Raw genomic sequence first — 115,343 nt, forward strand, 5'->3', positions numbered from 1 at the left:
CCCGGGAGGCGCTGGAGTCCCGTGGGGTCGTCGACGTCCGTGAGATGCTCACCAGCAAACGCAACCTCTTCATCGAGGCCGTCGCCACGGATACACAGGACCTCACGGACATCAGCAATCAACTGTCTGGACTCGGGTTCGATATCGAATCCTCCGAGATCATCACCAACCACCACACTCGCCCCTGGGCACATTTCGAGTTTGGCAACGACGTCGGCGAGTGAGAAGGGGCACTCCAGAGACCGACTGAGTTGCGAAAATCGCAGTTCCGGACCAGAATAATTCGGTAATAGCAGGTGATTGGTTGCGGTTTGCACAAGCCCTTTTGCTGTGGGACACATCAACACACACAGTGACTTCCGGGATGTCTTCGAACACGAAGCAGGACGGAACCCTGACCGACGCCCAGCGGGAACTCCTCAGGAGTGCGGTCAGCGAGGGGTACTTCAAAGTGCCACGTGAGGTATCGCTGGTCGAACTAGCAGAGCTCAACGATATCTCGGATAGAGAGCTGTCCCAGGAACTCAGACGCGGGCTGGACGTGGTCGTCCGGGACGCTACCCTCGAGGACTGAACCAGGCATCCCGAAATCGACGTTCTCACACTCTCTGACGGTCGGTCGCTTCTTCGACGCAGAGTCGAACCAATCATACCCCGGTTGCCGACTGCCTCCTCTTCTCGGTCGCCGACTGCATCCTCTGTCTCTCGGATACCGCTTCTGACAGGGCCGGTCCGGCCCTCGGGAGTGAGGCTACGGACCGACACCGCTTCGCCTGTCACTCCGTCTCGGCCGAGACGGGGTCGTCCTCGCTCGCTGCAGGAATCGACACCGCCTCGGGTCGGTCACCGGCAGCCTCGGCAGGTGGTCTCGCGGCCTCCTTCCCACCGGAGAGCGCTCGCAGGGAGACGACCAGCCCCGCACCCGCGAGGACCAGGCCGCCCGCGAGTCCGAACGCGAACAGGTAGCCGACGGTCGCCGCCCAGCCGCCGAGGACGCCACCGACGCCGCCCGCGACGGCGCCGAGGGCGGTGTGGACGCCCAGCACCTCGCCCCTGACCGCGGGGGGTGCGAGCCGGGTCACGATGGCCGTCCCGACGACCGCGATGAACGCCCAGGTCGCGCCGATGGCGGCGAGGCCGACGCCGGCCACCCCCAGGCCGAGCGTCAGCGTCCCGATGCCCGTGACGAGGGCGACGGTCGGGAAGAGGACGCCCCGGGCCGCGAGTGCGCCGGACTGGAGGAGTCGGATGTCGAGTTTCCCCGCGAACGAACCGGCGCGCTCGTAGAGGACGGCCGAGCCGAGGCTGGAGGCGAGGTAGAGCGCGAACACCTGCCCCGAGTCGAACCGCAACTCGGTGAAGAACAGCGGGAGTGGCGCCCAGAACGCCGCCGAGCCGGTGAAGAAGAGCACGGCTGCCAGGAGGTACGTCGCCAGCGCCGGGTTCACCCGGCCGCGGAGCCGCCGCGGGTGGAACGCCTGCGTCGACCAGTAGAGGCGGTTCGGGGAGAACGCGAAGGTCGCACCCTTGACGCCGCGGCGCGAACTCGACAGCAGGCGCGCGACCTTCCGGACCTTCCGGTCGCTCGTGACGTGGTCCGCCGGGGCAGGGTTCGGCAGCGACCGGGCGGCCCCGAGGACGCTCAGGGCTGCACAGGCCGAGAGGAGCCAGAACAGGACGCGGGTGACCGCCTCGGCGCCCACGAGCTGTGTCGCGACCAGCGGCCAGACCGTCCCGAGGACGAGTCCGCCGGCCCAGCCGTACCCCTGGTACTTGTTCAACTGGCCGATGCGCTGGCTCCAGGCGGACTCCGGGGCGTCGTCGACCACGAGCATCGTCATCACTGGCGCGATGGACGCGACGAACAGCCAGAGCGCCGCGTTGGCGACGATGACGAGCGTGATGCTGGTGACCAGTGGAATCACGGCCAGAGCCACCGCGACGATGCCGAGCGTCGCCAGCACCAGTGGGCGCCGGTGGCCGACCCGGTTCGCGAGCTTCCCGAACAGGATGGCACCCGGGGCCCCGATGACGGCCGCGGTCGCCGCCAGGATACCGAGCTGGACCGGCGACGCGCCGAGCTGGACGATGTAGAGCGGGACGAGCAGCGAGGCGCCGCCGAAGGCGACCGACCCGAGCGCCCACGAGTAGAGCCAGCGGTCTGTCATTGCCGTGACCATCTAGCATCGGCCAGAAAATCGTGCTGGTACAGGCAGGTGTGCCCTCGTGCTCGGCCTCCGTGGGCTCTGAGTGGGGGTTCGGAGCGGGGCGCCTCGAATGCGCCTACGCGTTCGGGCCCTCCGAGGAGAGGTACGCCGTCAGGTCGGTCGTCGTGACGACGCCGATGACCTCGGACTCGTCATCGACAACCGGCAGGTGGTGGAAGCCGTGTTCGAGCATCACGTCGGCCGCGGTCTGGATGGACTCGTTGACCGTGGTCGTGATGACGTCGGTGCTCATCGCGCTGCCGACGGTGGCCGTCGGTTCCGAGTCACCGCGGGCGACGACGTGGACGAAGTCGGTCGCGGTGAGGATTCCCTCGAGACGGCCGTCGTCGTCGACGACGATGACGGACCCGATGCCGTTGTCGAGCATCAGGTTGCCTGCCTCCTCGATGGAGGCCGAGGCGTCGATGGTGTGTACCGGAGAGGACATCAGACTGCCGACAAAAACGTCACTCATGGGAGATGTGTTGTGCCGGGCGGCTGAAAAGGGTTGTCGTACCGACGGCCGCGACGAGACGATGCGACCCGGCCGGGGCGGCCCTGGTGACCGCCGCGGCGAGGCCGGGACCGCCGGACGAGTCCACGTCGACTCGCCAGTCACGCGCTGGCTTCAGGCCAGCGGGAAGACCGTCGAGATGGCGAGCGTGGTGACCAGCCCGGTCACCGAGATGACCGTCGTGAGGACGGTCCAGGTCTTCAGCGTCTCGACCTGCGTGAGCCCGCCGATCTCCTTGACGAGCCAGAAGCCGCTGTCGTTGTACCACGAGCAGATGTTCCCACCGGCACCGATGGCCATCACGAGGAAGGCCGGATGGACGGCGAGTTGTGACACCTGCGGGGCCATGATGCCCGCGGTGGTGAGCATCGCCGCGGTCGCAGAGCCCTGCGCGATGCGGACGATGGCGGCGATGAGCCACGCGCTGACGATGAGGGGGATGCCGACGCCGGAGAGCGCGCCGGTGATGTAGTCACCGACGCCGGAGGCGGCGAGCAGGGCCCCGAAGGCACCGCCGGCCGCGGTGATGGCCGCGATGTTGCCGCCGCTCTTCAGGGCCTCGGTGAGTTCGTCGCCCCAGGCGCTCCGGGAGAGGTCGCTGTACCGGTAGAACACCCAGGCGGCGGCCAGTGCCGCGATGGTCAACGCGACGTTCTTGTCCCCGAGGAAGGCCGCGTAGGGGCGGAGCGTCTCGAGGGCGGGGTAGGCCTCGTCGAACGCCTTGATGGCCGTGAGGGCACCGATGAGGCCGACCGCGACGAGGATGGGCGAGAGCGAGGCGACCATCCCCGGCAGTTCGCTGGTGTCGCGCTCGGCCAGTTCGTGCAGCTCGTCGGTCGAGGTCGCCATCGCGTCCCGGAGCGGGATGTCGAGCCGGCGGTTGATCCACCGACCGTAGCCGATGCCACCGACGAGGGCGGCCGGGAGCGCCACGGTGACGCCTATCAGCATCGTCATGCCGAGGTTGACGCCGATCTCGTCCGCGACCGCGAGGGGGCCGGGCGTCGGCGGGACGAACACGTGGGCCGTCGCCGCGCCGGCCCCGACGACCACGATGAACAGGGTGTAGTCACGTCCCACGCGGGCCCGCATCGACCGGGCGAGGGGCGCCAGCAGGTAGAACACGCTGTCGAAGAACACCGGAATCGCGAGGATGCTGCTGCTCCCCCAGAGCGCGTAGTCGGCGTTCTCGCGCCCGAGGAGTGACTGGAAGCCGCGGACGATGCGCTGGGCCGCGCCGCTCTCGAGCATCGACTTCCCGATGACGGCCGCCATCAGGATTGGTATCCCGATGCCGGCCATGCCGTTCCCGAACGCCGTCGCGACCGCGTCGGCCGCCTTCGTCGGTGTGAACTCGGGGACGAAGACGACGTTGATGACGCCGACGAAGAACGCGGCGATGATGAGCCCCACGAACGCGGGGAGGTCCCACCGGACGAGCAACAGGATGACCGCGAGCAACGCGAGCACGAACGTCAACAGCGGACTGTGTGCGAATTCGATTGCCATGTGTCGTGATGCTGGGAAATCGGTGCTCACGACCGCTCAAAAGGCTGTCGCTCTCGGTTGATAAATTCATGATATCGCCGCGAAAATTGGACGAATGTCACGAACGTTCCCGGTTGACACACCCAGATGACCGTTACCGCCCCCGGCCAGTCACTCCTCGGTGGTCTCTGTGTCCTCGTCCTCGTCGTCGCTCTCGTCCTCCTCCTCCTCCAGCAGGCCGTACTCGTGCGCTTCCTCGCGCCAGAACTCCTCGTACCCCTCCTCGTCGGGGTCGCGATGGACGGTCGTCTGGCCCTGGTGGACCTGGTCGAGCTTGAGGTGGACCTCCTGGAGCAGGCGCTCCGCCACGTCCGAGGTCAGGACACCGTTCAGCTCGGCGCTCTTGATGGCGCTCTGTTCCTGCTTCAGCAGTCGGCGCTCGCTCCCGAGGAGTTCGCGGTCGCGTATCTCGGGGTGGTCGTCGAGCAGGCGAGCGATGGCCCGGTTGAGGTCGGCCTTCTCGGACTCGTACTCCGCGGTGAAGCGGTCGTACACCGCCTCGGGTATCTCGTTCTTCGCCTCCAGTTCGTCCGCGGCGTCGAGGGCCTCGTCCACGGCCCGCGCCCGACCGATGAGCAACTGGTAGAGGCGCTCCTCCTCGGTCGTCGTGATGATGCCGAGCCGGCGGATGAGCGGCGCCATCGTCAGACCCTGGACGACCAGGCTGAACGCGGCGATACCGAAGACGAGCACGCGGAGCTGCTCGGTCGTGATGCTCCCGTACTGCGTCAGTGGGCTGGCCTCGCCCGACGGGATACCGAGGACCAGCGCGATGGGGATGGAGGCGTGCAGGCCGCCCCAGACGAGGACGTGCTGGTAGGACAGCGAGAGGCGCTGGCGGGGCTGCAGTTTGTTCACGACGTTCGTGAGCACGTAGACCGGGATGGCGCGCCCAACGAGTGCGAGCCCGATGGCGATGCCGAGCGGGGCGATGTTCTCGACGAGTGCACTCACCGGCGTCCGCGCGCCGATGAGGACGAAGATGAACGTGTTGACGATGAAGGCGAACGTCTCCCAGGTGTTGAAGATGGAGAGCTTGGTCTGGGGGCTCATCGCCTCCTCGGCGCCGCGGTTCCCGATGAACAGCCCGGCGACGACCGTCGCGATGACCCCGGAGAACTGGATGCCGATCCACTGGGGGACGTAGTGCTCGGCGAGGATGAACGCGCCGTAGGCGAGGATGAGCGTCAGGACGATCTCGGTCATGTGTTCGTCGAGGTCGCGCATCACGCTGTAGACGACGAAGGCCGCGGCGAACCCGACGAGTGCCCCGCCGAGTCCGGAGAACACCACGTCGATGACGACCCTCGCGAGGCTGTCGAGCGTCAGCAGGTCCTCGACGGTCGCGCCCTCGGCGACGAGGTCGTAGAGCGTGACGAAGATGACGACGGCGACCCCGTCGTTGAGCAGGCTCTCGCCCTCGACCAGCACGGCGAGCCGTTCCGGCGCGCCGATCTCCTCGAACAGCGCGAGCACGGAGACGGGGTCGGTCGGAAGCACGATGGTCGCGAACAGGAGTGCGACCAGCAGTGGCATCCCGAGCACCCGGGTCGCAGCGGCCCCGACCAGCAGGATTGACGACACCAGCCCGACGACGGCGAGCGTGATGATGACCGGGAAGTTCTCGCGGAACGCCTCCAGGTCGGTCGTGGCCGCCCCCTCGAACAACAGGGGTGGCAACAGCACGAGCAGGATGATGTCGTGCGAGAGCGGGATGGTCCCGAGCGCCTGCGACGCGCCGCCATCACCCGTCAGGGAGACGCCGATGGAGACGGCGAACCCGGCGAACAGCAGGGCGATGGTGTACGGGAACCGTCCGACCTTCGCGACGAAGATGCCGACCCCACCGGCGATGATGAACACCGCGAGCAGGTCGATGAGGCCGGCAGTGATGCCTCCACCGCCGGCTGTCATGCCAGCCCTCCGCAGGCTGGTGGTTGACTCGCCCCGGTGCAGTGGCAGATAGAAGTCATGTCGGTACCGCGTAGAATCGTCCCACAGGTAAGCGTTCGGACTGTGTGGGTTCTGTGGTGTTCGCACCTGCTGGGCTGGGTCCCCCAGGGCAGCAGGCTCTCGTCTCCCCGACAAGGCTGAGACGATGACAATCAGTTATCGATATTATCCGCGTACTACTCGGTGATATACCGGAATCCGACGGATTCATGGGTCTCTTCCATCGACCGCTGGACATGAACGAGCGGAGCAGTGGCCGACCGTCTTCGACGCCCCAGTGCCGGGCGACAGGCACGCGGTGAACAGATGGCCTCCGTGGCACTCGTGCTCGCCATCGCCCTCCTGGCGGCCCTGTTCATGTCGTTCACCGTCGGCGCGAACAGCAACTCGGCACCCGTGGCCCCCGCGGTCGGCGCGAACTCACTGTCGGTCCTCCGGGCGGCCTTCCTCGTCGGCATCGTGGCCGGACTCGGCGCGGTCCTGCAGGGTGGGAGCATCTCCGAGACCATCGGCAGGGACCTCGTCGCCGGCGTCACCATCACACCGCTGGCGGCGGCGGCCGCGTTGCTGACCGCGGCGACGCTCATCACCATCGGGAACTCGAGAGGCTATCCCATCCCCTCGGCGTTCACCGTCACCGGGGCGATGGTCGGCGCCGGCATCGCCCTCGGCGGAGGATTCGCCGTCCACGAGTACGTCGTCATCCTCGGGTTCTGGTTCACCATCCCGGTCGTCGAGGGCGTCCTCGCGTACGGCCTCGCCCGGGGCCTCCGGAGCGACTCCGTCCCCGAGACCCTCGGAATTCCACTCCTCGGCGGCGCGGTCGGGTACGCCCTGGCCAACATCCAGCTCACGGTCATTCCGACCGCGAGTGGGGGCCAGGGGTCGGTCGCCCGGTACCTCGCCACCGCGTCCCACCTGTTCCCGACGACCGTCGGCGGCTCGTACACGCTCGGGATGGTCGCGGTGAGCGTGACCTGTGGCCTCGTCGCACTGGCCGGCACGCGGCTGATACTGCTGCGGAACGAGAGCGCGGGAATCGACCAGTTCCTCGTCGTGCTTGGGCTCGTCGTCGTGTTCACGAGCGGTGGCTCGCAGGTCGGGCTCGCGACCGGGCCACTCGAGGCCATCTTCGAGACGGACCTCCAGCTCCCCTCGATCTACCTGCTCGCGCTCGGTGGCGGCGGGATACTCCTCGGCGCGTGGATTCGCGGCCCGCGACTCGTCCAGGCGGTCTCGAACGAATACGCCTCGCTGGGGCCACGTCGGTCGATCGCGGCCCTGGTGCCCGCGTTCCTCATCGCACAACTCGCTATCGTGCTGGGCATCCCGATCTCGTTCAACAAGGTGATGATCGCGAGCATCGTCGGGAGCGGCCTCGCGACGGACTCCTCCGGCGGGAGTGGCGTCTCACCCCGGAAGGTCGGTATCACGCTGGGGTCCTGGGTGGGGTCGATGCTCGGTGCTGGCATCGTCAGCTACGGGCTGTACCACCTCCTGCACGTGCTGTCCGCCGGCGGGTAGTCAGGAGACGACCTGGTCGATGATCTCCTCCTCTGCGGCCTGGGTCTTCATGCCCTCCCACGACTCGAAGTCGGTCGTGGCGGCGATGTACTCGTCGAGCTCCTCGCGCGAGACGTCCTGTACGTCGCTGGCGTCCTCGACCGGCCACGGGCACCGGTCGCAGAAGGCGGCGAAGGAGTCGAACTCGGTGTGGTCGCGCATGAAGGGGTCCGAGAAGAAGGCGTCGGACTCGATGCGCGTCCCTGCCTGCAGTTCGCCGATACGTTCGAGCGCGCTCCCGACTCGTTCTTCGAGGTCTTCCAGTCCGCTGACCCGAAGGTCCATAGTACAGATGGTCTCTCGACGCTGGTAAAAGTCACGAACACTGTACCGAACCCGATTGGAGCCGCGGTAGAGCCCGGTAGCCTCCAGAGCACGACCGAATACTGGTCAGCAGGCGTGACCGTCTCAAGGCGTACCCCGCGACTCTATATCGTGAAATCCGATTTATGCTGTCTCGCCCCGTTACCTGGGGCCGCAAAGCGCGACCTCCGGAATCGGCCGTTCTGTGCGCTGGCGACGGGGTTCCGGCCCGGAATTTATACCCGACGCTCGTGATGAAGCGACCGTGACCGAGCACACGCCCGTAACCGGCGACACCGACGTCTCGTGGACCAGCCTCGACCTCGACGGGCTCGTCGAGGCGTACTGGACGGTGGTCGCACCCGCCATGGAGGCCGACGGGCTCGACCCCGAGACGGAGAAACCGACCCACGACTGGCTCCGAGAACACGGCTTCGATACGCTCCTCTACACGCTCAGGACCTACCACGACCGGACCTTCGGCGACTTCTGGAGCGACGACCTCGACTGCGAGCAGGCGGATGCCGGGTACGACTGGTCGACCGACGACGACCGGACCCTCGCCGCCCTGACCGACTTTCTGGACTCGCGCCGGACGCGCAAGGGTCTCGCCGAGTCCTCCCTCGACACCCTCAGATACCGCCTCGACCGCTACGTCCGGGCCTACCGCGACGCGAACGGGCACGCAGCCCTCCTCTCCCCGGTCGCGACTGAGGGCGATACCCCGGCACACGAGGCTGTCGACGAGTGCTGGGCCGCCTTCGACCGCCTGCACGCCGAGCTGGACTCCGGCCGGACGAAGCGGCGCATCCACTCGGTCGTGGAGAACTGGTACGCCCACCTCGTGCGCCGGAAACTGGCCCGGACGAACCCCGCTTCGGGCCTCGACGAGGAGTACGACTGGCGCGAGGAGGACACGGACCCGCCGTATCTCGACGCCGGGCAGGTCCGGCGCCTCTACGAGACCGCAGGAAGCGAGCGCGAGGAACTGCTCGTGCTCGCGCTCTGTGCCTGGGGGCTTCGCTCGGGCGAGGTCGCCCGGTTGCACCGGTCCCAGTTCGTGCTGGACCCGGCCGACGGCGTGCCCCACATCCGGTTCGAGGAGCGGAAGAACGGTCCCGGGCAGGTATCGCTGTTGTACGGCGTGGACCCGGTGAAACGCCGGTTCGCGGGGTTCGCCGACGAGACGGACTGGCAGGGATACCTCTTCCCGTCGCCGACGGCTGGCCGGGGCCACGTCGGTCGCTGGACCGTCTGGAACTGGTTCACCGACCTCGCGGAATCGGCCGGTATCGAGTCCGTCGACGGCCAGAACCCGGTTCCACAGATGGGGCGGCGGTTCTGGTACGACGCCTACTCGTCGTCGCACCGGGTCGTCGTCGAGGGACTGTCCGAGGTGGCGGCCGAGCAGGGGAGCGAGAGCCCCGAGGTCGTCCTCCAGAGCTATCTGTCCGAAGACCGCGCCCGGTCGCTCCGGCGAGAACACATGCGAGAACGGCTCTCCGACGCGTTCGAGGGTGTCGTCTGACCTGCGAAGCGATTGCTCGGTCGGTGGAACCAGCCGGGAGGTAAACCACATGTCGCTATACCGAACACGGCTGCCACAGCGTTCGTTCTCGGGCTGGGGCCAGCTCCTGTCCGGCGTGCCGTGTGACACCGTCTCAGTGCACCACCAGACTTATTCTGGCTGCTCCTGAAACTTCGCCAGAACCGTCCTATGACTCACCGGCAGTCGTGTCGTCCGGTGTTCGACCCACTCTCGCCGCCGGCCGCCTGAGCGGCCCGGATAGCTGCAGCACTCGCATTCGCTTCGGTTCGCTACGCCCCGTAGTGCGGTCTTTCGCTACGCGTCGTAGCCGCAGTCTATCCGTCGAACACACGAGATGCCGACAACCGCTGGGTCTCCGGTACTCCGCCGGGGCTCGTCCGACCACGTATCGCGCACCGACCGACAGTCGCATCGCTCGCGGTCGCCACGACCGCCCGAACCGAACACGTCACCCGGGCGTCCGGGCCCGAACCGAGGTGGTCCGCGGTGACGGACCCGGGGGCCACCAGTGGGTCGTCGCTGTGGCGCAACCGCGACTTCCGGCGGTTCTTCGCCGGGCAGTTCGTCACGAACGCCGGGGACAGCCTCTACACCGTCGCGGTCCTGTGGCTGGTCTTCGAGTTGAGCCAGTCGACCGTGCTCACGGGTCTCGCGAACTCGATACTGCTGCTCCCGTGGCTCCTGCAGATTCTGGCGGGCCCAATCGTCGACCGGTTGCCGGTGAAGCCGGTCCTCGTGGGGTCGCAGGTGTTGCAGGGCGTGGTGGTGCTCGCGCTCCCGCTGGCCGCCGCGATGGGGCACCTGACCGTCGGTGTCCTGCTCGCTGTCGTGCCGATCCTGACGCTCGCGACGCTGCTGATGTCGCCGATGCAGACCACGATCCTCCCACGGATCGTCGAGGAGGGTCAGCTCTCGCGGGCGAACTCCGCCCTCGCGACCGTGACGCTCGGGCTGGACATGGTGTTCGACGCGCTGGGCGGGGCGTTCATCGCCGTCTTCGGCGTGACGACGCTGTTCCTGTTCGACTCGGTCACGTTCGCCGTGGCGAGCCTGCTGTTCGCGGGTATCGCCATCCCGGCGGCCGAGTACGATAGCTCGGCCGACGAGGTCGGGACCGTTGGTTGCACCGAAGAGCCTGCGGAGGGCCGGGCCGAAGCAACCGACGGGGGGTCCGAGCTTCCGGACGACGACGAGGAGTCGCTCCGGGCCGTGTTCGACTCCTACGTCGACGACCTCCGGGAGGGTATCGAGGTGCTCCGGGGGACCGTCTTCGTCGAACTGGTGCTGACGACGGCGGTCGCCAACTTCGCCGTCGGCGTGACGCTCGCCATCCTCCCGGCCTTCGGCGGGTCGCTGGGCGGCCCAGCGCTCTACGGCCTGCTGCTCGGCGCGCTGGGCATCGGCCGGCTCGTCGGCTCGCTCGTCGCGCCCTACGTCGAATCCGTCCCCTACGGCTACCTGCTGCTCGTCGGACACGGGTTCGGCGCGTGTAGCTGGCTCGCCGCGGTGTACGCGCCGTCGCCGGCACTCACCGTCCTGCTGTTCGGCCTGGCGTGGGTGCCCGCCGGGATGAGCGGTGTGCTCACCGCGACGCTGAACCAGACCGTCTTCCCCGCCGATATGCTCGCCCGCGTGTCCTCCACCAAGGGGACCGCGTCGGGTGCGACGCTGCCGCTGGGGTCGCTCCTCGGCGGGGTCGTCGGCGAGGTCCTGGGTACGACGACGACAATGGGCCTGACCGCCTTCGGGTTCGGCTTCACGGCCCTCTACGTTCTCGTGCGTCCCAGATTACGCGGCCTGCCCTCGGTCGCCGAGGCCGAGCCCGAGGACTTCGCTGTGACCGTGGATTCGAGCCAGACCGGCGACTGAGCCGGTTCAGCAGGACCCTCTTCCCTGCCTTCGAGATGCTCCCGGGCAGAACCAGTTTACGTGATGCTCACGTGAGTTCGGACCATGGGGGGCGATGCGAACGACGCGGCCGATGCCCAGGACACCGTCACGCCCGACGAGGCGTTCGCGATGATCGGCCACGAGACCCGCGTACAGATCCTCGAGGTACTCGCGACGACCCACCGGGCCGACCGGCCGGTCCAGTTCTCGGAGATCCGCCGACAGCTCGGCGACATCGACTCGGCGCACTTCAACTACCACCTCGACAAACTGGTCGGCCACTTCCTCGAACAGACCGAGGCTGGCTACGACTTCCGGCGCCCGGGCCGACGCGTCGCCCAGGCCATCCTCTCCGGGTCGGTCCTCGGGAACCCCATCTCCGAGCTGACGCCGGTGGACCAGGAGTGCCACCACTGCGGGGGCCAACTCGAGGTGATGTACCATCGCGGGCGGATCGCTGTCTACTGTACCGAGTGCCCCGGCATCTACGAGCGTAGCAACTACCAGGCCGAGCACGACGACGTGCCCGACGAGTACGGCTTCCTCGGCCTGCACGACCTGCCGCCGGCCGGGATGGGCGACCGGACGCCGACCGAGGCGCTCGAGGCCGCCCACCGGTTCACCCTCGCCGATACCCTCTCCGTGGCGAGCGACTGCTGTCCGCGCTGTGGCGGGACGTTCGACGACCGGGTCGACGTCTGCGAGGACCACGACGCCGCCGACGGCTGCTGCGACAGCTGCGGCTACCGCCATCAGGTCGTCTACACCGCACACTGCCGGAACTGTACCTTCGACACGCGCCGGCCCTTCGGGACGATGCTGGTCGGGGCGACGCCCCTCCAGTCCTTCGTGACGGACCACGGCGTCAACCTCTCCGGGGCCGACTACGAGACCTCCTCTGGCGTGTTCATGACCTTCGACGAGGCGGTTGAGGAGACCGACCCGTTCGAGGCGGTGTTCACCTTCGCCATCGACGGGGACGAGATCGACCTGACCGTCGGCGAGGACCTGACGGTCACGTCGGTCTCGCGGTGAGTTATCAGGCGGGGGGTCGCGACGCGGTATCAGTCGCCTGCTGAAAGGACGCCGGCGCGGTCGCTCCTGGGCTCTGGCGCCGTCCGGACCGGCGACGTGAAGACCCACACTACTCCACCGAGCAGCGACAGGACGACCCCGGCCACCGGCAGGAAGCCGACCGGGCCGAGCAGTTCCGTCCCGACACCGGCGACCAGCCGCGCCGCGCTCCCGACCAGTGCGAAGAACATCGACGCGCCGGAGAGCACGGTCGCCCGCCCCACGTCCTCCAGTCGTTCGTTCAGGTACTGGTTCGTGACCGGCCGGGTCATCGTCCGGAGGCCGCGGTTCAGGAACAGCACCGGAACCACGAGGACCGGCGCGATGGCGATGCTCGCGTAGGCGACGGCGTATATCGGTATCATCGCGCCCAGCACGCCCCGGGTCCCGATAGCGTCGTGGACCCGCCCGACCGACGATGCGACGCCTGCCGAGACGAGCTTGAAGGCGGCGTAGAGCACGCCGAACCCTGCCACGGGAACCCCGACCGCGTCGAGTGCCGGCTGCTCGTAGATGCGGGTGACCACGAACAGCGAGGAGAACGTCGCGCCGTACACCATGAACCACCGGACGGCCGGGCTGGCGAGCTGGAGGCGGAGCAGCCGCAGCGCGAGGGACATCGTCAGGGGGCCTCTGTCCTCGTTATCTCCGGCAACCTCGCCAGCCCTGTCGTCGTCCGGGTCCACGGAGAGCTTCGCGATGCTCGGGAACGAGAACAGGACGGGGATGCCCACCAGCGCGATGGCCGCCGTCGCGACGAACGGGATGGCCATCTCCATGCTGTAGAGGACGCCGCCGGCGACAGCCGTCACGGCGTCGGTCACGAGCTTCAGGGTGTTCCCCCGGCTCTCGATGCGGGCGAAGTCCGACTCGTCGAACCGGGCCTGCAGTATCTCGTACAGCCAGGCGTCCTGGGTCCCGGACCGGAACGACCGCCCGACTGCCCAGAGCACGTGCAGCCCGAGGTAGAGCGCCTCGCTCCCGAGGAACGGGTACACCCCGATGACGACCGCCCGGACCGCGCTCCCGATGGCGAGGCTCCCCCGCCGCCCGAGCCAGTCGCCGACGTAGCCGGTCGGCACCTCGAGCAGGAGCTTCGCCACGGCGTAGACCGCGTACGCGACGCCGACGAACCCCATCCCGAACTCCTTGTCCTGCAGGATGATGATGGCGACGGGGAGGAAGAACCCGGACGTGTTCGTCACCCGGAAGAGGTAGTAGCGGTGGATGAGGCTCCGGTCCTGTCCAGTCCCACCGTCGTCCGACATGTTCCAGTCGTGCGGCGGGACGGTATTGACCTTTCCCGAAAGGGGATTTGTGTAAGAAATCCTATGTTGGTTCCGACCGACGGACACCCGTGTCAGAAGTGGAGGTTGGCAGGTCGGACGACGCACCGTCTTCCCCCCGGAGTCGGTGCGCCGACCGTCGACGCCAGTCGAGAACGCCCCCGGGACGATGCCTTTCCAATGCGCTCGTCCGCGGGCACGCTCGGAGAACAGAGGCCGACGTCGGTGGCCAGACGAGCTCGCCTGGCAGCGTGACCGGTGGTACTGCCGTGCACGACCTGACCTGCCCCCATTCCCCCCGGAAGGGCAGTCCACCGCCGGCCTCTACGAAGAGTAACGATACCTCGACAGTTCAACTCACCGAGTGACACGCGGTGTCACCCCGTGACACCGCCGGTGCTCGCCACCCGGATGCGTTCGTCTCACTGGCAAAGTTCGACCAGCCTGTTCGTGTTCCCCGTCGTGTCCGGCAACTCTGTACATCCGTGTGCCCTATCGGGACCGGTTGTCTCTTGGTATACATATTTCACCGAGCAGGTTCATGGGAGAGACATGGATGGGGACGACGTCTCGGATGCGCTGGAACTCCTGGACCGTCGCTACCGGTTCCTGGAGTGCATCGAGTCGGGGCCAGCGCACGTCCGGGACCTCACGGCGGCACTCGGCGTCTCCCGGTCGACGGTGAACCGGGGGGTCCGTGAACTCACGGAGGCGGGCTGGATCGCGCGGACGGACGAGGGATACGTGCTCACGACGGCGGGGTCGCTGGTCCTCGACCACCACCGGGACCACCTCGCCGGCCTGCGGGCGGTGCAGTCGAACCACGACCTCTTCGACCCGATTCCACCTGCGACACCGCTCGAACCGGCGGTCCTCGCCGGGGCGGACATCACCCTCTCGTCCTCGAATCGCCAGTACGAACTCCTCGAACAGATTCACGCGATGCTCGACCGGGCGACCTCGCTCCGTGCGCTCTGGCCGGTCGCGGCCGACGACCGGTCGCTGTCCGAGGTCGTCGGTATCGCTGCCCGCGGTGGTTCGGTCACCGTCGCGGCCGACCCCGACATCGCCGAACGCTTGCAGGCGGAGGCCGAGACGAACGGGGGCGTCGCGCAGGGGAGCTGGCACGTCGAGTCCTGCGACGTGCTCCCGCGGCGACTCGGCGTGGTCGACCTCGTGACGGACGACGAGCGGTGCGTCCTGCTCGTCGTGTACTCCCCGACCGGGGGCATCCACGCGGTGGTCGAGAACGGGTCAGTGGGCGCGCGCCGGTGGGCAGACGACCTCTTCAGGCAGTACCTCGGCGCGTCGCAGGACCACCGTCTCGTCGACGGCCCGGTCGGCGAGACCGGGCAGCAGCCGGTCGACGAGCTGCCCGAGTCGGCGGCAGCTCCCGATGTCGTCACCGAGAGCGGCTTCCGACCGCTGTCGAGCGAGTACTTCGAGGGAACCGAGGTGCTCGCACCCGCGACGATGCTCCGGGCCGGCCCGCGCCTCGCCGAGGTACGGGCCGACATGACGCTCGCCCGCGAACACGTCGTCGACGGCGACCGACGCGACTTCGTCGCCGACGTGCTGGCCGACGTCGCCGACGGCCACGACTCGGTCATCATCGGCCTCCCGGGCAGTGGCAAGAGCACGTGCCTGAAACAGGCCGCCTACCGGTGGTGGCACGACGGGACCGGGCCCGTGGTCTACCGCGAGGCCGGCCGCGACGCCCCCATCGAGGACCCGACCGACCTCGCGTCGGCCCTGCGGGCGATGGACGGGCACGTCCTCGTGGCCGTCGAGGACGCGACCCGCGGCGACGTCTCGAGGCTCTTCACGCTGATACAGGAACTATCCGGGGACGCCGACGTCTCGTTCCTGCTCGATTCGCGTCGCTCCGAGTGGGCCGACCCCGACGAGTTGCTCGACGCGCGCCTCGAGACGTTCAGACAGGACGAGATACGCCCCGTCTCGGTCCCGGCGCTGGACGACACCGAACGCGACCGGTTCCACGCCCACGTCGACCGACTGCTCCCGGGGTCGTTGCCACCCCGCGAGGAGTTCACCATGCCGACGTGGGACGATAGCGACGCCGAGGCCGGCGAACTGCTCATCCTCTCACACCGGTACGGCCTGTTCGCGGACCCGCAGGACGACCGCGACGCAGTCACCTCCCTCTCGCAGGACGTCCGGAGCGCCTACGCGGCGGTCGCGGACGACCCGGACGCGCTCGTGGTCGCGACGCTCGTCAACGCCTGCAACGCGGCCGGGCTACCCGTCACGCCCGACCTGGTGTACGCACTCGCGGTGGACCCGGACGGCCCCGACCTGGACGCGGTCGATGCGGCCCTCGACGACCTCGACGGCCACGTCCTGTTCGGCCGCGTGAACGGTGCCTACCGGACGGTCCACGACGCCTGGTCGACCGCGTTCCTCGACGAGGTCGTCTCGACGCTGGACCACGCGGTGGCCCACCGGCGGTTCGCCGGGGCGGTCAACGCGCTGCTGGCGCTCGGAGGGGACCCGGACCGACGCGACCGCATCCGGTCCCTGCGGCAGGGTGACGCCCCGGTCCTCGAGCAGGTCGAGGCCGACCCGGTGGCGTGGCTGACCGCGACCGCCGAACGGCTCTTCTCGCTCGGTCGGGAGACGCCGGGACTGGCTCCCCTCTACGGCCACGGCCCCCACGCGAACCTGTCGTTCCCGGACGCCTGCCCGACCAGCACGGTCCATTCCTGTCTGGTCGCCAGGGCGCGGATGTACAGCGACGCCGGCGACTACGAGGTGGCCCTGGCCGAGTGCGACTACCTCGAGGAGGTGGCCGACGCCACGGCGGACGAGAACGCGAAAGCGCTCCTGCGGGCACGCGCCGACAAGATACGGAGTTACGTCTGGGACCGGCGCGGCGAGTTCGACGACGCCTGGGAGTACGGCCTCTCGAGCCTGGAGGGCTTCCGGGCCGCCGGCGACCGGCAGGGCGAGGCCCGGGCGCTCAACGGGGTCGGCGTCGTCGCCTGGCTCCGTGGCGACGTGGACGAGGCGAAGGCTCGCTTCGAGGCCGCACTCGACATCTACGACGAGATCACCGACCTCCGCGGCGAGGCGGACGTGCTGAACAACCTCGGCATGATACAGCGCGAACGCGGCGACCTCGACGGGGCGGTCGAACGCTTCGAGCAGAGCCACGAGATCCGCCACACCATCGGCGCCCGCGTCCAGGCGCTGGACAGTCTCATCAACCTGGGGGTCACCGCCCGCGACGTGGGCGACCTCGATGCGGCCATCGCCCGCTTCCGGCAGGCGGTCCAGGAGAGCAAGACCGTCGGCGCCCGCGAGGTCGAAGCCCACGCCCGGCGGGCGCTCGGCAACACCTACCGGCGGGCCGGCGACCTCGGCCGGAGCCGCGAGTCCCTCGAACGCGCCCTCGAGATGACCAGTGCCCAGGAGAACCGACACTCCCAGATGCTCTGTCTCCGCGGCCTGGCCGCGACCGCGTGCGACGACGGGCGGCTCGACGAGGCGGCCGACCACGTCGAGGCCTGTCTGGCACTGGTCGAGGAACTCGGCGACGAGCGCGACGAGGCCCTCGCGCTGGCCATCAGGGGACGCATCGCCCAGCAGCGCGGCGACCTCGACGTTGCCTGCGAGCACCTCTCGAGCGCCATCGAGATGCTCGAATCCCTCGACCGCTCGCCCGGCCTCGCGGAGACGTACCGCGACTACGCGTCGGTCTGCTCGGCCAACGGCGTGTACGAGAAGGCGTTCGATGCACTCGACGCCGCCATCGAGCGCTACGAGTCGGTCGGCGCGACCCCGTACCTGCGGGAGACGCTGACCGAGGCCGCCGAGATCGCCGAGGCCGCCGGTGACGAGGAACGGGTCACGGCCTCGCGAGAACGCCTGGAAGGCATGGCCGAGGCGGAGTGACCCGGGCACTGTTACTATCTCGCACCCCTCTCAGGCCGTCAGAATACGAATCCTTATTATTTCTACCGCCGTCGGTTAATACATGACAGTCGTCAGTGTCTCGATGCCGGAGGAACTCCTCGAACGGATCGACGAGTTCGCAGAGACCCACGGGTACACCGGCCGGAGCGAGGTCATCCGGGAGGCCTCCCGGAACCTCCTCGGCGAGTTCGAGGACAAGAAGCTCGAGGACCGCAACCTCATGGGCGTGGTCACCGTGCTGTTCGACTACGAGTCCACGAACGTCGAACACCGGATGATGAGCCTCCGCCATGAACACGAGGACCTCGTCGCCTCGAACGTCCACAACCACGTCGGCGACCACTACTGCATGGAGCTGTTCATCGTCGAGGGCTCGCTGGCGGACATCTCGACGTTCGTCGGGAAGATCCGCGCCACGAAGAACACCCTCTCGGTGGACTACTCGGTCATGCCCATCGACGAGGTCGGGAGCGTCCCCTGATTCCGGCCGCCAACCCGCTCAGGGATTCCGCGTCTTCTCTTTGACCGCCGCCATGCGCTCGCGCTCGCGGTGGTCCGCGACCAGTCGTTCCATCGACCCCCGGTCGAGTTCGTAGCGCCCTTTCTCGTCGCGGCGCACCACGTCGCGCTTTCGGAGTTCCGTGAGCGCACTCTGGATGCGCTGGCCGTCCGTGTCGACGAGCGGTTCGACCTGGGCCACCGTCATCGGGGCCTTCTCGCCGAGGACCGCGATGGTGTCCCAGGTGTACGTCTCGTTGCACTCGGCCTCGTGGATGGCGTCCTCGACGCGCCCCTCCACGGGGTCGGCGTGGACCAGCTCGACGACGTCATCGAACTCGTCGCTCCCGGCCGTCGAATCGCTGGAACTCGACGGCTCCGAGAACCGCCGCTGGAGCTGTTCGAGCGCCATCTCCAGGAACGCGATGCGGTCGCGCTGGTCCTGGACGATGTCGGCCTCCTCGCCGTCCTCGTGGAGTTCGGCGTTCTCCTCGCGGAGCGTCTCGTTGCGCGATTCGAGGCGTTCGAGTTCGCCCTCGAGTTCGCGCACCCGCTTGCGAAGCTCGTTGCGTTCGGCCTCGATCTCGGCGTTCGTCTTCTCCTCGTCCGGTTTGTCGTCGTCCACCGCGGCCGCATCGTCGAGCGTCGTCTGCTCGCCCGGCGTCTCGATACCGGTGTTGCCCGCGATGGCGTCGGCCATCTGCTCCGCGGCCGAGGAGATGTCTCGCGCGCGTTCGAGTTCGTCCTCCAGCGTCGATATCTTCTGTTCTTTCTTCTCGAGTTCGTTCTCGAGTTCGATGATGCGGTTCTCGCGCTCGGCCTTCTCCTCGGTGATGTCCGAGAGGTCCTCGACCAGCGCGTCGCTGACCGACTTGAGTTCGGGACGCTCGAAGTCGTCGAGCCCCGGCGTCGCACCCGCGTCGAAGGTGCGCTTGCGGCGGAACTGGATGGTCCGGATGTCGGCCTCGGCCCAGTCCGACATCATGAACGCCTGCCCGGCGTCGAGGTCGGTGATGCGGTTCTCGTACTCGCTCCCGAGGATGCGCCCGACGACCTTGGTGTCGTTCTCCCAGGTGAGGCGGTGCCAGACCAGCCAGTTCGCCTGCGTGATGAAGTCCTTCTTGACGTCGGCCGGGCGCTGGCTGATGCCCATGATGCCGAGGCCGTGCTTGCGCCCGCGCTTGCCGACCTTGATGAGCATCTTGCCCGTCTCGTCCATCCCGCCGCCCTCGGGGATGTACTCGTGGACCTCCTCGACGACTAGGAGGAAGGGCTTCTTGAGCTTCTTCTCCTTCGCGAAGAGGTGTTTAGTGGTCTCGAGGATGAGTTCGTTCGCGACGTCCTCGTCGAGGTAGCCCGACACGTCGAGGATGATGGGGACGTTCTCCTCCAGCGCGAGGTGGGCCATGCGCTCGGCGTGCTCGGGGGCGATCTGGATGTCGCACTCCTCGTCGGCGCCGGCGTGCAGCAGTTCGTACTCCTCCTTCAGCCCGTAGTACTCCCCGTCGGTGTCGACGACGAGCAGGGGGTAGCCCGCCTCCAGCAGCTCCTCGGCGACGACGCTCGCGGTGTTCGACTTCCCGGAGCCCGACTTCCCAGTCACGAAGCCCCGGCCCGTCAGCAGTTCTACGACCGGTACCGTCACGGTCGACCCGTCCACCGTCTCGCCGATTGTAATCTGTCTCGTCTCGCTCATACCCGTCCCGTTACCGGCTACTCATCCCCGGCCCACCTGTATCTTTCGTGCGAGCAACCATTCTGACGGAAGAACACACCGTTTGAACGGTCTACACATTGTACACCGTGTGAGATGTGTCGTCGGCGTTCCGTGTATCCGCTATGCGTGAGAGGATGGACTCACACCAGCCCCAGATTCTCGAATAAATACTTACTCGGTTTCAGGTACTCTCAGGTTCTGTGGGAAAAGTCTCCATTTTAGTAGGATATACCGGTTCCATCTTGTTAATAGAATACATAAAACAGTACTCTTGTTCTCGACTACCCCGAAACATTCGACCGCGAACCAGCACCTGCTTGGCTACCCCTAGCGCGTCAGGGGACTCACCGACCGACCGTGTGGATGGCCGCGCCCTGGGCGCTCGCGGCCGCCTCCATCACCGCCTCGGTCAGGGTCGGGTGGGTGTGAACCGTTGTCGCGACCTCCGCGAGCGTGGCGCCGGTCTCGACCGCGAGTGCGAACTCGGCGACCAGTTCGGACGCCTCGGGACAGACCAGTTGTGCACCGACGATGGTACCCGTGGTCCCGTTCGCGACGACCCGGACGAAGCCGTCGGTCTCGTCGAGGGTGAGCGCCCGGCCGGAGGCGCGCATGGGCATCCGACCGACGACCGGCTCCAGTCCCGCGTCCGCGGCCTCGGCCTCGGTCAGTCCGACCGTCGCGACCTCCGGGTCGGTGAAGACGGCGGCCGGGATGGCGCGGGTCGACATCGTCTCGTCCTCCCCGGCGATAGCGGCGGCGGCGACCTCACCCTCCTTGCTGGCTCGATGGGCCAGCATGGGCTCGCCGGCGACGTCACCGACGGCGAATATCGAGTCCGTGCTCGTTCTGGCCTGTTCGTCGGTCACGACGAACCCGCGCTCGTCGGTCTCGACGCCTGCGGCCGACAGGTCGAGTGTGCCCGTGACCGGCACGCGGCCGACGGCGACGACCACGCGGTCCGCCTCGTACTGGGCCTGGCCGTCGTCGTCGGACTGAGTCCTCACGCGCACTCCCCCGGTGGTCGGCGTCCACCCATCGGCTCGTTCGCCGAACCGGAACGTGACCCCGAGCGATTCGGCTCGCCGCCTGACGACGCGGGCGACGTCGCGTTCGTACCCCGGGAGCACCCCGTCGAGCGCCTCGACGACCGTGACGTCGACGCCGAGCTTGGCGAACACCGTCGAGAGCTCCATCCCGATGTAGCCCGCGCCGATGACGACCAGCCGGTCGGGGAGCGAGTCGAGTGCGAGCGCGTGGGTCGACGAGAGCACCTCCTCGCCGTCGAACGCGAACCCCGGTAGCTCGACCGGGCGCGACCCCGTGGCGACGATGGCGTGCTCGAAGTCGGTCGTCCCGACCGTCGTTCCCTGTCGGGTGACCCTGACCTGCTGTGTGTCGGTGAACGCGGCGGTCCCGTCGACGAGGGTCACGCCGTTCGCCCGGCAGAGCTTCTCGACACCGCCTGTGAGACGGCTCACGACGCCCTCTTTCCAGTCGGTCATCGCCGCGAAGTCCACGTCGACCTCCGCGGTGATGCCCATCTCCTCGGCGGTGGTTGCCTCGTGGGCCACGTCGGTCGCCGTGATGAGCGCCTTCGAGGGGATGCACCCGACGTTGAGACAGGTGCCGCCGTAGGCGTCCTTCTCCACGAGCGTCACGTCGAACCCGGCCTGCGCCGCCCGGATCGCCGCGACGTATCCACCGGGGCCTGCACCGATAACCAGTACCTCCGTCTCTCTCGGCAGTGAGTGGTCAGCCATCGTCTGTCGTACCTGCTGGCGTGTGCTACAGCGTCTCCCCGCTTATACTCTTCTGCTATCGGGGGGTACAGTTATACCGCTCTATCCGAATAGTGTAATCGACGCGATGTCATCGACACTTCACCCCCAGGTACAGGAGTACCTCCACGGACTGACGGACGAGGGCCTGCCACCACTGTATCGCCTCTCGCTCGAGGACGCTCGCCAGACGTACCGCGACCTCAGCGTGCCGGACGAACCACCGGACGAGGTCGCGTCGGTTCGGGACCGTACGGTCCCGGGCCCCGACGGGGACATACCGGTCCGACTCTACCGGCCGGTCGGGGACGACCCTATCGCGCCACTCGTGTTCTGCCACGGCGGCGGCTGGATGCTGGGCGGCCTCGAGACCCACGACGCCCTCTGCCGGGCGCTCGCGAACGCCACGAACTGTCTGGTCGTCGCCGTCGACTACCGCCTCGCGCCCGAGCACCGGTTCCCCGCCGGTCTCGAGGACTGCTACGCCGCGACGTGCTGGGTCGCGAACGACGAGGAGACGCTCGACGTCGACGCCGACTCGCTGGTCGTCGCGGGCGACAGTGCCGGGGCGACGCTCGCGATGGGGGTCGCGATGCTGGCGCGCGACCGTGACGGCCCGGCCATCGACTACCAGGTCCTCGCCTACCCGGCGACCAACTACGCGTTCGACACGGCGTCGTACGAGGAGAACGCACAGGGGTACTTCCTCACCCGGAAGGACATGGAGCGGTTCTGGGACGGGTACCTCCGGAGCGACCTGGACGCCACGCACGCCTACGCCTCGCCACACCGGGCGGAGAGCATGGCGGACCTCCCGCCGTCGCTGGTGGTGACCTGTGGGTTCGACCCGCTCCGCGACGACGGGCGCGCGCTCGCCGACCGGCTGTCGGACGCCGGTGTCCCGACGAAGCACGTCGAGTACGAGGACATGATCCACGGCTTCCTGACGATGCTCTCGGACCCGGACCTGGACCGCGCCCGCGAGGCAATCGAGGAGATCGGTGAGACGGTCCAGCACGAGGTGCGACAGGCGGCGCAGGTACCGCAATGAGGGTCCGCACGACTCCACGAGTCCGACTCGGCAGTGGTCTCGGGGGAGGCAGCCACTGATCACCGACCGACGGTCCGCCTCGAATCGGGGGGCATGGCACTGATGTCGTCGTCCCCGCCTGTGAGTGAAGGGTTGCCACGGTAAACACGCTTTTGTATGATGAAGTAGTTGTGTGGTTTATAATGGCAATTATTGTCAAGATGCCAAAACTGGGGCTCGAGATGGAGCAGGGGACCGTGCTCGAGTGGTTCGTCGACCCCGGCCAACCGGTGTCGGAAGGCGACGTGATAGCCGAGGTCGAATCCGAGAAGAGCATCGGCGAGGTCGAAGCCCGCGAGGACGGCGAACTCCGCCGCATCTACCTCGAGGAGGGCGAGTCCATCCCACCGGGGAAACCCATCGGCATCCTCGCGAACGGGGACGCCGACATCGCCGACCTCGAGGCCGAGGTCGAATCGGAACTCGGCGGCGCGGCCGACACCGGCCAGGAGAGCTCCAGCGACGAGGCAGCGACCGGTGAGACCGGGACGGCAAGCGGCGATTCCGGTACAGCACAGACCGCGACTGCTGGGGCCGCACCCGACGGGGCGTCGGCAGCGGTGAAGGCCTCGCCCCGGGCCAAGAAGCGAGCCGAGGAGCTATCGGTCGACCTCTCGACGGTCGAGGGGACCGGCCCGATGGATTCGGTGACGGAGGCTGACGTCGAGGCCGCCGCAGAGAGCGGTACCACGGCCGAGAGCGACTCCGCCGCCGAGGAGGTCAAGGCATCCCCCCGTGCGAAGAAACGCGCCGAGGAACTCGGTGTCGACCTCACGACGGTCGAGGGGACCGGCCCGATGGATTCGGTGACCGAGGACGACGTCGAGGCCGCCGCGGAGGCTGGGTCGGGCGCCGAACCGGTGGCGGCCCAGCGGGTCGACACCGGCGGAGTTGCGACGTCCCGGTTCCAGCAGGTCACCGAGGTGGCAGCCCCCGACGCCGGTGAGGCACTGCTGGAGACGACCGAGGCGGTCCGTGCAGCCTTCGAGGACCGGGTGACGACCACCGACCTGTTGCTCGTCGTCGCCTCGGCGGCGCTTGCCGACACGCCGGTCGTGAACGGGACCTACGGCGAGTCCACCCACCAGGTCGTCGCCGACCACGACATCGCGCTCGTGACCGAGGCCGACGGGGAACTCACCACGGGCGTGATTCCGGCGGTCGACGAGAAGTCGCTCACCCAGCTCGTCGAGGCGCGCGAGGGCCTCGTGGGCGACGAGGACGAACGGCCGTCGTTCACGCTGGCCGAGCCGGCAGGCGACGACGCCGAGGGACTGCTCGTCAACCGGCCCGCCGTCGCCGCGCTGGAGGTCGACCTCTCCGGACAGCGGGCCGTGCCCGGTGACGACGGCGTCGACCTCCGGCCACTCGTCACCGCGACCCTGACCTACGACACGCGTGCCATCGGCCGGTCCGAGGCGACCGCGTTCCTGGACAGTTTCTTCGAGCGAGCAGCCGAGTCGTCGACGCTGGTGCTGGATTCGTACCGCGGCACGGAGTAACCGCCGGCCGGTCGCCGGGGCTCGTCCCGGGTACTCGGCACGTCTCGCCTGTTCTGCACCTTCTCCGTCTTCTCTGGTTCCGGTCTGGACCCTGCGCCCACGTCCGGAGAGCCGCGGAGCTATCACTGAGCAACAGAATCCGTCCCACAGGAAGGGTGGGCGCTGGGGAAGGGTGGATGGACAGCGACTACTCGGTGGCAGCCGCCCCGTGCCGGAGCATCATCCCGTCGTCCGGCGCGGCGCGAAGCGTCGCGTCCACGTCGACGAGCCGGGGCCCGTCGGCGCTGAGCGTCATCGAGACGGTCGCGTCGGTGAGTTCGAGTTCGCGCTCGCCGTCGGCGCCGACGACGCCGTCGGTCACCTGGAACGTCGCCGTCTCGCCCCAGTCGAGCGTGTCGTACTCGGCGATGCCGACGGTATCGGTCATCCCCGGGGCGAGGATCGCCCGCACCGACCGCGGGGTCTCCTCGGGGGCACCGAGTGTCAGTGCGATGCCGCCGGGGGCGTCCGGCGCCAGCGGCTCGATACAGCCCGCGGCGCTGGTGAGGCCGATCTCGGCCGGGTGGGCCCGCGAGACGACGCCGCCGAGCAGCTCCGACGGGTCGATGACCGCCCGGGTCCCGACGAACGGCCTGTCGGTGATACCGATGGCTGCCAGCCCCGTCAGGGACTTCTCGCCGGAGACGTCGTCGGCGTGGACGTCGATACGACCGTGTCTGTAGGTCGCGGTGTCGGCGTCGACCATGCCGTCCGCGATGACGGCGGCCGCCGCGCCCGCGACGGTCCCGTCCACCGGTGTCGGCACGACGTTGTTCGTCCCCGTCGAGACCGACAACAGGGGGACGTCACCGACTTCGAGCGCGGCGTCGCGGGTGGTACCGTCGCCGCCCAGCACGACGACCGCGTCCGCCGTCTCGCGGAAGCGTTCGGCCGCTCTGCGCGTGTCCGCAGCCGTCTCGTGGATGGGCATCTCCACCAGCTCGACGTCCATCTCCGGCGGTGCCGCCTCGACGGCGTGGGTGGCGATGTCCACCCGGTCTGGCATGACCGCCACGCTGGGTGTCTCGTCGACCAGGGTCAGGCCGTGCAGGACGCACTCGGCGACGCGGCGTTTCGCGTAGTTGTCCACGATGCTCGCGCCGCCCGTGAGCCGACGGATGTCACGGCCTGCCGACGGGTTGACGATGAGTCCAACGTGGGCCATCGCTTCACGTGATCCGCCGGATGGCAGCCTCGACCTCGTCGCCGTCCGGGAGCACCTCCTGCTCCAGTGGCGGGCTGAACGGGATGTGGGTGTCCGGCGTGCCGACGCGCTGGATGGGCGCGTCGAGGCTGAAGAACGCCTCCTCCTGGGCACGTGCGATGACCTCGGCGTGGACGCCGTACGAGAGCGGGCTCTCGTCCGCGACCACCATCCGGCCGGTCTTCCGGAGACTCTCGACGATGGTCTCGGTGTCCAGCGGATAGAGCGAGCGTGGGTCGATGACCTCGACGCTCACGTCACCGGCCAGGTTCTCCGCGACGTCGAGCGACTCGCCGACCATGCGCTGGGTCGCGACCACGGTGACGTCGGCGCCCTCGCGCTCGACGGCCGCCTCGCCGATGGGGATGGTGAAGTCCGGGTCGGTCGGCACCTCGCCCTTCTGCTCGTATATCATCTTGTTCTCGAAGACGAACACGGGGTCGTCCGACCGGATGGCCGCCTTGGTCAGGCCCTTCGCGGCCGCGGCGGTGCCCGGCGCGACCGCCTTCAGGCCGGGGAACTGCGCGATCCAGGCGTGGACCGTCCCGGAGTGCTGGCTGGCGGCGCCCATGCCACCGCCCTCGGTGGTGCGGACGGTGACGGGCATCTCCGTCTTGCCGCCGAACATGTAGCGCATCTTCGCCATCTGGTTCATGATCTGCTCCATCGAGACGCCCATGAAGTCAGAGAACATGATCTCGACGACGGGGCGCGTCCCGGTCGCGGCCGCGCCGGTCGCGGCGCCCGTGAACCCGGCCTCGGCGATGGGCGTGTCGCGGATGCGTTCCTCGCCGAACTCCTCGATGAGGTCACCGGTGACCTCGAGGACGCCGCCGAAGTCGCCGACGTCCTCGCCCATCACGAACACGTCCTCGTCGCGGCGCAGTTCCTCACGGAGTGCGAGTCGGATAGATTCGCGAACCGTCAACCGCTCGGTCTCCATGCCGTCGAGTTCGGCCGCGGCGGTCTGGGCGCTCATCGCGCATCACCTCCGCGCTCGCCACCGTCGGTGCGGAGGCGCTCTGCGAACTGCTCGATCTCTGGAACTGGCTCGGCGAACATGTCGTCGTAGGCGTCCTCCTGCGCGGGCAGGTCGGAGTCCATCGCGAACTCGATGGCGTCGGCGATGGTCTCCTGGACCTCTGCCTCCAGCTCCTCGAACTCCTCCTCGGTGAGTTCGCCGCGGTCGATGAGGCGCTGGCTGAACGAGTCTATCGGGTCTCGGTCCTTCCACTGCTGGAGTTCCTCGTCGGTCCGGTAGTTCTGTTCGTCACCCTCGTAGTGTCCGTGGTAGCGGTAGGTGTTCGCCTCGATGAGCGTGGGACCGTCGCCAGCTCGGGCTCGCTTTCGTGCCTCGGTGACGGCCTCGTTGACGGCCGTCACGTCCATCCCGTCGACGGTCACGCCGGGGATGTCGTAGGCGCCCGCGGTGTCGCTGAGGTTGGCGACGTTGTGCTGCTTTTCGACCGGCGTCGCCTCGCCGTACTGGTTGTTCTCGATGAGGAAGATGGCGGGAAGGTCCCAGGTCGCGGCCATGTTGATGGACTCGTGGACCTGCCCCTGGGCGGTCGCGCCGTCGCCGAAGAAGGCCAGTGCCACCTGGTCGCGGTCCTGGTAGTCGATGGTGAGTGCGGCACCTGTCGCGAGTGGTGGCCCCGCCCCGACGATGCCGTTGGCACCGAGCATCCCCGAATCGACGTCCGCGATGTGCATCGACCCGCCCTTGCCCTTGCAGTAGCCGGTCTCCCGGCCGAACAGTTCGGCCATCATCAGGTTCGGGTCCAGCCCCTTCGCGATACAGTGGCCGTGCCCGCGGTGTGTGCTGCTGATGTAGTCGTCCGGTTCGAGTGCGGCGCAGGTCCCGGTCGCGACCGCCTCCTCCCCGATGTAGAGGTGCACGAACCCGGGAATCTCGCCGTCGGCGAAGTACTGTCCCGCGCGGGTGTCGAACTCGCGGATCGTCAACATCCGGCGCAGGGCCTCGATTCTCCCCTCTGCTGTGTCCAGGCTATAATCTGCCATGCTACGTTAACAGTTCACATGGAATGATGTATTAAGAATATCGATTACTGCAACATATTACTCGGTTGTGATACATGGTCACTCGTTGCGGTACGTTCCTGCCCGCCCCATCGACGCAGGCGAGGCAGTGCCGGGGGTCACGAGTACTCGTGGTTCCCCCGGATGATGTCCGCGTACTCCTGGACGACGGCGGGGTACTCCTCGAAGAACACCTCGTCCTCGAGTCGGTTCGGCGGCCCGTACAGTGCGATGCCGGCGAGGACGTCGTCGGACCGGCTCGTGATCGGCACGCCGATGCCCCGCATCCCGTCGAAGCACTCCTCGTCGTCGAACGCGTACCCGCGCTGTCGGACCTGGTCGATGTCGTCGAGGAGTGCCTCGACGTCGGTCAGCGTGTTCTGTGTCTTCGGGTGGAGGCCGTACTGCTCGACGATGTCCCGGATCTTCGCGTCGGGGAGCTGGGACAGTATCGCCTTCCCGTAGGCCGTCGTGTGGAGCCGGGACTTGACGCCCGGGTAGGTCCGGCTGACCTGCAGTCGCTTCACCTTCTCGCCCTTCTTCATCGAGAGCAACACACCGAGGTCGTTCTCCTCGATCATCAGCCCCGCGAACTCGCCGGTCTCCTCGGCCAGCCGTCGGAGTTCGGGTTCCGCCGTCGAGTAGATGTCGTGGTTCCGCCGGACGCGGTTGCCGACCTCGAGGAACGACGAACTCACGCGGTAGCGGCCGTCCGGCTGCTTCGTGATGTAGTTGATCGTCTCGAGGGTGTTGACGTACTCGTACATCGTGCTCAGGGGCATATCGAACTCAGCCGCGAGTTCGCTGACCGTGGCCGCCTGCATCTCGACGAGTCTCTCGATGACCCGGTTCGCGCGAACGAGCGACTTGAGCGGCTTCGAAGGCATATCATGACACACCAGCGCAACCATCATAATTGTTCTGGATATATCGGAACGAGCGTCGGAGAGGCCCGATTTCGGTCGGTTCGTGCCTACCGGGGACCGGTGGTCCGGGCTCGCCATCGCCACCGTTTCGAAATACTCGGAGCGAATGTGCCATGTGGGCACATCTCGTTGTCTTCCGGGGGTCGGCGGATCGACCGTTCCGAATATCTCGGAACAGGGGGCGAGGTAGGTTACACCCGTACTACTGTAACAGCTCGTGAACCATGGTGTTACGAGTATATGCGTGTAACATGAGTCTGGGGCATACCGATACGCCTCCTCAGCTCGGTCGAGGGACCGAGCCACTGGTGAAGTCACCGACCGATAACCGAGCGGAAAATTCAGTAGCATCGATATGATTCGATGGATTCGATGGACGAAGACGGGCTCGGAGGGCGGATTTTTTCTATTTCGCTTCATACAGGATATCCCTCTGTCACGCCCTCGACGGGCAGGACTGGGCTGGACCCATGCGGGAACCAGTCCAGATGGTTCAACAACAGTTATGTAGTATGTTCCGCAACTATCGTGGTATGCCTGCTAACAGTTCTCGTGGTCTCTCCAGGCGCTCGCTCGTCCGGGCCGCGCTCGCCATCGGGGGGTCGAGCGCGCTTGCGGCCTGCCAGGCGGCCGAGCGCGGACCCGACGAGGAGCCGAGTGACTCGCCCGCGTATCCACGCGGGGTCGACGACCCGGCCGAACTACCCGACCGCCAGCACGCCTGGGACGACTACCTCGTGAACAGCGTCCACGGAACGACGACCCAGAGCCAGCACCAGTTGCTCCTCGGGCTCAGCTACGAGGGGTCGATTCCGCCGACGACAGCCGAGCGCGACCAGGTGGAGAACGCGCTTCGTGGGCTCGAACGAGCATTCCAGTGGGGGAGCGGCCTCGACACCAGCGGGAGCGTCAACAACGGCTTGCTGTTCATGCTCGGCTACGCGCCCCGGTACCTCGACCGGGTCGACATCGCGGTCGACGGGTTGCAGCCGCCGGAGACGCTGCTCGAGGAACTCGACGAGGACCCGGCGATGGCCGCGGACTTCGACGCGTTGTTGTTGCTCGACAGCGACTACGCCTCGGTCCTGCTGGCGGCCGAGGAGGCCCTGTTCGGGGAGAAAGAGACCCTGAACGGTGTCCCGGTCGAGGACCGGCTGACGGGAGTCTTCGACGTGACGACCAGGCGGACTGGCGTCATCGGCAAGGGTCGGCCCGCACAGGAGCTCGACAATGACGACATCCCCGAGGACGCCCCGCTGTCGATGGGGTTCCGGGCAGGCTTCGACAACAGCCTCCCCCCGGAGGACATCGCGACACGCTCGTCGGGCCAGTTCGCGGGTGGCACGACGCTCGTGGTCTCGCGCATCAAGACCCACCTCGACGACTGGTACGAGCAGTCCCACCGCCAGCGCATGAAGGAGATGTACTGTCCGGCCCACGACTACGAGGACGTGGGCGACATCGGCGACCGGATGGGCGACCACAGCGGCATCACCGAGGAGAACGTCGGAGACCTCGAGGAACTGGCGGCCGAACACGGCATCGTCGGGCACGCCCAGAAGGTCGCCTCCGCGAGGGACGAGGACTTCCAGCCGAAGATCCTCCGGCGGTCCGAAGGCGTCGCCACCGACGACGTTGACGGGTCGTCGTTCAACTTCTCGTCCATCCAGACGGACACCCGGAAGTTCCTCGCGGTCCGCAGGGCGATGCAGACCGACGAGTACGACGTCGACGTCCCGGCCGACCGACACGGTATCGTCGACTACCTCGGCACTCGCTCGCGAAGCACCTTCCTCGTGCCACCCCGGGCCCAGCGCGCCCTCCCGAGCAACCGATGAGACGGTCGCTGCCCGGTTCTCCGCGGTCAGCCCCTCGGCCGTGGCTCGCGGTGGCGCTGACGCTGGTGCTGGTGGTCTCTGCAGGGTGTACCGGCCTGACGCCCTCGACAGTCGCCCCCGACACCAGCATCGAGTTCCAGGACGCGACCGCGGCGGCCGGCCTCGACTACGAGACCGACGGGGGTGGCGCGGGCAACGGGGACGACGGCGTGTACGTCGCGGACTACGACCGCGATGGCTGGCGGGACCTGCTGGTGGTCGGCGGTGACAGCCCGGTCCTGTTCCGGAACGCGGAGGGCACGTTCACTCGCGCGCAGAACTTCTCGTCCCTTGGCGATTCGGTCAAGAGCGCGCTCTTCTTCGACTACGACGGCGACGGCTGGACGGACCTGCTGTTCCTCCGGTCGCACGCCGAACCGGTCCTGTTCCACAACGACGGCGGCGAGTTCGAGCGCACCGACGACGCGTTCGGCGAGCTGGCGTTCCCGATGGGCGCGACTGCGGCCGACTACGACGGCGACGGCGACCTCGACCTGCTCGTCTACCAGTCGGGGGACTGGGCGACCACCAAGCCCGAGGGATACTTCAGCCTCAACGAGACGCTGGCCCGCGATAACGGTCACCGGAACCTGCTCTACGAGAACACCGGGGACGGCTTCGAGCGCGTCGAGGGGTCCGGACTGAGCGCGGCGCGTCGCTGGAGCCTCGCCGCGAGTTTCGTCGACCTGAACGGTGACGGCCGCCCGGACGTCCACGTCGCGAACGACTTCAACACCGACACGGTGTACGTCAACGATGGCGACGGGACGTTCACCGAGCGGCCTCTGCGTGGCAACACGTCCCGGAACGGGATGTCCTCCGAGGTCGCCGACGTGAACGGCGACGGGGCTCAGGACGTGTTCACGACGAACATCTACCTGCCGCTCGACGAGGTCAGGGACGATGAGCGTCGGGAGCGCTTCCGCTACCTCTTCGGTTACGTCATCAAGTCCCAGCGGACCCGGGGCAACACGCTCATGTTGAACGACGGGAGCGGCGGGCTGTCGGACGCCGCGGTCTCGTACGGCGTCCGGGAGGGCGGCTGGGGCTGGGCGTCGAGTCTGACCGACCTCGACAACGACGGTGACCGCGACCTGGTCCACGCGACCCAGCACGTCGTCCGCATCGACCGCGAGGACCCCCACTACACCTACCCGATGCTGTTCGAACGCGACGGGAACGGGTTCGAGAACCTCGACGCGAGCGCCCACGGGCTCGGCGAACAGGACGGCCGCGGGCTCGTGACGCTGGATTACGACCGGGACGGCGACCGCGACATCGTCGTGGCCCCCTACGATGGTCGGGTCCGCCTCTACGAGAACGTGGGTGCGGCCGCGAACAGCATCGCGTTCCGGGTGGTCGACGACGCTGGGGCGACGGTCTACGGCGCCGAGGTCACCGTGTCGGCCGGGAGCCAGTCCACCGTCGTCCAGCAGACGGTCCAGTCGGACTTCCTCTCGCAGGAGAGCCGCGTCTCTCATCTCGGACTGGCAGGCCACGAGCAGGTCGACCTGACGGTCACCTTCCCCGATGGCACCACGCGGACGTTCGAGGGCGTCGAGGCGAACCAGCAGGTCCGGCTCTCGGCCGGTGGGCTGGAGACCGTCACGACGTGGAATGGAACCGGGGCGGGAACTGCGACTTCTGGGGAGGGGTCGTAGGGGTGGACACGCCGGCACACGGTTCGTACCGGGCGTGCAGCCGGGGGAACTAAGACGCGAACCGTCGAACGATTCCAGCATGAGCCGGTACGAACCCGAGTGCGAGGACGGGACGCTCTTTCTCGTCTCGGCAGACGACCGCATCGAGATCGGGGCGCTCGACGACATCGTCGACGTGGTCGGTGGCGAGACGTACACCATCGCGTACGACGAGGACCAGCAGCGACAGCCGTGGCTGGAGACCTCCGACGGGGAACTGTCGGTCGATGTCCGCGAGACCGTGACGACGATGTCCCACCCCGAAGCGGTGGCTGCGTCGCTGCGGAACGTGGACATGGACGCCGACCGTTACGGAATCCCGACGCGGACGGTCGAGTTCGCGAACCGGCTGGTGGACGTGCTCGACTCGCAGGGCGCCGATACTGACGGCTAGAACACTCGTGCAAGGGGTCAGGCGGGATGCCTCCCGGGACTCTCCGAGAGGACGGAAGTGGGTGACAGCGTGGGGCTGACGCCCTCGTGCGAGAGGCCCGGTCTGTTGCACGACAGGACTGGTGGGCCTCACAGCACTCCCAGTGCGTGACCGTCACGCGGTGGCAGTCTCAGGCATGACAGGTTCTGGCTCACTGCCAGAAGCCATGCGAGACGTATACGTCTGACTTCAAATATCTTTATATATTGTGCGTTTGCACGCGAAGCTTTTTGTCGGTCGGTCTGGATGTCGTGGTATGGAGCATGCCCTCGTCGTTCTAGAGGATACGCCAGCTAGCAAAGCACTCGTCAGGGAGGCCGGGTCGTACGCGACCGCCGAGGACGCCACCCTCTCCATCCTCGTGCTGGTGACCGAGGACGAGGTCGAACGGTCCGTCTCCACCCTCGAGACTATCGGCCAGGTCGAGAACACCTCCTACGGAACGGAGACGGCACTGAAGGGCGCACTGGCCTTCGTCGACGAGGTCGCAGCGGAAGCCTTCGACGGGCTCGACGTGGAGTACGAGCGCCTCTGTGAGGTCGTCGAGACGTCCGACCGGGCCGAGGTGACGCTCGACGTGGCCCGGGAACACGGCTGCGACCACATCTTCACGACAGGGCGCAAGCGGTCCCCGACGGGCAAGGCGCTGTTCGGCGACTTCGTGCAGTCGCTGGTCCTCTCCTTCGATGGGCGCGTGACGGTCGACCTCCAGTGAGGTGTCTGGTGGCCGGGCGCGAAGATCGGCGTCGGCGAACAGCCAGAATAAACTTTTACCTGATTTCACATTACAGTTTTACGGCATTCTGAATCTCCTGAACCTCTGGAAAGTTAGCGAAACTCTGGACATTAAATGGGTAATTCACGATATAACTGGTATTGTATTCTATATAGAGAAGATGAGGCTGAATAGGAAACTCGAAGATAGTTGTAAAATGGTCGTCCCCGCTGGTCCGGTCCCCCGCGGCTCGTGGCGGCTCTTGCCGTGGCTCAGAAGTTTCATGTGGCGCTGCGGAGTGTGTCAGTCCATGGACCGGGAGACACTGGCACAGGCGCTCGAGTACGCCGACCTGACCGAGTACCAGGCGGAGGCGTACCTCTGCCTGCTCGACATGGGGGTATCACCGGCGATCGAGGTCGGCCGCGAGAGTTCGGTGCCCGTCTCGCAGGTCTACGACGTGCTGCGGAGTCTGGAGTCGAAGGGGTACGTCGAGACCATCGACCGCGAGAAGCTCTACGTCCGCCCGTGTGACCCCAACGTCTCCATGACAGACCTGGAGGCACGCGGCGAGCTCCTGCACGACGCCGCCGAGGAGATACGCGAACGCTACCGGAAGCCGAACCGGATGGACGCCCGCGTCGGGGTGACCAAGCGCGGCGAGACCGCCGTCGAGAACGCCCGCGACCTCATCGGGGACGCCGACACGGTCGTCGAACTCGCCGGGACGTACGAGCAGCTCGAACAGCTCTTCCCGGCGCTCCGGGAGGCCCGCGAGCAGGGCGTCATCGTCCGCGCCTCCGTCTACGTCGAGGACGGCCAGACGCCACCCGAGGGCTTCGACCCGACCGGGGCGCTCTCGGAACTGCGGGCGTGCAGCATCCCCGGGCCGTTCCTCGTCATCGTCGACCGGCACCGGACCTGCTTCGCGCCGAACACGCGCTCCGACGAGGACTACGGCGTCATGATCTACGACCGCATCCTCCCGTTCGTCTTCCACTGGTACTACCTGACCTGCCTGTGGAACCTCTACCCGACGCTGTTCGCGGCCGACTCCGACCGCGTCACCTACGTCACGATGGAGGAGTTCATGTGCGACTGCCACTTCCTGTGGGAGGCCGGCTACGAACTGGAGGTCGTCGTCGACGGCGTCGACATCGACACCGAGGTCCGTCGGACCGTCGAAGGCGTCGTCGTCGGCCTCTCGTACTTCCACGACGACCAGGACCTCTCGCGGCTGGCGCTCTCGGACATGGGCGCCTACAAGAGCGTCGTCCTCGCCACGGGCGACGGGACGGTCGAGGTCGGCGGCTGGGGGGCCGTCTTCGAGGACATCGAGATGCGGACCATCTCGCTGGTCGGCATCGACCCCGGTAGCGCACCCTTCAGCAACGGCTGACGGGAACTGGAACGTCGATTCTCAGAAAAAAGACCGCAGGACAGTGGTGGCTGCGAATGGTTCGAGTCGTGCGGCTCAGTCCTGGTCGACCACCTCCAGCGACGTCTCCGTGGATTCACACCAGAGGGAGACCTTCCCTGCCTCGAACCGGCGCGAGCCGTCGGGGTGGACCACGTCGAAGGTGTCCGTCCCGAGCTCGAAGGTCACGGTGACCTCCTCACCGGGGTCGAGCGACACGCGCTCGAAGTCGACCAGCTCCCGGACCGGCGTGACGACCGACGAGTAGTCCCGGCCGGCGAAGAGCTGGACGACCTCGTCGCCCTCGCGGTCGCCCGTGTTCGCGAGCGTCACGGCGGCCGTCACGGAGTCGTCTCGCGCGAGCGAGTCCGCGGAGACCGAGAGGTCGCGGTACTCGAACTCGGTGTACGAGAGCCCGTGGCCGAACGGGAACAGCGGGTCGTACGACGGGAGGTGTTCGTCCTCGCCGATGGGCGTCGGGTTCGGGAGGTGGTTGTGCCGCACCGGGAGGTGGCCCTCCGACCGCGGGACCGAGATGGGCAACTTCCCGGCCGGGTTGTTCGCGCCGAAGAGCGTCTCGGCGACGGCCCGCCCACCCTGGGCTCCGGGGTAGTACGCCTGCAGGATGGCGTCGACGTGCTCGGCCGCCCACGGGATGGCCAGTGGGCGCCCCGTGACGAGCACGAGCGCGGTCGGCGTCCCGGTGTCGAGAACCGCCTCGAGCAGGTCGCGTTGCGCCTCGGGCAGGGTGAGTTCGGCGCGGTTCGGGAAGGCGTCGGTCGGACCGGTGACGTCCTGTGGCCCGAACTCGTGGATGTACCAGTTCTCGCCGAGGACGACCACGGCGGCGTCCGCGTCGCTCGCGGCGTCGGCGGCCGCGTCGACGTCGCCCGGCTCGTCGATGCCGGCGCCGGGTTCGTGGGTGACCGTGCTCTCGGGCCCGAGGAACTCCTCGATGCCCTCGCGGATGGTCGTACCCGTGAGTTCGTGCTCCTCCTTCACGCTCCAGCCGCCGACCTGGTTGACCAGCGAGTCGGCGTTGGGCCCGGTGACGACCACCTCGTCGGCGTCGTCGTCGAACGGGAGCAGGTCGCGCTCGTTCTTGAGCAGTGTCATCGACTCCCGGGCGGCCTCGAGCGAGACCTGCCGGTGGGTCGGTTTCCCGAGCGTGTCCGCGGACTCGTCGGGGTCGACGAACGGGTCGTCGAACAGCCCGAGGTCGGCCTTGAGTTCGAGCACGCGCCGGACCGATTCGTCGACCGCCGCCTCGGAGACGGCGCCGGATTCGACGAGTTCGACGAGGCTGTCGACGTGGTCGACCTCGCCCAGCGAGTGGACGTCGACACCGGCGTCGAACGACTGGCGGATGGCGTCGGTGCCCGACGTCGCGACCCGGTGGTCGTCGTGGAGCATGTTGATGCCGTTCCAGTCGGAGGCGACGTAGCCCTCGAACCCGAACTCGTCGCGGAGCACGTCGGTCAGCCAGTGGCTGGAGCCGTGAGAGGGCTCGCCGTTGATGGCGTTGTAACTCGGCATGATGCCCTCGACGCCGGCCTCGATGACCTGCTGGAACGACGGCACGAAGTCGCGGTAGAGCGACGAGACCGAGCGGTCGACGGGCGCGGTGTCCTCGCCGCGCTCGGGTTCGCCGTAGGCCGGGAAGTGCTTCGCCATCGCGGCCACGTCGACCGAGGCCTCGTGGATGCCACGGACCTTCGCGGACGCGAGTTCACCGACGAGCGAGGGTGATTCGCCGAAGGTCTCGAAGGTGCGGCCCCAGCGCGGGTCGCGAGCCACGTCGCAGGTCGGGCCGTAGGTCAGGCTCGACCCGGTGGCGGCGACCTCGGTCGCGGTGACGGCGCCGACCTGCTCGACGAGGTCGCGGTCGCGGGCGGCCGCGACGCCGAGGTTGTGCGGGAAGACCGTCGTGTCCTCGACGTAGGCGTTGCCGTGGATGGCGTCGACCGGGATGAGGATGGGGATGCCGAGGCGTGACTCCTCGCGGGCGACCCGCTGGAGTTCGTTGGCGATCTCGACCACCTCGGCCGAGTCCCGGTGCGGGGAGGCCCCGTACCCGAAGGGGGTCACGAAGCCGAGACCGTGCTCGCGGACCATCTCCTCTGCGTCTTCGAGGGTGCGTGTCTCGCCCATCGTGCCGACGTAGGTGCCGGCGAGCTGGGCGGCCTTCTCGCGGACGGTCATCTCGTCGATGAGGGTCTCGACCCGGTCGGCCGTCTCTTCGCGCTGCGTCTGTGATACCTGGGTTTCTCGCGTCGTCATAGGTTCGTGGTGCTGGTTTGCTCGTTGCCTGCTGCGTCGACGGCGGTCACCGCGACCGTCGTCGGGGTCGATTTCGTCCGGAGCTGGGTCGTGCCCGAGGCACTCCCGCCGGAGACGGCGGTGCTCGCCGAGTCGAGCGTGGCTCCGGAACTGTCGCGGAGTTCGACCGTCACCGACTGGAGGTCGCCGTCCGCGTCGGACACCGCCCAGTCGACGGTGACGTCGGTCCAGGGCCCCTTCTGCGTGCTCGACGTGGAGATCGAGTCGACCGTGGGGGCCGTAGAGCCGCTGCCGCCGTCGCCGGAGTCGGACCCGCTGGTCGTCGTCGCGAGGTCGTTCGCGGGGACCGAGAGCGAGGTCCCGTCGGAGAACGTGACGGTCGTCGACGCGTCGCCCGCGTTGTAGGCGACGTAGGTCGTCGTGGTGCCGTCGTCGAAGACGGCGGCGAGTGGCGTGTCGGCGGTCACCTCGTCGTGGACCGCGCCGAGGCCGTCCATCGCCGTCAGGAAGCGGTAGGTGTGTGCTTTCGATTCACCGAACTCGACGGGGTAGGAGGCGGCCTCGGCCTCGAAGAGGCTCAGGGCGTCCGCCGGGTCGCTGAAGGAGCGGTACTGCCAGAGGATGTCGGGCCAGTAGTCGAAACTGTCGCCGCCGTTGGCGGTCACGAGTTCCTGGTAGGTCGCTTCGGCGGCGGCCCGGTCGCGGCCGAGCGAGAGCGTGTGCCCGCCGACCGGCAGGACGTTGATGCCGTGGATGGCCTCCACGTCGTCCGTCCACCAGGTGTCGTACTTGTAGCCGCCACCCCAGACCATGCCGGCGTAGCTGTAGTCCCAGCCGCTGGGGTGGTTCTCCTCGTCGACGTCGTACCAGTACTCGTCGACCGCGGTGGTCTCGTGGGCGAGCAGGTACGCGCCCACGTCCCGGAGTTCCGTGTCGCCGAGGTACTCGCCGTACATGAAGACGGCGGCGTAGGCGTTGACGGCCTCGGAGGAGGATTCCTGGTTGTTCCCGATGTCGAAGGCGGGGTTGCCGGCGGCCCAGGAGTGGCCCTCGTAGGGCGAGAAGTTCCGCAGGAACGGGAACATCGAATCGCTCCGGGAGGGGTTCGCGAAGTCCCGGATGAGCAGGTCGACCATCCCGCCCCAGTTGGCGTCGTCGGCCCACGTGGGGTTCGTCCGGGCGATCTCGGCGGCCGCCTTGACGAAGTAGCCGTAGTGGAAGTGGTGGTCGTTCAGCTCGGGGCCCGAGCCGAAGGAGTCGTTGTAGCCGATGAGCGTCCCCCAGGTGTCGTCGTAGTAGAAGACGTCCTCGGAGTCCGAGGAGCCGGAGACGGTGGCGTCCAGCCAGGTCTCCAGCTCGTCGCGCATCGCCGTGACGAAGGTGTCGGCGGCCGCGGTGTCACCGACCTGTTCGGCGATGGGCCGCAACTGGAGCAGGCGTTCGTAGTTCTTGCCGGTCCAGTAGGTCCCGTCGCCGGGGTCCTCGGGGCCCTTCCGGACGAGGGGTGACTCGGCCTCGACGTCGTCGACGTAGCCCGCGAGCCGGGACTCGTCGTAGTTCCCGACCGCCGGCATGAACGGGAGGATCGGCGGCAGGTCGAGTTGCGTCTCGAACGACGACCCCGTGACCGTCTGCATGGTCCCGCGCGGGGAGACGAAGGTGTCTCCGTCGAGGGTCGCGTCCGTGTTCTTGTGCTGGTGCGGGTAGAGCGCGGCGATGGTACCCGTCGTCGAGGACTCGGCGCGGGCGGTCGTCTCGAAGGTATGGGTCGTCCGCACTTCCGAAGTCGCCTCGTCGTAGGTCCATGAGACGCTCGTCCCGGTCAGCGTGTTGTACGCGTAGGACTCGTACCGCGAGAGGGCGGTCGTCGTCGCCTCGGGCAGTGCCGCGACGGTGAGGTAACCCTCGCCAGCGAGGGCGCTGGTCAGGGTGTTCGAGCCGATACCGGACCAGGTCGCGCCACTGGGCGCGAAGACGCCGTAGTGGTGGCCGTTGACCGTCACACCGAGGACGTTGCCCTGGTCGGCCCAGACCTCCGGCGTCGCGGCGAACGTGAGTTCGGCGTCGGCGCCCGACACCTCGGCGAAGACGTAGGGCGAGCCCTGCGCCATCGTCGCGTCGAGCGTCGGCGTGGACGCGTCGCCCGCGCCCCAGCGCACGTCGACGTGCCAGTCGCCCCAGCCGGCACACCTGGCATCGACGAACGACGCGCCGGTGGTGCCCAGCGTGAGGTCGCCGCTGGGGTCCATCTCGGCGATGTTCCCCCGGTTCTTGTCGCCGTTGACCTGGGTGAAGGTCCAGTCGGTCGGGTGGACGATGTCGAGCCCCTCGCTGGTCGGGGTACCGACGAGCGGGTGGGCCCACATCGGCGCGCCGAACTGGGCGCGGAGCAGGTTGCTCCACCACTCGTTGGTCGGGTACGGTGCCGACACGTCGGCCGTGGCGTACACCTGTTCCGGCGGGTGCTCCTCGCCCGAGGGGACCGTCGTCGTGTAGCTCCCGTTGCCGACCGAGACCACGTCGGCTGCGGCCGACGCCTGGGTATCGGACGCGGTGGCGGTGGTCGTCGCGTCGGTCCCCGCGGTGGTCGTCTCGGTCGCGTCGCTGGTGCCGGTACAGCCGGCGATGCCGATGTTCCCGATGGCACCGACGCCGGCGAGGTAGCGGCGGCGCGACAGCGTCTGCTCGTCGCGCCAGTTCTGGTCGGTTGCCTGTTCCTCGGTCGTGTCGTCGTGGTCGTGGTCGTGACTCTCGTGGTGTGTCATTCAGAGTTCAGCTCCGTCGAGCGGGTCGCTGTTCCAGTACGCCTCGTCCTCGGTCGCCCGGTAGCAGGCGACGCGGTGGTCGCCCTCGGCCTGGCCGTCGACGTCGCCGTCGACCGACGTCACCTCCGGTGCGGCCGTGCGGCACTGCTCGGTGGCGTTCGGGCAGCGCGTGTGGAACCGGCAGCCAGAGGGCGGGTTCACCGGGTCCGGGATGTCTATCTCGCGCACCGGCGGGCCGGCGGCGTCCTCCGCGATGCCGAGCTCCGGGGTCGCCCACTTCAGCACCTTCGTGTAGGGGTGCTGGGGGTTCCCGAGGACCTCCTCGACGGGGCCGATCTCGACCAGTTCGCCGAGGTACATGACGCCGAGGCGGCCCCCGGCGTGCTCCGCGATGTAGCGCGCGTTCGAGAGGTCGTGACTGATGAACAGGAACGAGGTGTCGAACTGGTCCTGGAGTTCGAGCATCAGGTCCATCATCTCGACGCGAAGGCTCACGTCGAGGGCGCTCACCGCCTCGTCCGCGAGGATGAGGTCGGGGTTCATCAGCAGCGCCCGGATGAGGGCGACGCGCTGTTTCTCGCCGCCAGAGAGCTGGTGCGGGTAGCGGTTCGCGTAGTCCTCCGGCGGCGACATCCCCACGCGCTTCAGGAAGTGGTAGACGCGCGCCTCGCGGTCCTCCGGGCCGAGGTCCGGCTTCCAGCGCTTCAGCGGCGCCGAGAGCGAGGAGACGACGGTCCGGTTCGGGTTCAGGGAGGCACCGGGGTCCTGGTGGATGATCTGGAGCGAGCGCCGGATCTGCTCGAAGGGGATGTCGGGGTCCGCCCGCCAGCCCTTCGCCTCCCAGATGTCCTGGCCCCAGTACTCGATGCTGCCGCTGGTCGGCTTCTGGAGCCCGACGGCCGTCTTGCCGAGCGTGGTCTTGCCACTGCCGGACTCGCCGACGATGGCGACCACGTCGTTCTGGCGGATCTCGAGGTCGACGCCGTCGACGGCTCGGACCGTGGGCCGGTCGGCGAAGGGGTTCAGGCCGCCGCCGTCTTTCTCGAAGTGGACGTCGACGTCCGACATCGAGAGGACCGGCTGGTCCGCGTGCATCGGGTCGTCCCCGGGGGGCGTGTCAGTGCTCATCGGTCCACCCCCGTCGAGAGCGATATCTCGTCGTCGACGTCGCGCCAGTGGTGGCAGGCGACCTCGTGGGTCGCCGACGCCGCCTCCATGTCCGGCTTGTCGTCCTCGCACCGCGGGGTCGCCATGGGACAGCGTTCGTGGTACGGGCAACCGGCCGGGACGTTGACCGGGTCGGGTGCCGACCCTTCGATGGGGCGCATCTCCGAGAGCGGTGCATCGAGGTTCGGGGTGGCGTTGAGCAGGGCACGGGTGTAGGGATGCTTCGGGTCGGAGACCAGCTCGGTCGTCTCGCCGACCTCCGCGAACTCGAAGGCGTACAGCACCCCGATACGGTCCGCCAACTTGGTGACCAGCGGGAGGTCGTGGGTGATGAACACCATCGTGAGGTCGTACTTGTCGCGAAGGTCCGACAGCAGGCTGATGATGGAGCGCTGCATCAGCAGGTCGAGCGCGGCCGTCGGCTCGTCCATCACGAGCACCTCGGGTTCGAGCACCAGCGCGAGCGCGATGAGCGCCCGCTGCTTCATGCCCCCGGAGAGCTCGTGCGGGTACGAGTCCATGACCCGCTCGGGGTCGAGGTAGAGGTCCGCGAGGAGTTCCCTGGCGCGGTCGAGGCCGGCCGCGACGTCGTAGTCGTGGGCCTCGAGCGTCTCCACGAAGTGCTCGCGGAAGTCCATCGTCGGGTTGAACGAACTCATCGCGCCCTGGAACACCATCGAGATGTCTTCCCACCGGAGGTTCCGGAGGTCGCGCTTGCCGAGGTCGAGCACGTCGACCGGCTCGCCCTCGGGCGGGCGGTAGGTGATGTCTCCGTCGGTCTGGCCGGGTTCGACCACGGCGTTCAGCAGGGCCGACGCGAACATCGACTTGCCACTGCCGGACTCGCCGACGATACCGAGTATCTCGCCGCGCCGGATGTCCATCTCGACGCCGTTGAGGACGCGGGAGGTCCCGCGGTCCATATCGAACGAGACCGTCAGGTCGCTGACCTCGAGGATGACGTCCTCGTCGCTGTGCTGCGTCGTCGTGGGGGTCGTGGTGCTTCGGCTCATCTGTCAGCTCCGCCGCCCATGTTCACGTTCGGGACGGTGTTCGTCGTCTCCGCAGGTTCGCCGGCGTCGTCGCCGGTGGTCTTCGCGTGTCGGGCCCGGACGCGGGGGTTGAACACGCGGTCCATCCCCTGCGCGAACAGGATGAGGCCCATCGAGAGCAGGATGATGCAGAGCATCGGAACGACGAGCCAGTGCGCGGCGTCGAGCGTCAGCAGTCCGCCGTTGGAGTACGCCAGCTGGAGCATGACGCCCCAGTTGACGACCTTCGAGAACGGCAGGAGGCCGAGGAAGTACAGGCCGACGGAGGCGAAGATGACGCCACGCATCGCGCCGACCATGTTGATCATCACGAACGGCATGATGTTCGGGACGATCTCCTTGCCGACGATGGTCGGCGTGGACAGGCCCATCGCCCGTGCCGACTCCACGTAGGAGGTCGACCGGAGGGTCAGGACCTGTGACCGGATGGCGCGGGCCATCCCGGCCCAGCCCTGCAGCGACAGCACGATACCCAGCACGATGGGGTTCTTGGGCTGGAGCAGCGCCACCAGGATGAGCAGGATGGGCAGTCCCGGCAGCGTCAGCACGATGTCGATGATGGTCGAGAGGAACTGGTCGAGGCGGCCGCCGGTGTAGCCGGCGAGGGCCCCGATGCTCGTCCCGAGGACGGTGACGAACAGGCCGGCGCTCGTGATCATCAGGAGCATCCGCGGGGTCGCGTGGACCGCCTGTTCGAGGATGCCGCGCCCGACGTTGTCGGTCCCGAGCGGGTAGTAGATAGAGACCCAGGGGACCGAGATGCCGAGCAGCGACGCGCTGGTGAACTCGTACCAGCTGCCGCCGATGATGCCGCCCTGGAACGGCCCGACGAGCAGTCCCGCCTGGCCGATGCGCGGCTCGACGACGACCATCGGCCCGACGACGCCCATGATGATGAACCCGAGGACGAGTGCGGTGCCGATGCGGGCGCGCACGTCGTTCCAGACGACCTTCGCCGGCGCCACGAGCCAGAGGTCGACGAGCTTCTGCAACCGCCCGACGCGGCCGAGCGAGGAGTCGGCGACCGTGCCGAATCCGCTGCCGTCCTCGGGGAAGTTGCTCACCTTGTTCTCGCGGCTCACTGTGCATCACCTCCGGTGGTGACGCGCGGGTCGACCAGCCCGTAGGTCATGTCGGCGACGAACGCGCCGAAGACGACCGCGAGCGTGAGGAGCACGAACGACCCCATCATCAGCGGGTAGTCGCGTGTCTCGACCGCGGCGACGATGTAGTAGCCGAGCCCGGGGTAGACGAAGATCTCCTCGAGGATGGCCGAGCCGCCGATGACCGCCCCGAACGAGAGCAGGATGCTGGTGTACATCGGCAGGATGGCGTTGCGGGCGACGTACCGCAGGGCGATACGGGTGTCAGAGAGCCCGCGGAGGCGCGCCACCCGGAGGTAGTCCTCGCCAAGTACCTGGATGCTGTTCCCGCGCATCCCGAGGGCGACACCACCGAAGCCGGTGATGACGACCGCCGCGATGATGAGGCTCGCGTGGTAGAGCGCGTCGGCGACGAACTGGAACGTCGCCACCGGGCGCAGGGGGTCGACGATGGCCACGACCTGCGAGGAGTGGTGGCCGTTCGTCGGGAACCACCCCAGCGTGAAGCCGAAGACGTAGAGGAATATCAGCGCGGTCACGTAGTTCGGCGTGGAGTTGAGGAAGATGCCGATACCGGTCGCGCTCATGTCGAACCGGCTGCCCTCCCAGTAGGCCATTATGGACCCGAGGGCGATGCCGAACGCGAACATCAGTGCGATGGCGATGGAGAACGCGAACACCGTCCACGGGAGCGCTTCGCCGAGTATCTCCGCGACGGGCGCGTTCTGGCTGAGCGACTGGCCGAGGTCGCCCTGGAGGACGCTGCCCACGTAGTCGAGGTACTGCTGGTGCAGCGGTTCGGAGAGGTCGATGCTGATGAAGTTCTCGACGCGGCGGTTCACCTCCTGCTGGGAGAGGTCCGGGTTGTTCCGGATGAGCTGACCGCGCAGCTGGTCGGCCGGGTTCCCCGGCATGAGTCTGACCAGCGCGAACGAGAGCGACAGCACGAAGAACGCCGTGAAGAGCGCCTGTACTGTGCGCTTGACGAAGTACTCGTACATCGTCTCACTTGGGCTTGGCCGTGAGCTTCCCCTCGCGCGGCAGGTAGTACGGCGGCCAGTCGACGATGGCGTCCTCGTCTTCGGGCTTGATGGTGTTCCAGTGGTCCGTGGTCAGCCAGGACTGGTCGAGCTTCTCCATCAGCGGCGCCATCGGGAGGTGGCGGTTGACGATCCAGGCGAGCTCCTGGGTCTTCTGCTTCGCCTCCTCGCCGGTCAGCCCCGCCAGCTCCTTCAGTTCGGGTTCGAGTTCGACGGTTCGCTTCTGTCCGTTCGGCTCGCCGAGTGGCGTCACCTCGACCTTCCGGGGGAACTTGAGGATGGTCCGCGACCGGAAGCCGTTCAGGAGCTTGTTGAGCGTGAAGTAGGGGTAGACCTTCCCGTCCGCCCAGCCGAGACCGGCGACGGTGTAGTTCTGGTTGCCGTAGATGTCGCCCCAGTAGGACTGGCTCGGGTTGAGCGACGCCTCGATGCCGAAGTCGTTCAGGTCCTGCACGATGGACTGGCCGCCGGCGGTCCAGTCGTTCCAGCCCGCGGGGATCTTGTACGGGAACTTCAGCGTCTTCCCGCTGGCGTCCATCCAGGTACCGTTCTTCTTCTCGAAGCCGGCCTCGCGGAGGAGGCTGGCGGCCTTCTCCTGGTTCGGCTCGTACTTGTCGAACTGCGACATCGAGTCGCCGAGCCACTCCTCGTAGCTCCCGTTGAAGTTGCCGGGGAGGCCACTGGGGACGTCGACCGGGACGTGCATCTTCGAGCCGGCACTGCGGGCGAGCTTCTCGCGGTCGATGACGTACTGGACCGCGCGCTTGACGTTCTGCTGGCCGTAGTGCTCGTGCTCGTGGTTGAACATGATGCCCATCCCCCAGTTGGCGGGCATCGGGATCTCGCGGACGTGGTCGCCGTAGGACTTCGCGATGTTCTGGGGCGTGAAGACGTTGTCAATCCCGTCCACGGTGTTGGTGCGCAGTGCCTGCCACTGCTTCTGGTTGGACGACAGGTAGTTCCACTTCATCCGCGGGAAGTTGACGTTGTCGGCGTCCGGGTGGTCGGCGAAGCGCTCGGCGACGACCTCCTGGTTCCCCGCGCGGACGAACTCGAAGGGGCCCGTCCCGTTCGGCTCCTCGATCTTCAGCTCGGTGAGGCCGGGGGCCTCGCCGTCGGACTCGTAGGCGTCGAGGAACTTCTGGAACGTCTTCGGCGGCGTGTCGAGCGCGATGGGCTTGAGCGAATAGAGGAAGACCTCGTCGGAGACCGTGCGCTGGAGCCCGAGTTCGACGGTCGAGTCGTCGACGACGCTGACGTCCTTCGCCTCGACGATGTTGCTGAGCGCCGCGCCGTCGTAGATCTCGAGCTTGAGCTTGAACGCGACGTCCTCAGCCGTGACGGCGTTCCCGTTGTGCCAATGGTAGCCGTCGCGGACCGAGAGCGTGACCGTGTCGCTGCCGATGTCCCAGGACTCCAGGACGCCCGGCATGAACTTGCTCGTCGCCTCGTTGACGTAGATGAGGTTCTCGAAGAGCGCGAACGCGATGCGCTCGGGGTACTTCTGGCCGTACGGGTTGAACTGCATGTCCTTCGGGACGTCGGCGGTCGCGGTGACGAACGTCCGGTCGGTCATGGGCAGCTCCTCCGCGGCGGTCGTGGTGCCGCCGCCACCCCCGCCCCCACCGCCGCCGGTATCGTCGCCGGTGGTGGTGTCGGTGTCCGTGTTCGAACCGGCACAGCCGGCGAGGCCGGCGACGCCGGCTGCGCCCGCCGCTTGCAGGAAGCGGCGACGAGTCTTTCGCAGGCTTCGTTCCCTCTCGTCCGTGTGATGGTCGGACATACCTCGAAGGAAAACCGGCAGGTATGTATGTATTTTCGATGATATTTTTGATGTAGTGGCCCAATAAATACTTTAACCGACATATCTCCGCCAGCGGTGATTCTGTCGCGAGGCCGGGGCTACGGGCCCCTGAGTGCCACTCCGGCGGGTTCAGGGCTCGTAGAACGGTCCGCCACGCCGGATGACGACCGCCAGGCCGACGATGGTCGCGAGCAGAACGACGAACGAGACCTGCGAGATGGCGCGTTCTGGCGATCCCGGGTCGGTGAACTGGTACCCGAGGCCCAGGAGCACCAGCAGGACGATATCGAGCGCGAAGAGGACGGAGAGGAAGGTTCTGGACACGAGTGGGTGCGCGAGAGCCACGATGAAAAGCGTATCGCCCGCGGCTGCCGTCCCGCGACAATTCAGGGGGATTCGAATGGGATTTAACATCAGGCTGACACTGGTGGCAGACCGCGGGACCCGCCGCCGTCCCCCACGGCTAAGCCGGTTCACCGAGTGGGTGAACCCATGGAGCATCTCGACGACGCGACCGCGGTACGCGAATCGATTCGCCGTGGCGAACAGGTACTCGGCGGCTGGGTCTCCATCGGCCATCCAGCAGTTGCAGAGATAACCGCCGGGGCCGACTTCGACTTCGTGACCATCGACGTGGAGCACGCGTCGATGAGCATCGAGACCGTCGAGAACCTCGTCCGTGCCGTCCACACCGTGCCCGGAGAGACGGTCCCGTTCGTCAGGCCGCCCTCGGCCGACCCGGTCGCCATCAAGCGCGTGCTGGACACCGGGGCCGGCGGCCTGCTCGTCCCGCGGGTCGACTCGGCCGCCGAGGCGAAGCAGGTCGTCGAGGCGTCGACGTACCCGCCGGATGGTATCCGCGGGACCGGCGCGGGCCGGGCTGCGGCCTACGGAGCGGACCTGCCAGCATATCTCGAGTCCGCCGACGAGGCACTGACGCGCATCGTCCAGATAGAGACGGAAGCCGCGGTCGACGCCGCGGCCGACATCGCCGCGGTCGACGGTATCGACGCGCTGTTCGTCGGGCCGGCCGACCTCTCCGCCGCGCTCGACTGTCACCTCGACTTCTCAGACTCGAGGTTCGAGGAGGCGGTCGAGACGGTCTTCGAGGCCGGCGACGCACACGACGTGCCAGTCGGTGTGTTCGCGACGGAGCCACAGCAGGTCGTCGACTGGATCCAGTCCGGCTACGACTTCGCCATCGTCGGCTACGACGCGAAGTTCCTGCGGGAGGGCACGGCCGAACTGGTCGACGCGTTCGAGGCCGGAATCTACGGATTCGACGAACCCTGACGGGCTACCGACCTGAACCTGGTGGATTACTCGGTAGTATCACCCAATGATAACTCTTTTCGTGCCCGTCGCGCAACTGCCCGGTATGGCGTTCACGGACGAGATACGACCGGAAGCCGAGGCGTACTGGGAGGCCATCGTCGACCACCCGATGGTCCAGCGGCTCGGCGAGGGAAGCCTGGACGAGGAGCCGTTCCGGTACTGGGTGCGACAGGACTACGTCTACCTCGTCGAGTACAGCCGGCTGTTCGCGCTCGGGGCCGCGAAGGCACCCGACCTGGAGACGATGGGGAAGTTCGCGGAACTACTGGACTCGACGGTGAACTCAGAGATGGACCTCCACCGGTCCTACGCGGCCGAGTTCGGCATCGAGGAGGCAGAGCTGGAGGCGACCAGGCCGTCGCCGACGACGCAGGCCTACACCGACTTCCTCGTGCGGACGGCATCGCATGGGACGTTCGGCGACCTCGTGGCAGCCCTGCTCCCGTGCATGTGGGGTTTCAACGAAACCGGGAAGCGACTCGAAGCGCAGGGCATGCCGGACCACGAGCAGTACGCGGCGTGGGTCGAGATGTACGCCGGCGAGGAGTTCACCGAACTCACCGAGTGGTGCAAGGACCTGCTCGACCAGGTGGCCGCGGACGCGACCGAGACCGACCGGGTTCGCTACTGGGAGCTGTTCCGCACCTCGGCGCAGTACGAGTACCTGTTCTGGGACGCGGCCTGGCAACAGGAGGACTGGCCCTTATGACCGGGGACTTCGAGAGCTTCGCGGCGGCTCGCGGCGAGGGAGCCCGGTTCACCGACTGGCTCCGCGAGCGGTGCGGCGACGACTGGCAGGCCGCGACCGAGCACCGCTTCACCCGCGAGCTCGGGGCCGAGGACCTCGACGACGCGGTGTTCGAGCGCTACCTCGTGCAGGACTACGCGTTCCTGAACACGCTGGTCGGCACGTTCGGCCACGCGGTCGGCGAGGCACCGACGATGGCGGCGAAGTCCCGGCTCGTCGACTTCCTCGGCGTCCTCACCGCCGACGAGAACGACTACTTCGAGCGCTCGTTCGCCGCCCTCGGCGTCCCCGAGACGGAGTACGCTGACCCCGCGCTCGAACCCGTCACCCGGGCGTTCGAGGACCTGCTCCGGCGGGCGGCCCACGAGGGCGGCTACCCCGAGACGCTGGCCGTGCTGGTGCCCGCGGAGTGGGTGTACCTCGAATGGGCGTCGGCCGTGGCCGACCAGGAGCCGTCGCGCTTCTACCTCGCGGAGTGGATCGACCTGCATACCACCGCCGGGTTCGAGTCGTTCGTCGGCTGGCTGCGCTCGGAACTCGACGAGGCAGGCGCGGCGGCCGCACCGCGACGCCAGACCCGTCTCGACCGTCTGTTCCGGCGCACGGTCGAACTCGAGGTCGCGTTCTTCGACATGGCCTACGGCGAGACGACCGCACTCGCCGGGGGGTGGGACCGATGGTGAGCACGACCCTCGCGCTCGGGCTCACGGTCGCGACGCTCGTCGTCTTCACGGGCCTCGGGCTGTGGCACTCGCGGGGTCGCGTGGGTTCCGTCGAGGACCTCATCACGGCCCGGAACTCGACGGGCCGGCGTCGGACCACCGCCACGCTGGTCGCCTCCGTCATGGGCGTCTGGATACTGTTCTCCGCACCCGAGGCGGGTGCCGGCTTCGGCATCGCGGCCGTCGTGGGCTACGCCATTGGCGAGGCCGTCCCGATGCTCGCGTACTCGAGACTCGGCCCCCGGATTCGGACACTCATCCCGGAGGGGCACTCGCTCACCGAGTATGCCCACGCCCGGTACGGCGACGCGATGTACGGGTTCGTCGTCCTCGTGAGCGCGCTCTACATGTTCATCTTCCTCGCGGCCGAGTTGACGGGTATCGCCGGCGCGCTGGCGCTGGTCGCGGGCGTCCCGCAGTGGCAGACCGCGGTCCTCGTCGGCGGGTTCGTGCTGCTGTATACTGGCTACGGCGGGCTCCGGGCGAGCCTGTTCACCGACACGGTCCAGGCCCTGTTCGTCCTGCCCCTGCTCCTGTTGACGTTCGTCGGGGCGCTCGTCGCGCTGGGCGGGCCGACCGAGGTCTACCGGGGCGTCCAGTCCGCCAACCCGACGCTGCTCGACCCCGGGTTCGCCGCCGGCCTCCAGTTCGGCGTCGCCCTCGCGTTCGCCATCCTCGGCGCGGAACTGCTCAACCAGACGTGGTGGCAGCGCATCTACGCCGGGGCCGACGACGAGACGGTCGCGAGTAGCTTCCGGTCGGCGAGCCTCCTCAACGGCGGCCTCGTGTTCCTCGCCGCCCTCTTCGGCGTCATCGCGGCCGGGAACGCCGACGTGGTCGCGGACGTGACGAGTGCGGGCTACAACGCCGACGTGGCGTTCTTCGTCCTCCTGCAGGGCGCGTTCCCCGAGTGGCTCGTCCTCGCCGTGGTCCTGCTGGCGCTCTTGCTCGTGATGAGTTCGGTCGACTCGCTGTTCAACGCACTGTCGAGCCTCGTGACGGCCGACCTCGCCCGCCTGCTCTCGCGCCCGAGCGACCGCCAGCTCGCCCTGGGCTCGCGGGTCTTCACGGTCGTCGTCGCGGTCGCGGCCATCTACGTCAGCCTGCGGGCCCAGAGCGTCCTCCGGCTGTTCTTCCTCGCCGACCTGCTCGGCGCCGCGGTCGCGTTCCCCCTCGTCTACGGCCTCTACTCCGAGCGCATCACCGGCCCCGGCGCGCTGGCGAGTAGCCTCGGCGGACTTGCCGTGGGGCTGGCGTACTTCCCCGACCTGCGGGGGTACATCACCGCGGTCCCGGTCGTCGGGGACCTCCTTCCGGCTGCCGACCCGCTCTATCTCACCTCCTTCGCCGGTGCGTTCCTGGTCTCTGCGGGACTTGCACTCGCGGCGGCCCGGGTCGCCGATGCCGACTTCGACTTCGACCGGCTCTCGCGGGAGATCCGGCGGCTGGACGAGCCGATGACGGACGGTGGGCGAGACCGCGAGGACTGACCTCCCCGGCTACCCACGCGAATCCTGGCCCGGGCCGCGGTCCCGGCTGCAGCAGGGTCGTCGTGTGTACAACGTCTGGGTGGTCCCAGTAATAGCCGGGTTCTGTTCCAGAAGTTTGGTAATCCAGCACACGATTTTTCTCCTCCTCGTGAGAGTGCTAGTGTATGTCTCTCACATCCGAGCGACTGGAGCCACTGGACAGAACGCCACTTGAGGGGAAGACCTGCGTCGTCACGGGGTCGTCGCGGGGCATCGGCCGGAAGATCGCACTCGAGCTGGCGCGCTGTGGGGGCGCGGTCGCGGTCAACTACAACACGTCCGAGGAGCGCGCCCGAGAGGTCACCGACCTCATCGAGGCGAACGACGGCACGGCCATGTCCGTCGGGGCGGACGTCTCCGACCCGGAGCAGGTCGAACGCATGGCCGACGAGGTCCACGACGAGTTCGGGCAGATCGACGTGCTGGTCAACAACGCCGGCATCACGCGAGACCGCACCTTCGAGGAGATGAGCTACGACGACTGGAACCGCGTCATGGCCGTCAACCTGAACGGTGCGTTCAACTGCACGAAGGCGTTCTACGAGGACATCAAGGCGACCGACGGGGGGCGGCTCATCAACATCTCGAGCGTCGTCGGCCAGCAGGGGAACTACGGGCAGGCGAACTACGCAACCTCGAAGGGCGGGCTCATCGCGTTCACGCGGACCATCGCGCTCGAACTCGCCCGGCACGACTCGACCGCGAACTGCGTCGCGCCCGGCTTCACCGAGACGGACATGCTGGAGGAGGTCCCCGACCGCGTCCGGGACAAGATACGCCAGAAGATACCGCTGGACCGGTTCGCCGACCCGGAGGACATCGTGGGCCTCGTCCGGTTCCTCGCCAGCGACCAGTCGAGCTACATGACCGGGCAGGTGCTGGGCGTCAACGGCGGCATGGAGTGGTAAGGGCTGTTCTCGACCGGGTGCCCCCCGGTCATTCGAGTTCGACGATGCGCCCCGCCCACACCCGAAGCCGCACCAGCGCCTCGCGCTCGTTCCGCGACACCGCGTCCTCGACGCCCAGTTCGTCGCTCTCGAAGGCGTTGAGCACCGCCACGTCGGCGCGGTCGCAGTAGTCTGTCAGTCGGTCGGTCGCGTCCGCGTCGGCCTGCAACGCGATGGTCGCGTCGTTGACGAAGACCGCGGTCGGGTCGGCCGGCGCCGCGTCGAGCAACTGGACGGCTCGCGTCGCGTTCTCTTCGGCCAGCTCCATCGCGCCCGCCTCGGAGTCGCTGTCCGCCCGCGGTGCGTGGGCCTCCAGCACCCCGTGCCAGGCCGCATCGGGAACGTCGGTGAACCGCGAGAGTCGCCCGCCGAGGAGGACGCCCTCACGCTCGACCTCGGGCGCGAAATCCAGCACGACCACGCCCTCGGGGCCGTGTTCGGCGACCCAGTCGTCGAGCGCCTGCGCGGTCAGCCGGGTCTTCCCCGTGTTCGAGGCCCCGACGACGAGGGTCGACCCCGACAGGGGGAACGGCAGGTCCGGCATCAGTCGAGCGATTCCTGGGCGGCCGGTTCCTGCCTGCTCCGGTTCCGGACGAACAGCGCCAGCAGGCCGAGCATCGCCACGGCCAGCACGCTCGCGAAGCCGACGACGAACAGGGTCAGCGGGTCCCAGATACCGGCCTGGACCTGCCCGCGGAGGAACGACCCGGCCGTGACGGTGGTGACGCCGATGAGCACCAGCCCCGCGACGTTCGCGGCGACCGAGTTCGTCTCCGGCACCGTGCCGGGGTCGTTGAGCAGGAACAGGACGAGCGCGATGGCGAAGGGCGTCCCGACGAGCCCGAACGCGAGCACCAGCACCAGCAGTGGGAAGAACGCGCCGCCGAGGAACACACCGCCGATACCCACGAGGGCCGTCACGACGATGGCGGTCCGGTACCGCGAGTCCGAGACGTCCTGCTCCCAGCCGAGCTTGTCGGCGAGCAGGTACGGCGGGACCGTCGTGTTCCCGCCGAGGGTGGAGATGGCCGCGCCCCACAGGCCGAGCAGGAACAGCCATTTCGCGTTCTCGCCGACGAGGGGGCCGAGGGCCTGTGCGGCTGCGGTCGCGGTGAGGTCGCCCGGGGAGACCGAGCCCGCCGAGTGCAGGACGCCCGCGGCGACGAGGAAGATGGCGAGGCTGTAGACGCCGAAGGCGAGCAGCATCGACCCGCCGATGTCGGCGATGGCGAGGTCCGAATCCTCGCGGGTCCAGCCCCGAGCGCGCATCGTGTACGACTGCATCGTCACGAGGGTGATGTGGACCGCGCCGCCGAGGATGCCCGCCGCGGCGAGCGCGCCGCTGGTACCGCCCGGGATGCGCGGGACGAGGCCGGTCGCGGCCGCGCCGAGGTCGACCGGGACGATGACCAGCGAGGCCACGAAGGCGAGCACCACGAGGGAGACGAGCACCTTCGCGCCCGTCTCGGCGATGTGGTAGCCGCCGCCGGCGAGCCCGACCGCGAGGACGACCCCCCAGACGACCGCCCAGACCACGGCGTCGATGCCCGTGATGGTCGCGCTCACGTCGGCGACCGTCTTCATGATGACGAGCTGGGCGAGTCCGGAGGCCAGCACCGCGTCGGCGACGAGCAGCCACGCCCAGCGCGAGCCGAGGCGCTCTTCGACCACGGAGACGATGCCGGCCTCGGTCAGCAGGCCGAGCCGCGTCGCGAGGAATTGCGCGGTCGCGCCGAGGAGGGCCGACAGCAGGACGATCCACAGGAGCGTGTAGCCGTAGCCCGCCCCCGCCGTCAGGAGGCTCGCCATGGTCGCCGGCCCGGCCGCGATGGCGCCGGCGAGCCACGTCGGGCCCATCTGCGAGAGCAACGAGTCGAGGCGGCCTGCACCGTCTTCGGTCGCCATCTCAGACGCACCCCGCGAACTCTTTCCCAGCGATGTGGTGGCTGTCGACCCACTCGGGCGGCTCCTCGTCGGTGAACCGCGACCGCGACCGCATGTAGGCGAGGATGAACGCGCGCCGCCAGTCGTCGGTCGTGTTCGGCGCGGTGTAGTGGGGCAACAGGCAGTGCTGGAACAGCACGTCGCCCGGTTCCATCGGGAGTGCCACCGTGTCCTCGGGTCCGTAGTCACGTCCGGTCAGGGTGATGTCGGTGTCGTACTCGAGCGCCTCGTGGGTGAGCAGGCCGTCGGTGTGTGCCCCCGGTACCACCTGCATACAGCCGTTCTCCGTGGTCGCCTCGTCCAGCGCGACCCAGACCGTGACGTGGTCCATCGGGTGGATGGGGTAGTACGCCGCGTCCTGGTGGAACTTCTTCTCGCTGCCGACCCTGGGTGGCTTCAGCATCGCCGCGCTCCGCAGGAGCTTCAGGTTCGGCCCCTGGAGGTCCTGGACCACCGAGACGATGTCCTCGTGGTGGGCGAGGTCGGCGAACACCTCGTCCTCGCGCACCATGTCCAGTCCCTCGAACTTCCGGACGGGTTCTGCCTCGCTGCCGGCACCCTCCGGCAGCGACTCGGCGTCCGGTTCGAGCATCCGGCTGAACCCCTGTTCCGTGCGCTCGCCGGCGACGTACTCCCGCAGTCGCTCGCTGGTTCGCTCGACGACCGCCTCGTCGAGGAGGTCCTCCACCACCACGTACCCCTCGCGCTGGTAGTGGGCGAACTGGCTGTCTATGAGCTGCATACCACAAGGTATTATCTCCAAGTAATAAGATGGTTGGTTCCTGCCGGGCAGGTGGCCGGGCGTCGATTTCACGTCGTCTCGGGCCGGAATCTCCGCTGCTCTGGGGGGTCTACGGGCTTTTCGCTCATCGTCGCGTATCTCTCCCCATGGCAAGTGTCAGTACACGTCTCGTCGGTCGGTACCGGTCGATGAGCACGCTGGAGTCCGTCGCCGTCCTGCTCGTCCTCGTCACCGCGCTGGTCCACCTGTACGAGGGCGTCGAGGACTTCAACGAGGGGGTCCTCGGCATCCTGTTCCTGCTCGCCGGGCTGGGGTTCCTCGGCGCCATCGTGCTGTTCTTCCTCGACTTCCCACGACTCCCGCTCTACATCGTCGGCATCTTCTACACCGGCCTCCAGTTCGTGCTCTACTTCGTGCTGCGCTGGCCGGAGGTCTACGACACCCTCGGCGTGTTCGACAAGGCGGTCCAGTTCGTGCTCATGCTCGTCCTCGTGGAGTTGTTCCGGTCCGAACGCGCGAAATCGGACGAGGAGACCGCGGGCGAAGAGACGGCCGAGTGACAGGAGCCCCGGCCGCCTTCCGGCCCTCCCAAATCCTGCAAGAACCATAGTGTCTATCCGCGATGAGCGACCTATAGGATGCATAGAATGGTCTACGTGAGCGTTATCGGCTGTGGAAACATGGGGAGCGCCCTGATAGAGGGCCTCTCGACGGCCGGCGGGTATTCCGTGACGGCCTGCGACCTCGACCCCGACGCGCGCGACCGCGTCGCGGAGTTCTCCGACGAGACGACCGACGACCCGGCAGCGGCGACGAAAGGCGCCGACATCGTCGTCGTCGCCGTCAAACCAGACATCGTCGGCCCGGTGCTGGAGTCCATCGACCTCTCGCCGGACCAGACGCTCGTCACCTTCGCGGCCGGCGTCCGCCGTGAGTACGTCCGCGCCCGCACCGAGGCGACCGTCGTCCGGGTGATGCCGAACATCGCGGCCGCCTACGGCAGCATGGCCGCGGCGGCCGTGGCCGAGGGCCTCACCGACGAGGTCCGGGACATGCTCTCGGCCGTCGGCATCTACGTCGAGGTCGAGGAGTCCCTGATGGATATCGCGACCGCGGTCAACGGGAGCGGCCCGGCGTTCGTCTTCTATCTCCTCGAGGCGATGAAGGACGCCGGTATCGAGAGCGGTCTCACCCCGGAGCAGGCGGAGTTGCTCGCCGCACAGACGTTCAGGGGTGCGGCCGACATCGTCCTCGCCGACGACCGCAGCGTGGACGAACTCATCGACGCGGTCTGTTCGCCCAACGGCACGACCATCGAGGGCATGAAGGTCCTCCGGGCGAGCGACGCGGACACCGCGATGATGGACGCCGTCGAGGCAGCACGCGTGCGGTCGGTGGAACTCGCGGAGGAGTTCAGAGATGACTGAGGTCGTCGACAGCAGCGTGGTCGACGACGACGTCGTCTCGGCGGTCCGGACGCAGGCGGCCGGCGCGAACCGCGTCGTCGTCAAGGCCGGGACGAACTCGCTGACCGACGAGGACTCCAACCTCGACGACGCGAAGCTCGACAAGCTCGTCGACGACATCAACGACCTCCGCGAACGCGGCAAGGAGGTCCTGCTGGTCTCCTCGGGTGCCATCGGCGCCGGCGCCGGCCGGGTCGGTCACACGACCAGCACGGTCGAGGAATCGCAGGCGCTCTCGACGGTCGGGCAGAGTCACCTGATGCACCGCTACACCGAGAGCTTCGAGCGCTACGACATCAAGGTCGCCCAGATACTGCTCACCCAGCAGGACCTCGACAACCCAGAGCGCTTCACGAACTTCCGGAACACCGTCGAGAAACTGCTGGACTGGGGTATCGTGCCCATCATCAACGAGAACGACGCAGTCGCCACCGAGGAGATCCAGATCGGCGACAACGACATGATCGCGGCCTCGGTCGCCATCGGCGTCGGCGTCGACCTGCTGGTGACCCTGACCGACGTGCCCGGCGTCTACACCGGCAACCCGAAGCACGACCCCGAGGCGGAACGTATTCCGGCCGTCGGCGAGAACTACGACGTGGTGCAGGACATCATCGCGAAGAGTGCGACCGACGGGTTCGGTGGCATCCGGACCAAGGTCGAGGGCGCACGCGACGTGAGCGAACACGGCATCCCCGCCATCATCGCGGAGTCGACCGAGCCCGGCGTCCTGGAACGCATCGCCAACGCCGAGTCGGTCGGGACCATCTTCCTCCCCATCAACGGTGACCACGATGACTGAGAACGACACACTCGCACAGGTCAGAGAGGCACAGACCGCATCGCTCGAACTGGCGAAACTGTCCGAGGAGACCCGGAACGAGGCACTCCGGAACGTCGCCGACGCCATCGAGGCGAACTACGAACGCATCCTCGAGGCGAACGAGACGGACGTCGTCGAGGCAGAGGAACTGCTCGAACAGGGCGAGTACACCCAGGCGCTCGTCGACCGCCTGAAGCTCTCGCCGTCGAAGCTCGACAGCATCGTCGAGATGGTCCGGAGCGTCGCCGGGCAGGACGACCCGCTCGGGGAGACGCTCTCGGCCCGCGAACTCGACGACGGGCTCGAACTCTACAAGGTCTCGGTGCCCATCGGCGTCATCGGGACCGTCTTCGAGTCCCGGCCGGACGCCCTCGTCCAGATCGCCGCGCTCAGCCTGAAGTCCGGCAACGCGGTCATGCTCAAGGGCGGTAGCGAGGCCGCGAACTCGAACCGCGTCCTCTACGAGATCATCCGCGAGGCGACGAGCGACGTCCCCGGCGGCTGGGCACAGCTCATCGAGGCCCGCGAGGACGTCGACCGGATGCTGGAGATGGACGAGTACATCGACCTGCTGATGCCCCGCGGGAGTTCCGCGTTCGTCGAGTACATCCAGGACAACACCTCCATCCCCGTCCTCGGCCACACAGAGGGCGTCTGTCACGTCTACGTCGACAGCGCGGCCGACCTCGACATGGCCAGCGACATCGCCTACGACGCGAAGTGCCAGTACCCGGCGGTCTGCAACGCGGTCGAGACGCTGCTCGTCCACGAGGACGTGGCCGCGGACTTCCTCGTCGACGTGGCCGAGCGCTACGAGGACGCCGGCGTCGAACTGCGCGGGGACGCGCGAACCCGTGAGGTCATCGACGTCGAGGAGGCATCCGAGGAGGACTGGTCGACCGAGTACGGCGACCTCATCCTCTCCATCCGCGTCGTCGACTCGCTCTCGGACGCCATCGACCACATCACGACCTACAGCTCGAAGCACACCGAGTCCATCGTCACCGAGGACCACGAGCGCGCTGCCCGGTTCATGCGTAGCCTCGACTCCGCGAGCGTCTTCCACAACGCCTCCACCCGGTTCGCCGACGGCTACCGCTACGGCCTGGGCGCCGAGGTCGGCATCAGCACCGGCAAGACCCACGCCCGCGGCCCGGTCGGCCTCGAGGGGCTGACGACCTACAAGTACCACCTCGAAGGCGACGGCCACGTCGTCGGCGACTACGCCGGCGAGGACGCGATACCGTTCACCCATCGCGAGTTCGAGGGCGAGTGGCGCCCCGGGCGGCTGTCGGACGAGTAGGACCCCGAACGGACAGCTATCTTTCTTCGGCGGCGTCGTGGAACTCGAACCGGGCACCGCCCTCCTTGCTTTCGGTGAGCGACACCGTCCAGCCGTGGACCTCGGCGATCCGGCTGACGATGGTCAGCCCGAACCCGCTCCCTTCGTAACTGGTGGTGAATCCATGGTCGAATACCGCCTCACGTTCCTCGGGTGGGATTCCGACCCCCGTATCTTCCACGTAGAACCCGTGCTCGAGTGCCCCGACACGCACGGTCACGCCGTCGCCGCCGTGGCCGACTGCGTTCGTGAAGAGGTTCTCGAAGAGGGCTGACAGTTGACTCTCCTGTGCACTGATGATGACTGGCTCGGTGACTAGTGCCGCCGACCGGGTGGCGACCATCTCCCAGGCCTGGAGTGCGACCTCGTCCAGGTCCACCGATTCGGACTCGGTCTCCGCGGCCTCTCCCCGGGCCAGTGAGAGGAGGTCCTCGGTGAGTTCGTCGATGCGTCCGAGTGCTGACTCCACGTCGGCCAGCGCCGAATCGTCCCCGTTCTCCTGATACACCTGCAGGCTCGCAATCGCCATCGAGAGCGGGTTCCGCAGGTCGTGGGTCAGGAGGCTGGCGAACTGGTCGAGACGCTCGTTCTGACGCTTCAACTGGCGTTCGGTCTCGCGTTTCGCCGTCACCTCCTGGGTTGTCAGAATCCCGTATGACTCGCCCTCGAGGCGAACCGGTCTCGTCTCGACGTGGTGGACCCGTTCCTCGTGTTCGACGTCCAGCGACCGTTGTTCGCCATCGATGGTGGCTTCGAGCGCCGGTTCGAGTTCGCCACACGTCTCCGCGGAAAACAGTTCGTAGATGGTCTCTCCAACCATATCAGCGGCTCGTCGCCCGGAGAACGGGAGGGTCTCGGGTCCGACCAGCCGGTACCGAAGGTCCGCGTCGAACAGCACGAGAACCCCGTTCGGGAAGTTCTCGACGATGACGCGGCGGCCACCGGGAGGCTCGATTACATAGTCATCTGATTCTTCCAATCTCCTGTAATTATAGGACATGATGCATATAAGGATGCTGGCTTATAAGATTTCGAAAAATGACCTGAATTTCGAATACGATGTGGCTCTGACTTTAGAACCAGCACGATTCGGTCGATGTGTGGCTCCAAATCGCCTTCAGGTGTCTGGGTAATCCTGATGAGGTACTGAGAACTTAGGAGAACCTAACATTTAGGTAATGTGAAAATATTAACTAGGTCAATGCGTGACACCGTTGAATTGCCCCCCTTGCTGGCTGATCTGGATGTCGGTATCGTCGTTCATGACCCCGGGCAGGGAGTGATCTTGGGGGCCAACGAGCGGACCGAGGACCTCTACGGGTACTCGAGTTCGGAACTCCGGACAATGACTATCGCTGATTTCACCGCACCATCGACGCGGTTCTCACAGGACGAAGCAGTGCGTCGAATACGGCGAGCTGCTGACGGTGACCAGCAGGTATTCGAGTGGCGTATCGAACGGAATAACGGGGAACGGCGATGGTTACGGGTACATCTCACCCGGACAACCATCGACGCGGCGACATACGTCATCGCACAGGTGACAGATATCACGGAGTACAGGGCCCGCGAGCGCCGGTTGCGACTTCTGAGCCGCATCCTGCGGCACAACCTCCGAAACCGGATGACCGTCCTCATGGGCTACGCTGACACCGTCCGCGGAGCCATCGAGGACGAGTCGGTGGAGGACGAACTCGAGACCATCGTCGACATCACGAGGGAGGTAGGGACGCTCAGCAAGTCGGTACGGCAACTCGAGGAGATTGCGAACCCGGATGTGACCGAGCGACGCCACTTCGATCTTCGGCAGGTCGTCGAGGACGTCGTCCAGACGGTCGAACCGGAGTACACCGACATCGACATCACTGTCGCGGGGGCCGCCGAAGTTCTGGTGGTCGCCGACGAAGGCCTCACCTATGCCGTCGAACAGGGTCTCCGGAACGCCATCGAGCACAACGACCAAGAGACCCCGGTCGTCTCCATCACCATCGAGAGGAATGAGGCGGAAGCAGCAGGTGAGATACGGATCGCGGACAACGGGCCACCGATTCCACCGAGCGAGATAGAGGTTCTGGACGACGAGGTCGAGACTAACAGCACGTACCACGGGTCCGGGGTTGGTCTCTGGGTGATGCAGTGGTGTCTCACGTCTCTCGGGGGCGAACTGCGGTTCGAGGAGAACGACCCACGAGGCAACGTCGTGTCGATGCTGCTCCCGAGAGCCGACGGGGAATAGCGTGTTTGCGAACGCTGGTGTGCTGTTCGTGGCTCACCCAACCGTCAATCCAGGTTCGCGGGCTTCAGCACGCCAGCCTCGTCTCCCTCGGGTTCCACCGGTAGCGTCGGTTCGCCGCCTCGGAGCTGTGGCCGGATCCAGTCGTGGGTGTTCACCACGCTGTCTTCGACCGTTTCGCCCGCCTCGGTCACGACCCTGATACCGTCCTCTCGGAGCCGGCTCACCGACACTTGCTCGCCGTACTCGCGGATAGGCCCGAAGGCGATGAACCGGCCGGCGTCGCCGGCGGCGGTCAGGCCGACCGCCCCGAGTGCGCCGATGACGCCGTCGCCGGTGCCGCCGTACTCGTCGAGGAACACGTCGGCGGCCGCGGCCACCTCGTACGCCTCGGCCTTCTCGACCACGGATTCCTGTGCGCGGTAGCCCCAGTCGGTCACCTCGGCGGGCACGTCGTGGGCAGGAGCGACGCAGAGGCCGGGGTCGGCCACGTCGGCCATGATCTCCGCCAGGAACAGCCCGGCATCGTCGATGATGCGGTCGATGGGAGGCGCCTCGGCTTCGAACACCAGACACGCCGCGCTGTTGTGGGTGGTGTAGGGGACGCGGTCGTCCACCAGGAACTGCTGGCGGACGCTCCCGATCCAGTCGAGGTCGTGGTCGTCGGCCAGTTGTGCCCCCAGCATCCGGCTCACCCGCCCGGTGCCGTGGTCGCTGTCGAGCGAGTCCGTGTCGTCGATACCGACGAGCAGTCGCATTGGACCCTCTCGACGCCGAATCCTTTTAGTCGTTGTGCGCCTCTCGTTGTTTCAATGAGGGAACAACGCTCGCGCCGGCGGGTCCTCCGGGGCCTCGGCGCGCTGACCGTGGGTGGGGCGACCGCACTGGCAGGCTGCAGTACGACCTCCGAGGCGCCGGAGACGGGGAACGGCGCGACGGACACGCAGACCGGGACGGGAACCGACACGCCGGGCGACGGCGACGAGGGGAAGGCCGGCGAGCAGACGGTGACCGACGCCGCCGGCAGAGAGGTGACGATTCCGGGCGAGGTCGACCGGGTGGTCGGCCTCGGTTCCGGCGCGCTCCGGTTCGTGGTCTACGCGGGCGGCGTCGACCGGGTGGTCGGCGTCGAGCAACTGGAGACCTCCGATGCGGACCGGCCCTTCCGGCCCTACACGCTGGCGAACATGCAACTCACCGAGTTGCCGACCGTCGGCACCCGGAAGAGTCCGGACCTCGAACGCGTCCTCCAGCAGGACCCCGACGTGGTCATCGCGGGCTACGCGAGCAAGTCCGACGCGAACACGATGCAGGACCAGCTCGGCGTGCCCGTCGTCTCCATCCGGCCGGGCGGGCTGACCCCGGACCTCCGGGACTCCTTCTTCGGGTCGCTCGACCTGCTCGGGACGGTGCTCGGGACCGAGGACCGGGTCGACGACCTCCGGACCTACGTCGAGGACACGCTGGCCGACCTGCAGTCGCGCGCCGATTCGGTCGACTCGAAACCGCAGGGCTACGTCGGCTACCTCGGCCGCGGCAAGCACGGCCTGACGTTCACCCAGCCGGGCTACGTCCCGTTCGCCTTCGGCGGCGTCGCCAACGTGGCCGCTGATGCCACCGGCAGTGGCGATGGTGGCGGTGGTGGCGGTGGTGGCGATGGTGACGGAGGCGGCGGAGGTGGCGGCGGCGGTGGAGGGGGCGGTGGTGGTGGCGGTGGCCGCAAGGGCGCTACCCGCATCGAGATCGACCCCGAGACGCTCATCAAGTGGAACCCGGAGGTGCTGTTCGTCGACCTCGGCACCGAGACGTACGAGGCGCTCGACGCCCCCGAGTACCAAGACGTCACCGCCATCGCGAACGACGACATCTACGCAGTGATGCCGACCCGCGACTACGGGACGAACTTCGGGACCGTCATCGCCGACGCCTACGCCGTCGGCGCGTCCGCCAACCCGGACGCCTACGACGTGGACCCCGCCGCGAAGGCGAACGAGCTCTACGAGCAGTTCGTCGGCGAGGGCGTCTACGAGGGCGTGGTCGACGCGTACGGCCGCGGCTACGGCCCGATGCGCTGACCGTGACGGAATCCGAGGTTTCGGGCACGACGGACACGCGGCGGGGCGGCGCAGAGACCGGGGACCACCCGGTCGGGAGCGACGCGGTCGACGCCTACGAGCGCCACGTCCGCCAGAAGGTCCTCGTCGTCGGGGGCATCGTCGCGGTGTTGCTGGTGCTCGCGACGTACGCGCTCCTGAGCGGCCCCATCTCCATTCCACTGCGGTCGCTGCCCGAGATTCTGCTCGGGCAGACCGGTGGTCGGGGCGCGACCGTCATCTGGAACATCCGGCTGCCCCGAATCGTCGCCGCTGTCGGGGCGGGGTTCGGCCTCGCGGTCGCCGGGACCGTGCTTCAGAGCCTCCTGCGGAACCCCCTCGCGTCGCCCTACACGCTGGGTATCTCGCAGGCAGCGGCCTTCGGCGCGGCCGTCTCCATCGTCGTGTTCGGCGCCGGCTCTGCGACGAGCAGTTCGCCGCTGGACTGGGTGCCCTACCTGACGACCGCGAGCGCGTTCGCCAGCGCCCTGCTCTCGACGGTCGCCATCCTCCTCGTCGCGCGGCTCAAGCGCGCGACGCCCGAGACGCTGGTGCTCACCGGCATCGCGCTCGGGGCGTTCTTCGCGGCCGGGACCTCCGCGCTGGAGTACTTCGCGACGAACGTCCAGCTCGCTGCCCTCATCGCCTGGAAGTTCGGGACGGTCTCGGGGGCGACGTGGGACGGCAACCTCGTGCTCTGGGTGGTCGTCGTCGCGGCGAGCATCTACTTCGTCCGCCGGGCGTGGACCTACGAGGTGCTCGACGCGGGCGACGACACCGCCAGGTCGCTCGGGGTCGACGTGACCCGGGTCCGGCTCGTGGGGATGATCGTCGCCTCGCTGGTGACCGCGGTCGTCGTCTCGCTGTTCGGCGTCATCGGGTTCGTCGGCCTCGTGGTCCCGCACATCGTGCGGCGGGTCATCGGCGGCGACGAGCGCTTCCTCGTCGTGGCCTCCAGCGTGGCCGGTGGCGCTCTCTTGCTCGCCTCCGACATCGTGGCGCGGGCCATCATCGCGCCGGTCGTGCTCCCAGTCGGTATCGTCACCGCCTTCGTCGGCGTGCCACTGTTCCTGTACCTCATCGTCAACGGGAGGGAATACTGGTGATACGCCTCGAGTCGGTCACGGTCGGCTACGACGACCCGGTCGTCTCGGACGCCTCGTTCACCATCGACCGCGGCGAGTGCGTCGCCCTGCTCGGGCCGAACGGGGTCGGGAAGTCGACGCTCCTCCGGACCGTCCTCGGTCTGCAGGACCCGCTCTCGGGAACCATCACCGTCGACAAGGACGACGTGACGACGCTGGAACGGGGGGCCGTCGCCAACAGGCTGGGATACGTCCCACAGTCGGAGTCGGGCGGACTCCCGTCGACGGTGTTCGAGACGGTGCTCACGGGCCGAAAGCCCCACACGTCGTGGCGGCCGACCGAGCGTGACCGCGAGGTCGTCGGCGACGTGCTGGCCCAGGTCGGCATCACGGACCTGGCGATGCGCTCGCTCGCGGACCTCTCGGGCGGCCAGCGCCAGCAGGTCCGGCTGGCCCGGGCGCTGGCGCAGGAACCGGACGGGCTCGTCCTCGACGAACCGACGAGCAGTCTGGACCTGCGCCACCAGCTCGACGTGCTCGACCACGTCCGGGCACTGGCCGACGACGGGCTGGCCGTCGTCTTCGCGCTCCACGACCTCGAACTGGCGGTCCGGTACGCCGACACGCTGGTCTTCCTCGCCGACGGGGCGGTCGTGGAGGTCGGTGGGCCGGAGGTCGTCACCAGCGACCTCGTCTCGGCGGTGTACGGCGTCGAGGCGCGGGTGGTCGAGGTGGACGGCCACACCGTCGTCATCCCGGACTCCGAGCGCGTCACCAACTAGCACACCACCCCGGCCGTTTATTGGAGCGACCCGTCTCTCTGTTCGTCATGACAGCGCGGCCACTCTCCGTCTCCGCGAGCCCGGACGCGCTCGGTGCGGTCGCCCCGCGGGTCGATGGCGTCGAACTCAAACTCGACTGGGAGGACGTCGACGCCCTGCTCACCGAGCAGTCCGTGACGGCGGTCTGCCGCGAACAGGGGGTCGACCCCACTAAAATCCGGAGCATCCACCTCCCGCCTGGGACCGACCGCCGGTTCGGGATGGTGGTCGCGCCCGGCAACACCGGGACCATCTCGGAGTTCACCCACCGGGCACTGGGCGAGGCGGTCGTCCCCGAGTGGCTGACGGCCCACACGGTGCGGCGGTTCGACTATCGGGAGCACGTCGACCGACTCGCCACCATCACCGAGCTGACCGGTTTCCCGGTGGCCATCGAGAACACGCCCGATTCGTCCTACTTCCACGCCCCCGAGGACCTCGCGTTCCTCGCGCTCCTCACCGGTGCGGTCGACCGGCTCGCGGATACGCACCTGCTGGTCGACACGGCCCACGTCGACACCGACAGGACCCACGTCGAGGTGGACGAGGCTGCTATCGACGCGGTCCTCGACCGGGTTTCGCCGGAACGTGCCGAGAATGTCGCGGACCGGTTCCGCGAGTTCGTCACGGATAACCTGGCCGGAACCGAGTCGCCGGTCCCGCCGAGCGACCCCTGGGCGCCAGTGCTGACGACACTCTACGCGACCGGGGGCGACCGGGTCCGGGCGGTCCACCTGAACCACCCGGCCGACGACGGGCTGCCGAACGTCGGCCACGACGCAGAGCCGGGACTCGACCTGGTGCTGGAGTTCTGCCGGGACCACGACGTCGCGGTCGTCCTCGAACCCGGACTGGCGTCGCTGGAGGAGGTTTCGACGGTCGTCGCCGACCTGCAGGACCGGCTCTGAGCAGTCTGGTCCCCGGCCCCTGTCCTCAACTCGGTGTGGGACACCGTTACCCACCCGGACCGCCTCTCTCAGGTGTGAACGACCGTGTCGACACTCAGTGACCCGGACCCGGTGGCCCGGACCGTCCTCGAGAAGCGGTGTCTCCGGCGCGATTCGCGTGGCAGCGTCGTCGAGACACCCGGCGAACTCCTCGACCGCGTCGCGAGCAGCATCGCGAGCGTGGAGGCGCAGTACGGGAACGACCCTGCGGTCGTCGCCGACGAGTTCGCTGGCATGCTCGACGCACTCGAGTTCTTGCCGAACTCGCCGGTCCTGATGAACGCGGGCACCGGAAGCGGTCAGCTCGCGGCCTGTTTCGTCCTCCCGGTCGAGGACTCGCTGGAGTCCATCTTCACTGCGGTCAAGGACGCTGCGCTCATCCACCAGAGCGGCGGCGGCACCGGGTTCTCGTTCTCGAACATCCGGCCGCAGGGCGACGTGGTGCAAGAGACCGGTGGCGTGGCCAGCGGCCCGGTGAGCTTCGTCCGCATCTTCGACGTGGCGACCGAGCAGGTGAAACAGGGCGGGCGTCGACGCGGCGCGAACATGGGCGTCCTCGCGTCGTGGCACCCCGACGTCGAGCAGTTCGTGACCGCGAAGACCGAGGAGGGCAGCCTCCGGAACTTCAACCTCTCCGTCGGCACGGACCAGCGCTTCTGGGACGCCATCGAGACCGGCGAGCCGTACGACCTCGTGAACCCCCGGACCGGGGCGACCGTCGAGCGTGTCGACCCGGGCGACCTGCTCGACGACATCGCCACGGCGGCCTGGGCCGCGGGCGACCCCGGGCTGGTCTTCCTCGACACGGTCAACGCGGCGAACCCGACCCCCGAACTCGGGCGCATCGAGGCGACGAACCCCTGTGGCGAGACGCCACTGCTGCCCTACGAGGCGTGCGTGCTCGGCTCGGTCAACCTCGCGCGGATGACACACGACGGCGCCGTGGACTGGGACCGCCTCGAACGGACGGTCCGGCTCGGAGTGCGGTTCCTCGACGACACCATCGACGCCTGCGAGTTCCCGCTCCCCCAGATCACGGAGGTCGTCACCCGGAACCGGAAGATCGGCCTCGGCGTCATGGGGTTCAGCGACCTGCTCGTCGACCTGGGTGTCCCGTACGACTCGGAAGCGGCGGTCACGATGGCCGAGGACCTGATGGAGTTCGTCTCGGAGGCCGCCTGGGATGCCTCGGCTACTCTCGCCGACGAGCGCGGCGAGTTCCCCAACTTCTCGCGGTCGACCCTGGACCGGCCGGTCCGCAACGCCACGACGACCGCCATCGCACCGACAGGGACCATCTCCCTCATCGCTGGCTGTACCTCGGGTATCGAACCCATCTACGCCGTCGCCTACGAGAAACACGTCCTCGGCGGGCTGGACCTCGTCGACGACCAGTTCGTCAGGCGCACGCGGGAGCGTGGGCTCGACACCGACGACCTCCTCGAAGCGGTGCGGGGGCGGACCTCGATACAGGACGTGGCGGCGGTTCCAGCCGACGTTCGCGAGCTCTTCCAGACCGCCCACGACGTGCCGGCGACCCGTCACCTCGAGATACAGGCTGCCTTCCAGCGCCACACCGACAACGCGGTCAGCAAGACAGTGAACCTGCCCGAGGAGGCCACGGCTGCCGACGTCCGGGCCATCTACGAGCAGGCCCGCCAGCTCGGCGTGAAAGGCGTCACCGTCTTCCGGAGTGGCTCGCGGCGCGAGCAGGTGCTCGGCGGCGACCCGCTGAAGGAGGAGTGCGTCTCCGAGTGCGTCGAGTTCGCGTGAGTCCGGAACCAGAAAGTACTTTTTACGGACACTTCGAGTCGGCGAACGTGCCCACCAATCGAACGCAACTGCTCGGTATCACGATCATACTCGCGAGCGGGTTCGTCATGGTCCACGACCTCGTCATCTACGGGTTGATGCTGGGTTCGATACCCGACAGTGGGTCTATCATGCCAGTTCCCTACTTCGGCATCTACGTCGGCCTCGTTATCGGTATCATCGGGTTCTTCACCGCCCGCAGACCGGGTGACTCGGACTGACCCGGGCGTACGCCAGCCTGAACTCGACGCTCGTCGGAATCTCAAGGACGACGACTTGCGGCTGGGGAACCTAGCTTCCGGCGACATGCGCACCGTCGATGCCCTCAAACCCGTGTTCCTCGAACCGCGCGACGACTACTGGGAGATCCACGACGCGGACAACGTCTCGGTCGAGCACCAGCGCGAGTACGAACTGGTCCCCTTCGAGACGGCACGCCAGTTGAAGAACGCGTTCTTCTGCGAGGACTGCTTCCCGCACCGGGCGGCCGCGGAGGACGCAGAGCGCGAGAACCTCCCGTCGGCCTGACCCCGACAGGGCTCGAGAATTCTGGCTCAGATGTCGGCCAGCCGCCGCTGCATCTCCGCGTCGACCATCTCGGCGAACTCCTCTGCTGGTTCGTCGGCGAACTCGGACATGTTCTCGTAGAACCCGGCGGTGCCGAGCAGCCAGACCGCCCGGTATATCGGCTCACGCTCGTGGTAGCCGTCCGGGAGACCGCCCGCCTGTTCGCGGTAGCCGTCGTAGAGCGCCGTGACGAGGTCTTCCGGCGTCTCCACCCAGAACGAGTCGAGTTGCTGTGCCCGGGCGCGGTAGAGGTCGCGTGCCGGGTCGCCGACGTGGGCGATCTCCCAGTCGAGCATGCCGAGGCCGGACTCGGTGCAGTAGCAGTTCGGCTTCGCGGGGTCACCGTGGAGCAGGGCGGCGGGTGCGTCGTCCAGCAGGGCCGCGTTCGCCCGGACCTTCGCGATGACCTCGTCGAAGTAGTGGTCGAACCGGTCGGAGGGGGCGAGGTCACGGGAGTCCTCGATGGTCGCGACCAGTACCTCGCTCCAGGGGTCGACGTCGAGGTCGAGCGTGGTCTCGTCGCCCCCGCAGAGGAGTCCGTGCTCGTGGAAGCGGAGCGAGTGGATGCGGGCGAGGGTCTCGCCGAGGTCCCGGACAAGCGCCTCGTGGGCTGCCTCGTCGCCGTCCATCCACGCCTTGAGGTAGTTCTCGCCGGCCATCGGTCGCGTCGCCAGATATGGTACTTCGTGGTCGATGTCACTGGCCACGACCGTCGCGACGGGGACCGCCGTGTTCGCCCCGACGTAGGTCATGGCTGCCCGTTCACGGGTGATTCGCGTGGGGCTCCCGTCGGTCGCGTACTTCACGAACACCGGTGGTGCGTCCGCGAACTCGACGTGGACGGTCCGGTTCCGCTCGTTCCAGGAGGGGCCCGTCCCACCGACCTCGTCGACGGTCCGGTCCGGGAACGCGGCGGCGAGGACCGATTCGAGTTGTGTGTCCATGTCCGGTGGATTTCGGGGTCGGCAGAAGGGCCTTGTGGTGGCCTGTGGGATGGTCTCATCTCACGTCCCTCTCTGGGCGGAACACGTTTTGGTCCACCGTCCCCACGTACGACCGAATGCCCGACGTGCGACGTATCCCGGTGTCGACCGACTCGAGTGGGAGCCCCGAAGGTGGCAACAGCGCCTACCTGCTGGCCGACCGTGGCGTCCTCATCGACCCCGGCCCGCCCGGGGAGGAGACGTGGCGACGCCTCCGCGATGGCGTCGAAGACGCGGGGCTGGCACTCACCGACGTCGAGCACGTGCTGGTCACGCACTGGCACGCCGACCACACCGGGGCAGCTCCACGACTGGCGAGCGAGGCCGAGGCGACCCTCGCGATGCACGACCGCGACGCGCCGTTGCTCGGCGACTACCGCGCGGCCCGCCAGCGCAGACTCGACCGGGACGCAGAGACGCTGGCACGGTGGGGCGTCCCGCAGGACAGAACCGACCCACTGGTCGAGTTCGATTCGCGCTCCCCTCTCCCCGACACCGTCCCGGTTCGCGAACTCGCCGACGGGGAGACGGTCGAGGGCGTCGAGGTGGTCCACTCGCCGGGCCACACCGCGGGCCACGCGGCCTTCGTTCTGGACGACGAGGGATTCGTCGGTGACGCGGTCCTCCGGACCGTGACGCCCAACGTCGGCGGCGGCGACACCAGACAGTCCGACCCACTCGCGGCGTATCGGGAGACGCTCTCCCGATTGGATGCCCGGGTCGACACGGCCCACCCCGGCCACGGCGGGGCGTTCGACCTCTCGGCGCGCACCGCGGAACTGCGCGCTCACCACAGAGAACGCGGCGTACGGGTCCTCGACGTGCTCGTGAGCGAGGAGGAACGCGGCCCGCTGACGCCCTGGGACGTGGCGACCGACCTCTTCGGAGAGATGCGCGGCTACCACGTCAAGTTCGGCGCTGGGGAGGCGTTCGCCCACCTCGCTCACCTCGAAGGGAACGATGTGGTCGAGCGCGTCGGCGACGACCCGCTGACGTTCGCCGTCGCGGGAGCCGTCTCGGACGCGCAAACTGCGGTCGAACGGGCCTGGGAGCAGTAGGTCGGGAAGAGAGGGCCGCCTCTCTCGTGCCCTACTGGAAGGCAGCGCCGACCGAATCCGTCTCGTCCTCCCGGTCCGCGAAGGCGGTGGCGAAGTCGTCCCGCGTGATTCTGGGGGTGTGCTGGGTGTACTGGTTGGCGTCACCGTCGAGGTGGCGCCGCATCGCGTTCCTGGCCGCGCTCTCACAGACCGCTGCGACGTCGGCGCCCGAGAAGTCGTCGTCCGTGTTGCCGACGAGCCAGTCCAGCGTGACCGCGTCGGCCGTCGGTCGGTCGCGGGTATGGACCGCGAAGATGTCGCGGCGAGTCGCCTCGTCGGGTTTCGGGACGTGCAGGTGGAGGCCGAACCGGCCCGGGCGCAACAGCGCCTCGTCGATCATGTCCAGTCGGTTCGTCGCCCCGACGACGACCACGTCCGAGAGCCCCTCGAGCCCGTCGAGTTCGAGCAGGAGCTGGTTCACGACGCGGTCGGTAACGGTGTCGCCACCCTGGTCGCCGCGATGCGTCGCGATGGAGTCGATCTCGTCGATGAAGACCACCGCGGGGGCGTTCTCGCTGGCGACCTCGAACACCTGTGCGACGAACTTCTGTGACTCGCCGACCCACTTGTCCATCACCTCGGGGCCCTTCACCGAGAGGAAGCTACTGTCGGTCTCGTTCGCGATGGCCTTCGCCAGCAACGTCTTGCCGTTCCCGGGTGGCCCGTGCAACAGGACCCCGCGAGCGGTGTCGATGGCCATCTGGTCGCACAGGTGCGGGTGGTTGCGGGGCCACTCGATAGCCTCACGGAGTTCCCGTTTCGCCTCCTCGAGCCCGCCCACGTCGTCGTAGCCGACGTCGGGGGTCGACACCTGCTTGGTCAGGCGCTCCTGGAGCTCGGACGGGTCGGTCTCGTCGCCCCCGAAGTCGAAGACGGTCGCCTCCGCGTCCTCGTCGTCGTACTGGAAGCGGAGGTTGGCGTCGTGCGTGTACGCCGAGTCGGCGTACTCCATGGCGAAGGACTGCTCCTCGGCCGGGTACGCTGGTTCGAGTTCGACCCGCAGGCCGTTCACGGCCCGCTGGAGGTCCTCTCGATGGACGACCCCGTCACCGTCCTCGCGGGACTGGGCACGGTGCATCGCTCGCCGGGCGACAGCACGGATGTCGGCCGCGGAGACGCGGTCGAACCCCCGTAACGTCTCCTCGACCACTGCGTCCGAGAAGCCAGTGTGTGTGCCAGCTGCCTCGAACGTCTCGCGGACGATGGCGCACCGGTGGGCCAGATTCGGCGCGTGGACCGGCCAGAGCTGGTCGAACACGCCGGGTCGTCGCAGTGAGGTGTTGAGCTCGTCGAGGTGGGAGACGGTCGCGAACACGAACACCTCTCTCGTCGGGTCCTCGGCGATGCTCGCGAGTCGGCGTTCGATGGACAGCGCCGTCGTCGGCTCGGCGGCGCTGGTGAGTCTGTCGAGGCCGTCGAGGAGCAACGCACAGGGCTGTGCCCGACTGGCCGCCTCGAAGAGGTCCTCGAGGATCGCAGACGTGTCGCGGTCGGACGCCAGCGTCCCGGGTGTCACGTGCAGATAGGGGACGTGGAGTGTCCCGATGGCTGCCCTCGCGAGCCGTCGCTTCCCGGTCCCGACCGGTCCCGAGATGAGGACGGTCGAGACCGCTGCAGATACCGGGCCTGTCTCGTCGACTGCGGGCAGGCGCCGCCTCCACTTCCGGCGCTGTGGCTCCGGCCAGGGCGTCTGTGCGATGGTCTCCGTCGGTGGGGGCGCGAACTCGATGGGCTCTCGTGTCGGGTCGAATCGCGGCTCCGGTCGGGCGTGGTGTTCGGACAGTGTTTCTCGACCTCTATCGTCCGTATCGTGTCGAACTACTAAACTTTCATCGTGGCTTTGATGATTACCGTTCCGGGCGGGTCCACACGGGGACGTTGAGGGCTCCGGGCTGAGGCTATAGGCCCGGCCTGAGTAGTTCCTGTACGATGCCGCCGACGAATTTCGGGTACGTCACGCCCGAGAACCTCCCCCTGTTCACGGACCGGTACGAACTGACGATGCTGCAGGGGTACCACTCGCAGGGCCACGACCCGGAGGCGACGTTCAGCCTCTTCTTCCGGGACTTGCCCGACCAGCGCGGGTACGCCATCGCGGCCGGCCTCGAACAGGCGCTGCACTACGTCGATACCCTGGCGTTCGGCGAGCGTGCCCTCGCACACCTCGAGACCGAGGGCTTCTCCGAGGACTTCCTCGAGCGTCTCCGCGAGTTCTCCTTCTCGGGGGAGATTCGCGCCGTCCCCGAGGGGACGCCGGTGTTCCCGAACGAGCCCCTGCTCGAGGTCACCGCGCCCATCTTCGAGGCGCAGCTCCTCGAGACCGCGCTCATCAACCAGGTCAGTTTCCAGACCCTCGTCGCCACGAAGGCGCGGCGGATGCGCGACGTGGTCGACCGGTTCGGCGAGGACCAGTCGCTGGTCGACTTCGGCTCCCGTCGGGCGCACGGGACGGATGCGGGGCTGAAAGCCGCCAGAACGGCCTACCTCGGTGGGTTCACGGGTACCTCGAACGACGCCGCGGGTGAGGCCTTCGACATCCCGGTGTTCGGGACGATGGCGCACTCGTGGGTGCAGAGCTTCCAGACCGAACGCGAGGCGTTCGAGGCATTCGTCGCCGAGTACGGCGAGGAGAGCACCCTGCTCGTCGATACCTACGACACGGTCGCGGGTGCACGCCTCGCCGTCGAGGTCGCCGAAGAACACGGGGTCCCCCTCGACGGGGTCCGACTGGACTCGGGTGACCTCGTCGCGCTCTCGAAGGAGGTCGCCGACATCGTGGGCGATGCCGATATCTTCGTCTCCTCCGGGATGGACGAGTTCAAGATACGCGACTTCCTGACCAGTGGCGGGGTTGCAGCGGGCTTCGGCCCAGGGACGAAACTCGTCACGAGTGCGGACCAGTCGTCGCTCGATGCCGTGTACAAGCTCGTCGCCGTCGAGGAGGACGGGGAGATGGCGCCCACGATGAAACTCTCCCCCGGGAAGGTCACGTATCCCGGGGCGAAGAGCGTTCGTCGCGTCACCCGTGATGGGTCGCCTGTCGAGGACGTCCTCGGCGTGCGCGATGAAGAACTGCCGGGACAGGAACTGCTCCAGCCCGTGGTCGAAGGTGGTCGCATCGTCGCCGACCTTCCGACGCTCGACGAGAGCCGGGATGTGGCACTCGAATCGGTCCGGCGGTTCCCCGAGAACGTCCGCGCAATCGAGCAATCTGAATCGTATCCCGTCCGTGTCAGCGAGGGGCTCTCGACGACCACCGACGAACTCGAACGAGAACTCGAATCTCGTGTGGATCGCGAGTGAGTCGCCGCCCCCTACTGTTGGCTGTGTAGGCTGTGCGAACATTCTACACTGTGTGAACTGTTCGAATTCTGCGCGGCTCGGGCGCTATCAGGCCCGAAGGGCGACCGTTCTGGGATCTTCACCCACGGGAAGTTCTGAATGTGCACACATTGTACGAAGTCCACGAATTGTGCACGGTCTGAACCTCTGGGACTGTGTCTACTTCCCTCGGCTCTTTCTCTTCTGGTTCACTACTCAACTGTGAATACAGTGTACAATGTTTACACCGTGTACACGGTTTCAGATGTTTTGGCTGTCTGGACAGCGTTTGTGTCGATCTCCAGCTGGTTGAGGACACGATGTGTGTACTGTCTACACTGTGTAGGATGTCTATACTGTTGACACAGTAAACAGCACAGACAGTCCGAACTGGGTCGACAGTGCGCACCGCCTCAGCAGTCTCGACGGTCGAGACAGTCACTACGGTCCACGAGGTTGGAGAAGTGCAGGACGTCCACACAGTCTACACAGTGTGCAATTCCTGGGCAGTCCGTACGGTCTGAACTGCACGCGATGCGTAGAATGTACAGCTGCCCCTGGCAGTTTCGGCAGTCTACACCGCCTACACAGCCCACACTTTCCAATCCGCGGATGAACGCCTGAATAACTATCATTCGAGAGCACACAGTCTAAACTGTCTACAAAGTCTGGAAATAGAATGGGTCTGAACAGGAGATTCTGGCTTTTATGGCTGTAGCTACTATATTAAAATGTGTAGACCGTCTAAACATTCCTGTAAGTGTCTCTTCTCCACTTTCTACTCCTTGCACTCAGATTGCACCAGAAGATCGTGGATGCAGTTTACACGTCGTACAATGTCTGGACTGTGCTGACAGTCTCGACAGTACGCAGTGTGCACGATGCCTGGACCTCGATGACGGTGAGCTGGGGCTGGAACTCTCGAACTGTGCAAAATGTGTACACAGTATAGACTTTGTACACAATCCGCGCCGCTCAGACTGTATCCGCGGCCCACGCTGTCGAGACGGCTCACCCGTTCTGGGATCCGTCACACCGTCTACACTGTATACCCTTCGTACACTGCCCGGACAGTTTCGACAGTCACCGAGTTCCAACTCCCACGGTCGTCCCATTTGAACGGAAAGGTGTGCACGGTTTAGACAGTTCACACTTCCCACACGCTCTCCCCGCCCTTACAGATGGGGACACCCGCGATTACCTCGCCGGAGACTCTGTCTACACTGTCTACACATCGTGGACCTCGTAGACTGTCTGAACTGTCAGCGATACCGTTAAGTCGTCGGGTGGAGACGGTACTGACCGTGCGGAACGCCCGCACCGCCTGCACGGCCCACACGGTGTAGAACGTCTACACCGTTTCGGCGTCCTGGGCCGTCTCGCGCCGCAGGCGGTGCGAACCGTCTACACAGTGTACACATCCACGACCATGAGCACACCACGCGCGGTAAGCGTCGCCCTACAGAAAGGCGGCGTCGGGAAGACGACGATAGCCATCAACCTCGCGGAGCGACTCGCGAACCGGGGGCACGACGTCCTGCTCGTCGACCTCGACCAGCAGGGGAACGCGACGGAAGGCGTCGGACTGGCAGACGCCTACACCGCGGAGACCCACATCGGGGACGTCCTCGTCGACGATGGCGATGCCACCCTGGGTGACATCATCCGGACGACGGACACCCTCGACGTGTTGCCCGCGAACGAGGACCTCGACGGGGTCGAGAACACCATCCGGAGTGCGACCTTCGGCGAGCTCTGGATCCGGAACAAGATAATCGAACCACTGCTCGGTGACGAGTACGACTACATCGTCATCGACTCGCCCCCGAACCTCGGGCCGCTCTCGGACGCCTCGCTCATCGCGAGCCAGCACGTCATCGTCCCGCTCCGGATGAGCGAACCGAGCGTGAGTGGGTTCGAGCGCATGTTCAAACAGCAGATCGTCCCCATCCGCCAGGAGATCGACCTCGACATCCTCGCCATCGTCCCGAACGCGACGTCCGGGACCAACGAGGAGAAGCGCATCATCACCGACCTGGAGGAGTCCCAGTTCGGCGAGTTCCTCCCCACGTTCGGCCGGTCTGCACACTTCGACGACCCCGAATCCCCGGGGCCGGGCATCCGCGAACGCATCGCGTTCCGGCGCTCCTGGCGCGAGGGGCTCCCCCTCGCGGAGTACGACCCCGAGAACGACATGCTCGGGCGGCTGGACGAACTGGCCGGTGTCGTCGAGGACGGAGGTGTCGCAGATGCCTGACGACAACCGGTTCGCAGGCCTGAGCGAGGCCGTCGAGGGTGAGGAGGAGGTCGAGGAACCGGACGAGGTGGCTCCCGATGCCGACTCGGAGCCGACCCAGTCGACCGAATCGACCGAATCAACCGAGCCTACGGCCGATTCGGCGTCGACGACCGAGGATACGGAATCCGAGGCTGAATCCACGGGTGAAGACGAGGAGCAGGAAGAAGAGACGGACCCGTCCGCGTTCCCCTTCGACGCGACGAAGAAGAAGACGGTGTACGTGCGCGAGCCGACCATCGAGCGACTGGAGGACGCCCAGGCTCTGGTCGACGCCCAGCTCCGGACCGAACACGACGTCCGGAGCCTGACCGGGCGCGAGTTCTACGACGCGGTGTTCCGTGTGGCGGCATCGGACACCGACGCGCTCATCGAGGAGATCATCGAGGCCCGCGAGGAGTAGGTATACACCGTATGTCGCGATATAAAATCAGGCGGGCAGTGTGAACCCCAGCCTTCGCGAAGCACACGTTGGCAGCCGACGCGCTACTTGCGTCGAGAACCGTCAGTACAGGAAGAACAGGCACTCACACGTCTGACCAGTCGTACGCGAATCCGGCCGGCACGCGACAGTCAACTTCTCGCCGTTGCAGTCACTCCACGTGGTCAGGGACGGTCCCTGGCAGGTAGACGACCTTCTCACGGCCGGCCCTGATGCGGACGACCGAGTCCTCGCGCTCCATCCGTTTGAGGAGTCGGCTGAGCGAGGAACTCGACCATGCCGTGTGCTCGTAGAACGCTTGCTGACGCATCTTGCCGCCGTGAGCACGGAGCAACTCGGTGACGAACTGCTCGGGCAGCAGACCGAGTTCCTGCGTGACGTCGTTCGGCGTCTCGAGGGTCTCGGGCTCGAATCGATCGAAGAACTCCTGGTGTCGTACCCCGGAGGTTCCAGCCGGTTCCTCGAGCGGCTGGGCTGGTTGTTCGGGGCTCGCGTCGGGAGGGTCGGCTGTCTCGTTGAACCCGGTGAGGACCCGGTCGAGACTGTCGCGTAACTTCGAGAGCTTCCGGTCCACAGTTGTTACTCCGTGGTACTCTCTGCTCCCCCTAATTCTGGGCATGCCAAATTTTGGATGCGCTACGAGCGTTCGACGAGCGTCCGGAGTAACTTGCGTTCGCCGGCGCGGATGTGGTGATGGAACGTGGAGGGGGAGATGTCGAGGGACTCGGCGATGTCGACGCCGGAGTTCTCGCGCGGCGATTCGAAGAACCCGGAGAAGAACGCGGCCTCGAGCGCGGCACGCTGTTTCTCGGTCAACTCGTCGGAGACGACGGACGAGAGTGACTGGGCCGGGTCGCTGTCTCGCGTCGTCTTCCTGTTCGCGACGACGGTCGTGTCCGGGTACTCCGCTTTGAACACGTCGAGGACGCGCCGGGTATCCGAGCCCGGTGGCAGGTGGATGGTGATGTCGAAGTGCCCGTCTTCGATGGTGAACCGGGCGATGCGACCGCCCATCTCGGCGACGGTCCAGATGACCGGGGGTTCGCTGAGGCGCAACTCGAAGCGCGAGGTCTCGGCCTTCGGGTCGTCGATCTCGACCGCCTCGTGGTGGTCGAACCGGTCGACCAGCTCGTGGAGCACCTCGACGCCGTCGGCCGGGACGGTCCCGTACTGGAGGAACTCGCCGTCGCCGAGGGGGATGGTCCGGTCGATGGTGATCGACTCCCCGGGTGGGAGTGCCACGTCGATCTGGTCGAGGACGCTCGGAATCTGTACCTGGAGTTCGACGACCTCCTCGCCCAGCAGCGCCTGTTTCCGGTTGATGGCGTTGATGGCGTGCCCGAGGACCTCACCGAGACGACCGATGACCTGCCGTTCTTTCGAATCGAACGCGTCGGAGGCGCTGGCCCGGAGGACCACCACCCCGTAGGCGGTCTCCTCGTGGACGACGGGGATGGCCGCGACGGCCCGCACGCCCGCCTCTCGGACACGCTCCTCCCAGGGGTTCCCGCCCTGGACGTCCTGTGCGACAGAGACGCTTCGGCTCCGGATGGCCTCGAATATCGGGTGGACCGGGTCGTCGTCGCGGGTGGGTGCCGCCTCGTCGGCCAGCGTTTCGGCTGGTGCACGGTCGATGCCAGCCTGGGCGCGGGCGGTGACCACGTCGTCTGTCCCGCCAGCCTCGGCGAACCAGGCGGAGTCGTAGAGGTCCGCCGCCGCGAGGTGTTCGCAGGCGAGGGACTCGACCTCCTCCCGGGTTGTCGAGCCGATGGCAAGGTGGGAGATCTCGTGGACGAGTTCGTTCAGGGAGTTCAGGGTCGCCAGCCGGTCGCGTTGCTGTTCGAGTTCTCGCTCCTGGGCCCGTCGCTCGATGGCGTGATGGACCGAGCGCACGAGCAGGCTGGCGTTGATCTCGCCCTTGACGAGGTACTCCTCGGCGCCGCGCTTGAGTGCCTCCATCCCGACGTCGCGGTCCTGGACGCCGGTGAGCACGACGATGGGAACGGTCTCGTCGTATTCCCTGACGCCATCTACCGTCTCGAGGCCCCTGCTGTCGGGGAGGTTGAGGTCGAGGAGGACCGCGTCGGGCGGGTCGTCGTCGAGTCGGTCGAGGCCGTCCTGCAGCCGAGTCTCGTGTTGCAGGGTCGGACCCCAGTCGTCGGCAGTGACGGTCTTGTCGGGGTCGTCCGGTCTCCCCGCATCGTTCGCACGGACCTCGAGTTCCGTGGCGTCGTGCAGCAGTTCCTGGATGTAGCGCGCGTCGCCGGCGCTGTCCTCGATGAGCAATAGCGTGAGCGAGTCGTGGCCTTTCATGTGCGTGTCGTGTGAGTGGATATCAGTCGTCTGTCGGTGGGAGTTTCACCAGTTCGAACCAGAACTCCTCCAGCGTCCTGACCAGTTCGACGAAGTCGTCGGGACTGACCGGCTTGGTCAGGTATGCGTTCGTGTGGTTCTCGTAGCTCTTGACGATGTCCTCCTCGGCTTCGGAGCTCGTGAGGATGACGACGGGTATCTGGCTGAGAGTGGGGTCCGACTTGACCTCTTCGAGGACCTCCAGTCCGTCCACCCGCGGGAGGTTGAGGTCGAGGAGGACGAGTTCTGGGGGCACCGCGTCGGCGTAGTCCCCACGCTGGTAAAGGTAGTCCAGTGCCGCCTCGCCGTCGTTGACGACGTGGAGTTCGTTGTTGATCTTCCCCTCCTTGAACGCCTCCTGTGTCAGGCGAACGTCGCCGGGGTTGTCTTCTACGAGCAGGATGTCGATCGGGTCGCTGTCTTGATGATTCATTGAAGATCTCCGTCGGCCGGGATGGTGAACTTGAACGTCGAGCCCTCGTCCCGGTCGGACTCGACCCAGATCTGGCCATCGTGCCGGTCGATGATGCGCTGGCACAGCGCCAGCCCGATTCCGGTGCCCGAATACTCGTCGTGCGTGTGGAGTCGCTCGAACACCTCGAATATTCTGTCGTGCATGTCGGGGTCGATGCCGATGCCGTTGTCCTCGACGGCGAACACCCACTCGTCCCCCTCGCGGCTGGCATCGATGGTCACCTCCGGGTCCCGTTCGTCGTGTCGGTACTTCAGTGCGTTCGAGACGAGGTTCTGGAACACCTGTTCGAGCTGGTTCGCGTCGGCCTGCACGGTGGGTAACGAGCCGACGGTCACCGTCGCGTCCTCGTCCTGTATCTGCATCTCGAGGTTCTGGAGTGCCCGGTCGACGACCGCCTCGGTATCCGTGGGCTCGAACGACTCCGCCTCGGTGTCGATGCGCGAGTACGCCAGCAGGTCGTCGACCATGTCGCGCATCCGGTTCGCGCCGTCGACGGCGAACTCGATGAACTCCTGGCCGTCCTCGTCGAGGTCGTCGGCGTAGCGCGACTCGACGAGCTGGAGGTAGTTCGAGACCATCCGGAGCGGTTCCTGGAGGTCGTGGGAGGTGATGTACGCGAAGTGTTCGAGGCGTTCGTTCGACTCCGCCAGGGCGTCGACCATCTCCTCGCGCTCCTGCCGGTAGGTATGGCGCTCGATGGCGGTCGCGAGCAGCGCCGAGACGCTCTGGACGAACGTCACGTCCTCGTCGCCGTACGAGCGTTGTTCCGTATCGTGGGTCCCGAGGATGCCCCACGGGTCGTCGTAGGGACCGATAACGGTGCTGATGCCGCTGGAGACGTCGTGGGAGGTGAGCAGGTCCGGGCCCGAGAACCGCGTCTCTGTCGCCATGTCCTCGACCACGACGGGGCCGCTCGTGCGCAGGGTGTACGACGCCTGTGAATCGTCTTCGACGGCCGAGACGGTCGCCTCGCCGACGATGCCGTCGCGCCAGCCGACGCCCTGTCGCAACAGGAGTTCCTCCGCGTCCTCGTCGAGGTCGAGCACCTTGCAGTAGTCCACGTCGAGGACGTCGGTGACGAGGTCGCTCGCCATCTGGAACAGGTCGTCGAGGTCCGGCTGCTCGAGCGCGTATCGACCCAGCCGCGAGACGGCCTCCTGCTGTCGAGCCCGCGTCTCGAGGTCCTCCTCGTACTCCTTGCGGTCGGTGATGTCGCGGACGACCCCGACGCGGCCGCGGCCGCCCTCGACATCGAACTGCTTGAACCGGCTCTCGACGGTGATCGTCGCCTGCTCGGCTGTGTGGAGGCGCTCTTCGAATACGGCCACGTCCTGTCCGTCGTCCTCGAACAGGTCGTGGGCTTCGGCGTCGATGTCGTCGAACTTCTCGCCGAAGACGAGCGAGGCGTGACTGCCGAGCAGTTCGGCCCGGTCGAACCGCGTCATCGACACCATCGCGTCGTTCACGCGCTGGAAGCGGGCCGCTTCGTCGAGGACGTAGACGCCGTCGTCGACCGTCTCGACGATGCGTTCGTACTCGTGCAACTCGCGTTCCCGCTCGACGCTCTCGTAGGCGGCCTCGGCGTTCGCGGCGAGGAGTTCGATCAGGTGCTGGAGGTGCTCGTCGAAGGCGTCGACCTCCCGGGAGCCACAGATGAGGACGCCGTGGTCGCCCATCGGGACGAACACGCCGCCTCGCATCTCGGTCTCCTCGGTCGACGCGTCGTTGTACTCGACGTCGAGGATGTTCTCGAACCGCCGTGGCTCGCCGCCCTCGAACACGTGGCCGGTGAGGGTGCTGTCGTCGGCCGGGATCCGGGGGAGCGAATCTCGCATGAGTCCTTCCGCCATCGACGCCATACCGGGGTAGAGTTCGTCGCTGCACTCGTCGTAGCGGTAGACGCCGACGCCGGGGACGTCGAGGACGTTGACGGCCGCCTCGACGATGACCTCGCTGACCTCCTCTTTCGTCGTCGCTCGCAGGAAGGCCTTCGCCGTCTCATTCAGCGTCCGCAGCTGGTTCTCTTCTCGCTTCCGTCTGGTGATGTCTCGGACGATGCCACACCGGCCTTGACCGTCTCCCGTCGGGAACTCCTGGAACCGACTCTCGACCGGGACCCGGTCGCCGTCGCTCGTGTGGAGTTCCAGCTCCAGCGTCGCCGTCTCCTGTTCGCCCCGGTGGATCTGCGCTTCGAGTTCCTCGACCTCGGGGGTCAGCTCGTCGTCGTAGACTGCTGCGGCGTGTCGGCCCAGGAGTTCGTCGCGGTCCCAGCCGGTCATCTCACAGAAGGCCCGGTTGGCGAGGATGAACCGACCATCGTCGTCGACCGCGTAGACGCCGTCGTCGACCGTCTCGACGATGCGTTCGTACTGTTCGAGCTCGCGCTCGCGTTCGATGCGGGCGCTCACGTCCCTGACCACGCCGACGCGCTCGTAGACGCCGTCCGTGTCCGACAGGAGCGAGAAGGTCGCCTCGGCCTGGACGGTCTCGCCGCTCGCGGTGTTGATGTCGGCCGTTATCATCGCCGTCTCCTTCGTCCCGGCCCGGAGGTCCGTCTCCCGGTCGTTCGCTCGCTCGATGGTCTCCTCGTCGACCACCTTCGAGGCGTGCGACCCGAGGAGTTCCGAACGGCTGTACCCGGTCAACTCGACGTAGGCGTCGTTGACCATCGTGAAGTAGCCGTCCGGGTCGACCGCGTAGACGCCGTCCTGCATCGTCTCGAGGATCTTCCGGTGGCGGTCCCAGGTCCGGCCCTGGTCGTCCGGGGGCCGCCACCAGAGGCGCGTCTCCTCACCGACGACCTTCGAATCGAGGTCGCCGCGACGCTCCAGGGATTCGAGCCGCTCTCTGGCCGTCTCAGGTGAACAGTCCAGCGACGCTGCGACCTCCTCGACCGTTCGAGGGGTGTTCGCGTCGTCCGATACGAACCACTCGAGGGTTGTTGTGAGCCCGTCGCTCGCCCCAGACCCCGATGTTCCCATATTTTGGACTGGCGGTGGTGTCGGTTAAACCTGTCTCATACGATAGATTACAGGAGACGGGGCTGCGGCCGTGGTGCCTGCCCAGCTGTCGGGGCGGTTACACCTGGTACCAGTTCACCGGCTCGCCTGCGTACTGGTCGGGGATGTCGCCGACGCCCCAGCCGGTTCCCGTCGTCTCGATGTAGGCGTACTCCCGCCCGTCGAGGCGGTACTTGTAGGCATCACCGTGCTGATACCAGAGGCCGACGGCCATGTGGCCGGGCGGCTGGATGAGGACGGCGTCGTAGCCGAACGGGTCGGCCTCGAGGATGCTCGCGAGGAGGATGGCCGTGTCCTCGCAGTCGCCCTCGAGGGAGACGAGCGTCTCCAGGGCGAACTTGGTGTAGTCGTCGTACCCCATGCTCACGTCGTCGGAGACGTAGGGGAGCGCCTGGACGAAGTCGATGGCGAACTCGACCTGCTGGAACGGGTCGGTGATACCGTGGTTGTCGGCCTCGGTGACGAGGAGGCTGGCGAGTTCGGGTGCGACCCCCTGCAGGAGTTCGTACTTGACGTACTCGTGTCTGGACCGCCCCCGGGGCCGTGCACTCGCGCGGTCGAAGGCGGACTTGAACGCGAGGAAGCTCACCGACCAGCTCCGGCCGGCGGTCCGCCCGGTGAGTGTCAACAGGTACGCGCCCTCGATGGGATAGCGCGAGAACCGTTCGTTGGCCGCCTGCGGGTGGTTCTCGGTCCGGGGGGCGCGACGGATGCGGTCGTCGTCCGGGTAGATGACGAACGGGTCGGTCTCCATGACGAACTCGGTGCGGCTCTCGGCGACGGTCCGGATGTCGGCGTCGTCGGGGAGGAGGACGGCCACGTAGTGCAGGCGTTCGTTCCGGGGGGCGGTGTCGAGGTTGATGTCGACGGAGACGGTCGTCTCGCCCTCCGAGCGGACGAACCTTTCGCTCGTGGCCTCGGCGACGAACTTCTTGCGCGGGTAGACGAACGCCCCGACCCAGACCTTCGCGACCTCGCTGTTCATCGCGGGCTGGTTGGGGTAGACGTCGACCGAGACCGAGTCGATGCCGTACTCGCTGACGTGGGTACGTGTCTGCCAGTACTCGTCGGTCACGGTGAGCCGGCCGTCGTCGGCCTCGCGGGGAGGAACGGGTTCTGGGGTCGAGGTCTCTGCGGGTGACGGGGCCGTCGAGTTCGTGGTGTTCGTGGAGTTGGTGCCGGCCGTCGTCTCCGCCTCGCCGAGCGCGCGTGCCGAGGGGACCAGTGTCTCGGGGGGCGACGGTGCGGCCTTGAGGGAGACGAAGGGGACCTGCTCGGCCGTGCGGTCCATCTGCTCGGGGTCGTCGACGAAGTTGTCGCGGTCGAGGAGTCGCCGGTAGCTCCCGACGTCCTTCGCCGGTGGTGCCTCGACGGTCGTCAGGCAGCCACTGACGAGCGGCACGCTGGTGGCGATGGCGCCGAGCAGGTGCCGCCTGTTCATGTTACCGACCTATAACGACCGGAAGGTTAAAAAGTATACTGTTGACGTTTGTCAAACCTAGGCTACCTGATGTGATAGAACCGCACGACAGCGGTGTGCTGAATCCGAATGTGGTCGACTGTACATTGACGTACAGGTTGCCACACCGGTCGGGGCTGATACCGGGGAGCCCCCTACCGGCTCTCCGGACCAGCCACGCCAGACCAGCACCTCCCTTCCCCTCCAGGATAGTCCGGGTCCGCGAACACCACGGCACGCAGAACCGGGTCTGAGACGGGCTGAATCGCCGAAACGGCAACAATCTTGATAGTCTAGTACCGTGGACTACGAGGCAACGACCCCCCGGTCGACCCACCGTCTCCCAATGGACCCACTGTTCGTCGCCGAGAACCTGCCCCGATGGCTCGCGTTGCCACTCCTGCAGTTGCTGCTGGTGGTTGCCGGCATCCTCATCGAGAAGACCTACGTCAGCCGGGTCACCCCGTTCACCGGCGCGATGGCGCTGTTCGTCCACGTCGTCGCGTCGGGGTCGACCGACGTCTTCGTCGGCCTCTACCTCGACGTCGGCCTCGTCGTCGGCGTGTACGGGCTGTACGCCTACACCCAGAACATCCCGGTCGAGCGCCCGGAGTTCAAACTGCTCTCGTTCTTCGCGTACGGCCCCCTGACTGTCCTGCTGGTCATCGTGCTCCCGCCCTGGCTGCTCGCGGCGGCCCTGCTCGCGGGCGCGGTGGTCAACATCAAGCTCATCGACGAACTCCAGCCGGCGAAACCGTACTACTACGGCCACCCGGACGACGAGCACGACGAGGGCGGGGCGGGGATGGAGGACATCATCGCGGTGGTCCGCGACCGTGTCCGCGAACTGTACGCGGCCCTCGACCTCGACACCGGCGAGGGCGACCGGGCGAGCTAGTCAGAGCCGGTCCCGCAGGGTCCGGTAGAGTTCCTCTTCGCGGTCGGCGACCGCGAGCACCTGCTCGCCCGCCTCCTCGTAGGCCGCCTTGGCCTCGTCCTCCTCGTCCGCGAGGCCCGCCCGTTTGAGGCTCTGGCCGATGTCGGACCAGTCCGACGCGATCTCGTGGGCCTCCGCCGCGAGTTCCGCGGTCACGAGGTCGGTTCGCTCGGCTGCCTCGTCGAGGAAGGGAGCGAACAGGCCGCGGAAGGCGCCGCCACCGGTTCCACGCTTCTCGACGTTCTGGTAGGCGAAGCGGGTGCACCAGGTCGCGTCGGGCAGGGCCTGCCAGTCGGGGAGGTCGCGCCCGAACGCACGCATCCCGGCCAGGCCGTGCGTGCCCGTGCTCGTGCTCGCGTCCGAGAACGAGAACGACTCGGGTTCGAGCATCGTCTTCGTGGTCAGCGCGATGCCGTCGTGGATGGCGTTGGCGACGGGCCGGGTCGGCTCCTCCCCGGTCGGCGCGAGCCAGTGGTTCCGGATCGGCCCGAAGAAGCCGTGGTCGGAGTCGAGCGAGTCGGCGAGCTGGTCGAGGGGCAGGCGCTGGACGTCGTCGAACTCGCTGTCTGCGAGCAACACGGTGTCGTCCTCGTGGCCGACGGCGACGACGACGTGCGGGCTGAAGTGGACGTCCGAGTCGAAGTACTCGAGGTAGTAGATGTCGACGAACAATAGGACCGGCCGGCCCGCATCGAGATGTGTCCGGATGTCGGTCCAGGCGTCGTCGAAGGGCTGGCCGTCGCGTTCCTCGAAGGTGATGCCGAGGTGGTCGTAGAAGCCCGTCTCGAGCCAGGGGGACCGGCCGACGAACTGCCGCGTCGGCGAGTCCTCGCGCTCGATGTAGCTGAACCCGAGGCCGGCGCCGATGCCGAAACACAGCGGTTCGGAGAGCCCCCACTCGTTGAAGTCGGACACGTCGCGCAGGGAGGTAGAGCCGCAGTGGTTCCCCGTCTCGTGTGCGAAACCCGTGAGCATACGCCGAGTGACTGCGTCGGGTGCAAAAATCGTGCCGACTCGTCGTCGCGCTGGCGACGGGACTGCGAGGGGACCCTGCCCTAGCCGGCAGCCGGGTCCTGACAGACGGGGCAGACGGTCTGGTCGTCGCTGTGCTCCAGGTCCGACTGGGAGCCGGTCCAGCCGCACATCGGACACTGCACGGGCTCGGAGTTGGCCATAAGCCGTCTTGGATGTCTCACTCGCGCCCGAAAAGGGTGGTGCCGAAGTGTCTGTACGGGGGCGGCGCTCGGGGACTCCGAGGCAACTGGGATACGGCTGGAATCCGTACTGGACGGTAGGAATCTGGAGGCCACTGCCATGCCCATCGACCCAGTCTGCGGGATGAACGTCGAGGAAGCGGACGCCGAGACAGCACGCTTCGATGACCGGACCTACTACTTCTGCTCGGCCGACTGTCGCGACCTCTTCGAGAAGGACCCCGAGACGTTCGTCAGCGAGCCCTTCCCGCACCTGACGCGCGCCAGTGGCGTGACGGTCCCGCGGGTTCCCTACGGTCGCGCGAAGGGGACGGTCGAACTCGACATCACGGAGCCGGGGACCCTCGCGGTCGGGGACAGTGCGACCTTCACGAAGGAACTGACCGAGGCTGACGTGCGGAAGTTCGCGGAGGCGACGGGGGACACCAACGCCCTGCACCTGAGCGACGCCTTCGCCGCGGAGACGCGGTTCGGGGGCCGCATCGTCCACGGGACGCTGGTCTCTGGGCTCATCAGCGCCGCACTCGCGTGTTTCCCCGGGCTGTCGATCTACCTCTCGGAGTCGCTGGAGTTCAAGCAGCCGGCGAGGATCGGCGAGACGGCGCGGGCGACCTGCGAGGTCCTGGAGGTGCTGGGGGACGACAGGTACCGGCTGGCCACTCGAATCGAGAACGCGGCCGGCGAGGTGCTGGTCGACGGGACCGCGACCATCCTGCTGGACGACCTTCCGGCGTTCGCGGAGTGACCCCGACTCAGGGCCAGAGGCCGCGGGCTTCCTTGGCCTTCCCGATGCGTTCGAGGGCGACGATGTAGGCGGCGTCCCGCCAGCTCACGTCGGCGGCCTCGACCTCGGCCCTGACGTCGTCCCAGGCCGAGAGCATCTCGGACTCGAGTTCGTTGGCGACGCGCTCTTCGGACCACTGGCGCCGGTTGATGTCCTGCAGCCACTCGAAGTACGAGACGGTCACGCCGCCGGCGTTCGCGAGGATGTCCGGGAGCACCGCGACGCCGCGCTCGTCGAGGATGGAATCTGCGCCCGAAGTGGTCGGGCCGTTGGCGCCCTCGACGACGATGTCGGCCTGGATGCGGTCGGCGTTGTCCCTCGTGATGACGTTCCCGACGGCGGCCGGGATGAGCACGTCCACGTCGAGTTCGAGGAGGGCCTCGTTCGTGATGGTGTTCGGGGCGTCCTGTGCCATCACGCCCTCGGCCTCCTCGCTGTGGGAGGGGACCGCGTGGGTGTCGAGCCCGGTCGTGTCGTAGAGGCCGCCGTTCACGTCGCTGACGGCCACGACGGTCGCGCCCCAGTCGTCGAGCAGGCGGGCCGCGTTGGCACCGACCGACCCGAAGCCCTGGACGGCGACGGTGGCGTCCGAGATATCGAGGTCGTGGTAGCGCATCGCCTCGCGGGCGATGATGGCCACGCTCCGGCCCGGCGCTTCCTCGCGGCCGTAGCTTCCGCCGATTATCGGGGGCTTCCCGGTCACGACACCGGGGATGGTCTCGCCCTGTTGCATCGAGTAGGCGTCCATGAACCACGCCATGGTCTTCGCGTCGGTCCCCATGTCGGGCGCGGGGATGTCCTGACTGGGGCCGACCTCGTCGCGGATCTCCTCGGCGAACCGGCGGGTCAGGCGCTCTTTCTCCTCGGTGGAGAGGTCCTTCGGGTTGACCACGATGCCACCCTTGGCGCCGCCGAAGGGGAGGTCCATCACGGCGCATTTCCACGTCATCCACATCGAGAGCCCGACGCACTCCTCGGCCGTCACGTCGGGATGGTAGCGCAGGCCGCCCTTGTACGGGCCGCGGACGTCGTCGTGCTGGGCGCGATACCCGGTGAACACCTCGACGGTCCCGTCGTCGCGCTTCAGGGGGACCGAGACCTCCACGACGCGGGTGGGGTGTCTGAGTCGCTCGATGACGCCCGGGTCCACGTCGACGTGGGTCGCAGCCTCGCGGAGCTGTCGACGGGCAGTCTCGAGTGCGGACTCGTGGGCGGGCTCCTCGACTGGGTCGTCGTCGGTAACCTGCATTGCCATGGGCGCGGATTATTCGAAGGGGGTGCCGCAGTTGCGCATGGTCCCGCCACACTCCGGGCACTCGACGGGCGAGGAGTCGTCCCGGACGCGGGCGCTACAGCTGAAACATTCGTAGGCGGTCGTCGTCTCTGCGATGTCGGGTGCGTCGCGAACCATTGAGTTGCAAATATTGCTATCGGATGGACGGACAAAGCGAACGAGGTTGAATAGTCCACACCCGACCGAAACAGACGGTTGACTATTCAACCGCCGGCTGGGGTCGGTCGCGGTCGACGAGGCCCGCGAAGAGTTTGCGCTCGATGCGGTTGATGTGGTCGTAGAAGGCGGTGTGGGAGATGCCGAGGCGGTCGGCCACGTCCCGGCCGGTCACGTCGCGGTCCGCGTCGAAGAACCCGCAGTGGTACGCGACCTGTGCGACCTCGCGCTGGCGGTCGGTGAGCCCCGCGTCGTCGCGGTCGTCGGTCTCGATGGGGCGTGGCTCCTTGCGCTGGGAGACGAGGTCGACCGAGGCGAATCGCTGGGAGAGCATCTCGTCGACCGCGCGGATGGTGGCCGTGTCCGGCACGTCGACGACGAGCTGGACGGCCCGGGGTGTCGCCACCAGCCGTCGACGGGTCGCGCCGTGGCTCGCGAGCAGCGCCGTCACGAACTGGCCGCGGACGGCGAAGCTCACCAGTCCCTCGTCCTCCCCGTCGCGGATGCACTCGGCCGCGGTCACGTCGACGTAGGAGGCCGCCTCCTCGACCACCGCCTGTGGCGAGGCTCCCTCGACGGTCACGAACACGAGTGTCGTCTCGTCCGAGCGAGAGACCTCGCTCTCGACCGTGAGGATACAGTCGAAGCGCTCGGCGAGACGCAACAGGACCGACGCGGGGTCGCGGATCTCGTGTTCGAGGCGGAACACGGAGTCGCTGCGGAGGGCCTCCTTGCGCTGGATGCTATTGATGGCGGCGCCGATGGTGGTGCCGAACTCGGCGAACACCGACTGGACCGTCTCGCCGAAGGAGTACGGCTCGTCGTCGTAGACGGTCAGCGTCCCGAAGGAGACGCCGTCGTAGACCAGCGGAATCGAGAGCACGGAGTCGAAGTTCCGCGAGACGGCCTCCTTGCACCACGCCGCCTCGTGGAGCCTGTCGGCGACGTTGGGCACGACGGTCAGGGCGCCATCGCGGAGCGCCTGTGCGGCCGGCTCCGGGGCGGTGTCGTCGCCATCGACCGAGAGCGAGACGCTGTCGAGGTAGCCGGCGCCCGTCGCCGCCCATTCGCGGGGTCGCAGCCGCCGGTTCCGCGCGGTCGACTCGGCGATCCACGCGAACGCGAACCGTCCCTCTGCAGTCAGTTGCTCGACGACGGCGCGCTCGATCTCCTCGCGGGTCTCGGCCGCCACGAGCGCGCTGTCGATGTCGCGGATGATCTCGTTGACCTGGTTCACCTCCGAGAGGCGGTCGTTCTGCTCCTGGAGCGCCTCGTCTCGCTCGCGAAGCGCCGCCTCCCGGGCAAGGCGGTCGAAGGCAGCCTCCGTCGTCGCCGCGAGCAACTCGCCGACCTCCTCGTCGACCCCGTCGAGGCCCGCCTCCTCGACCGCCCCGACGAGCAACACACCGTGTTCGCCCAGTGGGACGACCGTGTAGCCAGTGAGGTTCGCCAGGACGCCCGCCCGTCGATCGGAGTCGGCCGGGTCTGGGGTTGCAGCGGGTCGGGTGGTCGTGCCCTCGAGGTAGGCCCGGCTGATGGGGTGGCGCTGGTCCAGCGTCACGTCGGGGAGCGAGCCGAGGTGGTCCCAGATTGGCTGGGACGCGGCGAGGGGATACAGCGTGTTCTCGGCGTCGTCGAGCCGGTAGAGGGCGACCCCGCCGTTGGTGAGCGCGGTGGTCGCGTCGCGGGCGACCTGGTTGGCGACCGCGGTCGTGGTTTCGGCGTAGAGCAGTTCTCGGCTGGTCTCGTGGAGCTGGGTGAGCGCCTGCTCGCGCTGCTTTCGCGTGGTGATGTCGCGACAGCTGTAGAGCCGTGTACCCTCCTGGATGGAGACGTTCCGGACGTTGACGAGGAGGGTGTGCTCGTCGCCGGCCTTGTCGGGTGCGGTGCACTCGATGTTCGTGATGACCGTCTCGGATTCCAGCCGGCGCTCGTCGAAGAGGTCCGCGCCGAGGAGTGCGTCGATGGTGCCGAGGTCGTAGATCTCCTCGGCGGTGTAGCCGAAGATGAAGTGGACGTTCGGGCAGACGTAGGTGAACTCGCCCGCGTCGTTCGTCACGAGAACGGTGTCGGTCATGTTGTTCAGCGTGACGCGGTGGAGCTCCTCGGAGGCCTGGAGTTCGGCCTCCAGTTGCGCGCGCTCGGCGAGGACGTCGCCCTGGACGAGCAGGTCGCCGGCGTCGGTCGGTCGGACGCGGAACTCGAGTCTCTCCTGCTCGCCGGTTGCTGTCGAAAGCACTGCCTCGAAGCGGCTGAGGTCGCCCTCTCTGGCGTCCTGCACTGCTTGCTGGGCCTCCCGCTTCGTGAGTTGCCCGTCGCGCCAGGGCAGCGCCCAGAACCGCTTGCCGGTGTAGCGGTCGCCCTCGCCGCCGAGGGCGTCGTCGGCCGTCGCGTTGAGCGACTGGATGGTACCATCCCGCGCGAGGACCGCCACGAACCGGTCCGGGTCGTCGGCGACGGCCTGGAATCGTGCGCCCCGCCTGCGCTCGCGGGCGTGGTCACGCTCTCGTTCGAGGACGGTCGCGAGGCCGGCCTCGCCGACGGTTCCCGGCCCAGTCTCGTCCATGGGCACGACCCACGTCGCGGGGGTACAGTCGGCTGCTTCAACTGACTCGGCAGTCTCCGGGGCGAGGACGAACGGGCGTGGATTCTCGCCCATCTGGGTGGTCTCGGCGAGGTCGCGACCGGTCCCGTCGTCGAGCTGCTGGGCGCTGACGACGATGTCCGGCGGGGTGTCTCCGCCGAGGCGGTCACGGGCAGCCGCCGTCGTGGAGACGGGTGTGGTGTCCAGTCCATCGACCTGCTCGACGACCGGGCCGACGTGTGAGCGCCAGGCTGTCGACCCCACGAGGAGGACCGTCACCGGAGACGCGGGGCCCCTGTCCGGGTGCATGTCGCTAACTGAATGGGGTCGGCGCGAAAAGGTTGCCCCTCCCGGTTCTCGGACGGTCCCACTGGAATCGGTGTCCGCCAGAAGGCGATGACGCGTCCACAAGCAGGAACCATCGCCGGCACGTCGTTCGAACTGTCTACACAGTGTAAACATTCGACACTGTGTGAAATGTGTTTACGTCCCAGGAGTCGTAGATGATTCAGAACTCGGTCACGACTTCGATGCCACTCGTCTCGTAATCGCTCATGGCAGCCAGTCGGTCGGAGACCGCCGCCAGTGAGACGCGATTGGTGACCAGCGCACCCGGGTCGAGCCGGCCCGACGCCATCATCGTCAGCAGTTCGTCGTAGCGCGAGGGCGGCATCCCCCGCGAGCCGAGGAAGTCCACGTCCCAGCGCGTCATCGCGTCGATGGGCAAGGCGACCTCGCCCTTCTCCGCCTCGGTCGTCAGGCCGAGCTGGACGTGGGTGCCTCGCGTCGCGAGGCAGTCGACGCTGTTGCGGCAGGTCTCTGCGCGCCCGAGGGCGTCGACAGATACGTCGGCGCCGCCGCCGGTTCTCTCTTGGATAGCTCCCGGCACGTCCTCGGTCGCACTGGCATCCACTATCGCGTCGGCGCCCAGACGCTGGGCCATCGAGAGCGGTTCCTCGCGGACGTCGACCGCGACGACGCTGGCCCCGAGCGCAGACGCGATCTGCACCCCTGCGAGGCCGAGCCCGCCGCAGCCGTGGATGGCGACCCAGTCACCACCCCCGACCGCGGCCCGGTGCGAGAGCGCGTGGAAGGCGGTGACGTAACGACACCCGAGCGCGGCGACGTCCTCGGCCGAGACACCCTCGGGGAGTGTAACCGCGTTGAAATCGGCGTTGGGGACGTGGACCTGTTCGGCGAACGCGCCCGGGGCATCGGCCTCGAAGCCGAGGGCGTAGCCGTCGTCACAGACGTTCCCGTGGCCGTTGCGACACTGTGGGCAGGTGCCGTCGCCGAGGTTGAACGGGACGGCGACGCGGTCGCCGACCGCGAGTTCGGTCACCTGGTCGCCGACCGCGACGACCGTCCCTGCGGGTTCGTGGCCGAGTACCTGCCCGAGTGGTACCTGGTCGTCGGCCCACTCGCCGTGGCCCTGCCAGGCGTGCCAGTCGCTCCGGCAGATGCCACAGGCCTCGACCTCGACGACCGCACCATGCTCTGCAGGCTCCGGGGAGTCGAGCGATTCGAGGACGAGTGGTTCGCCGTATTCCTCCAGGACGAGCGCGCGCATGCGGACCCAGACCCGCGCCGGCGGCTTAAAATTTCAGCGGGTAGGTGGTCATCGGTCGCGCTTGCCGAGCACCCGGGTGTTCCCGCTCCGGTTGTCGACGTAGACCGTCCGACTCTCGCCGTCGGCGTCCGCACGGACGACCCAGAGGGGCTCCTCGCGGTAGGGGTCCTCCTCGACGGAGACGTCGTCGTACCCCTCCTCGCGGAGTGCGTCGACCGCGAGTTCGATGGCCTGGTCCGCGGTCGTGACCACGAAGTCCGACTTGTCGAGGCGGACGACGAGCGTGGGCGTATCGACCGACCGGATGACGCGCTCGGTGACGCTCCCGAGCAGGTACCGGTCGACGCCGGTCCGGGCGTGGGTCCCGAGCACGATGAGGTCGATGTCGTGCTCCTCGCTGTAGTCGCGGATCCGTTCGTGGGGCGTGCCTACCTCGATGGCCGTCTCCACCGTCACGCTGGTCTTCGCCGCGAGGTCGGTCACCTTCGAGAGTGCCTCCTCGCTCGAGGGTGGATTCGGTCGCCTGTCCAGCTCGTGGAAGTCTTGATTCGGACTCTCGACGTAGAGCGCGTGCACTGTCGCGCCGAACTGCTCGGCCAGTTCGAGTGCGTGCTTCGTCGCGTTCTCGGACCCGGGGCTACCGTCTGTCGGAACCAGGATGTGCTCGTACATGGTCGGTGCTCCAGATGACCCTTCGCCCTCCCGGCAGAAATAGGTGGGAGGCACTTCCATCCCGGTGAGAAACTGCCCCCGGGCGGCCGGCTCGCCAGCAACCGTTACCCGGCTGGCGTGCGACTATCGCCCATGGCCAGTCTCGACCTCACGCCGGTTCCCCGTGGGCACATCGTCGCCGACGAGTCGTTCCTCTTCGAGGGCACGTCGGTCGCGACCGCCTCGGAGCCCGACCCCACGCACGACCGTCGGCGCTGTCCGGTGTACAACGTCGTCATCGACCACCCCGACGCGACCATCCTCTGGGACACCGGCTCGCACCCGGACGCGGGGGACGGGCACTGGCCCGCCGAGCTGTACGACGCGTTCACCCACGAGGACACCCGTCGACTCGCGGACGACCTCGACGCGGTCGGGTACGACATCGACGACATCGATGCGGTCGTCATGAGTCATCTGCACCTCGACCACGCCGGCGGCCTGTACAACTTCGCCGGGACGGACGTCCCGATCTACGTCCACCGCGAGGAGTTCGAGTTCGCACACGTGAGCGCGAAGACCGCCCACGGCGACGAGGCCTATCTCGCCGGCGACTTCGACCACGACCTCGACTGGCACCTGGTCTCCGGCCCGCGGTCGACACCGTTCCCGGACGTGGACCTCTTCCATCTCCCCGGGCACTCGCCCGGTTTGGTCGCGACTGCGATTCACCGCGAGGAGGGGACCGTGATTCTGGCCGGCGACATCGGCTACGTCAGAGAGAACTGGACCGAGCGTCGCCCGATGGGTGGCGCCCTGCTCTGGAACAAGGAGGACTGGCTGGCGAGCTGTGCCCGGCTGGACGACCTCGCGACGCGGTTCGACGCGACCGTCGTCGTGGGCCACGACCCGGACGCGATGGAACAGCTACAGAGGTGAACTGGGGGTGCCGGGGACCCGGGCTATAATGTCTGCGACGTGGTCACCACCGTCTCTTCTGGCGTTCAATCCTCACGTACGTCTGGCCGATGGCCCGGGGAGGAACTCGCTTCCTCGAGCGCTCCCGTCGAACTGGGAGGTCGAACGACCCGCGGGGGTAGTCGCGTTCCCCGGTACAGCCAGACCCCGGTCGAGACACTGCCCAGCAACAGGAGGACCGAATTCGCGGTCGGATTCTGGGCGTACACCAGTGCCAGCGTGGCGTGCGAGTTCGTGAGTGGCGCGAAGGCACGCAGGCCCATCGGGGTGATTACGTCGCCGAGGAGGTGCGAGCAGACCGAGAGGGCGACGACCAGCCCCGGGAAACCACCGGACAGGTACAGGGACCTGTCACGACTTCTGGAAGACTGGAGGAGAACCGTCCCGAGGACGCCAGCAGTGAGGCCACAGAGGGCGACGAACCAGATGGTGTGTGTCGGGCCGCGGTGTGCGAGGAAGGGAACGAACAGGTCGAGGTCGGGGAGCGTGGCCGAGAGGGCGGCGAGCACGAGCCCACCCAGCGCGACCCGGTGGTGTCCCCGCGTGCACAGCAGCCAGCCGACCGGTGCGAAGGCCAGCAGCGCGAGTCCGATGTGGCCGGCCGCGTACATCTACACCGCCGCCTCCGTGTCCTGCTGGGTCGTCTCGACCGTGGTGCCTGACTCGCTCGTGCGCATCTGGGTAGGACTCCGTCACAGTGGACGGTAGAGCGGTAGCTTCAGCATGCCAGTCTTCAAGTGGGGTTACGAGTTCTCACGCCGCTGGCTACCCGACTGGAGACGAACACCGATACAGGAACACCGAGAACAGATCAATCCGAATCGAGCGCTTCGACCGTCACGGAACCGCACGGCTCCACCGTCACACAACAGTCCGCGTACGGGAACGCGACGGTGGAATCGAGTGACTCGTCGGTTCCGAGTGTATCGCGGAGAACCGAGAGTACCATCGGGTCGATTGCATCGTCCAGTGCCGGCAGCTCGTCGGGCGCGACCCCTCGGACCCTCGCGACCTCGGCGACCACCCTGGCGGTGACCGGCGCGGCCTCGTCGTACACGTCGGGGGTCGGTGCAGCGATCGTCGCTCGCATCTATACTACACGTTACGGGTACTTCATCTATATTGGTTTTTCGTAAGTGTATACAGTCTGGCCCCGATTGGGGGGTTATACTGATACGTGTGGCAAACCGTGACAAACCCCTGGCCGGGGATTCTGGGTCACGTTCGTCCCTTCGAGATTGGAGGCCTGACGGCTTTATTCGCTATTATCCGCGTACAACAGTCGGGACCTTCGCGAAGAGTCGCAGCCCTGCGGGGAACTGTCGACGGGTGGCACCGAAGTCGGTGCGAAGCCCCGTTCTTGGCTCGCGCGCGCAATAATGCAAGTGGCCCGCGAGCAAGTGCGATGAACAACTGTCGTCCTCATCGTGGGTCGACACGGCGGAAAGAGAGCTGTCGCTGGACAACGTGTCGTGCGTGCGTCGGCTACATCGGTATAATCAGAGACGCGAGTTCAGTCCGAGGCCTGGGCGCTCGGCTCCACGTCGACTGGTTCCTGCCCACTATGGTGATAACATGGCGCGCCGGGAATCGGGACGATCTGCGTGCAGATCGACCCGTCCTCGCAGCGTCGGTGACAGCGGTTCGGTTCGGCGTCGGTTCGGCTGGTCGCTGTTCGGTCGGATTCGGTCGGTCGCTGGCTCTGGCTCATCGGTCGGTGTGGTGTGGCTGCGGTGCTGGTTGGATGGCTGTGCTGGCTCACTGGCTACTCTTCGGGGAACACGAAGACCGAGGACTGGATCCACGCCTCCTCGTTCTGGACGTCCTGGATGACGCCTGCCTCCCCGCTGTCGAACTCGAGTTCCATGAACCGGTACCGCGGGTGGACGGGGTCCTCGTACCGTCCCTCGCGTTCCGGCTCACGCTGGCTTTCGCTCTTGTGCTCACTCATGCGGGATCCTCCTCCGAATCGACCCAGGTCTCGCGACAGCTATCCTCACAGAAGAGGAAGAGCTCGACGGACCCATTGGTCCGGGTCGCGACGGGGTGCCAGTCGTGTCGGTCTATCTCGCTGCCACAGACCGCACAGACGAATGTCGGCTCGTCGTCGGTGACGGTGTGTTCGAGGGACGCTTCTGCGATCTCATCCGCGGAATACTGGGTCATCGATTGGTGGGAGGGGTGGGTCTGGTCGGGGACGGGCGACAGGGCGAGGCACATCGGGCGTTCACCTGCGGTTCCCCTGCTGGTCGGTCAGTGGTTCGACGGCGATGCTGCGGTCGCCGTAGACGACGACTGCACACTCGGCGTACGTGAACGAGACGTAGCCGTTCGGATTCGGTGTCTCGCGGCCTGGCGGCTGGAAGATCGACTCCAGGGCGTCCGGGTTGACGGTGTCCGTCAACGGCGGCAGGTCCAGCGGGTCGAGGTTCCGGACAGACGCGACGGTCTTGATGACGTCGAGCAGGATGGAGTCGGTTCGATCGGCCGGAGATAGCTCGGCGCGTGTCGCACTCATCTTGTACCTGTACAGACGGGCCGACCCCACATGTCCACTTCCGATATGTGTATATCGCTGGCGCCAGCGAGGGGGTTATACAGTTAACCCCCCGTCTCGGAATCGTCGAAGACGAGGTCGAGGAGTTTTCGCTCGCTGTTCCTGATGTGCCGGTTCACCGTCGGCTGGGAGACGTCGAGCATGTCCGCGATGTCCTGACCGGTATGCTCGCGCGGCCACTCGAAGAAGCCGCTGAAGTACGCGGTCCGGAGCACCTCCTCCTGGCGCTCGGTCAGGCGTTCCCGGTAGACGGCCTGGAACTCCTCGCGGGACTGGACGGGGCGCTCGCGCTCCTTCCGCGAGATCATCTCCGCGTCCTCGAACGTGTCGAGGAACATCTGGATGAACGACTGGATGTCGCCGCTTCGCGGCAGTTCGACCGTGAGTCGCCCCGAGTCGGGCGTCGCGGACATCTCCTTCGGGTAGGCGCCGTGTGAGATGAGCGTCCCGAGGAACCCGGAGTCGGTGACGGTCGCCTCGAAGCGGGCGGCCCCGTCGCGCTCGGCGAGGAAGGAGACGTCCCTGACCGACGTGGTGTGCTCGCTGAACGCGTAGACGTCCTCGGGGTCGGCGTTCGAGATGCTGAAGAACACGCGGTAGGTGCCGTCGGCCTGCTGGACGAGTTCGTCGAACTCGAAGATGCTGTCGTTCGACCGGGCGAAGCGGATGGCCGGCACGTCCGGGTCGTCGAGTTCGAACTCGAGTGCGATGGCGGCGTCGCTCACGAGCATCTTCTTTCGTTCCATCGCGTTGATGGCGTAGCCGACCATCTCCCCGAGTTCTTTGAGCACGGCGACCTCCATGTCGTCGAACACGCCGGTCTCGTCGGCGTAGATGTTCAACACGCCGTAGAGCGTCTGACCGTACGTGATGGGGACGGCGATGCTCGCCCGGAAATCGCGCTGGAGGGCGTCGGTCCGCCAGGGCTCGAACGGCGGGTCAGTGTGCAGGTTGTTCTGGACCTGTGGCTCGTGGGTGAGGAACGCGCGGCCGGTCGGGCCGTCCGACTCGGGTGTCTCGCCGTCGATGGAGATGGTGATGGCGTCGAGGTAGCCGTCACCCTCGCCGGCTGCTGCCCGTGGGGAGACCGACGCACCCTGGACCGTCTCTCGCTCGGCCATCCAGCTGAAGGTGTAGGGGCCGCCGTCGGTCAGTTTCTCACAGACCGTCTGCTCGATCTCCTCGCGGGACTCCGCGTTGACGAGTGACTGCGTGATGTCCCGGATGAGGCGGTTGATGCGCTCGATTCGCGCAAGGGCGTCGTTGCGCTCCTCGAGCCGGTCGCGCTGGCGACGGAGTTCCTGCTCGCGGTCGACGCGTTCGAGTGCGGCCAGCGTGTTCGAGGCCAGGATGTTCGCCAGCGTCACCTCGGTGCTGGTGAAGGCGTCGGGGTCGGTCGACCCGGTGACGAGGACGCCGTGTGTCCCGATGGGCAGGACGATGGCACTCTCGAGGGTGGTCTCGTCACTGGCAACCTCGGGGGCGTCGCTGAGGTGGTCGTACACGCGACCCTCCTGTTCGGCGTACACCTGCCACGGAATCCCCTGTGTGCCCGAGAAGAGGGGGCCGTCGCCGACGAGGTCGGTGACGGAGTCCGTCTGTGCGACCGTCGTCAGGTGACCGCCGTCGTCGTCGTAGAGCTGGACACTCGTCACCGGGAGGTCGAGCGTCTCGCGGGCGGCGCCGACGACGGTGTCGGCGACGGCCTTCGGCGTCTCGACCCGGGTCAGCGTCTGGGCGACCTCGTTCAGCAGCGCCAGGCGCTCCTCGCGGCGCTTCCGGCCGGAGATGTCCCTGACCACGCCGACGCGACCGTGTCCGTCCTCTCGCGGGAACAGCGAGAGACTGACCTCGATGGGGACCACGTCGCCGTCTGCGGTCGTGAGCGTGGTCTCGAGGGTCTCGGTCTCGTGGTCGTTCTTCGCCAGGTGCTGCTGGAGGCGTTCGGCCTTCGCACTGGTCCGCGAGTCCACGAACCGGTCTGCCGGTTCACCGACGAGTTCCCCGCGCTCGTACCCGATGAGGTCGGTGTAGGCGTCGTTGACCGCGAGGAACCGGCCGTCCTCGTCGAGCGCGTAGATGCCGTCGCTGACCGTCTGCATCACGGCGTCGTGGCGCGCGAGCTGTTGCTCGCGAGCCTTGCGCTGGGTGATGTCCTGGAACGAGAAGATGGCCGCCATCGTATCGCCAGCCTCGTCTGCCAGGGGCGCACCACAGGCGAAGAACCAGTGCGTCTCCCCGTCGACGTCGAACCGGAACTCGCCCTCGATGGTCTCCTCGTGTTCGATGACGGCGGTGTATGGGTGGACGTCTTCGGCGACGTTCGTGTTCTGGCTGCCGCGCAGGTCTATGTCGACCGCCTCGTAGGTGGCGCGCTCGCCCTCGGGGATGCCGAGGGTTTCGCGGGCGCGCTCGTTGGCGTACGTGAACTCGCCGTCGTCGTCGACGATGAGGATGCCCGCGGGGTTCGTATCGAGGATGCGGCTGGTCAGAGCCTCCTGCTCCCTGAGGTCGGTCTCGATGCGGAGGCGTTGCATCAGTAGGCCGAGGTCGGTCGCGACCGCCGCGGTCGCCTCGACCATGCGCTCGTTCATCGCCCGCGCCTCGGGCAGTAAGAAGACGAGGACGGCGACGACCTCCTCACCGGCGGTGATGGGGACGCCGAGTGCAGCGTGCAAGCCGGCCGCATTCGCTTCCTTCGACCGCCCGAAACCGGCCGTGTCGTCGGTCACGTCTGCGATCCACTCCGGCTCCCCTGTCTCCCAGACGCGGCCCGGCAGGCCAGCGCCTTTCTCGAACGTGTGCGATTCGGCCGTCTCGGCGAAGGCGGCTGCATCCTCGGTCGCGACGTACTGCTCGGGGAGACACGCCAGCTGGTCGCCGTCCTCGGCAGGGACCCACACCTCCCCGTAGGTCCAGTTCATCGACTCGCCGACGCTCTCGAGGGCGACCTCGAGGCCCGACTCGAAGTCCTCGGCCTGGAGGATACGCTGGCTCGTGTCGTGGAACAGTTCGCGCTCCTGTCTGAGCGTGTGTCGCTCGCTGATGTCCCTGATGATGCCACTGAAGACGCGCTCGCCGTCGACGGTGGACTCCGAGAAGGACACGCTGATGGGCACCTCGTGGCCGTCCCTGTGCTCGCCGACCAGCTCGACGTCGGTCCACTCCAGCGTCCGCGTGCCCGTCTCGAGGTACCGCTGGAAGCTCTCCCGGTGGCGCGCGGCGACCTGGTCGCTCATCAGGTCGGTCAGGGACTCGCCCACGACGGCCTCCGGCGTGTACCCGAAGAGGTCCTCGATGCCGCTGGTGGCGTAGCGGATCTCGTTCGCCTCGTCGATAGTCACCACGGCGTCGTCCGATGCTTCGATGAGTTCCCGGAGGTGTCTCCCGGGTGGCTCGTCGAGTGTGTCGGCATCGCCGCTCTCGAGGATCCTGGAGACGTGATGCGAGAGGATCGGAAGCGTCTCCGGTCCGGTGTAGGGAACGATCTCGTCGATGCCGGCGTCGTACGCGGTCTGGATCTCTGCTGCGGAGAGGTCCGGTGCCAGCAACACCGTCTCGATGCCGGGCTGGCTACTCACGAGAGTGTCGATGACCGCCTCGGTCGGCTGGTCGAATGCGTCGAGCCCATCGAAGACGACGCACGCGACCTGGTCACCGACCCGGTCCTGAAGCCCCGCGACGGACGTCGTCGAGACGCGCTCCGCCCCGAACTCGGATTCGAGGAAGGCACGGACTCGTCGCGACTGGTCCTGTCGCTGGTCCGCATAGAGTATCGTAGATACGTTGCCGTCAGGCATTGATACCCACACTCATAGGTCCCCCCATCACACACTTCATACTTGTGGAATTACCACTGGTGGTAGTTGGATTATTGGCACTTACGGGGCCAGAAAAGCCTGTTTTCCGTGGCGGTGTGTTGCAGCCTCGGTGGTCCCAGTCAGGATGACACCCTGGATGCTGTCGGGAGCGACTCATTTGGCGCCCCCTCTCAGGGAGGCCTTATTTAGTGCCCGCTGGAGAACGCCCGGCATGGCATCCGATGACGACCGCTCCGTCCAGCGGTACCGCACTCGGCCCCGAACCGTCGCGACCGACCGTGGTGACGGCCCACCGCTGGTGCTCTGTCACGGCACCCTCATGGACCGCACGATGTTCGACCCGCAGGTCGAGGCGCTCTCTGACCAGTATCGCGTCGTCGCGTACGATACCCGGGCCCGGACGGACCGCTATGCCGACTCGTACGACCTGTACGACCTGGCCGACGACTGCGCCGCCCTCATGGACGCCCTGGACATCGACTCCTGTGTCCTCGGCGGCATGTCGATGGGCGGATTCATGGCATTACGGTTCGCCGAGCGCTACCCCGACCGCGTCGATGGTCTGGTCCTCATCGACTTGACGGCAGGCACACACAGCGACGACGAGATCCAGCAGTACCGATCGATGATTGAGTCCGCTCGAGAGGCCGAGGAACTCTCTGCCGACCTCGCCGACGTGGTCAAACACATCCTCTTCGGGGAGACGACGCTCATGGAGAACCCCGCCCTCGTCGAGACGTGGGTCGACCGCTGGCTCACCTACCCCGGCGAGGCGGTCTATCAGGAGGTCGACTCCTGGCTCGAGCGCCCGGACTTCACCGACGAACTCGCCGACATCGACGTGCCGGCTCTCGTGGTCCACGGGGAGGAGGACGTCGCACTCGCCCCTGACCGCTCGGACGCGCTGGTGGAACAGCTCGATGCCCGGCGCGAACTCATTCCAGCGGCGGGCCACTCCTCGAACGTGGAGAACCCCGACCCGGTAAACGAGGCGATCCGGGAGTTCCTCGAAGACGTATACTGAACCCGACCGATTCCTTCCCGGTTCGCGAACTCACGTTGCGGAGGGCCGCGTACTCGAGGATGCCCCCACGTCGAGGACATAATCAACCTTTCTCCGATTCCGGCTGGACAGGAATCCGCCGTCCGGCTTTCAGTTTCCCTGCTTGCGTTTCGGGTGAATGTCGACACTCTACGAGCAACTCGGTGGAGAAGAGGGCATCTCGGCGGTCGTGGACTCCTTCTACGACCGCGTCCTCGCCGACGACCGTGTCGCACACTTCTTCGAGGACACCGATATGCAACAGCAGCGTGCACACCAGACCCAGTTCCTGAGTTCGGTTGCGGGTGGTCCCGTCACATATTCCGGCGAAGAGATGGACGAAGCACACGATCATCTCGACATCCATCAGGAACACTTCGAGGTCATCGCCGAGCTCCTCGAAGAGACGATGGTCGAGTTCGATGTCGACGAAGACGATCGGCAAGCGGTGCTCGACGCAGTCGCGCAATACGAGGATGCGATCGTGCAGTGTTAGCTAGCGTGGTCGTCCACTGTCGCCGGTAGGGTATTGCTAACCGTTCTCGTCTCTCAGGAAACCGTCCTGTAGCGGCCGAAGGGCGGGTCTCGTCATAGCCTCCTCAGACCGGTCTCAGACCGGTGGTGACCCGCTTTTCGGACTCGGGACGCTTTCGGTACGGTCCAGATCAGTCCTCGCGCCACTCGAAGCACCGTCGACAGTCCACTGCAAGTCCCACCCGATATGTGGGCTTGCAAAAAAATCACCTGCCTATTTCCGTCTGACGCAACATGTTTTCTCCCAAGGAGCCACGACAGCACACGATGCGCCTGCATCCCTGGGGTGGGCGATGTCTGGATCGCAGGTCATCGGTCGTGTTGTCCGTCTACCGGTGTTCCCGTGCCACGTTCGCGCGGGACACACAGCGCCACTACCGGTTCCAAACGAGTCACCCAGCCATGATTCCAGTCAGCAACCCGTTCCAGTCGTCGCGTGCACAGTCCCTGCCGCTGTCCACTCGGCCAGCCGACAGCCGACAGAGACACACGACACACAGGGGGTCACCATGACACTCTCACAGACAGCGGCCCAGGTAGTGTCGACTGGCGAACTGGCGAGCAACCATCGCGGCCGTCCCTGGAGGTGGTGACCGATGTTCGAACTGCTCACGCGACTGGTCACCGGGCCTTCCAGCGAGGAGATCGTCGAATGCCGTAACTGTGGCACACCCATCGAGCACGAGGGCGTTCCCTGCCCGGCCTGTGACGGGACCAACTTCGCGCGATACGAGCTTGCGGCCTGACACTCTCGGATGGTTCGTTCCATCCACCAACCACAAGTGTGTCAATTTATAACATATGTAGTAGGCATGTGGACCCCAGATCTCAGTGCCGACAAATCGGCATTCGACCGGATTCGAGAGGCAATCCTCAATCGCGGCGACCCTGACGACGACCGAAACCCAACCGCCCCCGGCTCGCCCGCGTAAGCTCGCGTCGTCTTGCTCTCTCGAGGTGTTTCTATTCGAGACCCCCACCAGAGAGGTGCATATCGCATTCGGGACTGGAGTACGCACGCAGATGGACGGGGAACCCATGTATCAGCCGCGGGAGCAATCCGACAGAGGGTCCGTCTGATCGTGTTCGACGATGCTAGCCGTGCCCAGTCGTCGCATTCCCGTGGGATTTCGGTCCAACGATTCGCCCGATCGAACGCATCCACACCCACGTAACTGACAATACCCAGTATGACGTCTCTTCACTGGAGAGCTATATGTCCGCCCAATCTGATCTCCCAGCCAACAGCCGACGAACGATACTCAGAACAGCTGGTTTCGTGGCCACAGGCCTTCTTGCCGGGTGTCTAGGACAGGAACGTTCGGACGACTCTCCTCCCTCGCCCGTCTCACCGAAAGCGAACGCAGTCACGTTGTACCGGAGTCCGACGTGTTCCTGCTGTCATGAGTACGCCGACTACCTCAGGGGCGAACTCGACTCACCGGTTGAAATGGTCGACAAAGCGGACTTGAGCGATATCAAGGCCAGATACGGGATTCCGGAGAACCTGCTGAGTTGTCACACCGTCGACTGGGGCGACTACTTCGTCGAAGGACACGTCCCTTACGAGGTCGTCGAGCGCCTGCTCGCCGACAGGCCAGCGGTTGCAGGAATCGCGTTACCGGGAATGCCGAGTGGTTCGCCCGGCATGCCTGGTGAACAGACGGAGCAGTGGAAAATCTACTCGGTGCTCAAGGATGGTACTGTCGACGTGTTCACCACGGTGTGACGACGGTTCTTCTGCGTGCGCCAGTCGGAGTGAGCGGACGGTCGACAGAGCGGGTTAGCAGCCGCGGCCCTGTCCACCCATCCAGGGTCCGTGGGTGCCGTCAGCCATGCCGCGACCCATCTCCTCGGTCGAGACACCCATGTGCGACTCCATCCACTCGACGGCCCCCTACCCACCTGCCGTTCTCACCGAGCCCGGTCCCCTCCGACCGCCCCGTACCGTATCAGGGGCCGGACAAGACAAGGGGGAATGGCACCAACACGAATACTATGAGAAACCATCCAGACGACGACCATTCCCAGGGTTCACCGGCAGACACGCGCCAAGAAGGCACTGTCACCTGCTGCCGCCTCTGCCAGTTAGAAGCACAAGCCGGGAAGCGAGCGACAGTACCCTCCTCCGCGACACAACAGACCGACTCACCCGCACACGACCACCACAGGCACGAAGCCGAGGCCGGACACGACCACGCTGAGCACCTACACGACCAGCACGTCCCTCGAGAGGAACACGAAGCCCAGGCGGAAGGACACGACGGTCACACGGCCCACACCGACCACTCGGGCCACGAGGCGATGTTCCGGCGGCGGTTCTGGGTCTCACTCGTCCTCTCGCTGCCGGTCATCTACTTCAGTGAGTTCATCCAGACCACCGTCGGGTATGCTGCGCCGACCTTCCCTGGCAGCGTCTTGATCACGCCCGTCCTCTCGGTGATCATCTTCGCCTACGGTGGTGTTCCCTTCCTCTCGATGGCCCGGGCCGAGCTGAAGAACCGCGAACCAGGGATGATGATGCTCATCTCGCTGGCCATCACCGTCGCGTTCGTCTACTCGATCGCGAGCCTGTTCCTCGAGGGGACGACACCGTTCTTCTGGGAACTCGTCACGCTCATCGACATCATGTTGCTCGGCCACTGGATGGAGATGCGCTCGGTCCGGCAGGCGTCGGGCGCGCTCGACGAACTGGCGAAGCTCATGCCCGACACCGCCGAGCGCATCACCGAGACCGGGGATACCGAGGAGGTACCGGTCTCCGACCTTGGTGGGGGCGATGTCTTACTCGTTCGTCCGGGTGCGAGCGTGCCTGCTGACGGAGAGGTCGTCGAAGGAGAATCATCGGTCGACGAATCGATGATCACGGGCGAGTCCCGCCCGGTCGACAAGGAACCCGGGTCCGAAGTCGTTGCTGGCACTGTCAACCAGGACGGCAGCCTCCGCGTTCGCGTGACGAAGACCGGCGACGAAACGACCCTCGCGGGCATCATGCGACTCGTCGACGAGGCCCAGCAGTCGAAGTCCAGAACGCAGTTGCTCGCCGACCGGGCCGCTGGCTGGCTGTTCTACGTGGCACTCACTGTCGCGGCTATCACGGCTGTCGCGTGGGTCGTCGCGCAAGGGTTCAATATCGGTGTGCTCGAACGGGTCGTGACCGTTCTCGTCATCGCGTGTCCACACGCACTTGGTCTGGCCGTGCCGCTCGTGGTCGCGATCAACACCTCCACCGCTGCCCAGAACGGGATGCTCATCCGCGACCGCATCGCCATGGAGGAAGCCCGGAACCTCGATACGGTGATGTTCGACAAGACCGGCACACTCACGAAGGGCGAGCAGGGCGTCGTCGGCGTCGAGACGGCGGGCGACTGGGACGAACAGCGCGCGTTCGAGGTCGCGGCAGGCGTTGAAGGTGACTCCGAACACATGATCGCTCGCGCCATCCGGAATGCCGCCGAGGAGCGGGGCGTCCAGCGAGCCAGCGTCTCGAACTTCGAGAACCTTCGCGGGCTCGGTGTCAGGGCGACCGTCGATGGTGAGACGGTTCATCTGGGCGGGCCCAACCTGCTCGAGAAGCTCGGCATCGACCGACCCGACGATATCGCCACCTTCGCGGCGGAAGCAGGCTCGAACGCACAGACGGTTATCTACCTCATTCGGAACGAATCCGAGGTGGTGGCGGCGTTCGCGCTGGCGGACGTAATCCGCGAGGAAAGCCGCCAGGCCATCGAGGCCCTGCATGGGATGGGTATCGAGGTGGCGATGCTGACGGGTGACTCCAAGGACGTCGCACGCGCGGTCTCCGAGGAACTCGGCATCGACCAGTACTTCGCTGAGGTACTGCCCGAGGAGAAAGATACCACGGTCGCACAGCTTCAATCCGAGGGGAAACTCGTCGCAATGGTCGGTGACGGCGTCAACGACGCCCCGGCACTCACGAGGGCTGACGTCGGCATCGCCATCGGCTCCGGGACCGATGTCGCCATCGAGTCGGGTGATATCATCCTCGTCGATAACAACCCGCTGGACGTGGTACGGCTCGTTCGACTGTCGAAGGCGAGCTACCGGAAGATGCAGGAGAACCTCGTCTGGGCGACCGGCTACAACGTGTTTGCACTCCCGCTCGCGGCGGGAATACTCGCTCCGGTCGGCATCCTCCTGTCACCAGCGATCGGTGCGGTGTTCATGTCTCTCTCGACGATCATCGTCGCCATCAACGCCCGACGGCTCAAAGCGGTCGACCTGACGGTGTCAGTGACCCACGACTGAACTCGACTGGACGCGATTGCGGACCTCTTCCACAGGGACCGGACGGACCTCCTCATCGAGGCGATTCGCGAGCACCTCGAAGACACAGCCGAGAATACGACGTTCCAGGAACTGGTCGCGACGAAGTCTTACGAGGAACCCAGAGAGGGCCGGTGGGGTCGACGACGTCGTAACCTCTCTTGTACCACGTCTTCCGGGCTTCCGCGAGGACGTCCTCGTTCCATCCCGCATCTCTGGTACGGGAGTTCGCCTACCCAACAGAGCAAACATACCAAATAGCTATGTTCCAACAGTCCCAACACTAGTTTATGTCGAGTGGTGCCATCGATATCGAAGAATTCGAGAACGCCGACCCGGACGAATTCGAGGAGCGGAACGACACCGAGCGAATCGTACTGTTCCTTGACGACCACGACGACCGTGCGTGGAAGGCGGCGACGATCGCCGAGCGACTCAGCCTTGAGACAGACGCTGTCAGTGCGATTCTCTCGCGACTGAAGGACCGCGGGCTCGTGCGACATAAGCGCCCGTACTGGGCCATCACGGACGACGAGGAACGGCTTCGCGCTGCCTATCGACTCCACCGACACCACGAGACGGCAGACGAACAGTACGGCGAGGAAGATCTCGAGGAGCTCCAGACCGACGAGATGGATCGAGTACAGTGACAGCGTTCGAAGACCTGGAGCGTGGCGATATCGTCTGGGCGAGCGATCCACTCTCGGAGAAAGGTCGCCCGATGCTCGTGCTGGGAGCGCCTCAATTCCCAAACTAGGTCCCAGCGGCCGTGCTGCATACAGCGCGCGAATCGGGCATCGAACGATAGCCTACTAGAGATCGGCTGCTTCGGTTGATTCAGAGTTCTCGGTCTATTGTTTCACTCAGTGTTCTGAATCAACCCTGTCAGATGTGCCGTGCTGAATAGAGAGAATCTATTCGCCACGGATTGCATCGGCCAGATCGCCGGTCCAGGGATCACCGTGGCCCGGCAGCAGGACGACTTCCCCAAGTGATTCGAGACGCGCGAGAGACTCCCGTGCTCGGTCATCATCGACGTTCAGCCAGGGTGGGAGCAATTGTGGGGAATTCCCCCGCCAAGTCTCGAAATCGACGGTGGCTAGGGCGTCGCCACAGAGCAATACCTCGCGGTCTGGGAGATAGAACGCGACCTCGCCGTCGGTGTGACCGGGGAGGTGAATCACCTGGGGCTGGCCGGGGACATCGGGGTCACTCCCCTCCTCAAGCGGTTCGGTCATCCTCACGGGAGGAATCGATGTCCCGTCAGATTGGAGGACTTCGATGAGATACCGCAACACGGCCGGGCGCCAGAGGTTCTTGACGAACCCACCGAGCGGTGGTTGTCCGCCCGCCTGTGCTCGCTCTCTGTCTCCGGGGTGGAGCCAGACTGGCAGATCCGCCCGTTCACGGAGTTGTGCAGCGAATCCGATGTGGTCCGGGTGGGCGTGGGTCAGCAGACACGCTTCGATATCGGCGAGGTCGTAGCCCAACGTATCGAGCTGACCGATCAACCCTTCCCAGTGAGTTGGAAAGCCGGTGTCGACGACGGTTAGTTCGTCGTTCTCTTCGATAAGGTACCAGTTGAGGCGCTGGCTTCCGCACCGATAGACCCCTTCGGCGATTTCGACGGTACGTTCAGTAGTTGCCATGGGTTGTCCTTCGCCGGTTGCGTCTGTCGTAATCACGAGATGGACGATGCATCCGTTCAGGCCGGGGTCGGCGCGGTTAGTGTCACCTCGAGTTCGATGGCTAGGTCATCTATGGTGACAGAACCTCGGTCGACGATTGTATCCGGGGCCATCTTCGGTGGTCCGAGTGCTGGATCGTCGGGCGGAAGACCGTTCCCGAGGAGTGCAGTCGTCATCGGGAGCGGGGGCCGTCCCGGCTCCCTGACGACATCGCCGGGATTGTCGCCGACGACGATTCGCATACCCATCCCGCCCCACTCGTGGGGGGTACAGAGGAGGTCGTACACCCCCTCCTCTTCGAAGCGATACAGCCAGAAGCCGTGATGTTCGATGACCGGCGAGGAGAACGCCGGGACGCCTTCCGGCACGCGCTGTTGGCGCTCTTGACCGGGGTGGTACGCCGTGACCGTATGTTCGGGGGTGTGGAAGTCGAACTTCACTATCGTTCCCGGATCGACGTGTAAGCCTACGGGATTGAAGTGGAATGCGCCGAACTCGACGGTGAGTTCGGGGAGGTTCGAGTCGTCGATTTTCGATTCCTCGACGTGGAGTTCGACCGTTTCGTCCGGCGTCAGGCGGTTCGGAACGTCGTCGTCACTCGTCCCCGAGTAGCCGAAATGGGGGTGAACAACCGGTGGCCGCGCATCGTTCTGGTATGCCTGGTGGCCGGCTGTGGACTCCGCCCGTGCCGTTGCTACGTTCCCGAGGAACGGCAGCGTCGCGCAAACGCCGGCCGCTCTCAGCACTGAACGGCGTCGGAAGATCGATCGTCTAGTCGACTGTTCGAGTGTATCCGCTGTCTCGTTTGTCATTGTCCAAGATCGTGTCTCTGGTAGTTGTTCGATTCGCTGGGTTCGCCTTCTACCCGGTTTCTGAATCGGTCGGCGTCATGGGTCAGGCCTTGACGATTCGGCTACCGATCGGTTGGACCACCTCCTCGAACTCCCCGACGACGGTACTATCCGAGAAGAACCCCAAGCATCGTGCCGTCTCGTCACCGGTGTTTCGGAACCCGTGGGGAGCCATCGGCGGGATCACCAGCAAATCGCCGGCACCGATCGTTCCCTCGGCATCCCCGGCCCAGGCCTCGATTCCTTCACCGGTGAGACAGACGACGATCTCCTCGGGACTATCCTCGTGTGTCCCCAGTTCCTTCCCAGGTTCGAGTTCGAAGTAGACGACAGTGTGGCCCCCTTCGAGTTCGACGCCGGTCGATGCTGGGAACGCTGACGAGAACGGGAAGCTCGCGCTGACGTCCATGTCTGTCCCCTCCTGTCCTATCTCGATCAGCTCCAAGTCGTCCAGATGGATCGTTTTCAGTCCCGTCATGGCCGATTCAAGGTACGTTGCAGGGAGTATTAGTTATTGGGAGAATGATACTTCACTAGTCTGGCTTAGTGAAATTCCGTTCACGTGCGAGACCGGACTCGACGGAAATATCACTCTGAAGCGTCCCGGTTGAGTCCCACGAGATCCATCTCGTCGTCTAACGAGACCTCCAGGGCTCTCGCATCTCCCCGGATGGTGATAGTGACCCGAAACGGGTCCTCTGAGACGGCAGTCTCGACACCGTTGTCGAGGAGGTCGACGATTTCATCCATGGAGGGAGCGAGGACGTCGATCCCTTGCTCGTTGAGAAAGCTAATCGCGGGGGTTAGCCCCAACGCGAACACCTCGACCGGGAGTCGCTTTGCGAACCCACACGTCTCGCACCGCTGTGTCGCCCAGACTGGGGAACGGGTTCCACACCGGGCGCACGAGTCCCCCGCATGAGACTCGTGATCGGAACAGACCGAGACGGAAGCGGAGATCGAGCCACCACATTCCCGGCAGATACCCTTCATAAAGTAAGCGTTGTCCAACATACATCGGTAGAAACCGATGGTGAGCGCTTCGTCGGCGGTTCGGTCGGTCAATGCGGCCGCCGGATAGTTCGATAGGAAGACCGACCCATAGGGAGTTTCCTCGCCGAACTGTCCGGCACATTCGGTGCACCTGACCCGAAGCCACTGATCCTCGTAGGAAACTGTCATTGGTGCGTCACAGAGCGGGCACGGCTGTTCCAGGTCGGCGGAGAAATCGAGGTCGTCGGTTCCCGATATCGCGATGACCGTTCTAGCTATCTGCTTGCCGGCCCCGCTCAACCGGTACCCGTCGTCGGTTTGCCGGACAAAGTGGGGAACGAGTCTGGAGAGGTGGTAATTAAAACGTCCGTTGTCGTCGATGTCGGCCTCTCGGCGCAGATCGGTGAACGAGAGCGTCTCAGCCACGTCCGACACCTCGTCGTACTTGTGGGCAGCGTCTGCGTGCCAGAGTACGCGGATGATGTCGAGCCGAGTTTTGTTGCCGAGGACAGCGAACGCCTCGTCCGGAGAGATTCCGTTCAATTCGACGTCGGGTGTCAAACGGGCATCACTCATGCTAGCGAATCTCATGCCGCGTTCAATAAGTGTACCCCAGATCGTTTCGTCTTCGGGAGCACGGATACGGATACGCGCCCACTATCTCTCAGAAGCGGAAACTCGCAATACTTACCATCAAATATATGTCTTACGGCCGAGCATTGGTTACTGGTATGCCAAATCATAGCAGACGGGGATTCCTGAAATCGGTGGCGGTCGGTGCGACCGCACTAACCACGATGGGTGTGGCGAGTGCATCCAACGGCAGGAACCAGTACGTCGTAACAGCCCGTGGACGAAGTGTACGAAAGCGACTCGAGCGGACCGGTGCAGAGGTGCTCGCGTCGATCGCCGATGGAGAGGTCCTGCTCGTCGCTGCGACAGACGCAGACAGCCTGAAACGTATCAACGGCGTGGTCGACGTCCGCGAGAACCTCGGGTATCGACCGGTCGGCCCAGCAGAGCAATCGACAGCAGAGTCTACCGACGAGCAACTTGCAGACTACCAGTGGGACAAGTTCGAGAGCACGACGGGCGCCTTCGAGGCCCATGGAACGGCAACCGGCGCCGGCCGAAGCGTCGCCATCATCGATACTGGAATCGATACGTTCCATCCCGACCTCCGAAACGCCGTCGAGAGAGGGAGGCTCTTCCGGGCCGACGGGGCGTCGAGCCCGGATGATTCCCCCACGGTTGCTGGTAACACGACCATCGAGGCACGACTCCCACCGACCGACGAGGAGATTGTCCCGTATGTGTATCTCGGCTCACCAGCAACCCGTGAACAGGCGGCTGCTGACGACGTGGACTCACACGGCAGTCACTGTGCCGGTATCGCGACGGCGAAGCACGACGATATGGAGTCAGCCCCCGAGGACTTCGGTATCGCGGGCATGGCCCCCGACGCCGAAGTAGTCCCACTGCGCGTGTTCTACTGGAAGGAGTACGAGGGCTACCCCTACGATGTGGACGACGACGGCGAGGCCGAATCCGTCACGGTCACCACGCTCTGGACCACCGACTTCGACATCCTGAGCGCTATCGACTACGCTGGCGAGACCGGCGTGGACGCCGCCAACATGAGCCTCGGCGGCGGTGTCATCAAGGGCTCGGCCCACCAGTACGGTGAACACGTCGCCTACCAGCGAGTCATCCAGTCGGCTGTCCAGCGCGGGACCGTCGTCACGACCAGTGCCGGCAACGCCAGCACAGACCTGCAACACGAGGGCTACTACACGCTCCCGAACAGCGTCCCGGGCTCTATCAGTGTCTCTGCGACCGGACCGAACAACAAGCGCGTGTTCTACTCGAACTATGGCACCAGCGACATCGATGTCGGGGCGCCCGGTGGCGGGTACGAGACGCTGGAGAAGACACTTGCAGGCGACACCGAGTGGCCGTTCCCGACCAATCTCGTGCTCTCGACGGTCCCACCGGACCTGAACGACGGTAGAGCATTCGACTGGTACGCGGGCACCTCGATGGCTGCCCCACAGGTGGCCGGACTGGTCGCGCTCATCCGTGAGGTCAACCCCGACCTGAGCGCGAAGCAGGTCCAGAGCATCATCGAGAACACTGCCCGGTTCAGCGACGGGAAAGGCGATGCGGACATCGGCGCTGGTGTGATCTACGCGCCTGCTGCTGTCGAAGAGGCAGCCCGGAAGAGGTGACCTGACTCCCAGAAGAAAATGCGGTCGTAACCGGCCCCAGAGGGGACCGGGGGTTGTCTCAGTCGCCGAACGTCTTCACGAGGTCCCCGTTCACGTATCGCTTCTGGACGAATCCGAGTGCATTCGTCAGAACGGTATGGCCGAGGAACGACACCGTGTACTCCCGAAGACCGAACGGGTGCAGGCTCGTCTGCTTCCCGGGTGGGAGTAACGCCCCGACCAGCTGGACCGTCCCCCCGTTGTCGGCGGACAGCGTCCCTGCACCGACCCACGGGGTCCGCTCACCGAAGAAGTTGAAGGGGTTCTCGTAAGCGATACCGGCGGCGGTACCACCGGCCGCAGCGAATGCCTCTGGGTCGATACCCGTGAACGGCGTTGCTCCCCGGAACGATATCGGATAGCCCATCGGTGCCGGCTTCCACAGTTCCGCCTGGATGGGACGGACACCGTCCATCAGTGGGTGGTCGAGATCTTTCTCCCCGAGGAACCCGCTGAATAACTGGAACGTATGGATGTCTTGGGGGCTGATGTCGGCGGTCGCTTCCGCATCGAGGTCGCCGAGCAACTCTACTGCTCTGTCCGTGACTACGAGTGTGCCACCAGCGTCGACGTAGGCTGCCAACTTCTCGAGATACGACTGGTCGGCACCGTGCGCGTGAGTCAGGACGAGGTTGTCGACGGCAGGCTGCTGCCCACGGAGCAACGCTCCGTCACGCACCGCGTCGATTCCGACTCCTTCGAGCGTTCCCGGGGCACCGACTGGAGGGCGCCCCCCACCATTTCCGTTACCGCCTTGCCCACTGTGAACCCCATCCGTCACGAACGCTTCGTAGTCCTCGAAATACGCGAGTGGCGAGACAGAGTACGAGCGCTGCTGGTAGCCGAGCGCTTCCACGGGGTTCGGCGCCGACACCGATCCGTCAGCATCCGAGAGCAGTGCTGTCGAGCTGACCGTCGCCGTGGCGGAAGTCGTCTCCTTCAGTGGGGTGAGCGTCAGGTTCCACTCCCCCGCAGGTGGGTCCTCGAGGACCCATTCGACACCATTCTCCGACGTACTTCTGCCAGGACCCGCGAAGGGGTTGAAGTGTCGCACTCGTTCCCCGCTCGGGTTTCGCAACGTCGCCTTCGCGAATCCGTGATTGAGGCGAACGGAGACCGAGATCGAACTCGCTCCGTCAGGGACCGAGAGGGTCGTCGAGTTCCGCCCGCGATCGACTGTGACCGTCTGCCTCGACGTGACCCGGTCCGTCACGTGGTCGAAGTCGAGGGCGGCCGACGTCCGCTGGACCGCGTCTGTCTCGACGTACGCCGTACTCTCGCTCCCGGTCTCGATGGTCGCGTCGACCGACCGGACAGCGTGCTCACTGACAGCTCTGATGACCTCCTTGTAGCCATCGACCTGGAGGTCGACGAGCCACGGTCTGTATTCGATACGTGGTTCCGCCCGGTTGTCCCACCCCATCTCGTGGGCCATCATGGTTACTCCCAGTCCGCCCTGTTCGGGTGGGTGACTCATCCAGCTGATGAGGGTCCCCGACGTCGTGTAGCCGATGGTGTCCAGAATGGTCCCATAGGCGTACGCCTCCTCGGGGACCGGACCTCGGTCTCCGGTGAGGGTCTCGTTGAGGTCCTCGAACTTGGAGCGAGACGCGTCGAGACGGTCGCCGAGAAGCGATTCCAGCCGCTCGTCCAACCGCCGATTCATCTCGTAGATGTCGTGTAGCTCCTGGTGGTCGTACTGATCGTTGACGAGCAGTCCCTCGATGAAGTCGGGGGACGTGAACATCCCGTGCAGGTCTGACCCGTACGCTAGGTTATCGTACCCTCGCAGGTGTTCGACGATGTCCAGGGCGTCCGGTGCGACCTCCGTGTATCGCGAGACGACGTCCGAATCGACGCCTGGCTCGTCGTCGACCAGGTTCAGACCGTTGGGCTCGGCAGGGTAGTGGGAGGGGTTAATCCAGCCGACGGTTGGGTAGAGCCGGTTCGGGTCGACGTCCGTCGCTGTCTGTCGCTTGAACGAGTTCTCGGTATCGGCATCCCAGTAGTCCGTCGAGAACTCGTACTGCTGGTTCTGTGCGACCCAGCCGTCCGGGTTCGCATACACGAAGAGGAGGACGAGATCGTCGAGTAACGACTCGACGGCCGGTTCCTGTCCTTCGAGAAGACGTTCGATGAACCGCGTCCCGGATTCGACACCCGAGCGTTCGTCTCCGTGGATCGAGAGGACGAATACGACCTTGTCCTTCTCGCTGAAACTGGGCTCGTCGGCGATGTTGTTCGTCACCTCCGCGACGAAGATGTCCTTCGGGTCGTCGACGCCTTCGAACGCGTTGTAGAACCCTGGACTCTCTCCGATGGAGTGGAATCGGAGCCGGTCGCTGTGCCGGGACGTCAGTTCGGCCATCCCGTCTTTCACCTGCTCGTAGTCGATGTGGTCGACGCTGTCTTCGACGGGCGGGAACACGCCGTTCGGATAGTGGTCGAGCCGCCAGAACGGGTTCGACCCCGGTGCGAACCGGAGTTCCGTCACCGCCTCGAGCGCCGTGAGCTGCGAGACCTCGCCTGGCTGTGGACGGACGTACGCTGCGGCCGTCGGGGTCGTGGTCGTCACGGTCTCGAACCCGGCGTTCTCGATGGCATCGAATCCGTCATCACTCGATACGAGGGCCAGCGTCGGAATCTCGACGAAGTCCCGCGCATGATTCACGATGAACTCATAGAGGTCCGTGAACTTCGGACTGGACTCTTGACCGAGTGCAGTGCGGGGAGCGCCACTGCCCCGCCGAGTACGGCCGAGACGCGGACGAAGTCCCGCCGCGAGATGGGGACACTGTCGAACGCTGCAACAGAATCTGAATCCTGCGATTGCTCTCGTGGCATGTGTTGTCTTGTCACCAAGCACTGTTCAAATTTCACACATAGTAACTTAATAGTTATATAACGATAGTTATATTTGTATGAGGGGAAGCTTCGGGTTCTGCTTTCGGTACGGCCTTGCAAGCGAGCGAAACCCGGAGCCGACCCGATAACCGGTTTCCGTCGTCTTCGGCCGGAAAAGAGGGCGACGACAGGATTCTCTGCGTAGTGAACCTACTGTACGCGGACTACCTCTGTGTTAATCGCCGGTCGTGGCGGCGATGACACCCAGCATCGCGACGACTGCCCACTCGAAGCTTACGAGGTCGATCGAGAACATAATCACCACGATGAGAGCGAGCACGATCCCCGTGGTATCGCCCTCGTCGGCGGCTGCAAGCTCATACCAGTCCCAGTAGGAGGGTCTGGTACTCTCGTCCGTCTTCGACTGGTTTCGGTCTTCGCTCACTGGTTGTGTTGTCCCGTCCACTTCCGAAGTAACTGGCGAAGACGAATGTCACACAGGAATATATTATTCAAACCATTAGTTTCAGTAGTTGTGTCATGAATAACACACACTCTACGCTGTTCACATAGATGCACGGCGGACGACCCGTCTCTAGTCACGAGTCGACGACTCCTCGAACGAGAACTCGAACCGCGCCCCACCTGACGCACTGTCGGTCACGCGGATCGACCAGCCGTGTGCATGGACGATCTCGGAAGCGATGGCCAGCCCGAGGCCGGTCCCATCGTCGCTGAAGGTCACGCCGTGTTCGAGGACCGCGAGGCGGTTCTCGGGGTCGATACCCGGGCCGTCGTCGGCGACGAAGAACCCGTCACCGGACGCCAGTGGCTCGACGCTGATGTTCACCCGGTCGCCGCCATGCTGGATGGCGTTCCGGAAGAGGTTCTCGAACAGCTGGAGGAGGCGACTCTCGTCGCCCTCGATGACGGGGAGCTCGGGGGAGATGGTACACGACGCGTCGGCGGTATCGAGGTGGACCCAGGCCTCCCTGGCGACCGTCTCGAGTGCGATCTGCTCCGGAGAGTCGATGGTCCGGCCGCTGTGGGCGAGCGTCAGCAGGTCGTCGATGAGGGTCTCCATGCGGCGGTGCGCCCACTCCACCTCGGCGAAGTGGGCGTCGTCGCCCGTCTCCCGCGCCACGTCGAGGAACCCCTGGGCGACGGTCAGGGGGTTGCGCAGGTCGTGGGCGACGACGTCCGCGAACTCGCCGAGGCGCTGGTTCTGCCGCCGGAGTTCCTCCTCGCGTTCGGCACGGCCCAGGGCGGCTTCGACGCTCGCGGCCAGGATGCTGAACAGGTCGATATCCCGGTTCGAGAAGGACTGGGCCGTCGTGCTGCCGGTCATGAGGAGACCGTGGCGGCCGAGCGGGGCGATGATCTCGCACTGGATCACGGTCTCGGGATTGTGGATACCGTCCGTATTCGGGATGTCCTCGTAGACGTCGAGGTCGCCGTCGACGAAGGTGTCCCACGCGAGGCTCTCTCCGGGGGTGAAATGGGGAAGCTCGCCGAGTGTCGCGCGTACGTCGTCTGTCGCAGCCACGGGAACCAGCTCCTGCTCGACCTCGTCGTATTCCCACATGGCGGTCAACTCCAGGTCGAGGATGTCGGCGGCCGCCTCGACGGCGACGGTCCCGACCTCCGCCATCGAGGTGGTGGTGTTCAGTCGCTGGGTGACCTCCTGCAGGGCCCTGAGCCGTCGTTCAAGCGTCTT

General features: G+C 66.5%; 97 protein-coding genes and 2 pseudogenes (1 of these 99 running past the window's edge). 47 read left to right on the forward strand and 52 right to left on the reverse strand.

The annotated features are described in order from the left end of the window. Positions 1–224 (forward strand): annotated as a pseudogene (locus tag NOV86_RS17875) (Lrp/AsnC family transcriptional regulator); the annotation flags it as partial. A 128-nt stretch (positions 225–352) separates the two neighbouring features. Next, positions 353–574 carry a helix-turn-helix domain-containing protein gene (locus NOV86_RS17880; RefSeq protein ID WP_267643130.1) on the forward strand — a complete coding sequence of 74 codons (222 nt, stop codon included), beginning with the start codon at positions 353–355 and terminating at the stop codon, positions 572–574. A 202-nt stretch (positions 575–776) separates the two neighbouring features. Here NOV86_RS17880 and NOV86_RS17885 read toward each other — a convergent pair whose 3' ends face one another. From NOV86_RS17885 to NOV86_RS17900, 4 genes are all read right to left on the reverse strand, one after another. Continuing rightward, positions 777–2,168: an MFS transporter gene (locus tag NOV86_RS17885; RefSeq protein ID WP_267643131.1), complete on the reverse strand. Its 1,392-nt coding sequence runs from the start codon at positions 2,166–2,168 to the stop codon at positions 777–779. A gap of 115 nt (positions 2,169–2,283) precedes the next feature. Then, a complete protein-coding gene (locus NOV86_RS17890; protein ID WP_267643132.1) occupies positions 2,284–2,682 on the reverse strand; it encodes a CBS domain-containing protein in 399 nt (132 codons plus the stop codon). A gap of 153 nt (positions 2,683–2,835) precedes the next feature. Next, positions 2,836–4,230 carry a GntP family permease gene (locus NOV86_RS17895; protein ID WP_267643133.1) on the reverse strand — a complete coding sequence of 465 codons (1,395 nt, stop codon included), beginning with the start codon at positions 4,228–4,230 and terminating at the stop codon, positions 2,836–2,838. Between the two features lie 150 nt (positions 4,231–4,380). After that, a complete protein-coding gene (locus NOV86_RS17900; protein ID WP_267643134.1) occupies positions 4,381–6,183 on the reverse strand; it encodes a cation:proton antiporter in 1,803 nt (600 codons plus the stop codon). Between the two features lie 345 nt (positions 6,184–6,528). On the opposite strand from NOV86_RS17900, the gene NOV86_RS17905 reads away from it, so the two are divergent. Next, on the forward strand, positions 6,529–7,746 hold the full coding sequence (locus NOV86_RS17905; RefSeq protein ID WP_267643135.1) for an inorganic phosphate transporter: 1,218 nt from the start codon (positions 6,529–6,531) through the stop codon (positions 7,744–7,746). Here NOV86_RS17905 and NOV86_RS17910 read toward each other — a convergent pair whose 3' ends face one another. Further along, entirely contained in the window at positions 7,747–8,070 is a 324-nt protein-coding gene (locus NOV86_RS17910; RefSeq protein WP_267643136.1) for a hypothetical protein, read from the reverse strand. 283 nt (positions 8,071–8,353) lie between these two features. On the opposite strand from NOV86_RS17910, the gene NOV86_RS17915 reads away from it, so the two are divergent. The 3 genes from NOV86_RS17915 (at position 8,354) to NOV86_RS17925 (ending at position 12,562) form a co-directional block, all read left to right on the forward strand. Next, the gene (locus tag NOV86_RS17915; protein ID WP_267643137.1) at positions 8,354–9,616 is read left to right on the forward strand and encodes a tyrosine-type recombinase/integrase; all 1,263 of its coding nucleotides are present in this window, start codon (positions 8,354–8,356) and stop codon (positions 9,614–9,616) included. 507 nt (positions 9,617–10,123) lie between these two features. Beyond that, the gene (locus NOV86_RS17920; RefSeq protein WP_267643138.1) at positions 10,124–11,506 is read left to right on the forward strand and encodes an MFS transporter; all 1,383 of its coding nucleotides are present in this window, start codon (positions 10,124–10,126) and stop codon (positions 11,504–11,506) included. 84 nt (positions 11,507–11,590) lie between these two features. Next, entirely contained in the window at positions 11,591–12,562 is a 972-nt protein-coding gene (locus NOV86_RS17925) for a winged helix-turn-helix domain-containing protein (RefSeq protein WP_267643139.1), read from the forward strand. A gap of 29 nt (positions 12,563–12,591) precedes the next feature. Here NOV86_RS17925 and NOV86_RS17930 read toward each other — a convergent pair whose 3' ends face one another. After that, positions 12,592–13,869, reverse strand: a complete 1,278-nt coding sequence (locus NOV86_RS17930; RefSeq protein WP_267643140.1) for an MFS transporter — start codon at positions 13,867–13,869, stop codon at positions 12,592–12,594. 570 nt (positions 13,870–14,439) lie between these two features. On the opposite strand from NOV86_RS17930, the gene NOV86_RS17935 reads away from it, so the two are divergent. Both NOV86_RS17935 and nikR read left to right on the forward strand, forming a co-directional pair. Continuing rightward, on the forward strand, positions 14,440–17,802 hold the full coding sequence (locus NOV86_RS17935) for a tetratricopeptide repeat protein (RefSeq protein ID WP_267643141.1): 3,363 nt from the start codon (positions 14,440–14,442) through the stop codon (positions 17,800–17,802). An 82-nt stretch (positions 17,803–17,884) separates the two neighbouring features. Further along, entirely contained in the window at positions 17,885–18,304 is a 420-nt protein-coding gene (nikR, locus tag NOV86_RS17940; RefSeq protein ID WP_267643142.1) for a nickel-responsive transcriptional regulator NikR, read from the forward strand. Positions 18,305–18,322: 18 nt separating this feature from the next. Here the strand turns inward: nikR and NOV86_RS17945 are convergent, their stop codons facing one another. Continuing rightward, entirely contained in the window at positions 18,323–20,017 is a 1,695-nt protein-coding gene (locus tag NOV86_RS17945) for an ATP-binding protein (protein ID WP_267643143.1), read from the reverse strand. Between the two features lie 365 nt (positions 20,018–20,382). Then, positions 20,383–21,801, reverse strand: a complete 1,419-nt coding sequence (gene lpdA, locus NOV86_RS17950) for a dihydrolipoyl dehydrogenase (protein ID WP_267643144.1) — start codon at positions 21,799–21,801, stop codon at positions 20,383–20,385. A gap of 106 nt (positions 21,802–21,907) precedes the next feature. Here lpdA and lipP1 point away from each other — a divergent pair, with 106 nt between their 5' ends. Both lipP1 and NOV86_RS17960 read left to right on the forward strand, forming a co-directional pair. Further along, positions 21,908–22,870, forward strand: a complete 963-nt coding sequence (lipP1, locus tag NOV86_RS17955; protein WP_267643145.1) for a LipP1 family hormone-sensitive lipase — start codon at positions 21,908–21,910, stop codon at positions 22,868–22,870. Between the two features lie 182 nt (positions 22,871–23,052). Continuing rightward, positions 23,053–24,411, forward strand: coding sequence for an E3 binding domain-containing protein (locus NOV86_RS17960; protein WP_267643146.1), 1,359 nt, complete (start codon positions 23,053–23,055; stop codon positions 24,409–24,411). 187 nt (positions 24,412–24,598) lie between these two features. Here the strand turns inward: NOV86_RS17960 and NOV86_RS17965 are convergent, their stop codons facing one another. From NOV86_RS17965 to NOV86_RS17980, 4 genes are all read right to left on the reverse strand, one after another. Then, positions 24,599–25,615 (reverse strand): NAD(+)/NADH kinase, encoded by a 1,017-nt coding sequence (locus tag NOV86_RS17965; RefSeq protein WP_267643147.1) that lies wholly within the window; start codon positions 25,613–25,615, stop codon positions 24,599–24,601. A gap of 4 nt (positions 25,616–25,619) precedes the next feature. Next, the gene (locus NOV86_RS17970; RefSeq protein ID WP_267643148.1) at positions 25,620–26,633 is read right to left on the reverse strand and encodes an alpha-ketoacid dehydrogenase subunit beta; all 1,014 of its coding nucleotides are present in this window, start codon (positions 26,631–26,633) and stop codon (positions 25,620–25,622) included. Further along, the gene (locus tag NOV86_RS17975; RefSeq protein WP_267643149.1) at positions 26,630–27,676 is read right to left on the reverse strand and encodes a thiamine pyrophosphate-dependent dehydrogenase E1 component subunit alpha; all 1,047 of its coding nucleotides are present in this window, start codon (positions 27,674–27,676) and stop codon (positions 26,630–26,632) included. The genes NOV86_RS17970 and NOV86_RS17975 overlap by 4 nt, the downstream gene beginning before the upstream one ends. 137 nt (positions 27,677–27,813) lie before the next feature. Next, on the reverse strand, positions 27,814–28,581 hold the full coding sequence (locus NOV86_RS17980; protein WP_267643150.1) for an IclR family transcriptional regulator: 768 nt from the start codon (positions 28,579–28,581) through the stop codon (positions 27,814–27,816). A gap of 572 nt (positions 28,582–29,153) precedes the next feature. On the opposite strand from NOV86_RS17980, the gene NOV86_RS17985 reads away from it, so the two are divergent. The 5 genes from NOV86_RS17985 to NOV86_RS18005 all read left to right on the forward strand — a co-directional run bounded on the left by NOV86_RS17985 (position 29,154) and on the right by NOV86_RS18005 (position 34,744). Further along, positions 29,154–30,458, forward strand: coding sequence for a DUF7405 family protein (locus NOV86_RS17985; protein WP_267643151.1), 1,305 nt, complete (start codon positions 29,154–29,156; stop codon positions 30,456–30,458). A gap of 50 nt (positions 30,459–30,508) precedes the next feature. Next, complete coding sequence (locus NOV86_RS17990) at positions 30,509–32,158, forward strand: CRTAC1 family protein (protein ID WP_267643152.1); 1,650 nt, start codon at positions 30,509–30,511, stop codon at positions 32,156–32,158. A gap of 79 nt (positions 32,159–32,237) precedes the next feature. Beyond that, positions 32,238–32,591 carry a hypothetical protein gene (locus NOV86_RS17995; protein WP_267643153.1) on the forward strand — a complete coding sequence of 118 codons (354 nt, stop codon included), beginning with the start codon at positions 32,238–32,240 and terminating at the stop codon, positions 32,589–32,591. A gap of 295 nt (positions 32,592–32,886) precedes the next feature. Then, positions 32,887–33,345 carry a universal stress protein gene (locus NOV86_RS18000; RefSeq protein ID WP_267643154.1) on the forward strand — a complete coding sequence of 153 codons (459 nt, stop codon included), beginning with the start codon at positions 32,887–32,889 and terminating at the stop codon, positions 33,343–33,345. A gap of 310 nt (positions 33,346–33,655) precedes the next feature. After that, positions 33,656–34,744, forward strand: coding sequence for a TrmB family transcriptional regulator (locus tag NOV86_RS18005; RefSeq protein WP_267643155.1), 1,089 nt, complete (start codon positions 33,656–33,658; stop codon positions 34,742–34,744). Positions 34,745–34,819: 75 nt separating this feature from the next. Here NOV86_RS18005 and NOV86_RS18010 read toward each other — a convergent pair whose 3' ends face one another. The 8 genes from NOV86_RS18010 to NOV86_RS18045 form a co-directional block, all read right to left on the reverse strand. Then, positions 34,820–37,042: a glycoside hydrolase family 3 N-terminal domain-containing protein gene (locus NOV86_RS18010; protein ID WP_267643156.1), complete on the reverse strand. Its 2,223-nt coding sequence runs from the start codon at positions 37,040–37,042 to the stop codon at positions 34,820–34,822. After that, the gene (locus NOV86_RS18015; RefSeq protein ID WP_267643157.1) at positions 37,039–39,807 is read right to left on the reverse strand and encodes a glycosyl hydrolase; all 2,769 of its coding nucleotides are present in this window, start codon (positions 39,805–39,807) and stop codon (positions 37,039–37,041) included. Before NOV86_RS18015 ends, NOV86_RS18010 begins: the two co-directional genes overlap by 4 nt. Then, positions 39,808–40,935: an ABC transporter ATP-binding protein gene (locus NOV86_RS18020; RefSeq protein ID WP_267643158.1), complete on the reverse strand. Its 1,128-nt coding sequence runs from the start codon at positions 40,933–40,935 to the stop codon at positions 39,808–39,810. Beyond that, complete coding sequence (locus tag NOV86_RS18025; protein WP_267643159.1) at positions 40,932–41,987, reverse strand: ABC transporter ATP-binding protein; 1,056 nt, start codon at positions 41,985–41,987, stop codon at positions 40,932–40,934. The genes NOV86_RS18020 and NOV86_RS18025 overlap by 4 nt, the downstream gene beginning before the upstream one ends. Further along, positions 41,984–43,108, reverse strand: coding sequence for an ABC transporter permease (locus NOV86_RS23260; RefSeq protein ID WP_267643160.1), 1,125 nt, complete (start codon positions 43,106–43,108; stop codon positions 41,984–41,986). Before NOV86_RS23260 ends, NOV86_RS18025 begins: the two co-directional genes overlap by 4 nt. Then, positions 43,105–44,130: an ABC transporter permease gene (locus NOV86_RS18035; RefSeq protein ID WP_267643161.1), complete on the reverse strand. Its 1,026-nt coding sequence runs from the start codon at positions 44,128–44,130 to the stop codon at positions 43,105–43,107. Before NOV86_RS18035 ends, NOV86_RS23260 begins: the two co-directional genes overlap by 4 nt. A 4-nt stretch (positions 44,131–44,134) precedes the next feature. Beyond that, positions 44,135–45,952: an ABC transporter substrate-binding protein gene (locus NOV86_RS18040; RefSeq protein WP_267643162.1), complete on the reverse strand. Its 1,818-nt coding sequence runs from the start codon at positions 45,950–45,952 to the stop codon at positions 44,135–44,137. A gap of 150 nt (positions 45,953–46,102) precedes the next feature. Then, complete coding sequence (locus NOV86_RS18045; protein ID WP_267643163.1) at positions 46,103–46,297, reverse strand: hypothetical protein; 195 nt, start codon at positions 46,295–46,297, stop codon at positions 46,103–46,105. Positions 46,298–46,465: 168 nt separating this feature from the next. Between NOV86_RS18045 and NOV86_RS18050 the strand changes: the two genes are divergently transcribed. From NOV86_RS18050 to NOV86_RS18070, 5 genes are all read left to right on the forward strand, one after another. Next, complete coding sequence (locus tag NOV86_RS18050) at positions 46,466–47,266, forward strand: HpcH/HpaI aldolase family protein (protein ID WP_267643164.1); 801 nt, start codon at positions 46,466–46,468, stop codon at positions 47,264–47,266. 85 nt (positions 47,267–47,351) lie between these two features. Next, a complete protein-coding gene (tenA, locus tag NOV86_RS18055) occupies positions 47,352–48,017 on the forward strand; it encodes a thiaminase II (RefSeq protein WP_267643165.1) in 666 nt (221 codons plus the stop codon). Beyond that, a complete protein-coding gene (locus NOV86_RS18060; protein ID WP_267643166.1) occupies positions 48,014–48,739 on the forward strand; it encodes a TenA family protein in 726 nt (241 codons plus the stop codon). Before tenA ends, NOV86_RS18060 begins: the two co-directional genes overlap by 4 nt. Beyond that, a complete protein-coding gene (locus NOV86_RS18065; RefSeq protein ID WP_267643167.1) occupies positions 48,733–50,268 on the forward strand; it encodes a sodium:solute symporter family transporter in 1,536 nt (511 codons plus the stop codon). The genes NOV86_RS18060 and NOV86_RS18065 overlap by 7 nt, the downstream gene beginning before the upstream one ends. A 164-nt stretch (positions 50,269–50,432) precedes the next feature. Then, a complete protein-coding gene (locus NOV86_RS18070; RefSeq protein WP_267643168.1) occupies positions 50,433–51,215 on the forward strand; it encodes a beta-ketoacyl-ACP reductase in 783 nt (260 codons plus the stop codon). A gap of 28 nt (positions 51,216–51,243) precedes the next feature. On the opposite strand, the gene NOV86_RS18075 is transcribed toward NOV86_RS18070, so the two are convergent. The 3 genes from NOV86_RS18075 to NOV86_RS18085 are packed head-to-tail and all read right to left on the reverse strand — an operon-like array spanning position 51,244 to position 53,940. Then, positions 51,244–51,798 (reverse strand): hypothetical protein, encoded by a 555-nt coding sequence (locus tag NOV86_RS18075; protein WP_267643169.1) that lies wholly within the window; start codon positions 51,796–51,798, stop codon positions 51,244–51,246. Then, positions 51,798–53,159 carry an NRAMP family divalent metal transporter gene (locus NOV86_RS18080; RefSeq protein WP_267643170.1) on the reverse strand — a complete coding sequence of 454 codons (1,362 nt, stop codon included), beginning with the start codon at positions 53,157–53,159 and terminating at the stop codon, positions 51,798–51,800. The genes NOV86_RS18075 and NOV86_RS18080 overlap by 1 nt, the downstream gene beginning before the upstream one ends. A 1-nt stretch (position 53,160) precedes the next feature. Then, positions 53,161–53,940, reverse strand: coding sequence for a phytanoyl-CoA dioxygenase family protein (locus tag NOV86_RS18085; protein WP_267643171.1), 780 nt, complete (start codon positions 53,938–53,940; stop codon positions 53,161–53,163). 146 nt (positions 53,941–54,086) lie between these two features. On the opposite strand from NOV86_RS18085, the gene NOV86_RS18090 reads away from it, so the two are divergent. From NOV86_RS18090 to NOV86_RS18105, 4 genes are all read left to right on the forward strand, one after another. Further along, positions 54,087–54,500, forward strand: a complete 414-nt coding sequence (locus tag NOV86_RS18090; protein WP_267643172.1) for a DUF7475 family protein — start codon at positions 54,087–54,089, stop codon at positions 54,498–54,500. A gap of 87 nt (positions 54,501–54,587) precedes the next feature. After that, positions 54,588–55,367: a pyrroline-5-carboxylate reductase gene (gene proC / locus NOV86_RS18095; protein ID WP_267643173.1), complete on the forward strand. Its 780-nt coding sequence runs from the start codon at positions 54,588–54,590 to the stop codon at positions 55,365–55,367. Further along, positions 55,360–56,208, forward strand: coding sequence for a glutamate 5-kinase (gene proB, locus NOV86_RS18100; RefSeq protein ID WP_267643174.1), 849 nt, complete (start codon positions 55,360–55,362; stop codon positions 56,206–56,208). The genes proC and proB overlap by 8 nt, the downstream gene beginning before the upstream one ends. Then, positions 56,201–57,532, forward strand: coding sequence for a glutamate-5-semialdehyde dehydrogenase (locus NOV86_RS18105; protein ID WP_267643175.1), 1,332 nt, complete (start codon positions 56,201–56,203; stop codon positions 57,530–57,532). Before proB ends, NOV86_RS18105 begins: the two co-directional genes overlap by 8 nt. A gap of 16 nt (positions 57,533–57,548) precedes the next feature. Here the strand turns inward: NOV86_RS18105 and NOV86_RS18110 are convergent, their stop codons facing one another. Next, a complete protein-coding gene (locus NOV86_RS18110; RefSeq protein ID WP_267643176.1) occupies positions 57,549–58,550 on the reverse strand; it encodes a sensor histidine kinase in 1,002 nt (333 codons plus the stop codon). 222 nt (positions 58,551–58,772) lie between these two features. Between NOV86_RS18110 and NOV86_RS18115 the strand changes: the two genes are divergently transcribed. Further along, complete coding sequence (locus NOV86_RS18115) at positions 58,773–59,807, forward strand: PAS domain-containing sensor histidine kinase (RefSeq protein ID WP_267643177.1); 1,035 nt, start codon at positions 58,773–58,775, stop codon at positions 59,805–59,807. A 44-nt stretch (positions 59,808–59,851) separates the two neighbouring features. Here the strand turns inward: NOV86_RS18115 and NOV86_RS18120 are convergent, their stop codons facing one another. Next, entirely contained in the window at positions 59,852–60,562 is a 711-nt protein-coding gene (locus NOV86_RS18120; protein WP_267643178.1) for a hypothetical protein, read from the reverse strand. Between the two features lie 54 nt (positions 60,563–60,616). Between NOV86_RS18120 and NOV86_RS18125 the strand changes: the two genes are divergently transcribed. The 7 genes from NOV86_RS18125 (at position 60,617) to NOV86_RS18155 (ending at position 67,090) form a co-directional block, all read left to right on the forward strand. After that, complete coding sequence (locus NOV86_RS18125; protein WP_267643179.1) at positions 60,617–61,879, forward strand: ABC transporter substrate-binding protein; 1,263 nt, start codon at positions 60,617–60,619, stop codon at positions 61,877–61,879. A gap of 2 nt (positions 61,880–61,881) precedes the next feature. Beyond that, positions 61,882–63,003, forward strand: coding sequence for a FecCD family ABC transporter permease (locus tag NOV86_RS18130; RefSeq protein WP_267643180.1), 1,122 nt, complete (start codon positions 61,882–61,884; stop codon positions 63,001–63,003). After that, positions 63,000–63,764 carry an ABC transporter ATP-binding protein gene (locus NOV86_RS18135; protein ID WP_267643181.1) on the forward strand — a complete coding sequence of 255 codons (765 nt, stop codon included), beginning with the start codon at positions 63,000–63,002 and terminating at the stop codon, positions 63,762–63,764. Before NOV86_RS18130 ends, NOV86_RS18135 begins: the two co-directional genes overlap by 4 nt. 47 nt (positions 63,765–63,811) lie before the next feature. After that, on the forward strand, positions 63,812–64,711 hold the full coding sequence (locus NOV86_RS18140) for a hypothetical protein (RefSeq protein WP_267643182.1): 900 nt from the start codon (positions 63,812–63,814) through the stop codon (positions 64,709–64,711). Positions 64,712–64,795: 84 nt separating this feature from the next. Further along, positions 64,796–66,523, forward strand: a complete 1,728-nt coding sequence (locus tag NOV86_RS18145) for an adenosylcobalamin-dependent ribonucleoside-diphosphate reductase (protein WP_267643183.1) — start codon at positions 64,796–64,798, stop codon at positions 66,521–66,523. A gap of 47 nt (positions 66,524–66,570) precedes the next feature. Further along, the gene (locus tag NOV86_RS18150) at positions 66,571–66,783 is read left to right on the forward strand and encodes a hypothetical protein (protein ID WP_267643184.1); all 213 of its coding nucleotides are present in this window, start codon (positions 66,571–66,573) and stop codon (positions 66,781–66,783) included. Between the two features lie 85 nt (positions 66,784–66,868). Continuing rightward, positions 66,869–67,090, forward strand: a complete 222-nt coding sequence (locus NOV86_RS18155) for a hypothetical protein (protein WP_267643185.1) — start codon at positions 66,869–66,871, stop codon at positions 67,088–67,090. A gap of 26 nt (positions 67,091–67,116) precedes the next feature. Here NOV86_RS18155 and NOV86_RS18160 read toward each other — a convergent pair whose 3' ends face one another. Further along, on the reverse strand, positions 67,117–68,073 hold the full coding sequence (locus tag NOV86_RS18160; protein ID WP_267643186.1) for a phosphotransferase family protein: 957 nt from the start codon (positions 68,071–68,073) through the stop codon (positions 67,117–67,119). A gap of 116 nt (positions 68,074–68,189) precedes the next feature. Between NOV86_RS18160 and NOV86_RS18165 the strand changes: the two genes are divergently transcribed. After that, complete coding sequence (locus NOV86_RS18165; RefSeq protein WP_267643187.1) at positions 68,190–69,170, forward strand: MBL fold metallo-hydrolase; 981 nt, start codon at positions 68,190–68,192, stop codon at positions 69,168–69,170. A gap of 31 nt (positions 69,171–69,201) precedes the next feature. Here the strand turns inward: NOV86_RS18165 and NOV86_RS18170 are convergent, their stop codons facing one another. Further along, entirely contained in the window at positions 69,202–70,992 is a 1,791-nt protein-coding gene (locus tag NOV86_RS18170; RefSeq protein WP_368408797.1) for an AAA family ATPase, read from the reverse strand. Positions 70,993–71,138: 146 nt separating this feature from the next. Between NOV86_RS18170 and NOV86_RS18175 the strand changes: the two genes are divergently transcribed. The 3 genes from NOV86_RS18175 (at position 71,139) to NOV86_RS18185 (ending at position 75,229) form a co-directional block, all read left to right on the forward strand. Continuing rightward, positions 71,139–72,512 (forward strand): nicotinate phosphoribosyltransferase, encoded by a 1,374-nt coding sequence (locus NOV86_RS18175; protein ID WP_267643188.1) that lies wholly within the window; start codon positions 71,139–71,141, stop codon positions 72,510–72,512. A 1,447-nt stretch (positions 72,513–73,959) separates the two neighbouring features. Continuing rightward, positions 73,960–74,787, forward strand: a complete 828-nt coding sequence (locus NOV86_RS18180) for a ParA family protein (RefSeq protein ID WP_267643189.1) — start codon at positions 73,960–73,962, stop codon at positions 74,785–74,787. Beyond that, positions 74,780–75,229 (forward strand): DUF7970 domain-containing protein, encoded by a 450-nt coding sequence (locus tag NOV86_RS18185; RefSeq protein ID WP_267643190.1) that lies wholly within the window; start codon positions 74,780–74,782, stop codon positions 75,227–75,229. Before NOV86_RS18180 ends, NOV86_RS18185 begins: the two co-directional genes overlap by 8 nt. Before the next feature lie 190 nt (positions 75,230–75,419). Here the strand turns inward: NOV86_RS18185 and NOV86_RS18190 are convergent, their stop codons facing one another. From NOV86_RS18190 to NOV86_RS18210, 5 genes are all read right to left on the reverse strand, one after another. Then, positions 75,420–75,842, reverse strand: coding sequence for a helix-turn-helix transcriptional regulator (locus NOV86_RS18190; RefSeq protein WP_267643191.1), 423 nt, complete (start codon positions 75,840–75,842; stop codon positions 75,420–75,422). 62 nt (positions 75,843–75,904) lie between these two features. Next, on the reverse strand, positions 75,905–77,581 hold the full coding sequence (locus NOV86_RS18195; RefSeq protein ID WP_267643192.1) for a bacterio-opsin activator domain-containing protein: 1,677 nt from the start codon (positions 77,579–77,581) through the stop codon (positions 75,905–75,907). A gap of 22 nt (positions 77,582–77,603) precedes the next feature. Continuing rightward, on the reverse strand, positions 77,604–78,053 hold the full coding sequence (locus tag NOV86_RS18200) for a response regulator (RefSeq protein WP_267643193.1): 450 nt from the start codon (positions 78,051–78,053) through the stop codon (positions 77,604–77,606). Beyond that, positions 78,050–81,076 (reverse strand): PAS domain S-box protein, encoded by a 3,027-nt coding sequence (locus NOV86_RS18205; protein WP_267643194.1) that lies wholly within the window; start codon positions 81,074–81,076, stop codon positions 78,050–78,052. Before NOV86_RS18205 ends, NOV86_RS18200 begins: the two co-directional genes overlap by 4 nt. A gap of 97 nt (positions 81,077–81,173) precedes the next feature. Then, positions 81,174–82,556 (reverse strand): hypothetical protein, encoded by a 1,383-nt coding sequence (locus NOV86_RS18210; RefSeq protein WP_267643195.1) that lies wholly within the window; start codon positions 82,554–82,556, stop codon positions 81,174–81,176. A 364-nt stretch (positions 82,557–82,920) separates the two neighbouring features. Here NOV86_RS18210 and NOV86_RS18215 point away from each other — a divergent pair, with 364 nt between their 5' ends. Then, positions 82,921–83,472, forward strand: coding sequence for a hypothetical protein (locus tag NOV86_RS18215; RefSeq protein WP_267643196.1), 552 nt, complete (start codon positions 82,921–82,923; stop codon positions 83,470–83,472). Here NOV86_RS18215 and NOV86_RS18220 read toward each other — a convergent pair whose 3' ends face one another. Further along, positions 83,473–84,486 (reverse strand): BtrH N-terminal domain-containing protein, encoded by a 1,014-nt coding sequence (locus tag NOV86_RS18220; RefSeq protein WP_267643197.1) that lies wholly within the window; start codon positions 84,484–84,486, stop codon positions 83,473–83,475. A gap of 339 nt (positions 84,487–84,825) precedes the next feature. On the opposite strand from NOV86_RS18220, the gene NOV86_RS18225 reads away from it, so the two are divergent. Beyond that, entirely contained in the window at positions 84,826–85,470 is a 645-nt protein-coding gene (locus NOV86_RS18225; protein WP_267643198.1) for a MaoC/PaaZ C-terminal domain-containing protein, read from the forward strand. A 7-nt stretch (positions 85,471–85,477) separates the two neighbouring features. On the opposite strand, the gene gdhB is transcribed toward NOV86_RS18225, so the two are convergent. The 5 genes from gdhB to NOV86_RS18250 all read right to left on the reverse strand — a co-directional run bounded on the left by gdhB (position 85,478) and on the right by NOV86_RS18250 (position 91,785). Continuing rightward, entirely contained in the window at positions 85,478–86,764 is a 1,287-nt protein-coding gene (gene gdhB / locus NOV86_RS18230) for a glutamate dehydrogenase GdhB (protein ID WP_267643199.1), read from the reverse strand. 9 nt (positions 86,765–86,773) lie between these two features. Beyond that, positions 86,774–86,920, reverse strand: coding sequence for a rubrerythrin-like domain-containing protein (locus NOV86_RS18235; protein ID WP_267643200.1), 147 nt, complete (start codon positions 86,918–86,920; stop codon positions 86,774–86,776). A gap of 82 nt (positions 86,921–87,002) precedes the next feature. After that, complete coding sequence (locus tag NOV86_RS18240) at positions 87,003–89,852, reverse strand: bacterio-opsin activator domain-containing protein (protein WP_267643201.1); 2,850 nt, start codon at positions 89,850–89,852, stop codon at positions 87,003–87,005. A gap of 199 nt (positions 89,853–90,051) precedes the next feature. Beyond that, positions 90,052–91,113 carry a zinc-dependent alcohol dehydrogenase family protein gene (locus NOV86_RS18245; RefSeq protein WP_267643202.1) on the reverse strand — a complete coding sequence of 354 codons (1,062 nt, stop codon included), beginning with the start codon at positions 91,111–91,113 and terminating at the stop codon, positions 90,052–90,054. 48 nt (positions 91,114–91,161) lie between these two features. Beyond that, positions 91,162–91,785 carry a universal stress protein gene (locus tag NOV86_RS18250; protein ID WP_267643203.1) on the reverse strand — a complete coding sequence of 208 codons (624 nt, stop codon included), beginning with the start codon at positions 91,783–91,785 and terminating at the stop codon, positions 91,162–91,164. Positions 91,786–91,917: 132 nt separating this feature from the next. Here NOV86_RS18250 and NOV86_RS18255 point away from each other — a divergent pair, with 132 nt between their 5' ends. Then, positions 91,918–92,703: an N-acyl homoserine lactonase family protein gene (locus NOV86_RS18255; protein ID WP_267643204.1), complete on the forward strand. Its 786-nt coding sequence runs from the start codon at positions 91,918–91,920 to the stop codon at positions 92,701–92,703. 65 nt (positions 92,704–92,768) lie between these two features. Here NOV86_RS18255 and NOV86_RS18260 read toward each other — a convergent pair whose 3' ends face one another. The 6 genes from NOV86_RS18260 to NOV86_RS18285 form a co-directional block, all read right to left on the reverse strand. Continuing rightward, on the reverse strand, positions 92,769–93,353 hold the full coding sequence (locus tag NOV86_RS18260) for a metal-dependent hydrolase (protein ID WP_267643205.1): 585 nt from the start codon (positions 93,351–93,353) through the stop codon (positions 92,769–92,771). Between the two features lie 200 nt (positions 93,354–93,553). After that, entirely contained in the window at positions 93,554–93,832 is a 279-nt protein-coding gene (locus NOV86_RS18265; protein WP_267643206.1) for a HalOD1 output domain-containing protein, read from the reverse strand. Between the two features lie 675 nt (positions 93,833–94,507). Next, positions 94,508–94,693: a hypothetical protein gene (locus NOV86_RS18270; RefSeq protein WP_267643207.1), complete on the reverse strand. Its 186-nt coding sequence runs from the start codon at positions 94,691–94,693 to the stop codon at positions 94,508–94,510. Then, on the reverse strand, positions 94,690–94,962 hold the full coding sequence (locus NOV86_RS18275) for a DUF7576 family protein (protein ID WP_267643208.1): 273 nt from the start codon (positions 94,960–94,962) through the stop codon (positions 94,690–94,692). The genes NOV86_RS18270 and NOV86_RS18275 overlap by 4 nt, the downstream gene beginning before the upstream one ends. 7 nt (positions 94,963–94,969) lie before the next feature. After that, complete coding sequence (locus NOV86_RS18280; protein ID WP_267643209.1) at positions 94,970–95,260, reverse strand: HalOD1 output domain-containing protein; 291 nt, start codon at positions 95,258–95,260, stop codon at positions 94,970–94,972. 83 nt (positions 95,261–95,343) lie between these two features. Continuing rightward, positions 95,344–99,099, reverse strand: a complete 3,756-nt coding sequence (locus tag NOV86_RS18285) for a PAS domain S-box protein (protein ID WP_267643210.1) — start codon at positions 99,097–99,099, stop codon at positions 95,344–95,346. A 232-nt stretch (positions 99,100–99,331) separates the two neighbouring features. On the opposite strand from NOV86_RS18285, the gene NOV86_RS18290 reads away from it, so the two are divergent. The 7 genes and pseudogenes from NOV86_RS18290 to NOV86_RS23265 form a co-directional block, all read left to right on the forward strand. Beyond that, positions 99,332–100,144: an alpha/beta fold hydrolase gene (locus tag NOV86_RS18290; RefSeq protein WP_267643211.1), complete on the forward strand. Its 813-nt coding sequence runs from the start codon at positions 99,332–99,334 to the stop codon at positions 100,142–100,144. 157 nt (positions 100,145–100,301) lie between these two features. Beyond that, a complete protein-coding gene (locus tag NOV86_RS18295; protein WP_267643212.1) occupies positions 100,302–100,658 on the forward strand; it encodes a group I truncated hemoglobin in 357 nt (118 codons plus the stop codon). A 634-nt stretch (positions 100,659–101,292) separates the two neighbouring features. Then, positions 101,293–101,442, forward strand: a complete 150-nt coding sequence (locus tag NOV86_RS18300) for a hypothetical protein (protein ID WP_267643213.1) — start codon at positions 101,293–101,295, stop codon at positions 101,440–101,442. A gap of 470 nt (positions 101,443–101,912) precedes the next feature. Continuing rightward, on the forward strand, positions 101,913–102,425 hold the full coding sequence (locus NOV86_RS18305) for a DUF411 domain-containing protein (protein WP_267643214.1): 513 nt from the start codon (positions 101,913–101,915) through the stop codon (positions 102,423–102,425). 575 nt (positions 102,426–103,000) lie between these two features. Continuing rightward, a complete protein-coding gene (locus NOV86_RS18310; RefSeq protein ID WP_267643215.1) occupies positions 103,001–104,965 on the forward strand; it encodes a copper-translocating P-type ATPase in 1,965 nt (654 codons plus the stop codon). A gap of 308 nt (positions 104,966–105,273) precedes the next feature. After that, positions 105,274–105,633 carry a MarR family transcriptional regulator gene (locus NOV86_RS18315; protein WP_267643216.1) on the forward strand — a complete coding sequence of 120 codons (360 nt, stop codon included), beginning with the start codon at positions 105,274–105,276 and terminating at the stop codon, positions 105,631–105,633. Then, a pseudogene (locus NOV86_RS23265) lies at positions 105,630–105,737 on the forward strand (PemK-like protein); the annotation flags it as partial. The gene NOV86_RS18315 and the pseudogene NOV86_RS23265, both read left to right, overlap by 4 nt. Positions 105,738–105,897: 160 nt before the next feature. Here the strand turns inward: NOV86_RS23265 and NOV86_RS18320 are convergent. The 4 genes from NOV86_RS18320 to NOV86_RS18335 all read right to left on the reverse strand — a co-directional run bounded on the left by NOV86_RS18320 (position 105,898) and on the right by NOV86_RS18335 (position 109,091). After that, on the reverse strand, positions 105,898–106,632 hold the full coding sequence (locus tag NOV86_RS18320) for an MBL fold metallo-hydrolase (protein ID WP_267643217.1): 735 nt from the start codon (positions 106,630–106,632) through the stop codon (positions 105,898–105,900). 56 nt (positions 106,633–106,688) lie between these two features. Continuing rightward, the gene (locus NOV86_RS18325; RefSeq protein ID WP_267643218.1) at positions 106,689–107,483 is read right to left on the reverse strand and encodes a cupredoxin domain-containing protein; all 795 of its coding nucleotides are present in this window, start codon (positions 107,481–107,483) and stop codon (positions 106,689–106,691) included. A gap of 82 nt (positions 107,484–107,565) precedes the next feature. Then, a complete protein-coding gene (locus NOV86_RS18330) occupies positions 107,566–108,000 on the reverse strand; it encodes a cupin domain-containing protein (protein ID WP_267643219.1) in 435 nt (144 codons plus the stop codon). Between the two features lie 110 nt (positions 108,001–108,110). After that, complete coding sequence (locus tag NOV86_RS18335) at positions 108,111–109,091, reverse strand: DUF7351 domain-containing protein (RefSeq protein WP_267643220.1); 981 nt, start codon at positions 109,089–109,091, stop codon at positions 108,111–108,113. A gap of 317 nt (positions 109,092–109,408) precedes the next feature. Between NOV86_RS18335 and NOV86_RS18340 the strand changes: the two genes are divergently transcribed. Beyond that, complete coding sequence (locus NOV86_RS18340) at positions 109,409–110,743, forward strand: S8 family peptidase (protein ID WP_267643221.1); 1,335 nt, start codon at positions 109,409–109,411, stop codon at positions 110,741–110,743. Positions 110,744–110,801: 58 nt separating this feature from the next. On the opposite strand, the gene NOV86_RS18345 is transcribed toward NOV86_RS18340, so the two are convergent. From NOV86_RS18345 to NOV86_RS23275, 4 genes are all read right to left on the reverse strand, one after another. Continuing rightward, the gene (locus NOV86_RS18345; protein ID WP_303647880.1) at positions 110,802–113,150 is read right to left on the reverse strand and encodes a M14 family zinc carboxypeptidase; all 2,349 of its coding nucleotides are present in this window, start codon (positions 113,148–113,150) and stop codon (positions 110,802–110,804) included. Between the two features lie 299 nt (positions 113,151–113,449). Further along, on the reverse strand, positions 113,450–113,626 hold the full coding sequence (locus tag NOV86_RS23270) for a twin-arginine translocation signal domain-containing protein (protein WP_368408792.1): 177 nt from the start codon (positions 113,624–113,626) through the stop codon (positions 113,450–113,452). Positions 113,627–113,861: 235 nt separating this feature from the next. Further along, complete coding sequence (locus NOV86_RS18350; protein WP_267643223.1) at positions 113,862–114,071, reverse strand: hypothetical protein; 210 nt, start codon at positions 114,069–114,071, stop codon at positions 113,862–113,864. A gap of 150 nt (positions 114,072–114,221) precedes the next feature. Next, positions 114,222–115,343, reverse strand: partial view of an ATP-binding protein gene (locus tag NOV86_RS23275; RefSeq protein ID WP_267643224.1) — the 3' portion only. 750 nt of this gene lie beyond the right edge of the window; the window shows 1,122 of its 1,872 coding nt (coding positions 751–1,872); its start codon lies beyond the right edge, outside the window; it ends in the stop codon at positions 114,222–114,224.

It is taken from the genome of Haloarchaeobius amylolyticus, from assembly GCF_026616195.1.
Classification (GTDB): Archaea; Halobacteriota; Halobacteria; order Halobacteriales; family Natrialbaceae; genus Haloarchaeobius; species Haloarchaeobius amylolyticus.

Excerpts from the sequence above, each read along its gene's own strand:
- NOV86_RS17885 (WP_267643131.1), bottom strand. The coding sequence starts at position 2,168 with ATGACAGACCGCTGGCTCTACTCGTGGGCGCTCGGGTCGGTCGCCTTC.
- NOV86_RS17890 (WP_267643132.1), bottom strand. The coding sequence starts at position 2,682 with ATGAGTGACGTTTTTGTCGGCAGTCTGATGTCCTCTCCGGTACACACC.
- NOV86_RS17895 (WP_267643133.1), bottom strand. The coding sequence starts at position 4,230 with ATGGCAATCGAATTCGCACACAGTCCGCTGTTGACGTTCGTGCTCGCG.
- NOV86_RS17900 (WP_267643134.1), bottom strand. The coding sequence starts at position 6,183 with ATGACAGCCGGCGGTGGAGGCATCACTGCCGGCCTCATCGACCTGCTC.
- NOV86_RS17905 (WP_267643135.1), top strand. The coding sequence starts at position 6,529 with ATGGCCTCCGTGGCACTCGTGCTCGCCATCGCCCTCCTGGCGGCCCTG.
- NOV86_RS17910 (WP_267643136.1), bottom strand. The coding sequence starts at position 8,070 with ATGGACCTTCGGGTCAGCGGACTGGAAGACCTCGAAGAACGAGTCGGG.
- NOV86_RS17925 (WP_267643139.1), top strand. The coding sequence starts at position 11,591 with ATGGGGGGCGATGCGAACGACGCGGCCGATGCCCAGGACACCGTCACG.
- NOV86_RS17930 (WP_267643140.1), bottom strand. The coding sequence starts at position 13,869 with ATGTCGGACGACGGTGGGACTGGACAGGACCGGAGCCTCATCCACCGC.
- NOV86_RS17935 (WP_267643141.1), top strand. The coding sequence starts at position 14,440 with ATGGATGGGGACGACGTCTCGGATGCGCTGGAACTCCTGGACCGTCGC.
- nikR (WP_267643142.1), top strand. The coding sequence starts at position 17,885 with ATGACAGTCGTCAGTGTCTCGATGCCGGAGGAACTCCTCGAACGGATC.
- NOV86_RS17945 (WP_267643143.1), bottom strand. The coding sequence starts at position 20,017 with ATGAGCGAGACGAGACAGATTACAATCGGCGAGACGGTGGACGGGTCG.
- lpdA (WP_267643144.1), bottom strand. The coding sequence starts at position 21,801 with ATGGCTGACCACTCACTGCCGAGAGAGACGGAGGTACTGGTTATCGGT.
- lipP1 (WP_267643145.1), top strand. The coding sequence starts at position 21,908 with ATGTCATCGACACTTCACCCCCAGGTACAGGAGTACCTCCACGGACTG.
- NOV86_RS17960 (WP_267643146.1), top strand. The coding sequence starts at position 23,053 with ATGGCAATTATTGTCAAGATGCCAAAACTGGGGCTCGAGATGGAGCAG.
- NOV86_RS17965 (WP_267643147.1), bottom strand. The coding sequence starts at position 25,615 with ATGGCCCACGTTGGACTCATCGTCAACCCGTCGGCAGGCCGTGACATC.
- NOV86_RS17970 (WP_267643148.1), bottom strand. The coding sequence starts at position 26,633 with ATGAGCGCCCAGACCGCCGCGGCCGAACTCGACGGCATGGAGACCGAG.
- NOV86_RS17975 (WP_267643149.1), bottom strand. The coding sequence starts at position 27,676 with ATGGCAGATTATAGCCTGGACACAGCAGAGGGGAGAATCGAGGCCCTG.
- NOV86_RS17980 (WP_267643150.1), bottom strand. The coding sequence starts at position 28,581 with ATGCCTTCGAAGCCGCTCAAGTCGCTCGTTCGCGCGAACCGGGTCATC.
- NOV86_RS17985 (WP_267643151.1), top strand. The coding sequence starts at position 29,154 with ATGCCTGCTAACAGTTCTCGTGGTCTCTCCAGGCGCTCGCTCGTCCGG.
- NOV86_RS17995 (WP_267643153.1), top strand. The coding sequence starts at position 32,238 with ATGAGCCGGTACGAACCCGAGTGCGAGGACGGGACGCTCTTTCTCGTC.
- NOV86_RS18000 (WP_267643154.1), top strand. The coding sequence starts at position 32,887 with ATGGAGCATGCCCTCGTCGTTCTAGAGGATACGCCAGCTAGCAAAGCA.
- NOV86_RS18005 (WP_267643155.1), top strand. The coding sequence starts at position 33,656 with ATGGACCGGGAGACACTGGCACAGGCGCTCGAGTACGCCGACCTGACC.
- NOV86_RS18010 (WP_267643156.1), bottom strand. The coding sequence starts at position 37,042 with ATGACGACGCGAGAAACCCAGGTATCACAGACGCAGCGCGAAGAGACG.
- NOV86_RS18015 (WP_267643157.1), bottom strand. The coding sequence starts at position 39,807 with ATGACACACCACGAGAGTCACGACCACGACCACGACGACACGACCGAG.
- NOV86_RS18020 (WP_267643158.1), bottom strand. The coding sequence starts at position 40,935 with ATGAGCACTGACACGCCCCCCGGGGACGACCCGATGCACGCGGACCAG.
- NOV86_RS18025 (WP_267643159.1), bottom strand. The coding sequence starts at position 41,987 with ATGAGCCGAAGCACCACGACCCCCACGACGACGCAGCACAGCGACGAG.
- NOV86_RS18035 (WP_267643161.1), bottom strand. The coding sequence starts at position 44,130 with ATGTACGAGTACTTCGTCAAGCGCACAGTACAGGCGCTCTTCACGGCG.
- NOV86_RS18040 (WP_267643162.1), bottom strand. The coding sequence starts at position 45,952 with ATGTCCGACCATCACACGGACGAGAGGGAACGAAGCCTGCGAAAGACT.
- NOV86_RS18050 (WP_267643164.1), top strand. The coding sequence starts at position 46,466 with ATGGAGCATCTCGACGACGCGACCGCGGTACGCGAATCGATTCGCCGT.
- tenA (WP_267643165.1), top strand. The coding sequence starts at position 47,352 with ATGGCGTTCACGGACGAGATACGACCGGAAGCCGAGGCGTACTGGGAG.
- NOV86_RS18060 (WP_267643166.1), top strand. The coding sequence starts at position 48,014 with ATGACCGGGGACTTCGAGAGCTTCGCGGCGGCTCGCGGCGAGGGAGCC.
- NOV86_RS18065 (WP_267643167.1), top strand. The coding sequence starts at position 48,733 with ATGGTGAGCACGACCCTCGCGCTCGGGCTCACGGTCGCGACGCTCGTC.
- NOV86_RS18070 (WP_267643168.1), top strand. The coding sequence starts at position 50,433 with ATGTCTCTCACATCCGAGCGACTGGAGCCACTGGACAGAACGCCACTT.
- NOV86_RS18075 (WP_267643169.1), bottom strand. The coding sequence starts at position 51,798 with ATGCCGGACCTGCCGTTCCCCCTGTCGGGGTCGACCCTCGTCGTCGGG.
- NOV86_RS18080 (WP_267643170.1), bottom strand. The coding sequence starts at position 53,159 with ATGGCGACCGAAGACGGTGCAGGCCGCCTCGACTCGTTGCTCTCGCAG.
- NOV86_RS18085 (WP_267643171.1), bottom strand. The coding sequence starts at position 53,940 with ATGCAGCTCATAGACAGCCAGTTCGCCCACTACCAGCGCGAGGGGTAC.
- NOV86_RS18090 (WP_267643172.1), top strand. The coding sequence starts at position 54,087 with ATGGCAAGTGTCAGTACACGTCTCGTCGGTCGGTACCGGTCGATGAGC.
- proC (WP_267643173.1), top strand. The coding sequence starts at position 54,588 with ATGGTCTACGTGAGCGTTATCGGCTGTGGAAACATGGGGAGCGCCCTG.
- proB (WP_267643174.1), top strand. The coding sequence starts at position 55,360 with ATGACTGAGGTCGTCGACAGCAGCGTGGTCGACGACGACGTCGTCTCG.
- NOV86_RS18105 (WP_267643175.1), top strand. The coding sequence starts at position 56,201 with ATGACTGAGAACGACACACTCGCACAGGTCAGAGAGGCACAGACCGCA.
- NOV86_RS18115 (WP_267643177.1), top strand. The coding sequence starts at position 58,773 with ATGCGTGACACCGTTGAATTGCCCCCCTTGCTGGCTGATCTGGATGTC.
- NOV86_RS18120 (WP_267643178.1), bottom strand. The coding sequence starts at position 60,562 with ATGCGACTGCTCGTCGGTATCGACGACACGGACTCGCTCGACAGCGAC.
- NOV86_RS18125 (WP_267643179.1), top strand. The coding sequence starts at position 60,617 with ATGAGGGAACAACGCTCGCGCCGGCGGGTCCTCCGGGGCCTCGGCGCG.
- NOV86_RS18140 (WP_267643182.1), top strand. The coding sequence starts at position 63,812 with ATGACAGCGCGGCCACTCTCCGTCTCCGCGAGCCCGGACGCGCTCGGT.
- NOV86_RS18155 (WP_267643185.1), top strand. The coding sequence starts at position 66,869 with ATGCGCACCGTCGATGCCCTCAAACCCGTGTTCCTCGAACCGCGCGAC.
- NOV86_RS18160 (WP_267643186.1), bottom strand. The coding sequence starts at position 68,073 with ATGGACACACAACTCGAATCGGTCCTCGCCGCCGCGTTCCCGGACCGG.
- NOV86_RS18165 (WP_267643187.1), top strand. The coding sequence starts at position 68,190 with ATGCCCGACGTGCGACGTATCCCGGTGTCGACCGACTCGAGTGGGAGC.
- NOV86_RS18175 (WP_267643188.1), top strand. The coding sequence starts at position 71,139 with ATGCCGCCGACGAATTTCGGGTACGTCACGCCCGAGAACCTCCCCCTG.
- NOV86_RS18180 (WP_267643189.1), top strand. The coding sequence starts at position 73,960 with ATGAGCACACCACGCGCGGTAAGCGTCGCCCTACAGAAAGGCGGCGTC.
- NOV86_RS18185 (WP_267643190.1), top strand. The coding sequence starts at position 74,780 with ATGCCTGACGACAACCGGTTCGCAGGCCTGAGCGAGGCCGTCGAGGGT.
- NOV86_RS18195 (WP_267643192.1), bottom strand. The coding sequence starts at position 77,581 with ATGAAAGGCCACGACTCGCTCACGCTATTGCTCATCGAGGACAGCGCC.
- NOV86_RS18200 (WP_267643193.1), bottom strand. The coding sequence starts at position 78,053 with ATGAATCATCAAGACAGCGACCCGATCGACATCCTGCTCGTAGAAGAC.
- NOV86_RS18205 (WP_267643194.1), bottom strand. The coding sequence starts at position 81,076 with ATGGGAACATCGGGGTCTGGGGCGAGCGACGGGCTCACAACAACCCTC.
- NOV86_RS18210 (WP_267643195.1), bottom strand. The coding sequence starts at position 82,556 with ATGAACAGGCGGCACCTGCTCGGCGCCATCGCCACCAGCGTGCCGCTC.
- NOV86_RS18215 (WP_267643196.1), top strand. The coding sequence starts at position 82,921 with ATGGACCCACTGTTCGTCGCCGAGAACCTGCCCCGATGGCTCGCGTTG.
- NOV86_RS18220 (WP_267643197.1), bottom strand. The coding sequence starts at position 84,486 with ATGCTCACGGGTTTCGCACACGAGACGGGGAACCACTGCGGCTCTACC.
- NOV86_RS18225 (WP_267643198.1), top strand. The coding sequence starts at position 84,826 with ATGCCCATCGACCCAGTCTGCGGGATGAACGTCGAGGAAGCGGACGCC.
- gdhB (WP_267643199.1), bottom strand. The coding sequence starts at position 86,764 with ATGGCAATGCAGGTTACCGACGACGACCCAGTCGAGGAGCCCGCCCAC.
- NOV86_RS18235 (WP_267643200.1), bottom strand. The coding sequence starts at position 86,920 with ATGGTTCGCGACGCACCCGACATCGCAGAGACGACGACCGCCTACGAA.
- NOV86_RS18240 (WP_267643201.1), bottom strand. The coding sequence starts at position 89,852 with ATGCACCCGGACAGGGGCCCCGCGTCTCCGGTGACGGTCCTCCTCGTG.
- NOV86_RS18245 (WP_267643202.1), bottom strand. The coding sequence starts at position 91,113 with ATGCGCGCGCTCGTCCTGGAGGAATACGGCGAACCACTCGTCCTCGAA.
- NOV86_RS18250 (WP_267643203.1), bottom strand. The coding sequence starts at position 91,785 with ATGTACGAGCACATCCTGGTTCCGACAGACGGTAGCCCCGGGTCCGAG.
- NOV86_RS18255 (WP_267643204.1), top strand. The coding sequence starts at position 91,918 with ATGGCCAGTCTCGACCTCACGCCGGTTCCCCGTGGGCACATCGTCGCC.
- NOV86_RS18260 (WP_267643205.1), bottom strand. The coding sequence starts at position 93,353 with ATGTACGCGGCCGGCCACATCGGACTCGCGCTGCTGGCCTTCGCACCG.
- NOV86_RS18265 (WP_267643206.1), bottom strand. The coding sequence starts at position 93,832 with ATGCGAGCGACGATCGCTGCACCGACCCCCGACGTGTACGACGAGGCC.
- NOV86_RS18270 (WP_267643207.1), bottom strand. The coding sequence starts at position 94,693 with ATGAGTGAGCACAAGAGCGAAAGCCAGCGTGAGCCGGAACGCGAGGGA.
- NOV86_RS18275 (WP_267643208.1), bottom strand. The coding sequence starts at position 94,962 with ATGTGCCTCGCCCTGTCGCCCGTCCCCGACCAGACCCACCCCTCCCAC.
- NOV86_RS18280 (WP_267643209.1), bottom strand. The coding sequence starts at position 95,260 with ATGAGTGCGACACGCGCCGAGCTATCTCCGGCCGATCGAACCGACTCC.
- NOV86_RS18285 (WP_267643210.1), bottom strand. The coding sequence starts at position 99,099 with ATGCCTGACGGCAACGTATCTACGATACTCTATGCGGACCAGCGACAG.
- NOV86_RS18290 (WP_267643211.1), top strand. The coding sequence starts at position 99,332 with ATGGCATCCGATGACGACCGCTCCGTCCAGCGGTACCGCACTCGGCCC.
- NOV86_RS18295 (WP_267643212.1), top strand. The coding sequence starts at position 100,302 with ATGTCGACACTCTACGAGCAACTCGGTGGAGAAGAGGGCATCTCGGCG.
- NOV86_RS18300 (WP_267643213.1), top strand. The coding sequence starts at position 101,293 with ATGTTCGAACTGCTCACGCGACTGGTCACCGGGCCTTCCAGCGAGGAG.
- NOV86_RS18305 (WP_267643214.1), top strand. The coding sequence starts at position 101,913 with ATGTCCGCCCAATCTGATCTCCCAGCCAACAGCCGACGAACGATACTC.
- NOV86_RS18310 (WP_267643215.1), top strand. The coding sequence starts at position 103,001 with ATGTTCCGGCGGCGGTTCTGGGTCTCACTCGTCCTCTCGCTGCCGGTC.
- NOV86_RS18315 (WP_267643216.1), top strand. The coding sequence starts at position 105,274 with ATGTCGAGTGGTGCCATCGATATCGAAGAATTCGAGAACGCCGACCCG.
- NOV86_RS18320 (WP_267643217.1), bottom strand. The coding sequence starts at position 106,632 with ATGGCAACTACTGAACGTACCGTCGAAATCGCCGAAGGGGTCTATCGG.
- NOV86_RS18325 (WP_267643218.1), bottom strand. The coding sequence starts at position 107,483 with ATGACAAACGAGACAGCGGATACACTCGAACAGTCGACTAGACGATCG.
- NOV86_RS18330 (WP_267643219.1), bottom strand. The coding sequence starts at position 108,000 with ATGACGGGACTGAAAACGATCCATCTGGACGACTTGGAGCTGATCGAG.
- NOV86_RS18335 (WP_267643220.1), bottom strand. The coding sequence starts at position 109,091 with ATGAGTGATGCCCGTTTGACACCCGACGTCGAATTGAACGGAATCTCT.
- NOV86_RS18345 (WP_303647880.1), bottom strand. The coding sequence starts at position 113,150 with ATGGCCGAACTGACGTCCCGGCACAGCGACCGGCTCCGATTCCACTCC.
- NOV86_RS23270 (WP_368408792.1), bottom strand. The coding sequence starts at position 113,626 with ATGCCACGAGAGCAATCGCAGGATTCAGATTCTGTTGCAGCGTTCGAC.